The organism is Mesorhizobium sp. B3-1-7, from assembly GCF_006439385.1.
Taxonomy (GTDB): domain Bacteria; phylum Pseudomonadota; class Alphaproteobacteria; order Rhizobiales; family Rhizobiaceae; genus Mesorhizobium.
In genome coordinates, this window is the sequence record NZ_VFTL01000001.1 from 1 (window position 1) to 114,858 (window position 114,858).

Annotated in this window: 105 protein-coding genes, 2 tRNA genes and 1 pseudogene (1 of these 108 only partly in view); 73 read left to right on the plus strand and 35 right to left on the minus strand. The window is 61.3% G+C overall.

The genetic code is table 11. The features are described from left to right. The first annotated feature begins 209 nt into the window (after positions 1–209). From FJ417_RS00010 to FJ417_RS00055, 10 genes are all read left to right on the plus strand, one after another. Positions 210–446 (plus strand): Flp family type IVb pilin, encoded by a 237-nt coding sequence (locus tag FJ417_RS00010; RefSeq protein WP_140782027.1) that lies wholly within the window; start codon positions 210–212, stop codon positions 444–446. Positions 447–544: 98 nt separating this feature from the next. Then, positions 545–1,582 carry a Flp pilus assembly protein CpaB gene (cpaB, locus tag FJ417_RS00015; RefSeq protein WP_140782028.1) on the plus strand — a complete coding sequence of 346 codons (1,038 nt, stop codon included), beginning with the start codon at positions 545–547 and terminating at the stop codon, positions 1,580–1,582. Positions 1,583–1,639: 57 nt separating this feature from the next. Then, entirely contained in the window at positions 1,640–3,085 is a 1,446-nt protein-coding gene (locus FJ417_RS00020) for a type II and III secretion system protein family protein (RefSeq protein WP_140782029.1), read from the plus strand. Further along, complete coding sequence (locus tag FJ417_RS00025; protein ID WP_140782030.1) at positions 3,072–3,368, plus strand: hypothetical protein; 297 nt, start codon at positions 3,072–3,074, stop codon at positions 3,366–3,368. Before FJ417_RS00020 ends, FJ417_RS00025 begins: the two co-directional genes overlap by 14 nt. A 68-nt stretch (positions 3,369–3,436) precedes the next feature. Further along, on the plus strand, positions 3,437–5,017 hold the full coding sequence (locus tag FJ417_RS00030) for a pilus assembly protein TadG-related protein (RefSeq protein WP_140782031.1): 1,581 nt from the start codon (positions 3,437–3,439) through the stop codon (positions 5,015–5,017). Positions 5,018–5,022: 5 nt separating this feature from the next. Then, complete coding sequence (locus FJ417_RS00035) at positions 5,023–5,553, plus strand: TadE/TadG family type IV pilus assembly protein (RefSeq protein WP_127233882.1); 531 nt, start codon at positions 5,023–5,025, stop codon at positions 5,551–5,553. A 41-nt stretch (positions 5,554–5,594) separates the two neighbouring features. Continuing rightward, the gene (locus FJ417_RS00040) at positions 5,595–6,197 is read left to right on the plus strand and encodes a TadE/TadG family type IV pilus assembly protein (protein WP_246687364.1); all 603 of its coding nucleotides are present in this window, start codon (positions 5,595–5,597) and stop codon (positions 6,195–6,197) included. Then, the gene (locus FJ417_RS00045; protein WP_140782032.1) at positions 6,194–7,357 is read left to right on the plus strand and encodes an AAA family ATPase; all 1,164 of its coding nucleotides are present in this window, start codon (positions 6,194–6,196) and stop codon (positions 7,355–7,357) included. The genes FJ417_RS00040 and FJ417_RS00045 overlap by 4 nt, the downstream gene beginning before the upstream one ends. Further along, a complete protein-coding gene (locus tag FJ417_RS00050) occupies positions 7,344–7,913 on the plus strand; it encodes a L,D-transpeptidase (protein WP_140782033.1) in 570 nt (189 codons plus the stop codon). The genes FJ417_RS00045 and FJ417_RS00050 overlap by 14 nt, the downstream gene beginning before the upstream one ends. Continuing rightward, complete coding sequence (locus tag FJ417_RS00055; RefSeq protein ID WP_140782034.1) at positions 7,910–8,470, plus strand: hypothetical protein; 561 nt, start codon at positions 7,910–7,912, stop codon at positions 8,468–8,470. The genes FJ417_RS00050 and FJ417_RS00055 overlap by 4 nt, the downstream gene beginning before the upstream one ends. Positions 8,471–8,475: 5 nt before the next feature. Here the strand turns inward: FJ417_RS00055 and FJ417_RS00060 are convergent, their stop codons facing one another. After that, positions 8,476–9,009: a hypothetical protein gene (locus tag FJ417_RS00060; protein WP_140782035.1), complete on the minus strand. Its 534-nt coding sequence runs from the start codon at positions 9,007–9,009 to the stop codon at positions 8,476–8,478. A 205-nt stretch (positions 9,010–9,214) separates the two neighbouring features. Here FJ417_RS00060 and FJ417_RS00065 point away from each other — a divergent pair, with 205 nt between their 5' ends. Both FJ417_RS00065 and FJ417_RS00070 read left to right on the plus strand, forming a co-directional pair. Beyond that, complete coding sequence (locus tag FJ417_RS00065) at positions 9,215–9,919, plus strand: thermonuclease family protein (RefSeq protein ID WP_246682922.1); 705 nt, start codon at positions 9,215–9,217, stop codon at positions 9,917–9,919. 254 nt (positions 9,920–10,173) lie between these two features. Further along, complete coding sequence (locus FJ417_RS00070; protein ID WP_246687365.1) at positions 10,174–10,920, plus strand: GGDEF domain-containing protein; 747 nt, start codon at positions 10,174–10,176, stop codon at positions 10,918–10,920. 45 nt (positions 10,921–10,965) lie between these two features. Here the strand turns inward: FJ417_RS00070 and FJ417_RS00075 are convergent. Then, a tRNA-Thr gene (locus FJ417_RS00075) sits at positions 10,966–11,040 on the minus strand. 225 nt (positions 11,041–11,265) lie between these two features. Here FJ417_RS00075 and FJ417_RS00080 point away from each other — a divergent pair. From FJ417_RS00080 to FJ417_RS00155, 15 genes are all read left to right on the plus strand, one after another. Beyond that, a complete protein-coding gene (locus FJ417_RS00080; RefSeq protein ID WP_140782037.1) occupies positions 11,266–11,508 on the plus strand; it encodes a hypothetical protein in 243 nt (80 codons plus the stop codon). A 139-nt stretch (positions 11,509–11,647) separates the two neighbouring features. After that, a complete protein-coding gene (gene murA, locus FJ417_RS00085) occupies positions 11,648–12,940 on the plus strand; it encodes a UDP-N-acetylglucosamine 1-carboxyvinyltransferase (protein WP_140782038.1) in 1,293 nt (430 codons plus the stop codon). Between the two features lie 92 nt (positions 12,941–13,032). Next, entirely contained in the window at positions 13,033–13,467 is a 435-nt protein-coding gene (locus FJ417_RS00090) for a DUF2948 family protein (protein WP_140782039.1), read from the plus strand. Positions 13,468–13,474: 7 nt separating this feature from the next. Further along, positions 13,475–14,767 (plus strand): histidinol dehydrogenase, encoded by a 1,293-nt coding sequence (gene hisD, locus FJ417_RS00095; protein ID WP_140782040.1) that lies wholly within the window; start codon positions 13,475–13,477, stop codon positions 14,765–14,767. 2 nt (positions 14,768–14,769) lie between these two features. Then, positions 14,770–15,255 (plus strand): UPF0262 family protein, encoded by a 486-nt coding sequence (locus tag FJ417_RS00100; RefSeq protein WP_140648026.1) that lies wholly within the window; start codon positions 14,770–14,772, stop codon positions 15,253–15,255. Between the two features lie 157 nt (positions 15,256–15,412). Beyond that, complete coding sequence (locus tag FJ417_RS00105) at positions 15,413–15,862, plus strand: low molecular weight phosphatase family protein (protein ID WP_281405808.1); 450 nt, start codon at positions 15,413–15,415, stop codon at positions 15,860–15,862. A gap of 195 nt (positions 15,863–16,057) precedes the next feature. Next, a complete protein-coding gene (gene infA, locus FJ417_RS00110; protein WP_006200926.1) occupies positions 16,058–16,276 on the plus strand; it encodes a translation initiation factor IF-1 in 219 nt (72 codons plus the stop codon). Positions 16,277–16,403: 127 nt separating this feature from the next. Next, complete coding sequence (locus FJ417_RS00115; protein ID WP_140782041.1) at positions 16,404–17,030, plus strand: Maf-like protein; 627 nt, start codon at positions 16,404–16,406, stop codon at positions 17,028–17,030. Continuing rightward, complete coding sequence (gene yacG / locus FJ417_RS00120; protein ID WP_140782042.1) at positions 17,027–17,248, plus strand: DNA gyrase inhibitor YacG; 222 nt, start codon at positions 17,027–17,029, stop codon at positions 17,246–17,248. Before FJ417_RS00115 ends, yacG begins: the two co-directional genes overlap by 4 nt. A 164-nt stretch (positions 17,249–17,412) precedes the next feature. After that, positions 17,413–17,488, plus strand: a tRNA-Phe gene (locus FJ417_RS00125). Positions 17,489–17,574: 86 nt separating this feature from the next. Continuing rightward, positions 17,575–19,281 carry a DUF6538 domain-containing protein gene (locus FJ417_RS00130; RefSeq protein ID WP_140782043.1) on the plus strand — a complete coding sequence of 569 codons (1,707 nt, stop codon included), beginning with the start codon at positions 17,575–17,577 and terminating at the stop codon, positions 19,279–19,281. Between the two features lie 902 nt (positions 19,282–20,183). Continuing rightward, the gene (locus tag FJ417_RS00140; RefSeq protein WP_140782044.1) at positions 20,184–21,074 is read left to right on the plus strand and encodes a hypothetical protein; all 891 of its coding nucleotides are present in this window, start codon (positions 20,184–20,186) and stop codon (positions 21,072–21,074) included. Positions 21,075–21,272: 198 nt separating this feature from the next. After that, complete coding sequence (locus tag FJ417_RS00145) at positions 21,273–22,181, plus strand: hypothetical protein (RefSeq protein ID WP_140782045.1); 909 nt, start codon at positions 21,273–21,275, stop codon at positions 22,179–22,181. A 110-nt stretch (positions 22,182–22,291) separates the two neighbouring features. Continuing rightward, on the plus strand, positions 22,292–23,923 hold the full coding sequence (locus FJ417_RS00150) for a DUF927 domain-containing protein (protein WP_140782046.1): 1,632 nt from the start codon (positions 22,292–22,294) through the stop codon (positions 23,921–23,923). A 71-nt stretch (positions 23,924–23,994) separates the two neighbouring features. Further along, on the plus strand, positions 23,995–24,645 hold the full coding sequence (locus tag FJ417_RS00155; protein ID WP_140782047.1) for a hypothetical protein: 651 nt from the start codon (positions 23,995–23,997) through the stop codon (positions 24,643–24,645). A 94-nt stretch (positions 24,646–24,739) separates the two neighbouring features. Here FJ417_RS00155 and FJ417_RS00160 read toward each other — a convergent pair whose 3' ends face one another. Next, a complete protein-coding gene (locus FJ417_RS00160; RefSeq protein WP_140782048.1) occupies positions 24,740–25,540 on the minus strand; it encodes a hypothetical protein in 801 nt (266 codons plus the stop codon). Between the two features lie 189 nt (positions 25,541–25,729). Here FJ417_RS00160 and FJ417_RS00165 point away from each other — a divergent pair, with 189 nt between their 5' ends. The 3 genes from FJ417_RS00165 (at position 25,730) to FJ417_RS00175 (ending at position 30,680) form a co-directional block, all read left to right on the plus strand. Continuing rightward, positions 25,730–26,446, plus strand: coding sequence for a hypothetical protein (locus FJ417_RS00165; protein WP_140782049.1), 717 nt, complete (start codon positions 25,730–25,732; stop codon positions 26,444–26,446). Between the two features lie 82 nt (positions 26,447–26,528). Next, entirely contained in the window at positions 26,529–29,777 is a 3,249-nt protein-coding gene (locus FJ417_RS00170; protein WP_210240635.1) for an N-6 DNA methylase, read from the plus strand. Between the two features lie 141 nt (positions 29,778–29,918). Further along, positions 29,919–30,680, plus strand: a complete 762-nt coding sequence (locus FJ417_RS00175; RefSeq protein WP_140782050.1) for a DUF4145 domain-containing protein — start codon at positions 29,919–29,921, stop codon at positions 30,678–30,680. 145 nt (positions 30,681–30,825) lie between these two features. Here FJ417_RS00175 and FJ417_RS00180 read toward each other — a convergent pair whose 3' ends face one another. After that, positions 30,826–32,466 carry an AAA family ATPase gene (locus FJ417_RS00180; RefSeq protein ID WP_181182774.1) on the minus strand — a complete coding sequence of 547 codons (1,641 nt, stop codon included), beginning with the start codon at positions 32,464–32,466 and terminating at the stop codon, positions 30,826–30,828. Positions 32,467–32,673: 207 nt separating this feature from the next. Between FJ417_RS00180 and FJ417_RS00185 the strand changes: the two genes are divergently transcribed. From FJ417_RS00185 to FJ417_RS00200, 4 genes are all read left to right on the plus strand, one after another. Then, positions 32,674–34,269: an RNA-directed DNA polymerase gene (locus FJ417_RS00185; protein WP_140782052.1), complete on the plus strand. Its 1,596-nt coding sequence runs from the start codon at positions 32,674–32,676 to the stop codon at positions 34,267–34,269. A gap of 297 nt (positions 34,270–34,566) precedes the next feature. Then, the gene (locus tag FJ417_RS00190) at positions 34,567–35,265 is read left to right on the plus strand and encodes a Crp/Fnr family transcriptional regulator (RefSeq protein WP_140782053.1); all 699 of its coding nucleotides are present in this window, start codon (positions 34,567–34,569) and stop codon (positions 35,263–35,265) included. Between the two features lie 84 nt (positions 35,266–35,349). Continuing rightward, positions 35,350–35,595 (plus strand): hypothetical protein, encoded by a 246-nt coding sequence (locus tag FJ417_RS00195; RefSeq protein WP_140782054.1) that lies wholly within the window; start codon positions 35,350–35,352, stop codon positions 35,593–35,595. Positions 35,596–35,604: 9 nt separating this feature from the next. Next, positions 35,605–35,847 (plus strand): hypothetical protein, encoded by a 243-nt coding sequence (locus tag FJ417_RS00200; RefSeq protein ID WP_140782055.1) that lies wholly within the window; start codon positions 35,605–35,607, stop codon positions 35,845–35,847. A gap of 79 nt (positions 35,848–35,926) precedes the next feature. On the opposite strand, the gene FJ417_RS32990 is transcribed toward FJ417_RS00200, so the two are convergent. Beyond that, on the minus strand, positions 35,927–36,097 hold the full coding sequence (locus tag FJ417_RS32990; protein WP_181183117.1) for a hypothetical protein: 171 nt from the start codon (positions 36,095–36,097) through the stop codon (positions 35,927–35,929). A gap of 625 nt (positions 36,098–36,722) precedes the next feature. Here FJ417_RS32990 and FJ417_RS00205 point away from each other — a divergent pair. Continuing rightward, on the plus strand, positions 36,723–37,280 hold the full coding sequence (locus FJ417_RS00205) for a recombinase family protein (RefSeq protein ID WP_140782056.1): 558 nt from the start codon (positions 36,723–36,725) through the stop codon (positions 37,278–37,280). 133 nt (positions 37,281–37,413) lie between these two features. Then, positions 37,414–37,830, plus strand: a complete 417-nt coding sequence (locus FJ417_RS00210) for a MucR family transcriptional regulator (RefSeq protein WP_140782252.1) — start codon at positions 37,414–37,416, stop codon at positions 37,828–37,830. A 1,885-nt stretch (positions 37,831–39,715) separates the two neighbouring features. Here FJ417_RS00210 and FJ417_RS00225 read toward each other — a convergent pair. Beyond that, positions 39,716–39,940, minus strand: coding sequence for a hypothetical protein (locus FJ417_RS00225; protein WP_246680920.1), 225 nt, complete (start codon positions 39,938–39,940; stop codon positions 39,716–39,718). 1,371 nt (positions 39,941–41,311) lie between these two features. Here FJ417_RS00225 and FJ417_RS00235 point away from each other — a divergent pair. The 4 genes from FJ417_RS00235 (at position 41,312) to FJ417_RS00255 (ending at position 43,053) form a co-directional block, all read left to right on the plus strand. Further along, positions 41,312–42,016 (plus strand): SOS response-associated peptidase, encoded by a 705-nt coding sequence (locus tag FJ417_RS00235; protein WP_140782059.1) that lies wholly within the window; start codon positions 41,312–41,314, stop codon positions 42,014–42,016. A 382-nt stretch (positions 42,017–42,398) separates the two neighbouring features. Next, on the plus strand, positions 42,399–42,566 hold the full coding sequence (locus tag FJ417_RS32995; RefSeq protein WP_246687366.1) for a hypothetical protein: 168 nt from the start codon (positions 42,399–42,401) through the stop codon (positions 42,564–42,566). Between the two features lie 11 nt (positions 42,567–42,577). Beyond that, positions 42,578–42,790: a hypothetical protein gene (locus tag FJ417_RS00250; protein ID WP_140782060.1), complete on the plus strand. Its 213-nt coding sequence runs from the start codon at positions 42,578–42,580 to the stop codon at positions 42,788–42,790. A gap of 2 nt (positions 42,791–42,792) precedes the next feature. Then, complete coding sequence (locus tag FJ417_RS00255; protein WP_140782061.1) at positions 42,793–43,053, plus strand: hypothetical protein; 261 nt, start codon at positions 42,793–42,795, stop codon at positions 43,051–43,053. A gap of 95 nt (positions 43,054–43,148) precedes the next feature. Here FJ417_RS00255 and FJ417_RS33430 read toward each other — a convergent pair. Further along, positions 43,149–43,226: pseudogene (locus FJ417_RS33430) on the minus strand (hypothetical protein); the annotation flags it as partial. A gap of 308 nt (positions 43,227–43,534) precedes the next feature. Here FJ417_RS33430 and FJ417_RS00265 point away from each other — a divergent pair. After that, positions 43,535–43,903: a hypothetical protein gene (locus FJ417_RS00265; RefSeq protein WP_140782062.1), complete on the plus strand. Its 369-nt coding sequence runs from the start codon at positions 43,535–43,537 to the stop codon at positions 43,901–43,903. A 450-nt stretch (positions 43,904–44,353) separates the two neighbouring features. On the opposite strand, the gene FJ417_RS00275 is transcribed toward FJ417_RS00265, so the two are convergent. Next, a complete protein-coding gene (locus FJ417_RS00275; RefSeq protein ID WP_140782064.1) occupies positions 44,354–44,824 on the minus strand; it encodes a MucR family transcriptional regulator in 471 nt (156 codons plus the stop codon). A 162-nt stretch (positions 44,825–44,986) separates the two neighbouring features. Between FJ417_RS00275 and FJ417_RS00280 the strand changes: the two genes are divergently transcribed. The 3 genes from FJ417_RS00280 to FJ417_RS00290 all read left to right on the plus strand — a co-directional run bounded on the left by FJ417_RS00280 (position 44,987) and on the right by FJ417_RS00290 (position 47,504). Continuing rightward, positions 44,987–45,361: a DUF6232 family protein gene (locus FJ417_RS00280; protein WP_140782065.1), complete on the plus strand. Its 375-nt coding sequence runs from the start codon at positions 44,987–44,989 to the stop codon at positions 45,359–45,361. A 25-nt stretch (positions 45,362–45,386) separates the two neighbouring features. After that, complete coding sequence (locus FJ417_RS00285; RefSeq protein WP_140782066.1) at positions 45,387–45,941, plus strand: hypothetical protein; 555 nt, start codon at positions 45,387–45,389, stop codon at positions 45,939–45,941. 255 nt (positions 45,942–46,196) lie between these two features. Then, the gene (locus FJ417_RS00290) at positions 46,197–47,504 is read left to right on the plus strand and encodes a HEPN domain-containing protein (RefSeq protein ID WP_140782067.1); all 1,308 of its coding nucleotides are present in this window, start codon (positions 46,197–46,199) and stop codon (positions 47,502–47,504) included. A 202-nt stretch (positions 47,505–47,706) separates the two neighbouring features. Here the strand turns inward: FJ417_RS00290 and ligD are convergent, their stop codons facing one another. The 3 genes from ligD to FJ417_RS00305 form a co-directional block, all read right to left on the minus strand. After that, the gene (gene ligD, locus FJ417_RS00295; protein WP_140782068.1) at positions 47,707–49,476 is read right to left on the minus strand and encodes a DNA ligase D; all 1,770 of its coding nucleotides are present in this window, start codon (positions 49,474–49,476) and stop codon (positions 47,707–47,709) included. A gap of 403 nt (positions 49,477–49,879) precedes the next feature. Then, positions 49,880–50,941 carry a hypothetical protein gene (locus FJ417_RS00300; RefSeq protein WP_140782069.1) on the minus strand — a complete coding sequence of 354 codons (1,062 nt, stop codon included), beginning with the start codon at positions 50,939–50,941 and terminating at the stop codon, positions 49,880–49,882. Then, positions 50,938–51,300 carry a hypothetical protein gene (locus FJ417_RS00305; protein WP_140782070.1) on the minus strand — a complete coding sequence of 121 codons (363 nt, stop codon included), beginning with the start codon at positions 51,298–51,300 and terminating at the stop codon, positions 50,938–50,940. Before FJ417_RS00305 ends, FJ417_RS00300 begins: the two co-directional genes overlap by 4 nt. Before the next feature lie 107 nt (positions 51,301–51,407). Between FJ417_RS00305 and FJ417_RS00310 the strand changes: the two genes are divergently transcribed. Further along, complete coding sequence (locus tag FJ417_RS00310) at positions 51,408–51,674, plus strand: helix-turn-helix transcriptional regulator (protein ID WP_140782071.1); 267 nt, start codon at positions 51,408–51,410, stop codon at positions 51,672–51,674. Positions 51,675–51,718: 44 nt separating this feature from the next. Here the strand turns inward: FJ417_RS00310 and FJ417_RS00315 are convergent, their stop codons facing one another. The 15 genes from FJ417_RS00315 to FJ417_RS00385 form a co-directional block, all read right to left on the minus strand. Continuing rightward, positions 51,719–52,084, minus strand: a complete 366-nt coding sequence (locus tag FJ417_RS00315) for a DUF3768 domain-containing protein (protein ID WP_140782072.1) — start codon at positions 52,082–52,084, stop codon at positions 51,719–51,721. Positions 52,085–52,154: 70 nt separating this feature from the next. Next, positions 52,155–52,772: a hypothetical protein gene (locus tag FJ417_RS00320; protein ID WP_140782073.1), complete on the minus strand. Its 618-nt coding sequence runs from the start codon at positions 52,770–52,772 to the stop codon at positions 52,155–52,157. 2,337 nt (positions 52,773–55,109) lie between these two features. Next, positions 55,110–56,042 (minus strand): LysR substrate-binding domain-containing protein, encoded by a 933-nt coding sequence (locus tag FJ417_RS00325; RefSeq protein WP_181182202.1) that lies wholly within the window; start codon positions 56,040–56,042, stop codon positions 55,110–55,112. After that, positions 56,029–56,715, minus strand: a complete 687-nt coding sequence (locus FJ417_RS00330) for an alpha/beta hydrolase (RefSeq protein WP_181183119.1) — start codon at positions 56,713–56,715, stop codon at positions 56,029–56,031. Before FJ417_RS00330 ends, FJ417_RS00325 begins: the two co-directional genes overlap by 14 nt. A gap of 155 nt (positions 56,716–56,870) precedes the next feature. Then, positions 56,871–57,977: a zinc-binding dehydrogenase gene (locus tag FJ417_RS00335; protein WP_181183130.1), complete on the minus strand. Its 1,107-nt coding sequence runs from the start codon at positions 57,975–57,977 to the stop codon at positions 56,871–56,873. Then, a complete protein-coding gene (locus tag FJ417_RS00340; RefSeq protein WP_181183120.1) occupies positions 57,977–59,194 on the minus strand; it encodes an FAD-dependent oxidoreductase in 1,218 nt (405 codons plus the stop codon). The genes FJ417_RS00335 and FJ417_RS00340 overlap by 1 nt, the downstream gene beginning before the upstream one ends. Before the next feature lie 35 nt (positions 59,195–59,229). After that, positions 59,230–60,225 carry a fatty acid desaturase gene (locus FJ417_RS00345; protein WP_140659196.1) on the minus strand — a complete coding sequence of 332 codons (996 nt, stop codon included), beginning with the start codon at positions 60,223–60,225 and terminating at the stop codon, positions 59,230–59,232. Positions 60,226–60,322: 97 nt separating this feature from the next. Further along, positions 60,323–61,807: a sugar ABC transporter ATP-binding protein gene (locus FJ417_RS00350; RefSeq protein ID WP_140782078.1), complete on the minus strand. Its 1,485-nt coding sequence runs from the start codon at positions 61,805–61,807 to the stop codon at positions 60,323–60,325. Between the two features lie 5 nt (positions 61,808–61,812). Beyond that, complete coding sequence (locus FJ417_RS00355) at positions 61,813–63,363, minus strand: FGGY family carbohydrate kinase (RefSeq protein ID WP_140706114.1); 1,551 nt, start codon at positions 63,361–63,363, stop codon at positions 61,813–61,815. A gap of 21 nt (positions 63,364–63,384) precedes the next feature. Beyond that, complete coding sequence (locus tag FJ417_RS00360; protein WP_140706116.1) at positions 63,385–64,404, minus strand: ABC transporter permease; 1,020 nt, start codon at positions 64,402–64,404, stop codon at positions 63,385–63,387. Beyond that, positions 64,401–65,390 carry an ABC transporter permease gene (locus FJ417_RS00365; protein WP_140782079.1) on the minus strand — a complete coding sequence of 330 codons (990 nt, stop codon included), beginning with the start codon at positions 65,388–65,390 and terminating at the stop codon, positions 64,401–64,403. The genes FJ417_RS00360 and FJ417_RS00365 overlap by 4 nt, the downstream gene beginning before the upstream one ends. A 77-nt stretch (positions 65,391–65,467) precedes the next feature. Continuing rightward, positions 65,468–66,766, minus strand: coding sequence for a sugar ABC transporter substrate-binding protein (locus FJ417_RS00370; RefSeq protein ID WP_181182544.1), 1,299 nt, complete (start codon positions 66,764–66,766; stop codon positions 65,468–65,470). 56 nt (positions 66,767–66,822) lie between these two features. After that, entirely contained in the window at positions 66,823–67,167 is a 345-nt protein-coding gene (locus tag FJ417_RS00375) for a non-heme iron oxygenase ferredoxin subunit (protein WP_210239411.1), read from the minus strand. An 827-nt stretch (positions 67,168–67,994) separates the two neighbouring features. Next, positions 67,995–68,348, minus strand: coding sequence for a hypothetical protein (locus FJ417_RS00380; protein WP_140782081.1), 354 nt, complete (start codon positions 68,346–68,348; stop codon positions 67,995–67,997). A gap of 343 nt (positions 68,349–68,691) precedes the next feature. Then, a complete protein-coding gene (locus FJ417_RS00385; RefSeq protein WP_140782082.1) occupies positions 68,692–70,044 on the minus strand; it encodes an aromatic ring-hydroxylating dioxygenase subunit alpha in 1,353 nt (450 codons plus the stop codon). Between the two features lie 118 nt (positions 70,045–70,162). On the opposite strand from FJ417_RS00385, the gene FJ417_RS00390 reads away from it, so the two are divergent. Continuing rightward, positions 70,163–71,056: a LysR family transcriptional regulator gene (locus FJ417_RS00390; RefSeq protein ID WP_140782083.1), complete on the plus strand. Its 894-nt coding sequence runs from the start codon at positions 70,163–70,165 to the stop codon at positions 71,054–71,056. A gap of 13 nt (positions 71,057–71,069) precedes the next feature. On the opposite strand, the gene FJ417_RS00395 is transcribed toward FJ417_RS00390, so the two are convergent. Both FJ417_RS00395 and FJ417_RS00400 read right to left on the minus strand, forming a co-directional pair. After that, complete coding sequence (locus tag FJ417_RS00395) at positions 71,070–72,329, minus strand: FAD-binding oxidoreductase (protein ID WP_140706127.1); 1,260 nt, start codon at positions 72,327–72,329, stop codon at positions 71,070–71,072. A gap of 12 nt (positions 72,330–72,341) precedes the next feature. Further along, complete coding sequence (locus FJ417_RS00400) at positions 72,342–74,372, minus strand: prolyl oligopeptidase family serine peptidase (protein WP_140782084.1); 2,031 nt, start codon at positions 74,370–74,372, stop codon at positions 72,342–72,344. 202 nt (positions 74,373–74,574) lie between these two features. Between FJ417_RS00400 and FJ417_RS00405 the strand changes: the two genes are divergently transcribed. The 7 genes from FJ417_RS00405 (at position 74,575) to FJ417_RS00435 (ending at position 83,197) form a co-directional block, all read left to right on the plus strand. Continuing rightward, entirely contained in the window at positions 74,575–75,567 is a 993-nt protein-coding gene (locus FJ417_RS00405; protein ID WP_140782085.1) for a membrane dipeptidase, read from the plus strand. A gap of 183 nt (positions 75,568–75,750) precedes the next feature. Continuing rightward, a complete protein-coding gene (locus FJ417_RS00410; RefSeq protein ID WP_140782086.1) occupies positions 75,751–77,310 on the plus strand; it encodes an ABC transporter substrate-binding protein in 1,560 nt (519 codons plus the stop codon). A gap of 47 nt (positions 77,311–77,357) precedes the next feature. Beyond that, positions 77,358–78,305: an ABC transporter permease gene (locus FJ417_RS00415; protein WP_140782087.1), complete on the plus strand. Its 948-nt coding sequence runs from the start codon at positions 77,358–77,360 to the stop codon at positions 78,303–78,305. Between the two features lie 37 nt (positions 78,306–78,342). Beyond that, positions 78,343–79,170, plus strand: a complete 828-nt coding sequence (locus FJ417_RS00420) for an ABC transporter permease (protein ID WP_246687367.1) — start codon at positions 78,343–78,345, stop codon at positions 79,168–79,170. Next, entirely contained in the window at positions 79,167–80,147 is a 981-nt protein-coding gene (locus FJ417_RS00425; RefSeq protein ID WP_140782088.1) for an ABC transporter ATP-binding protein, read from the plus strand. The genes FJ417_RS00420 and FJ417_RS00425 overlap by 4 nt, the downstream gene beginning before the upstream one ends. Then, entirely contained in the window at positions 80,144–81,154 is a 1,011-nt protein-coding gene (locus FJ417_RS00430; protein ID WP_140659182.1) for an ABC transporter ATP-binding protein, read from the plus strand. Before FJ417_RS00425 ends, FJ417_RS00430 begins: the two co-directional genes overlap by 4 nt. 15 nt (positions 81,155–81,169) lie before the next feature. Continuing rightward, positions 81,170–83,197, plus strand: coding sequence for a CocE/NonD family hydrolase (locus tag FJ417_RS00435; protein WP_140782089.1), 2,028 nt, complete (start codon positions 81,170–81,172; stop codon positions 83,195–83,197). A gap of 24 nt (positions 83,198–83,221) precedes the next feature. On the opposite strand, the gene FJ417_RS00440 is transcribed toward FJ417_RS00435, so the two are convergent. The 6 genes from FJ417_RS00440 to FJ417_RS00465 form a co-directional block, all read right to left on the minus strand. Then, positions 83,222–83,884, minus strand: coding sequence for a TetR/AcrR family transcriptional regulator (locus tag FJ417_RS00440; RefSeq protein WP_140782090.1), 663 nt, complete (start codon positions 83,882–83,884; stop codon positions 83,222–83,224). Between the two features lie 51 nt (positions 83,885–83,935). Then, positions 83,936–84,460, minus strand: coding sequence for a hypothetical protein (locus tag FJ417_RS00445; protein WP_140782091.1), 525 nt, complete (start codon positions 84,458–84,460; stop codon positions 83,936–83,938). Further along, on the minus strand, positions 84,453–87,332 hold the full coding sequence (locus tag FJ417_RS00450) for a sarcosine oxidase subunit alpha family protein (protein ID WP_140782092.1): 2,880 nt from the start codon (positions 87,330–87,332) through the stop codon (positions 84,453–84,455). The genes FJ417_RS00445 and FJ417_RS00450 overlap by 8 nt, the downstream gene beginning before the upstream one ends. Further along, positions 87,329–87,598, minus strand: coding sequence for a sarcosine oxidase subunit delta (locus FJ417_RS00455; protein ID WP_140782093.1), 270 nt, complete (start codon positions 87,596–87,598; stop codon positions 87,329–87,331). The genes FJ417_RS00450 and FJ417_RS00455 overlap by 4 nt, the downstream gene beginning before the upstream one ends. A 13-nt stretch (positions 87,599–87,611) precedes the next feature. After that, a complete protein-coding gene (locus tag FJ417_RS00460) occupies positions 87,612–88,865 on the minus strand; it encodes a sarcosine oxidase subunit beta family protein (RefSeq protein WP_140782094.1) in 1,254 nt (417 codons plus the stop codon). Positions 88,866–89,533: 668 nt separating this feature from the next. After that, complete coding sequence (locus FJ417_RS00465) at positions 89,534–89,854, minus strand: DUF1330 domain-containing protein (RefSeq protein WP_140782095.1); 321 nt, start codon at positions 89,852–89,854, stop codon at positions 89,534–89,536. Positions 89,855–89,980: 126 nt separating this feature from the next. Between FJ417_RS00465 and FJ417_RS00470 the strand changes: the two genes are divergently transcribed. From FJ417_RS00470 to FJ417_RS00480, 3 genes are all read left to right on the plus strand, one after another. Next, positions 89,981–90,430, plus strand: a complete 450-nt coding sequence (locus tag FJ417_RS00470; RefSeq protein WP_140782096.1) for an Lrp/AsnC family transcriptional regulator — start codon at positions 89,981–89,983, stop codon at positions 90,428–90,430. A gap of 162 nt (positions 90,431–90,592) precedes the next feature. Continuing rightward, positions 90,593–91,363: a fumarylacetoacetate hydrolase family protein gene (locus tag FJ417_RS00475; RefSeq protein ID WP_181183121.1), complete on the plus strand. Its 771-nt coding sequence runs from the start codon at positions 90,593–90,595 to the stop codon at positions 91,361–91,363. 25 nt (positions 91,364–91,388) lie between these two features. Continuing rightward, positions 91,389–92,123 carry an SDR family oxidoreductase gene (locus FJ417_RS00480; RefSeq protein ID WP_140643150.1) on the plus strand — a complete coding sequence of 245 codons (735 nt, stop codon included), beginning with the start codon at positions 91,389–91,391 and terminating at the stop codon, positions 92,121–92,123. A gap of 25 nt (positions 92,124–92,148) precedes the next feature. Here the strand turns inward: FJ417_RS00480 and tssH are convergent, their stop codons facing one another. Beyond that, positions 92,149–94,983, minus strand: a complete 2,835-nt coding sequence (gene tssH / locus FJ417_RS00485) for a type VI secretion system ATPase TssH (protein WP_140782098.1) — start codon at positions 94,981–94,983, stop codon at positions 92,149–92,151. Positions 94,984–95,318: 335 nt separating this feature from the next. Here tssH and tssA point away from each other — a divergent pair, with 335 nt between their 5' ends. The 17 genes from tssA to FJ417_RS00570 form a co-directional block, all read left to right on the plus strand. Continuing rightward, positions 95,319–96,491: a type VI secretion system protein TssA gene (tssA, locus tag FJ417_RS00490; RefSeq protein WP_140643154.1), complete on the plus strand. Its 1,173-nt coding sequence runs from the start codon at positions 95,319–95,321 to the stop codon at positions 96,489–96,491. A 6-nt stretch (positions 96,492–96,497) separates the two neighbouring features. Continuing rightward, on the plus strand, positions 96,498–97,034 hold the full coding sequence (gene tssB, locus FJ417_RS00495; protein ID WP_140643156.1) for a type VI secretion system contractile sheath small subunit: 537 nt from the start codon (positions 96,498–96,500) through the stop codon (positions 97,032–97,034). Positions 97,035–97,037: 3 nt separating this feature from the next. Continuing rightward, positions 97,038–98,543: a type VI secretion system contractile sheath large subunit gene (tssC, locus tag FJ417_RS00500; protein ID WP_140654756.1), complete on the plus strand. Its 1,506-nt coding sequence runs from the start codon at positions 97,038–97,040 to the stop codon at positions 98,541–98,543. A gap of 72 nt (positions 98,544–98,615) precedes the next feature. After that, positions 98,616–99,065, plus strand: a complete 450-nt coding sequence (locus FJ417_RS00505; protein WP_181166839.1) for an Hcp family type VI secretion system effector — start codon at positions 98,616–98,618, stop codon at positions 99,063–99,065. After that, positions 99,052–99,804 carry a type VI secretion system baseplate subunit TssE gene (gene tssE / locus FJ417_RS00510; protein WP_140782099.1) on the plus strand — a complete coding sequence of 251 codons (753 nt, stop codon included), beginning with the start codon at positions 99,052–99,054 and terminating at the stop codon, positions 99,802–99,804. Before FJ417_RS00505 ends, tssE begins: the two co-directional genes overlap by 14 nt. Position 99,805: 1 nt before the next feature. Continuing rightward, entirely contained in the window at positions 99,806–101,680 is a 1,875-nt protein-coding gene (gene tssF, locus FJ417_RS00515; protein ID WP_140782100.1) for a type VI secretion system baseplate subunit TssF, read from the plus strand. Next, entirely contained in the window at positions 101,644–102,711 is a 1,068-nt protein-coding gene (gene tssG, locus FJ417_RS00520) for a type VI secretion system baseplate subunit TssG (protein ID WP_140782101.1), read from the plus strand. The genes tssF and tssG overlap by 37 nt, the downstream gene beginning before the upstream one ends. Continuing rightward, positions 102,708–104,162 carry a type VI secretion system-associated FHA domain protein TagH gene (gene tagH / locus FJ417_RS00525; RefSeq protein ID WP_140782102.1) on the plus strand — a complete coding sequence of 485 codons (1,455 nt, stop codon included), beginning with the start codon at positions 102,708–102,710 and terminating at the stop codon, positions 104,160–104,162. The genes tssG and tagH overlap by 4 nt, the downstream gene beginning before the upstream one ends. Positions 104,163–104,166: 4 nt before the next feature. Beyond that, complete coding sequence (gene tssJ, locus FJ417_RS00530; protein WP_140782103.1) at positions 104,167–104,619, plus strand: type VI secretion system lipoprotein TssJ; 453 nt, start codon at positions 104,167–104,169, stop codon at positions 104,617–104,619. Positions 104,620–104,662: 43 nt separating this feature from the next. Next, the gene (gene tssK, locus FJ417_RS00535; RefSeq protein WP_140643169.1) at positions 104,663–105,997 is read left to right on the plus strand and encodes a type VI secretion system baseplate subunit TssK; all 1,335 of its coding nucleotides are present in this window, start codon (positions 104,663–104,665) and stop codon (positions 105,995–105,997) included. Between the two features lie 4 nt (positions 105,998–106,001). Beyond that, on the plus strand, positions 106,002–107,324 hold the full coding sequence (gene tssL / locus FJ417_RS00540) for a type VI secretion system protein TssL, long form (RefSeq protein WP_140782104.1): 1,323 nt from the start codon (positions 106,002–106,004) through the stop codon (positions 107,322–107,324). 1 nt (position 107,325) lies between these two features. After that, a complete protein-coding gene (gene tssM / locus FJ417_RS00545; RefSeq protein WP_140782105.1) occupies positions 107,326–110,868 on the plus strand; it encodes a type VI secretion system membrane subunit TssM in 3,543 nt (1,180 codons plus the stop codon). Then, positions 110,850–111,392 carry a type VI secretion system-associated protein TagF gene (gene tagF, locus FJ417_RS00550; protein ID WP_140782106.1) on the plus strand — a complete coding sequence of 181 codons (543 nt, stop codon included), beginning with the start codon at positions 110,850–110,852 and terminating at the stop codon, positions 111,390–111,392. The genes tssM and tagF overlap by 19 nt, the downstream gene beginning before the upstream one ends. Further along, positions 111,392–112,456: a DUF2169 domain-containing protein gene (locus tag FJ417_RS00555; RefSeq protein WP_140706175.1), complete on the plus strand. Its 1,065-nt coding sequence runs from the start codon at positions 111,392–111,394 to the stop codon at positions 112,454–112,456. Before tagF ends, FJ417_RS00555 begins: the two co-directional genes overlap by 1 nt. A gap of 50 nt (positions 112,457–112,506) precedes the next feature. After that, complete coding sequence (locus tag FJ417_RS00560) at positions 112,507–113,523, plus strand: beta-ketoacyl synthase N-terminal-like domain-containing protein (RefSeq protein WP_140782107.1); 1,017 nt, start codon at positions 112,507–112,509, stop codon at positions 113,521–113,523. Then, positions 113,523–114,473 carry a DUF4150 domain-containing protein gene (locus FJ417_RS00565; RefSeq protein ID WP_140706179.1) on the plus strand — a complete coding sequence of 317 codons (951 nt, stop codon included), beginning with the start codon at positions 113,523–113,525 and terminating at the stop codon, positions 114,471–114,473. The genes FJ417_RS00560 and FJ417_RS00565 overlap by 1 nt, the downstream gene beginning before the upstream one ends. 13 nt (positions 114,474–114,486) lie before the next feature. After that, positions 114,487–114,858, plus strand: the 5' portion of a protein-coding gene (locus FJ417_RS00570; RefSeq protein WP_181175419.1) for an SMI1/KNR4 family protein. 186 nt of this gene lie beyond the right edge of the window; 372 of the gene's 558 nt are visible here — the first part of the coding sequence; the start codon lies at positions 114,487–114,489; its stop codon lies beyond the right edge, outside the window.

Consider the following 114,858-nt stretch of genomic DNA (forward strand, 5'->3'; position numbering starts at 1 on the left):
GCATCATCGCCGGCGCGGCGATCCTGGCGATCATTGCGATCGGCGGCTGGGTGACCGGGCGCTTTTCGGGCCTCTGCACAATCCTGAACGGTAAGGGCATCCTTTCGTCTACCGCCAAGGGCACCTGCGATGCGACAGCGGGAACAGGCACCTGAGGCTATTCGATCAGGCCCGGGTCTACCGATCCGGGCCTGAAGGGGAGAACTTACATGGGCAAGCTTATCGATATGACCCGGCAGTTCCGCGACGATGAGGACGGCGCTGCGATGGTCGAGTATTCCATCCTGATCGGCATCATCGCCGGCGCGGCGATCCTGGCGATCATTGCGATCGGCGGCTGGGTGACCGGGCGCTTTTCGGGCCTCTGCGGTATTCTTGATGGCAAGGGCGTCCTTTCGTCTACCGCCAAGGGCACCTGCGATGCAGTAGCAGGCACAGGTACCTAACGTTTTTAAATCAGGCCCGGATACACACGTCCGGGCCTGATCGGTCGCGGGAGGCTGACGCGGCCGATATTTTTTGGGCCTTCTTGGGGTTTGGGGTTATGCGCGCCAATACAATCGTGATGATCGTTCTGGCCTGTGTTTTCGGCATGCTGGCGGTCGTCTTCGCTAATTTCTGGCTGGCCAGCCAACGCAATGCGCTCGCACGAGGCAATGATGTCCCGAGCGACACCGTCGTTGTCGCGGCCGTTCCTCTCAAGTTCGGCGATACGCTGACTGAAAACAAGCTGCGCGAGATCGCCTGGCCGGTGGGCGCGGTTCCGACCGGCGCGTTCAAGACAATTAAAGAAGCCTTGGCCGGCAACGGCACGCGCCAAGCATTGCAAGCCATTAGTACCAATGAGCCGGTTTTTGCCAGCAAGATCACGGGTCCCGGTCAACGCGCAACGCTTTCGGCGGTGCTGACGGAAGGCATGAAGGCAGTTTCCATCCGGGTCAACGACGTTCTGGGTGTCGCCGGCTTCGTCTTTCCCGGCGACCGGGTGGATATCCTCCTCACACGCACGACGAACGACAGCGGCGTCGCGAAGAGTTTCGTCGATGTCTTGCTGCAAAGTGTCAAAGTTCTTGCGGTTGACCAAGTTGCGGATGAGAGCAAGGACAGCCCGACCGTCGTCAAGGCGGTCACCGTGGAGGTCAGCACCAAGGATGCGCAGAAGCTGACGCTTGCGGCTGGCGCCGGACAATTATCCCTGGCGCTGCGGCAAGCGGCAGGTAACAAAGGCGAAGCGACGGAGCGTGTGACGGTTGCCGACCTGACCGGCGACACGCCGGAAGATATCGCCAAGAGGCAGGCGGAACTCGACAGGCAGAAGGCAGCCGATGCTGCGGCCGCTGAAGAACGCAAGCGTGCCAACGAGAAGATGGACGGCTTGGCCCAAGCCGTGGAGCGGGTTGGAAGCCAGATCGACCAGTTGAGCAAGGTCAAACCTGCACCCGCTGTGGCACCCGCACCACAACCGCAAGAAGTTGTAAAGGAAGTGGTAAAATATGTGCAGCCGGAGCCGCCAGCCCGCGCTACAATCGGGGTATTTCGCGGCGTGAAGCTCGAAACATATGACGTGCCGCGTCAGAGATAGCGAACGGCGCATTCGGATTAAGGGGATCCGAATGGGTCCGCAAGGGGGACGATCTAGATGCGAATTCTTCGAGGATCACTGGCCGCCGCCGCTTTGGCCTGGTCCTGTATTTTGTTGACGTTGAGCCCCGCGGTTCATGCCGCCGACCGCTTCATCGACGTGTCGAGTCCGTCGCTGCACCGCGTGTTCGTGCCCGTTTCTCAATCCGCAACGATCCAGGTCAACGCCACGCTGGGCGATATCGTCGTCGGCGACGAGAAGATCGCCGATGCGCAGCCTATGACCGACAAGACGCTCTACATCATCGGCAAGAGCGTCGGCACCACCACCGTCAATCTGTTTTCCGAGGACAAGCGCTCGCTGGGCGCCATCCAGATCGAGGTCGGCCAGGACGTCAGCGACATGGCGGTAGCCATTCGCCAGGTGGCACCCAAGGCTCGGATCGAGATCGGTTCCATCAACGGCAAGGTTCGCCTGAGCGGCCATGTCAAGGACGCGGCGACGCTGGCATCCATCGTGGAAGTCACTCAGCAATATGGCCCGGACGCCATCATCAATGCCGTCACCATCGACGACAGCGAGCAGGTCAATCTTTCGGTGCGCATCCTGGAAGCCAAGCGTAACGCCGATCGCGATCTCGGGGTATCGCTCAAGGGCTCGAACAAAAGCGGCAAAACAGTTTGGGGAACTGGCGACGCGACTGTCGACAAGGACGGGACCGTGCTCGGAACCGGCGATCTGATTAGCGGACTTCTGTCGGGATCGAGCCCATTTGCGGCATTGATAACGCGCGTTATCGACAGCAACGTCAAAGTCGACCTGATCATCCAGGCGTTGGAAACAAAAGGCGTCGTGCGCACCCTGGCCGAACCGAACCTCACCACGGTGTCCGGCGAGACGGCCAGCTTCAATGCCGGTGGCGAAGTGCCGGTGCGCAGCGTCAATGCCCAAGGCGAAGTCGAGATTGTCTTCAAGCAGTTCGGTGTGAACCTCAACTTCACACCAGTCGTGCTCGACGATGGCAAGATCCACATCAAGCTGGCACCGGAAGTCAGTGACCTGACCGGCTTCACCAGCGCCGGCGATCCGATCTTCACCAACCGCAAGCTATCGACGGTGGTGGACCTGCGCGACGGCCAAAGCTTTGCGGTCGGCGGCTTGCTCTCCAGCAAGAACACCATACAGCAAGACCAGGTGCCGTGGATTGGCCAAGTACCGATCATCGGGGCGCTGTTCCACAACTCGAGCACGGCGAAGGAAGAGACCGAACTAGTGGTTATTGTGACGCCGCATCTCGTGCGGCCGGTGAGGCCCGGCGAGCAACTGGCGACGCCATTCGACAAGACGAAGCCCGCCAACGATCCGGAGCTCATGCTGCTCGGCCAGCTCGAAGTCAGCAAGGACATGATCCGGATGTACGAGCATGGCGAAGGCGTCACCGGGCCTTATGGCCACATGCTGGATGTGAAATCGAAGGACAAGCTGGTCTATGTCAAGAAATAAGCTCCTGCTCGTTCTTCTCGGCACCAGCCTGCTCACGGGCTGCGCGGCCGACTATCTGAACAATTACGACACAATCACGCTTGCTGCCGGCGACTCGCAGAAGGCCAATCAGTTGTTGCAGACGGTCGATCCGTACAATCCGGCTTCGAACAACACGAAGATCGAGGGCAACGGCGCGCGGTCGGTCGGCGTCGTTCAGAAATACAAGCTGCCGCCAAGCACGGCTGCTCCGGCGACGAACATGACGGTCAACGTCGGTCCGTCGGGGACGAGCACACAATGAACTGAACGAAAGGAAGCGGTTGCATCAGGCATGCGAGGCGCCTGACACCAAGGGGTAAGGGGTAGGCCATGCTGCGGACCATTCGCGCGTTCTGGCACGATCAGAGTGGGATAGCGCTGATACTAGTCAGCGTCATGTTGCCAGCCATTATCGGCTTGTCTCTGCTGGCAATCGACATGAGCCGGATGAACAATCTGGACAACGACCTCCAGAAGGGCACGGATGCCTTGGCACTCGCTGCAGCTGCCGAATTGAGCGGCAGATCCGACGCATGGACGCGCGCCGAGAATGCCATTACCAACCTGGTATCCAATAGCACGATGTTCTCTGACGGTGGGTCCGTTTCGCTGACAACCGGGACTGGGGTTTCCACTGTAGACGCAACCTACCCTGCCTGCCGATCAAAAGGGCAGATTTCGTGGTGCTTCCTGGCAAGTATTCCAACGAATGATTCCGATCCTATTACATCGGCCAACTATGCCGCCTCGCCGATCACGACCCGCTTCATCCAGCTGTGGGCTCAGCCGGAAGGCTTCACGCCCATGTTCCCGGTCTCGGTCTCGTCTTCAGGGAGCGCGACCGACAAGAGCTACAATCTTACCGCTGTCTCGGTGGCGGGTTTCACATCGGGTGTTTGCAACTACACGCCTGTGTTCATGTGCAACCCTTATGAGATGGTGAATGGTACCAACACAGCAGGCGGCGTGACGCTGGAGCAGGCCGTAACGGATCCGGCAATCCATCGCCGGCTTATCGAACTTCGGATGGTCGGAAACAATGCCGGGTACGGCCCTGGCAATTTCGGTTTCCTGCAACCGCCGGACGGCGTCGGCAACGGCGCGCAGGCTCTAGCCCAAACAATCGCCACATCGAAGCCGCTGGGTTGCTATTCGGCACAGGGCGTAAACACCAAGACTGGCCAGAACACGGGACCGGTTCAGGACGCCTTCAATGTCCGATTCGGGATCAATGCCAGCGGCAATGCCTTCAACAGCCCGGAATACGGCCCAGCGGAAAACGTACGCAAGGGAGGAGTACGATCCAACGGAAATTCGAGCCAGTGTCCACAATACAATCAGCTGACATTTGACGGCCCCGGTAACAAGGGCCTGCCGAGAGATCAGACGACGCCGTATATGGGCGGCCGTATGGGAGCCGGAGACTACCTGCTTCTTGGGCAGGGAAACTACTGGCAGACCAATTTTGGGAGTGCCTCTTATCCCAGTGCCTGGGATACAACCACGCCGACGCGATATGAGGTCTATAAGTACGAACGTGCGGCTTTGGCGAATGGGACGCTACCCTCCTCGCCCCCCACTGCCGCTCAGTCGCTGGTCGGTGTGCAGTCAACTGGCGGAGAGGTTGGAACGCCACCCAGCGGCTGCCAGCCACCGGTGACGACTGTCGATCGCCGCCTACTCTACGGCGCGTTGTTGAATTGCACTGCGCTTGAGGCGGCCGGCTACGATCTAAACGGCAACAGTGCCAATCTCCCGGTCGAAGCTTTCGCCAGCTTCTTCCTTACGGAGCCGGTTCCGTCGGCCTCCTCCGACGCCTCGGTGATGGTGGAACTGGTGGACATCAGCGGACGCGAGGGGCAGGGTACACTCGACAACTTCCTGCGCGATGAAGCGCAGCTCTATCGGTGACGGTAATGTCGAACCTGCTGTCCCGAACCCTTAAGCGTTTTTGCTTCGATCAGCGCGGTACCGTCCTTGTGGAGATGAGCCTGGTGGCACCGCTGATGCTGATGCTGTCGGCAGGGGTGTTCGAATTCGGCAATCTGATTCATGACAAGTTGTTGATGGAAGCTGGGCTCACCGACGGAGCGCGGTTCGCCGCTCGCTGTAACAGCAAGCTCTACACGGATGCAGGGCTCACAGCGATCGACTGCGCCGATCGCGCCAAGAACATCGCCGTCTTCGGCAATTGGGACGGGACAGCACCCTCACGCATCCCTGGCTGGCAAAAGGCGGATGTCACGATCGACTCGGCCACCTGCACGAACGCTATCGATTCAACTGGCACGGTCCTCTATCTCTCGACGACATCGCAGGTTTGCATCGTAACGGCATCCGGCACCTACGCTTACAGCAATCTGGACAGCGTTGGCCTGCTGTCATTGTTCAACATCACCACTGTCACACTTGGGGCCAGCCATCAGGAGCGGTTGATCCGATTTTGATGATGCTGAAACGATTCCTACGAGCGGAAGACGGAGCAACGATGGTCGAGATGGCCATCGCGATGACGCTTCTGCTCACTCTTACCCTAGGTTTTGTCGATTTCGGCTATGCATTTTATCAGTGGAACGCAGCAACCAAGGCAGTGCAGATCGGCGCGAGGCTCGCCTCGATCTCCGATCCGGCAGTAAACGTAGCCACACTTGCGGCAGCAGATCCGGCTACAAATCCGGGAGCGCCTATCACGGCCGGAACATACTCGTTCGAGTGCAAATATTCCGGCAGCACTGGCGCTTGCAATGGCAATTCCGCGATCTTCAACGCTGCCGCTTTCAGCCGCATTTTCCGCGGCGACACGGCAGTGACCAACGATGATGCCTGCCCGGGGCTGGCAACCAACCAACGGCCAGGGATGTGCCAGTTTTTCCCAGGCTTGCAGCGCTCCAATGTCGTGGTGACCTACACGGCCACTGGCCTTGGCTATCAGACGCGTCTGGGTGGCCCCGTGCCGACCATCACCGTGAGCCTGCAGAACATTACCTTCCAGTTCTTCTTTCTGGGCGGGCTGCTCGGGTTCGCAGACAAAACGATACCATCCATGCTGAGTACGGTAACGGGTGAAGATTTGAAGAGCACATCACCATGAACGCCATCGACACCAGAGTCCTCCCGACCAAGCGAAAGCAGGTGGCGCTGTTTTCGTCCGATCCGAACTTCAAGCGCGACGTCACCACGCGGCTCGACGCGCTGGCGATCTATGACGTCAAGATCTCGGACGCGGCGGAGTTCCTGAAGGGGCCGCCTGTCGACAGCCGGCCCGGCATCATCATCCTCGATCTCGGCAATGGCGAACTGCTCGGCAATCCGGCGATCGTCGAGGCGCGCGCGGCCTGGGCCTCGGTGCCGCTGATCGCGATCTCCGACGAGCTCACCTCCGAGCAGACGCGCGTTCTGGTACGCATGAACGCGTCCGACTGGCTGCACAAGCCGCTCGACGCCAAGGAGCTGCTCAACGCCGTCACCTTCCACGACACCGGCAACCAGGGCACCAAGAGCCGCATCATCACCTTCATCGCCGCCAGCGGTGGCGCCGGCGCCACCACGCTGGCGATCTCGGCGGCCGAGCACCTTGCCTCGAAATCGGCCGAGCGCGCAGCCTCGACCTGCCTCGTCGACCTCGACTTCCAGAGCGCCAATTGCGGCGCCTACCTCAACCAGTTCAACCAGTTCGATCTCTCCGGCATCATCGGCCAGCCGGACCGGCTCGACGTCGAGCTCATGGACGTCATCAAATTGTCGCGGCCGTCCGGCCTGACGCTCTATTCCTTCGAGCGGCCGCAGCTGCCGTTCGAGCCGCACGGTTCCGACTTCGTCTTCAGGCTGCTCGATCTCGTCGCCTACCGCTTCGACGACATCGTCATCGACCTGCCCAATATCGAGACGCCGTGGCACGATTCGGTGCTGCGCACGAGCGACGAGATCTTCATCGTCTTCGAGCTCAACGTCGCGTCGCTGAGGCAAGGCAAGCGGCTCTACAAGAAGATCCGCGAATTGCGCGGCAACAAGGTCAGCATCACGCTGGTCGCCAACAAGCACAAGCGCAAATGGTTCGGCAACCATTTCTCGCGCAGCGAGCTGGAGAAGATCTTCAAGGCGCCGCACATCAAGTCGCTGGCGCTGGACAACGCGCTTCTGGCCGACGCGCTGAACCGCGCCATCCTGCCTTCCGAGGTGGACGGGCGCGCGCGCTTCAACAAGGATTTGAAACGCATGTTCAAGGAGCGGCTGGACAATGCCCAGCGCTAGCCGATCCACTGCCGCGCATCTGGCCAGCGCCTGCCTGGCAGGCATGATGCTCGTGTCGGCCTGCGGTTTGGCGGAGGCCGGATCGCCGCCGCTGCCGGCCATGGGCCCCAGCCTGCGCAAGGCGGTCGCCTTTGAGACCGGCGAGCAGCCAGGCACGATCGTCATCCGCAAGAACGAGAAGGCGCTCTACCTGGTGACGGGCCAGGGCCGGGCGCTGCGCTACCAGATCAGCGTCGGCCGCGACGGCTTCGGCTGGACCGGAACGGTCAAGGTAGCCTCCAAGACCGAATGGCCGCAATGGCGTCCTCCCAAGGAAATGCGCGCGCGCCAGCCGGAACTGCCGGCGATGGTGCCGGCCGGTCCCTACAATCCGCTCGGCGCCCGGGCGCTTTATCTGTCGCGCGACGGGCGCGACACGCTCTATCGCATCCATGGCACCAACGATCCCAAGGGCGTCGGTTTCGACGGCACGTCCGGATGCTTCCGGCTGACGAACACCGATGTGATCGATCTCTTCAAGCGCGTCGCGGTGGGCGCAAAGGTGGTGGTTGAATGACGATGATCAGCGAGCCGGACGCTCCGGCAATCGAACTCGGCCACAGGGAAGCCGCTCCGGGAAAGCCCAGCCGGGCCAGACTGATCGGTGTCCTCGCGGTGGGCGCCGTGCTCGTCACCTTCGTCAACGTGACGGCCGCCGTCTATCTCTATCGTGGCGTCAACGACCTCAAGACGATGGAGGCGCGGCTGGGAGAGCTCGGCCAGTTCGAGCAGCGGATCGGCGCCCGCATCGACACCGTCAACAACGGTTTCCAGAGCCGGTTCGAGACGCTGGACCGTCAGTTGCAGGCGAATTTCGGCCAGATCAACGGCAATATCGCCAAGCTGGAGCAAGGCCAGCCCGTCGCCGCCAGCGAGCCAGCGCCTGGCGCGCCGGAGCCAGCCCTACTCGACAACACCACGGTGGCGGATGCTTCCGCGGCCGACGAAAGCGGCGGCGATGCCGCCGACGCACGGCCCTCGTTCAAGCGGAAGGCCGCGCCTCCAGGCCCCAACCCGGCCTACCAGCGCATCCAGCAACCCGACGGCAAGGTCTATTACAAGAAGATCAACTGAGCAGGTTACAGATCGCGCTGCAGCGCCAGCATGCGGACCGAGCGTGCTTCGGCGCGCTGTCTCGCCTCGCGCAGGAAAGCGACGTGGCAATAGGCGCAGGCCGCGAGACCGAGGCACAGCACCAGGCTATTCTTCAAGCTGAAGTCGAGCATAAGCGAAAAGCGCCAGCCGTTCGGCACGGTGAAGGCGGCGATCGTGCTTGCCGTCTCGGCATGGCTGCTAAGCGCCATCATCTTGCCCGCAAAGAGCAGCGCGGCATGATTGGCCAGAAAGAAGCCGGCCGACCTTTTTGCCTGGCAAATCATCCAGCAGGCGCCTGCCGCGAAGACGATAATGGCAGCATCCAGCGCCAACGACCCGCCGAGATAGACATGCGCCTGCTGCCAGAACATGGTCGAGAACGGGCGCAGCTCCAGCCAGGCATGCCACACAGCGGGGCTGGCCGGATAGAAGCCGAGAAGCATTGCTGCCGCTCGCTCCGCCGCCAGCAGAAGCAGCACCAGGGCCGGAAAGGCAAAAAGCAGTATCGGCTTGCGCATCGTGTCATCCCCTCGACATCCGATCACCGATTCTAGGCCGCATTGGTTGCGCGACACTTAACGCAACGCCTTGCTTTTCAAGGATTGTCGCTCATGTCTAATGTATGATCCGGTTCAACGGGGGTGACGCCGTGTCGACAGGAGCTAACGGGTTGGGCTCGGGCGGCATCATCGACAGCCGCCGCGACCTCGCGGCGTTCCGCGCGTGAGCCAGGCGAATCCGCCCGGCCGCCCGTTGCTGGCGTCCGCGCTCGGCGGTCTCGGGCTGCTCGCAGGCATGGCGCTGATCGCCGAGGGCGGGCGCCGGCTGCCGCCCGCTTCGATCGCATCGGCTCAGGGCGCCGGTGACCTGAAGGCGGCCTCCCATGCCCCGATCCATGACGCGCGGCCGGGCCAGCCGGCGCGCAAGATCGCCGAGGATCTCATTGCGCCGCCGCCGCTCGACCCATCCCGGATCGAGCGCATCGAACCGCGTCCTCCGCTTGGCGAACTCGGGCTTGCGCCGCGACCGAAGACGCCGATGCCGCAGGATTGGCGCGAGACCCTGCTTTTCGGTCCGGTCGCGACCTCCTCGGCGGTCTTCGAAGCCATGGGACGCACGGTTGCCATCAGCGGGACGGTCGACATAGATCCGGACAGGACCTGCACATTCGACGACACCGCCTGGCCCTGCGGCCAGCGGGCGCGGGCCGTCTTCAACGCCTGGCTGCGCGGCCGGGCGCTGAAATGCCTGCTGCCGCCGGACGCCGACCGTTTCGCCATCGCGGCGCCCTGCGCGCTGGGCAAGCAGGATGTCGGCGCCTGGCTGGTTTCAAACGGCTGGGCGATGGCCGCTCCGACCGGCATTTACGGCAAGGCGGAGGTGGTGGCGAGAAACGCCCGGATGGGCATTTTCGGCCCACCGCAATAACGCGACAGCGGGAAAGTCAGTGGCCAGTTCTCCTCGCGGACTTGCGTGAAAGCAGAATGGTCAGAGCGGTTCAGCAATTCTAAAACCTGGGGCGACGACCGGGCCGGTCATCAGCCGCGGGCCGCGGCCGCTGGCGCGCCGGATTCAGCGCTTGCCATGGAGAAGATGCCGACTTGCATCAAATTGTACGCTTTCCTGACACCGAAATCGTAACCGGCCTCCTGTAAACGATGCGTCGAACAGGAGACTGGCCCTTGACCACGAAAACACCGACCGCGCCGGTTCAAACGTGGAAGCACCTCATCTTGCTGGCCGTGCTTGGCACCGCCGCCTGCGTCGCGCTTTCGCTTGGGTTGAACTACCTGCTGCTTTTCAGCGACAGCCTCACACCATTCGGCCGCGGGGCCGTTACGGCAATCGTCGTGCCGATCGTCATCGGTCTGCCGTTGTTTGCCCTCACCGGCTGGCAACAGATCGAGATGCGCCGCTGCCGGCAGGAACTCACCAGGTCCGGCACCTATGACCAGTTGACGGGCTGCCTGAACGGCAAGGTGTTCACCTCGATGGTCGACAGGAGGGCGGCGAGACCGATCGGCCCGCGCTCGGGGGCCTTTCTGGTCATCCATCCGCAACATCTGACATCGATCAACCTGCGTTTCGGCCTCGAATGGGGCGACGAGGCCTTGCGGCTGATCGCGTCGGCCATCCGGTCCGCGGTGCGCAAGGACGATCTGATCGGCCGGATCGGAACCTCGATGTTCGGCGTCTTCCTGCCGGGCGCGAGCGAAGAGGACGCCAAGGACGTGGGCGAGCGCATTCGCGGCACGGTCGGCGAGATCTATTTCGCGCCGAAAGGCGACAAGGACGTGCTTGCGATCAGTGTCGGCGGCGTCATTTTCGAGCGTGAGCTGGATTTCGAGGACATGTTCCGCTTCGCGGAGGAAGGCATGGCCGAGGCCTCGGACGAAGCCGGCCTGCGGCTGTCGCACGTCACCAACTGAGCCGGCGCGATCGCCCGACAGGCTCACTTCGATGTTCTGGAAAGCTGGTGCTGCGAGAGAGGATTGAACTCTCGACCTCTCCCTTACCAAGGGAGTGCTCTACCACTGAGCTACCGCAGCCTGCGATGGCGGCGCTTCTGCCATATCGAACCGGTAAGCGCAAGGCCAAGAAAAACCCAAAGCGTCGCATCTAATTCTTGCCGGCAATTATGCGGGTTTGGGGCGGCATGCGCGGCTGATCCATAGCGTGAAACCGGCTCTCGGCCCGCTTCCATGACATGGGAGCGTTAAAATGCTAGCCATTGCGGAATCGCGGCCGGCTGACCGCCGGCCAAGGATCGGACGATGAACGACAAGGCAAATCCACCGAAAAAGGCAAATCCACCGAAAAAAGGCGATGGCGAGCGCAAGGACCGGCTGGCCGAGGCGCTGCGCGCCAATCTGCAGAAGCGCAAGGCCCAGACGCGGTCGCGGCGCGCCGGCGACGCTGACAAGGAGCGCGCCCGCGACACTGACAAGCAGCGCGCCCGCGACGCGGACCAAAGGTCCGAAGGATTGCCGGCTGCTGGAAAAATGCACAAGGACTGACCAAATCAGCCATACTGGCCGGCCATAGTCGGCCCGGTTTCAAGAAGATCCTATTTCTTGAACCAAGCCGGCCAATGGTCTAAGCCGGGCGCATCAACCGATTGAAACCGGCCTGTTCTGGCCGAGGGGACGTTTTCTCATGGATCGCATCAGAATTGTCGGCGGCAATGAGCTGGCCGGCACCATTCCGATCTCGGGCGCCAAGAATGCGGCATTGCCGCTGATGATCGCCTCGCTGCTCACCGACGACACGCTGACGCTCGAAAACGTGCCGCATCTGGCCGATGTCGAGCAGTTGATCCGCATCCTCGGCAATCACGGCGTCGACTACTCGGTCAACGGCCGGCGCGAAAAGCAGCAGGAAGGCTATTCGCGCACCATCAATTTTTCCGCCCGCAACATCGTCGACACTACCGCGCCTTATGAGCTTGTTTCGAAGATGCGCGCTTCTTTCTGGGTGATCGGACCGTTGCTGGCCCGCATGGGCGAGGCCAAGGTGTCGCTGCCCGGCGGCTGCGCCATCGGCACGCGCCCGGTCGACCTGTTCCTCGAGGGCCTGCAGGTTCTCGGCGCGGAGCTCGACGTCGACAATGGCTATGTCATGGCCAAGACCAAGAACGGCCGCCTGATCGGCAATCGCTACGTGTTTCCCAAGGTGTCGGTCGGCGCCACCCACGTGCTGATGATGGCGGCCTCGCTCGCCAAGGGCGAGACAGTGCTGGAGAACGCCGCCTGCGAGCCGGAAATCGTCAATCTCGCCGAATGCCTGATCGCCATGGGCGCCAGGATCCACGGCGCCGGCACCTCGACCATCACCATCCACGGCGTCGAGGCGCTGTCGGGCGCCCGCGTGCGCGTCATCCCCGACCGCATCGAGACCGGCACCTACGCCATGGCCGTCGCCATGACCGGCGGTGACGTGATGCTCCACGGCGCCCGACCCGATCTGTTGCAGACCGCGCTCGATGTTCTTGTCGAGACCGGCGCGGAGATCACGCCGACCAATGAGGGAATCCGCGTCAAGCGCAACGGCGCCGGCATTGCGCCGGTCGACGTCACGACCGCCCCCTTCCCCGCCTTCCCGACCGACCTGCAGGCGCAGTTCATGGGCCTGATGACGATGGCCAAGGGCAAGTCGCGTATCACCGAGACGATCTTCGAGAACCGCTTCATGCATGTGCAGGAGCTCGCCCGGTTGGGCGCCCACATCACGCTTTCCGGCCAGACGGCGATTGTCGACGGCGTCGCCAAGCTCAAGGGCGCGCCCGTGATGGCGACCGACCTGCGCGCCTCGGTGTCGCTGGTGATCGCCGGCCTTGCCGCCGAGGGCGAGACCACGGTCAATCGCGTCTACCACCTCGACCGCGGCTTCGAGCGGCTGGAAGAGAAGCTTTCCGGCTGCGGCGCGGTGATCGAGCGGATTTCGGGCTGACGCTTACCCGCATCTGCCTCGGGCGAGTTGCACCGGCGGGAAAGACCGCATAACAGAGGGCTGAATTATCAACCTTCAGGTGCGCATTCGGCATGGCAGCTCTCAAGCTCATCGCGCTCGACGAACAGGATCTGAGCATCGTCTCGGCGCATGTCCAGGACGCCGTGATAAAGGTCTCCGATCTTGAATATCTGCCGGCGGCCAAGCGCTTCGTGCTGACCATGAACCGCTTCGTCTGGGAAGCGAAATCCGGCCTGTTCCGCCAGCACAATGAACGGCGCCAGAGCGTTCTGCATTTCGATCGCGTACTCGGCGCCAAGACCAGCGGCATTGCGCGCGACAAGCCGGCCGAGGTGCTGTCGCTGCTGGCGATCAGCTTCATCGCCATCAGCAAGCCGGCCGGCATCGTCGAACTGGTGTTTTCGGGCGGCGGCACCATCATCCTCGACGTCGAATGCGTCGAGGCACGGCTTGCCGATGTCGGCGGCTCCTGGGAAGCCACCTCGCGACCCGTGCACAGAGGCTAAAAGCGCAATGGCGATTACGCTCCGACAGCAGGACGCCGATTTCGAGCAACGCTTTTCGGCCTTCCTCACCACCAAGCGCGAGGTGTCCGCCGACGTCGAGGCCGTGGTGCGCGGCATCATCGAGCGCGTGCGCGCCGAAGGCGACAAGGCGTTGATCGACTACACGCTGAAGTTCGACAAAGCCGATCTCAACGCGCTCGGCATCGCCGTCTCGAAGGACGACATCGCCAAGGCCTATGAGGCGGCCGATCCGGCGACCGTCGAGGCGCTCAAATTCGCGCGTGAGCGTATCCGTTCGCATCACGAGCGGCAGAAGCCCAAGGACGACCGCTATACGGATGCCGCCGGCGTCGAGCTCGGCTCGCGCTGGACGGCCATCGAAGCTGTCGGCCTTTACGTGCCGGGCGGCACGGCGAGCTATCCGAGCTCGGTGCTGATGAACGCCGTGCCGGCCAAGGTCGCCGGCGTCGAGCGCATCGTCATCGTCGTGCCGGCCTCGGGCGGCGTCATCAATCCGCTGGTGCTGGTGGCCGCCGACCTTGCCGGCGTTTCCGAGATCTACCGCGTCGGCGGCGCGCAGGCCGTTGCGGCACTTGCCTACGGCACCGAAACGATCGGGCCGGTCGCCAAGATCGTCGGTCCGGGCAATGCCTATGTCGCGGCAGCCAAGCGCCAGGTGTTCGGCACCGTCGGCATCGACATGATCGCCGGGCCGTCGGAAGTGCTGGTGGTGGCCGACGCCGACAACGATCCGGACTGGATCGCGGCCGACCTTCTGGCGCAGGCCGAGCACGACATATCGGCGCAGTCGATCCTGATCACCGACAACGCCGAATTCGGCAAGGCGGCGGAGCAGGCGGTCGAACGCCAGCTCAAGGTGCTGCCGCGCGCCGAGACAGCGGCCGCGAGCTGGCGCGACTTCGGCGCGGTGATCCTGGTGCCGACGCTGGAAGCCTCGCTGCCGCTGGTCGACAGGATCGCGGCCGAGCATGTCGAGCTCGCTTTCGACCATGCCGAGGGCTTCTTTTCCAGGATGCGCAACGCGGGCGCCGTGTTCATCGGCCGCCATACGCCGGAGGTCATCGGCGACTATGTCGGCGGCTCCAACCACGTTTTGCCGACGGCACGCTCGGCGCGTTTCTCGTCAGGTCTGTCCGTGCTCGATTTCGTCAAGCGCACCTCGATCCTGAAGCTCGGGCCGGATCAACTCAAGGCGCTGGCGCCCGCCGCGATCGCGCTTGCCAAGGCGGAAGGCCTCGATGCCCATGCCCGCTCCGTCGCGATCAGGTTGAACATGTAGCGATGTCCGGCCACGACCAAATCCGCGACAGGCTGATCGACGTCGAGCTCGACGAATCGATCGGACGTTCGACGCCCGACGTCGAGCACGAGCGGGCCGTGGCGATCTTCGACCTCATCGAGGAGAACAGGTTTCGGCCGATCAATGATGACGGCGCCGGTCCATACAGGCTGAAGCTTTCGCTGGCCGAGTCACGTCTGGTCTTCGCCGTCAGCCGTGAAAACGGCGCCGAGGTGGTCACCCACATCCTGTCGCTGACGCCGCTGAGGCGCATCGTCAAGGACTACTACCTGATCTGCGAAAGCTATTACGAGGCCATCCGCTCCTCGACGCCGAGCCACATCGAGGCGATCGACATGGGCCGGCGTGGCCTGCACAATGAGGGCTCGCAGACGCTGATGGACCGGCTCGCCGGCAAGATCGAGATCGACTTCGACACGGCGCGCCGGCTGTTCACGCTGGTCTGCGTGCTGCACTGGCGAGGCTAGATCAGGATGATGTTTCGTTGAAACACCGTCCTGATCCAGCTCTTTGTTGGAGCATGATCTTTTCCGAAAACCGGTTCCCACTTTTCGGGATCATGCTCTCTGGTTGGAGCATGATCTTTTCCAAAAACCGGTTCCCACTTTTTGGGACCATGCTTTAGTGGCCGCCCTGCCGCACTCGATCCTGTTCCTGTGCGGCATGAACGCCGTGCGCTCGCCGATCGCGGAACAGTTGGCGCGCCGCATGCTTCCGGCCACCACCTTCGTCGCTTCCGCCGGCGTGCGCGCCGGCGAGCGCGATCCATTCGTCGATGCGGTGCTCGCCGAAGAAGGCCTGTCGCTCGGCGAGCGCCAGCCCAGGACGCTGGAGGAGCTGGAAGACGACTATTTCGACCTGATCGTCACGCTGGCGCCGGAAGCGCATCATGCGGCCCTCGAGCTCACCCGATCGCTCGCCGTCGAGGTCGAGTACTGGCCGATGCCCGACCCGACCGACACCGGCGGCACGCGCGAGCACATCATGGCCGCCTATCGCGACGTGCGCGAGCGACTGAAAACCCGCATAAGTCGACGTTTTGCGGCACCGGGGGCTGAAAGCGCCCCGGATTAAGCTTGTTCACAAGCGGATGATTATCATATAGGTTCCGCGCAAATTCCGGTTGGAGTCGGGTGATTTCAGGTCTGTTCGACCTGAAATCACCCGACTCCAGATCAAGAGTAGAGCATGATGTCGTCCGAAAACCGCTTCACACTTTTCGGCATCGTGCTCTAGGCGCCGGAACGCCCATCCAAGCAAAGGTATCGAATGCCGAAGGAAGAAGTCCTCGAGTTTCCAGGTGTGGTCACCGAACTGCTGCCCAATGCGATGTTCCGCGTGAAGCTCGAAAACGAACACGAAATCATCGCCCACACGGCCGGCCGCATGCGCAAGAACCGCATCCGCGTGCTGACCGGCGACAAGGTCCTGGTCGAGATGACGCCTTACGACCTGACCAAGGGCCGCATCACCTACCGTTTCAAGTAACAGTCCGCGCGAAGCTAGAGCCGGATGATTTCAGGTCTGTTCGACCTGAAATCATCCGGCTCCAAATCAAAGAGTGGAGCATGATGTCGCCCGAAAACCGCTTCACACTTTTCGGCATCATGCTCACATGAGCATCCTGCAGAAGCTTGTGCTTGCCTCGGGTTCGCCGCGCCGCATCGAATTGCTGCAGCAGGCCGGCATCGAGCCGGACCGGGTGCTGCCCGCCGATGTCGACGAGACGCCATTGCGCGCCGAGCATCCGCGCTCGCTGGCCAAGCGCCTTTGCAAGGACAAGGCCGAGAAGGCGCTGGCCTCGCTGAAGAGCGAGGAGGACTATGCACCCGCCTTCATCCTCGCCGCCGACACGGTGGTGGCGGTCGGGCGGCGCATCCTGCCCAAGGCCGAGACGATCGACGACGCCATCAACTGCCTCGGCCTGCTTTCCGGCCGCTCGCACCGGGTCTATTCCGGCATCTGCCTGATCACGCCCGGCGGCAAGCTGCGCCAGCGGCTGGTGGAAACCAGGGTGCGCTTCAAGCGGCTGCCGCGCGAGGAGATCGACGCCTATGTCTTCTCGGGCGAATGGCGCGGCAAGGCCGGCGGCTATGCCGTGCAGGGCCTGGCCGGCTCGTTCGTCGTCAAGCTGGTCGGCTCCTACACCAATGTGGTCGGCCTGCCGCTCTACGAGAGCGTGGCCCTGCTTGCGGGCGAGGGCTTCAAGGCGCACCAGAACTGGCACGCTTCGCGCTCATGAGTCTGGACGACAAGGTCACGCCGCTGAGGCCGAGGCGGCCCTGCCCCGAATGCGGCAAACCCTCGGCGCGCGAACACTACCCGTTCTGCTCGGCGCGCTGCAAGGACATCGACCTCAATCGCTGGCTGAAGGGCGCCTATGTCATCCCCGTCCGCGACGGCGAAGAGGAAGAAGAGGACAGCCCGAAGCCGGGCCCGACGCCCAAGGACGAGCCGTGAGCGCAGCCGGCGACGGGCCGTTTCCCGGCGTTTTTTCTTTCCTGACGAAATCAACACCTAGGCGCTGGACAGGCAGGATTCCCGTGCTATAACCCACGCGCTTTCAAGGGGCGCCGCCGGCGCCTTCGCGAAACCCGGCGGGCGTATCCCTTTAGCCGGCACAGGCCCAGATAGCTCAGTTGGTAGAGCAGCGGACTGAAAATCCGCGTGTCGGTGGTTCGAATCCGCCTCTGGGCACCATCACCTTCTTAAGGTGTTGACGCAGCTGAAAAACTAGCAAAATTATATGCTTAGGCCTGCCCGACTGCTACACACGGGTGCTACACATGGTCCTTGCTATGAGCCGTCCTGTCAAACATCGTAAGACCGGGGTGTACTGGTTTCGAAAGCGCCTACCGGCGGACATAACCGCGCTCACGGGCCGAAAGGAAGTCAACAAGACGCTCGGGACGAAAGACCCTGAAGAAGCCAAGCGAAAATATGCAGAGGTGCTCGCGGAATTCGAAGCTGATTGCTCGCGAATTCGGCTCGGTTCCGCTGACTACCAACTGAGAAAGCAATCCACCGAGGGAAGCCCGTCCCCGACACGTCCCATCACCGACCGCGAGGCGCACTCCCTAGCCCAGACGGTTCACGATGAATGGCTTGCAAAGTTCTATGACAGTCCGAGCGAACAGTTGCACTGGCACCCCGACTTTTATGACGGCATGTGGACCGATTATCCCTTGCCTTCGACCGATCCAGTTCCGGGAGTGGAAGGGATCTCTGACCCGATCCCAGGAGCGATGCCGATCGAGAATATCTTTTGGAGGTCGATGAGGGCCGGATGCATTAGCAGGGCCAAAGACATACTTCTCGAGAATGATTTTCCCACCGATCCATGGAGCATCACGAGAACCGCGCGGGCGGTCGGCGCTGCTTTCCAACGAGCCAGCTTGACGCTGCAAAAGCTTGAACGCGGGGACTATGAATCAGAACCGCGGCCAGCCGATCGAGCTCATCGTTCGGCAGAATCTCGACTAGCGGACGCGACGAATGCAACGGCGAAATCTGATTCAGCCACGCTAATGGAGTTGGTCGAAGGGTGGTGGAAAGAGAACAAGGCCGCTGGCCGGAAGCCGAGCACCTATGACAGCTATCGAAATGCGTTTGCCTACTTTGTCGATTTCCTTGGCCACGATCACGCAATGAAAGTCACGGCCAAGGACGTTATTGGATTCAAAAATCATCGGCTGAGCACCCCCTCGCCTAAGACCGGCAAAATGGTTTCGGCGAAAACAGTCAAGGACAGCAATCTGTCCGCCTTGAAAGTTGTCTTTGATTGGGGAGTTGCAAACGGGCTTGTCACCCATAATCCGGCGGCAGGCGTGACCCTGAAGGTGGGAAGGACGGCCCGGCTTAGGTCGAAGGACCTTTCAGACGAAGAAGCCAAGGCCATACTTTCTGGGGCCTCAGCTCATGAGCAAGGTCACGAAAACTGGAAGACTTTCCAAGCCAAGCGGTGGATTCCATGGCTTTGCGCCTTTACCGGAGCCCGAGTTGGCGAGCTTGCCCAGTTGCGAAAACAGGACGTGTTCCAACGTGACGGCATTTGGATAATCCACATCACTCCCGAGGCTGGAACGGTCAAGACGAATGAAGCCCGGAATGTGCCTCTCCATCAACAAATCATCGACCTCGGGTTTCCTGCCTTTGTGCAGGAATCTGGCGATGGCCACTTGTTCTTGAATGTCGATCCAGCCGAAGACAGTCGAGGCGCGCGGCGAGGTCTAAAGAACCGCCTAGCCGAGTTCGGTCGTAGCTTCGTTCCCGACCCGAGGGTAGCTCCTAACCACGGCTGGAGACATCGCTTCAAAACAATCGGAATGGAAGTTGGAGTTCCACCACGAATCCTTGACGCAATTCAGGGGCAGGCACCTAGGACGGTGGCCGAAACCTACGGCGAGGTCACTCTCAAGACAATGGCGGCCGCGATTGCAAAGCTGCCCCGCTATTCGCTGGCGGCTACTATTCGCAGCCCATCTTCCACTTGAAATGGCAATCGTCTCGGTGGTTTCCGGAGTGCCAGTCCGGTGCTTGGCGATTGCCTGAAGCTTGCTAAGTCGGACCGTCCGCTGCCCATTCTTTTGGATCTTTCCGGCCGATTGCCAAGCTGGTTCTCCAGGGCCGTCATAGACAATCTCAGCAAACTCTGGCGAGATCACGCGTAGGACTACAAGGCGAGTACAGGTTCCATACAGGGCTACCGATTTGCCTCCTGTCATTTTGATCTGGACATCACCGTTCAAATCGAATGCGTCATGTCCCGGATGCGAACCCGGATATAAAGTGAGGCCGAGCGCTTCTGCGGCCACGACCTCTCCTATGGACCCTACCAGATGCCCATCAGGAGTGAATTTGCGACCGGGATAGCGGGCTTCCAACAGCTCAACGGCTCGGTAAATAGCTGCGACAGGCTCAGGTAGTCTAACTCGCATCTCAAACCTCTATCGAAACCGCAGCCACGAACGTGCAGGGCGGAAAAATATTTTTGCTTATCTCTTGCAAGATACACAGGACACTCACTAAATCCTGCTACAAAGAAGAAGCCCAAAAGCCTGCCAATCAGATAACGAGCTGCGGCCTCCGATAACGGCCCGCCGCAGTCCCAAGGGGGAACGGCCCCACCGCAATCGCGGGCCATCTGATCAAACCCACGACCGAAACCCGGGAGTGGCGTTGGTCAGTGGCTTTTGGCCAGTTGCCTTCGCTGCTCTCATAGCGAGAGCCACTTTATGAAAAATCTCAGAACTCAGTCGTATCCAACGTCTCTCAATTGGACCACGTTCATTGGCAGTCGCGCTATCTATTGCCGACCTGCCTGTCGTGTCGCCGGTCTGCGAGCCTTCGCCCATGTCGGTATGCATTCGAGCATATCTGATCGCGGAGGCGCAAAATGAGGATAATCTCCAACCATGCAGCAGAGGATCAGAATCCTCGCGTAACGCGAAGTTCAACGGACGGTTCTCAGCACTCAACGTCTGATCACAAGATTCCAACGGCCGATTTTGTGAAAAGCGATCCTATCGGCGCGCTGATTCTGTGTAAGGAGGCCTGGATTTCATTCCAGAAGACCACCAAGGAAGTAGACATCGAGCTCTGTCAAGCTTGCTTTGTTGCAATGGACGAATTTTGTCGCGATGATTTAAAATGGAAGAATTTCGTCAAGCATATCAACGAGTCTAAGCTGGTAAAGCGAAAAATTAACCCGAAGAAGTCGTCCGACTATAGGAACACGATTGTCGCCCAGTTTGTTTTTGGGTTCAGAAAAAGCCGCGACCGAGCCTACAAGATAGCCCGTGTTCTGGACTTCGTGCGCCTGCGAACGAATGACCCAGAGGTTCTAAGGTCCAGAATTGAAAAGGCTGGCGGCATCGAAAGCCTCTACAAGGAAGCCGTCGAAACGCTTCCGTACCTCGGAAAAGACCGCGAAACCAAGCAGAAGATGCGGTCCGCCTATGCGACCAAAGACCACAAAACGCTGGCTGCGCTGGTTGGCAAGGGGTCTACCATTTCCGATGAGTTGGATAGCGGCGAGAGCGGCGAGCCCGACGAAGGTGAACCTTCCGATATGGAGACTTCAGCGACGACGTCGCCGGTGATCGAAGAGTTTTCCATCGAGGTCACAGAGAAGCAATTCACGAAGCTGATCTCCATGGGTCGGGGCGACAAGCGACATCTCACAATTGAGTGCATCGGTGAGCTTGGTGACGGCTGGAAACGCTTCAAGCTAATTGAGACGGAGCCGGTCGAACTCGCGAGCATCGATGACGAGATTCCCTTCTGACCTCGAAGTAGAGGGCGGATTGAGAGGCTTGTAGCTCCTGCGTAAAGCCCGATTGAGGGCTGCGACTGCCTGCAAGGTCGAAGACGCCCTTACACGGAAACTTCAGACTGCCGGTTCCGAAAGGTGCCTGCAGTCTGGGTTCAGGATCTTACCTTACCTGCGCTGTTCCACCGAACAATCTGACTGGGCATTGGGCAAATGAAGCTCTCCAAGTTCATCTACGACCACGAATTTGATATCCGCGATCGGCTCAAGGCCATTGTGAAGGAGGCCAAGGCTGCGGCAGAAGAGACCGGGCGTCGTCACAAGGGCAAGGCATCTTTCGTCAGGTTTTCCATTAGCGGGTTGGCGAGAAGGCAGGCCAAGGCCGTCCATGACGTCGGGGCCGCTGGTCTCGACGTTCGCACCTACAAGTCTGCTATCCATGACGGCTTCGACAGCCTCAGCCGGGGACCGGCGAAAAGTGCCGCCTGCGTCTACGAGCGCTTCCGCGCCCGATTGACGATGCTGGCGAAGATCGCACCGTTGTTCGCCGACGGCGAGAACGTGCACACCGTCGCGCTGGCTAAGATACGCCACCGGCTGCCAGTGGGATCACTTCACCATTTTCGGCCGACGGCCGCCCTGAGGATGGTCAAAATGATCCATCGGGAGCTGCGACGGCGCGGCATCGCATCCAAGGTCTTCGGGGTTGTGGAAGTGTCGTTGATCGAAGAGGACGGTGCACGGCTCTACGAGCCGCACGTCCACATGATCATCATCGGGCCGACGCGTGAGGAGCTATCGGCGGTGGTCCCCGGTAGCCCTCGCTACGACTCTCAAATTGACACGGTTTACCACGCCGGGGGCTCTGGCTTGTACTTCACCAAGTTCGAGGCCGAGGAACGGGTCGGTTACGAGGATAGGCGCGGTAAGCAAAATCGGCAGCGCAACAGGATGCAAGCATCTGAGCGCGCTGAGTGGCTTGACTGGCACGCGCGCCACGGCATGGCCGAACTCATGATCCTAGCAGGCTTTCAGCCCGGTTTGATGCGGCAGTTCATGAGCGCCGATTTGCGCGAGCTGGTTCGCGAATTCCTCGGAATACGACGTCGGGAGCATGGTTGATGCCTTCAAGGGGCATGTTGGAGGTGAACCCTTCATAACTGCAACTGGTGACGAGTGATACCGAACGCCAATTTCGGCGAGCGCACAACTTAGGTGGGAAAGGTGGGAAGGTGGGAAATCCGAAAAGAGAGATGCCAGCAGACGGGGAAAAAGTCAGAACTGAACAGTTAGCAAATGATCCGCGCGTTCTCGACAAGGTGCAGGATCAAGAGGGCCAGATTCACTATCGCTACGGGACGGACAGGGTCGCGTTGTGGTTCTCGGCCGACGATGTGCTCAATAACCCGAAGAAGGTGTTCGGCGCTCTGGTGAAGCGCGGATTCGGCTTTCACTCGCGCAAGCCCCAAGATGCTCTGTTGGCCGCGTTGGATGAGTATACGAGCATTCGCGAAGCCCTCGTCGCCAGCAGGCCGGGCTGGGTGAATGACGCCATTTATGTGTTCGGCGACGGCACGCTTGTGCGAGAAGATGGGCTCGACAGCGAAATCCTGATCACCTTTGAACTTGACGGCCGGTTTACGCCGGTTGGGGAAATCACGGCATGGAAGGCCGGTGTCGAGAAGATAGTTGGTGGCGAACCACTGGCGACCTTCTTGCTGAGCTACGCTTTTGTTGGCCCGCTGCTGCGTTTCGCCCCAGCTTACATCGTCAACCCTTCTGTCGAGCTGGTGGGGCCAGCCGAGTGCGGCAAAACCACGTTCGCGATCCTGGCGGCGAGTGTCTACGCGGGAGACCCGAACAGCGAAGTAGGAGGTGGCGATACTTGGAACTTCAGCGAAATGTCGTTCGACGAACTTCGAAGCCCACGCCGCGACTCGTTGCTTTTCCTTGATGAGCAGAATGCTATGGACATGGCGCTCAAGGCGTCCGGCAAACTGGCGTTCAAACAGTCATCGTCTTCGGGCCGACGCAGGCCGGGGGAGAGTCCGGACAAGGGGGTCAGGCTAGCCCTACTCTCAACAGCAAACGAGGCTTCGAGGGACGCGATGCAAGGTGCAGCTGATAGCGTTGCCGCAGCGGGCAGCCGTACATGCACCATCAAGTTTGAGGGCCCGATCATGACGGTATGTCCCGAGGGGTATTCTGAACCGCAGGAGGCCATGAACGATCTGAGAGAGTTCTGCGATCAAGAATATGCCACAGCGGGACGCAAGTTTGTCGCGGGCGTGGCGAAACACGTCAAGGAACACGGAGCGGACGCCCTTCGTGAACAAATCAGGCTGTTCATCGACGAATTTCGGTCCTGGATTCCATCCAAGAAGGCACCGGCCCGAGTCGTCAACACCTTTGCTCTGACCTATGCTGCAGGTCGGCTCGCCCGCAAATGGGGAACGCTTCCTGCATTCGAGCAGCCCGTTGCCAAGGCCGTACAAACTATCTTCGATCTGGCCAGCTCAACGACGGTCACGCCCGAACCGAAGGACATCAATTGGGCGTTGAAGCGCACTCGCTCAGTGCTCGACAAGAACACGGATGGGATAAAAGACTTGAGCGAAGGCGGCGGTCTTCTTTTGTGGGGGCCGCCATTTGCCTACTGCAAGACGGTCCGGAAAATCGCGACTTACTATGTCCCCACAAAGAACTTGAAGCGGGCATTGGGCCCGGACTGCCAGCTAGTTCTTCAGCGACTCAAAGCTGGCGGCAAGCTCAAGTCCGAAGGGGGCAAAAAACCGAAACTCTCGATCAAAGCGCCCACGTTTGTGCCGTTGGATGGCGAAAGAGTCTATTGCATCACGCTGTGAGGAGGAATCTCGGGAGCAGCCATTGAGTCGTATAATCTTACGTTTGGCCAAAGATGCAGGAGAGCATAGAGATGGAGAATGACCGTAAAAGTTTGCCCGTGGCCTTTTCGAACTCTGTGGCGAGCGAGCGGTTAGTTGACGTGGCAGCCACAACTGCCGACATAGGTTTGGATGCCGCGATCACCTCGAGCGCGCTGGACGGAGTTCCTTTTTTTGGTGCGTTCACCGGCATTGTTCGCGCCGGGATTGCCATTCGCGATTACTTATTCCTGAAAAAAGTGGCCGCCTTTCTTGAGACGTTCGAAAAGACACCTCTGGCAGACCGAAAGGCCTTCATCGCCGACTTAGACAAAAAAAGGAAAAACGCGGAGTTTGGCGAACAAATTCTCTTTCTCATCGATCGCATGGAGGATATCGAGAAGCCAGTCATCGTTGCTCGTTTGATCTCCGCGGCCGCCACAGGCAAATTGCCCCTCAGTAAAGCGCTCCGCGTCTCGAAGATCGTTGATCGGGCGTTCGTGGAAGACCTCAAGACGCTGCCTCAATTTCAAGCCGGTTCCCCAACCAACCGGCTTATAGCTGATGCATTGTTTTCGGTCGGTCTGCTTACGGGAGATGGGCTCGCGTTTTTTGAAGGTGATACGACGGCGAGAAGTGGCACTACGTACCACCTAAACGCCTACGGGCAAATTCTTGTCGAATACGGACTCGCTCAGGATTGAGCATGGTCTCGCAGGTGTGAACACCGGGATCCTTCGGCCACCTAGCCATTTGACGGCCCAAATCGGCCCCATCAATGTGCAGAGCTGGCTGGCTTCAACGCTTGAGCGTGTCCAATACAAAGTCATTAGGCCGAGCCAAGAAAGGAATTGCGGCTACCGTAGACTTACCTTCCAATACCTGACCGAAAGCATCAGCCTGTGCGATTTGCTCACCATCACACGCATCACGAGGAAGCACCGTTCTGCAATCGAAGAATGTGCTTGTGACCTCGCCTTGACCCGCTACTTTGGTCGAGCCGGTTGCGACGAGATCATCGTTGAGGGCGATGTTGATCTCCGCCCGCCAGAGCCGTTTGTCTGTGGAAAGAAATACGCCTGCTCTCCCGCACAACCCTACGAATGCAATGCCGTAATCAATTTCAACCGGACGACGCCCGCGTTCACAGAGGCGACCTAGGGCATGTGCGGAAGCATATGCCGTCACAACCCCGACGTTGAAATCAAGGCCGGTACGGCCAACTTTGAAATAATGGCACTGGGCGGTAACGCCCTCCTCCCGACCTGTCATTGCCTCCATCGGGTGACCGTCGGCGACAAGCGTTGTGAACATAAGTTCGCAAGACCTTTTGCCGTCAAATCGAACGATATCGACAAAGGCTCCCCTGTCATGATCGGGTACGGCCCTTAGGCGGGCAGCTACGGCCTGGAGGCAGGCCACGCGTTTGACCGGCGAGGTGTCGGCATCTAGACGACCAATTATCCATTTTGCGGCTGGCCAAAACTCTCTTTCGTTCCCATTGGAGATCGCCGACGCACCTATCAATTCGCGGCGCTTTACTTCTCGGCCAACTTGCCGAGCGAAAATGCGGCCTTCCGTTGTGATGGATTTGGACATCAGGGTTCTTGGGCATTCACAGGCAAGCGTTTTGGGAGAGATGTGAAGACGTTCGACCGTATTCCTTGATAGCAGCTTTGAGAAAAGTCGTCGCTAACGCTGAAGGTTTAAACAGACGCTAATGTACTCAGCCATTGTGGATTCTTCATCCGTTCTCTATCTGTCAGGCTGCATAGTGGGGGGTGAACGATGTCGGAACGCATCGACTATGAGGGCTTGCCGGACGATCCTGAACTGGCGTTCGTCAGGCTAGTTGATTTTTTCGACCAGAAGCTGAAAGAAGCTGTACGAGGCAGCGACGACGACGATACCAGACTTCACCTCATAGAGCATATGAACAGCATCTTGGGAGCCGCCACGGCGCTGCATATTCATGCGCTGGGCTCCTTTAGGTTGCCTGATTGGGAGTCAACTTACAACGTCCATCGCGACTTCGATCTAGCGGTTAAAAGCGTGGTTCTCCAGATCCAAATCCAAAAGGCCCGGGTCACCAAGTTATATTCGGTGAACTTGAATACAGCGGATAAGGAGCGCATCCACCATCTAGTTCGCCAAATACGAGAAACCCTTGAGGCCGCTGACCTCGATAGCCGTAAGAAGAACTCCCTTTTTGCAAAGCTGAACGCGTTCGAAGCTGACGTGGACCGGGCTAGAACCCGATTTGAGAATGCGATGCTCGCCTTTGTCGATTTGGCTCATGTAGTGCACAAAGGCACGGAAACTCTCAAGCCTATTACCGACCTCGTGAAGCGCATCAATGAGCTTCTCGGAGCCGCCAAAAGCGATGAACCAGAGCCCCCAAAAATCCCCTCGCCAGAGGATATCAAGCGCGTCGAGCCGCCCAAGAGGCAAATCGAAGACTTCAGTCGCAGAGGCGGGGGGCTCGACGATGAAATCCCGTTTTAATCGTTCGGCCGCCTTGTGCTCAGGATAGCTTCGCGCCAGCGTCTCATGTTACGGCTGCCACGTCAAAATTCCGAGGTTGCCCGTGCTCGAAAGTCTCTTCGACCCCGCTCAGACCGAACAACTTTATCACGACCTGCGAAGGGCCAACTCCGAGGCGGCGAAGAAAGAGCGGTTCCTCACATACGTCACGACCGTGTTCAGACGGGACGAAAAGATTCAGAGCTTCATCCGCGAAATTGCGCTCGGGGCAGAGACCTCGGTCGCAAATATCATTAGAGATGGCCGCTCCGCTCGAGGTCGGGCGGACAGCCAGACAGATGCCGTCATCATTGAGTGGGAACGGGACCTTACAAGAACCGGAGATCACGCTCGCGAACAGCTGAAAGAATATCTGGAAGGCAACTGGAGATCCGGTCAGGAATATAAGTTTACGCTCCTGGCGACCGATGGAATTCGCTGGCGACGCTACGCACCTGACTGGTCCCACGTCGAAGTGGACGAGTTAATGGGGCGCGGTTTTGAGCTACGCGAGGTTCAGAGCTTCGATCTGTCGCCCAACAACTTCGCGGAGTTTCCGTTCTTTCTAGATGAAGTGCTATTCGCAGACGAGCGGAAGATTGCGACACTCGAAAACATTCGAGCAAATTTTGGAGACACCTCCCGTGCGTTCATCAACTCGATCACAGCGCTAAATCGATGTTTGCCCGCTCTGGAGCGACAAAGCGAACTCACTGTAGCTTTTGAACAGTGGAATCGCTTTCTGTCGATAGCGTACGGGCAGTTCGATAATTCGCCGAAGCTCTTCCTCGTTCACACTTACCTTTCGGTCTTTGCGAAATTCATCGCATACTCGGTAATAACGAAAGAAACTGCAACCGACGACACCACGATCCGAGACGTACTTTCAGGCCGAATTTTCGATCGGCTCAACGTGGAACGATTTGTAGAGGACGACTTCTTTCATTGGGTGGCATCAGACGAGTTCCTTTCAGAGCTCCGACCCATGTTCCGCGAAATTGGTGGTCAGATCGATTCATACGATTTCACGGAAGTTCAAGAGGACATTCTCAAGGGTGTATATCAGGAACTAATTGATCTGGAGACCCGTCACGCACTAGGCGAATACTATACTCCCGATTGGCTGTGCGAACGAGTTATGGAGGAACTCCCCCTTGAACGCACATCGTCCATACTCGACCCCGCGTGTGGCAGCGGCTCGTTTCTACGAGCTGGAATCGCTCGGCTGCGAGAACAATTCCCCGATCTCGGCGCTGAGAAGCTGGCCGAGCAGGTGGTTGGCATAGACATTCACCCGCTATCAGTCCTCATTGCGAAGACCACTGTCCTTCTCGCATTGGGAGAAACAGTGCGCCGGGCTCGTCGCCCCGTCACCCTCCATATTTACCTCGCGAACAGCCTCCTGGTCCCCCGCGGCACTGCTGATCTGTTCGAGTCTACCTTTCAAATGACGGTCGATAATGGTTCATACGCGATAGACACTCGCGGGGTCTCCGCTCCCGAAGCATTCGATGCGTTGGTTACCTTTTGCGACGAGCTGGTCGATCGGTACAGCGAGTTGCTGACGCGAGATAGGTTCCTTCATCTGGGAACTTCGATATTCGACGACTCTCAGTCGCCGGATCTTCCAAGTCAGCTTTATGACTTATACCGAGCCATGTGGATTGCAAACAGCGAAGGGCGTGACAGCATCTGGAAATTTATTCTTCAAAATTCGTACAAGCCGATCTTTCTCATGGGTCGGTTTGATTTCATTGTCGGTAACCCGCCGTGGCTGACCTATGCAGGAGTGTCCAATGGCGACTACCAGAACCTGCTGAGAACACTGTCTGACCACTACCGGGTAACTCCCGAGAACAAGGCCAATTTCCCTCACCTTGAAATTGCAGCTATATTCCTCGCTCACTCAGTCAATTACTTTATGAAGCGGAGTGGACGCCTAGCCTTCGTGTTGCCACGGAGCTTCATGTCGGCCGACCAACATGACGCGACAAGGGCCGGAAATGTTGCTGGTCTGCGGCTTTATTCGATTTGGGATTTGAACGATGTCGCCCCTCTTTTTCGGGTGCCCTGCTGCGTGATGTTCGCGCAACACGGCAGGCAGAATAAAGGCGAGAATGCTTTGCCTGAGCACGGCATTGACGGATATGCCGTCGCGGGTCGCCTGAGACGCGCACAGGTCCATTTGTCAGAAGCGCGCGCCAATCTAACTTGGGAGAGGAAGCGTTGGTTCTATTCGCGGCTGCAATCGACGAAGAAGCGGTCAAAATCGGCCATCACCACCAACGCTGGAGAGGCTCTCATTGGAACGAACGCATACACTTCCAGTTTCACGCAAGGCGCAACGATCGTTCCGCGAAATTTCTTCTTTGTCGATATCGATCAGCACATTGATGACGGTGAGGATCTATCAGACCGTGTTTTAGCTCTGAGAACATCCAACGCAGCCGATCGTGAGGCAAAGAAGCCTTGGAAGGGATTGAAAATACACGAGCGAGCCGAAAGCGCCCTATTTTTCCGCACCGCGATATCGCGAAACATACTTCCGTTCACGCTCATAGCTCCGCCGCTCGTGTTGCTCCCGGTAGCCCAAGTCGGAAACAAATTCGAGGTGCTCGACGCAGATTCCCTGATGGCAAAGGGATACCGATTCGCCAGCGCGTGGTTCAGGCAAGCCGAGGAACTTTGGGCGTCAAAGCGCACTGAGCGCAACAGCGATACCCCGCTAGAAAGCTATCTAGATTGGCAATCCAAGCTTACCAGCCAGAACCCAGAGGCTCGATTTCTGGTGCTATATACCTCATCCGCATCCGACGCGTCGGCCGTCGTGATCGATCGTCAGACTTTCGACCATCCTTTCATCGTTGATCATAAGGCGTATTGGTGCGAGGTGAGGTCGAAGAAGGAAGGCTTCTATCTCACGTCGTTTATCAATTCGGGTTACGCGAACGAAGCCATCAAGCAGTTTCAATCACGGGGGCTTTTTGGCCCCCGGGACATTCACAAGACTATCGTCAAAGTCCCATTTCCTCGCTTCAAACCTAGCGATCCAGACCACGAAGAGATCGCCCGACTTGGGGAGGTCTGCGCCATTCGTTCCGAGCGCATTGCTATGGAGGAAACACATACCGACCTCGAACCCAGAATCCTTGGCCGTCTTCGGTCCAAGATTCGACGCGAACTAGCCGCGGAATTGGACGCGATAGACCTACTTGTCGAAAAACTGTCACGCAACCGCAGCGGAGCCAAGAGCAGCGACAAGGCCGTCAAGACGTCACGAAGGCGCAAAAGCACCAGTGGACTTTTCGATTAATAGCTACCACCCTCGAAGACTCTGCCTGACGCTGCTTGTGGAATCTGGTGAAAAGTTCCGTCGGTAGTGCAAGCTCGATTTCCGAAACAATAGGATGTCGGATCGGTGCTGAGAACAGCGAAATTGCGCATAGGAAGTTGAATGGCTGAGTTGAAAGATCTATGGCCGCGGTCCTTCTCGGCTTTTCCCGCTTTCCGCTGCCCAAATTGTGGCTCAGGGATCTTGCAGGCCGATAAAACAAAAACTGTTACCAAGCCAACTGCCAATAGCCGTGCCGATCTGGAGGCGATACGGCCTGCCTATGAAGCAGTATTGGACATCCGCCGGTTCGTCTCAATTTTGGAATGCAACCGCAGCAGCTGCAAGGAATCGGTGGTTGTGTGCGGTGAGACTTTCGAAGAGCCGTACCAAGATCAAGAAGGCACTTGGGACAGCATCACTATGTATGAGCCCAATATGATGTTCCCCGGCCCACCTCTAGCGACAATTCCGCCGGAGACACCTGATCCGGTCGTAGAGGCCCTCAAGCAAAGCTTTAGTCTATTTTGGCACGATCTCGGTGCCACGGCCAACAAGCTTCGAGTTGCAGCCGAGCGCATTCTCACTAATCAGGGAGTTAAGCAGTACAACCGGACCGGCAAGCGAGTCCCTCTTACCTTTGCAAGACGCATCGAGATCTATTCACAAAGGAGCGCCGAGCACCGTGACGTGCTCACCGCACTTCGCTGGATTGGTAACCATGGTAGCCATTCCGGAGCCGTAGACCGAGATGACGTGTTGACGGCATTTGAGTTGATGCAGGTCGCGTTGCAAGACCTTTACGGGAAGGACTATCGTAAGGAACTGGCCAGAAAGAGCAAGGAGATCGCAGCGAGGCGAGGTCGCCCTCGACGGAAACCTTGAGGCGGGCGAAGGTTAAATCTTCGGCGCGCCGGTTTGGGCGCGAATGATGAACCGGGCCTGTTACATCGAGGTTAGATTTTGGCTCGATTGCGGCGTAAGGATGCCAAGCGCATCTCGACGTTATCCCTCTTGAAACGCGTCTTAACTAGCTGTCGACTCCCGCGTCAGGAACCGACGGAAGCTTCTTCCTGATCTCCGACAACAAGGCCTGCATGAACTGCGGGATTCGGTGCTGCTGGGCAAGAGACTCCGCGACGAACCGGGCGACCAAAGGTTTGTTGCGGTCGCCTGAGATTCCGAGTTCAGACCGGGCCTTCGCCTCCAACTCGTCGTATAGACCTACCTGGATTGTCTCCAAGTGAGTCCGGCATTGCTTTTCCCAATTGCCTTCGAGAATTGCGTATCCTTCTTTCACGCAGGCCAGAGGTTCGTCCACCTCGGTGATATTGAGTAAGCGACACAATGAGCGGTTTGCCGCTTTTTCGGAGGCATTCCCTGCATCATTGTCGAAGACAATGTAGGTTCGGATCCCATGACACTCATATAGCTGTGCAAGCGTGTCGATAGCCGTCTTACCTCCGGCGGACACGATGGAGATTCCGTGCTCGTCAAAATCCATGGAGCAGCTGCGAGCGAGAATTGGAATAGCCTCCCGTTCGGAAGGGCCCTCTACGACTACCACTGCTCTCGCGAAGAAGGCTTCCGTCATCTCTGCCGTTCGCACGTTCTTGAGGAAGGCGCGCATAGATGACAAAGTGATTGGCCGGGTTGGATGGAGCTTCTGCCGGGCAGAAAGCAAGCTCTCACTCGACGCCGTCTTAACCTGTGTACAGACTTCCCCCTCCTCGTCATCGTCCCTCTCCACGAGAACGATCCGGTCGCTCCGGGCAACGTCGAGAAAATGGGCGCTGTGCGTCGAGATGAAGATTTGGTTGCCCGCTGTGACCAATTCCTCAAACTGCTTCATCAGGCTACGCTGCGCGTGTGGATGCAAATACAATTCGGGCTCTTCGATGCCGAGTACAGAATCCCCCTTGAACGATTTGGCAAAAGCTTGAAAGAGAGCGAGTACGAGAACGTTCCTAATGCCTGAGCCCACCTCCAGAGGATTCCTCGGGACCCCGCGCTCGATCAGGGTCGGGAATAAACTCCGATAAAGGTTCGTCTCCTCCATCGTCCGGAACTCAAAGGCGACGTCGTAGCGCGCCGTTCGCAGTTGAGCTGCAAAAGCGTCTTTCAACTCCTTCTCAAACGCTTTGTACTGATCCGTTTGTAAGAGTTCATGAGCGACCTTCAGGGCTTCCCTGAGCTTGGCCAGCTGCTCACCATTCTGCTTCAATGTCGCATGCAGATGCCGGAGTGCTTGACCGAAGATCGACCACCGTGAGTTGGAAAACTGTCGGTCGTAATTCCGACCCGCGTCGACGTAGGCGAACGCAAGCTCCTCTCGCATAGTGTTGTTAAAGCCCCGAATTCCATAGCCGCGATTATCAATTGCGATAAGAGTGTACTGGGCCTTCGATGTGTCGAAATCAATCGAGGAGACATTTGGATGCTCAAGCGTCAGTCGTATATGAATCTCATTATCCCGGTCGCGGCCATAGTAGTCAGAGTCATCCAAGTTCCCCGGCATAGGCCACCTCTCGCCAAGCAGGAAGTTGATCGCGCTCAGGATATTCGTCTTCCCTGCGTTGTTAGCTCCGACAAGTATGCAAATATCCTGCGGGTAGAAGTCGATGTGCTTTATCGATCTCCAGTTCGCGATCTGAACACGGGAAATTTTCAATGAATTCACCCCACGCCGCAGTCTGGTTCCGGGACGCTTTAAGAAAAGCGAGCCCCCCCAGAACTCAATTGATTCCGGACGGCCTACCTGAGCATTAAGCACGGTCGAGTCCTTGAGACGAGGCGATCGACCTTTGCGCTGCTAGTACCCAAACGATAACTTTCCCACCGAGATTAGTCCTATACGGCAACAACGAAGTTCACAATAATGGCCTATCGTCTCCCAACATTCGCGCTGCAAACGTCCATACGGCACTTGTGTCGCTATGGGGACACTGACGTTTTTCCCCATCTTCCTGAACTCGCTTTCGTGCGCGAGGAAGCTGAATCTGTGGTTGACGAGTTGGTGGCGCTCGACCTGGATACCTTCGATCCAGGAACCGCGGTGGAGGCACTTGGGCCCAAAAGCCGATATGGATTTCGCATTGTCCATCAACTTCCTTATCTGGACACAATCCTGTTGCTTGCGGCGGTGATCGAACTAGGCCCTCGAATCGAAAGCCACAGACCGTCTCAGAACAACATTGAGGCTTTCTCCTACCGGTACGCGCTAAACGACAAGGGAAGCATCTTTCGGGGGGATCGTACCTTCAAGGAATGGCTGCAGGCGCAGCTGCAGTACGTGCAAGGAAACCCGGGTATAGAACACGTCATCGCGACCGACATCTCCGACTTCTACGCACGAGTCAATTTCCACCGGCTCGAGAATCTGCTCGATGAGGTCGCGCCAGGACACGGCGCAGCGCGATACATTAAAAAGCACATCAAGGTAATCCGAGCAAAGCAGTCTTTCGGTCTGCCAGTCGGTGGCACTGCCGCGCGGTTGCTGGCCGAGTTGGCACTGAGCGATACCGACAATGCGCTAGAGCGCGATGGCCGCAGCGCCACAAGATTTGTCGACGACTTCAGGATTTTTCTAGCCGCAGGCGAAGATCCGTACGATGCGCTAGCGTTTATCGCCGAACAGTTAGCCATTAACGAGGGGCTTTCGCTGAACGTCGCCAAGACTGAGGTTTATAGTCGAGCAGAGTTCTTAGCGAGAGTGAAGCGACAAACCGCTGACATTTCTGACGAGGCCGAGGGCGCAGCTATAGAAGCGCTAACGTCTGACCTCTACTTCGATGATGAGCCGGACGAGGACGACGTCGAGAAATTGAAGTCAATGAACCTGATTGGCTATCTGCGAGAGGAGGTCGCGAAGGCCTCGTTTGATATGGGGCGCATAAAGGTCATCTTCCGGGCTTTAAAAATCACGAAACCGCCGGAAGCCATTCAGTACATTATCGATAGCTTCTCGACATTGGTCGTGTTTTCGAAAGAGGTGACACTCCTCATGCAGGAGCTAGAAGCGGAGGAATTTAGTTGTTTCGATGAGTTGAGTGACACCGTCGTCAAAGCAATCCTTTCTCCGCCAGCATCGAGCATACAGCTGATGCGAACATGGCTGTTGGAGCTCTTTGTACGTCGTATTGTCCCTCTCGCTCCCAGTCATCTGAAGGCGCTTGATGGCAGCCTTAGTACGTCGCTTGATCGTCGCCAGCTCCATCTCATCCGTGGGCGCTTGGGGGACAAGAACCACTTTCGTAAATACAAGACGGCTTTCGGCCAGATCACGCCGATTGAACAGCCATGTTTCATTTGGGGAGCGAGCTGCCTACCGAAGGACGAATACGAAACCTTTGTTCAAGGCATAAAGCCGATGTTTCCGATGCCAACGGGAGCGCTGTTCCTGAAATGGGCAGCCAAGCAACGGGAGAAGCTGATCTCGAAACTCGAGTCTTCGGTTGACGAGCATCAGGAGTAGCTACAGTCGAGGTTGAACGTGGCGGTCATCGTCACGCTGGGGTATACCCCCGCGTGACATAACATCGCTGGCGGCGTCGAGCGTAACGCTCGGGTCGGTATCGCTCATTTGTGACAGAGCAATGTAGAGTCTAAACCTCGATGTGACACGACTCGGCATGGCCAGGAGCTCCGTCGTCGGCCGTCACACATTTGCCAGCCGGATGTCGAAGGCCTATGCTGTCGAAATCGGCCGCCAGTGTTTCCGGATGCCGCCGACAGTAAGAGGTACGTGCTCTTGCCCGTTAGGGAGAGAGCCATGCCTCAGTCCATCCTTCGCAATCACGTTTTGAAAACCCTCGCTCCAGAGGACTTTTCGCTTTTGCGGCCTTCGATGCATCGTGTCGAACTCCCCATCAAAGCTCGGCTGGAGGAGCCCTATCGACCGATAGGGCACGTGTATTTTCCAGAAATGGGTATTGCATCGGTGGTCGCCACCTTGACCGGAGGACGGCAGAGCGAAGTCGGCATCATCGGCCATGACGGTATGACCGGAGTTGCGGTCATTCTCGGGCAAGATAGATCTCCCAACGAAACCTATATCCAAGTGGCCAGCAATGGCTGGTGTCTGCCGGTTGAAACTCTTCGTGCTGCTATTGCAGAAAGCCAGAGCCTTCGTGAGGCGCTGCTTCGCTTCGCCCACGCATTCCTCGTGCAATCATCCCGAACGGCGCTGGTTAACGGCCACTCGAAAATCGAGGAAAGGCTGGCTCGCTGGTTGCTAATGGTCCACGACCGGACTGAAGGAAAAATCTACCTGACGCATGAATTTCTGTCGACCATGCTTGGCGCCCGGCGCCCCGGCGTTACTACCGCCCTCCAAATGCTCGAATACCGGGGGCTAATTCACGCCAAGCGCGGTGAGATTACAATTGTTGACCGGGCCGGAATGATAGAACTCACCCACGGAGCCTATGGCGAGGAGGAGCAACGTCAGTTCGGCATAACATCCGACTGATTGTCCGGAAACAGACAGAGCCTTGAAGGCCGTCGCCTGTTGCCCGTAAATCGTTTTGGTTTGGGTTTCAGGGAGGCTGTCTTGATGACCAACACGTTTCACGCCGTCACGGTCGAAGGAGCGGCCGAGGCCTATGTTCGTTCGAGAGGCAAGGCCCGGTATCTCTCCATCGAACAAGCTATCCGCGCCATCCGAACGCTTATGCCAGCCTGCCGGACTCCCGACCACGAGTTGGAGGAAATGCTGGCGGCGGCATGCATCCTCCACCATGTTCCCGTTGCTTTCGACGTTGACACGGCCGACAGCTCCGAAACGAAGTTCTCCTCATAGGAACCCGCGATGCCCGCGCTCGCGCCGATGCCTGTTTTATCGGACCATCGCTTGGCGATAGTGCGTTACCTGATTGACAATGTAGACAACCCAAGCGTTTCGATATCCGAGGTCATCCGCGCCGTGCGGGAGTTGTTTCCGCTTTGTGAGCTGACGGATTGGGAACTTGGCGATTACATTGCACAAAGCGCCATCGATGCGGGATTTGTCGTCGAATTCGACGCGAAAGTTCCCTGGACCGGATCGAATTAACTGTAGACCTTTCTTGGAACGCTAAGTTCCCATCGCGGCCCCCGGTGCTGTTGAAAGGGCGGGAAACTCAAAAGCCTTCCTAAGGCGGTGTTTCCGGAGGCTGCAGCTTGTCCTTCATGGCTTTCGCCTCTCGAAGCAGCGAGAACCAATTTGCCCCGAGGAGCGAGATCAACTTCAGCGCCTGCTCTTCGGTTATGCCGGTCTCGTCCAGCAGCCTCTGCACAAGACCGCGGTCCGATTCCTGCGCCATAGGATGGCCTCCAAAGGGACCAAACGACAACATTTGATGTTCGTTTCGCTCTATGTCGTTGATTTATAAAGTGCGGCTTGATGCACAACATTTCCAAGTGCCTGATTCGCGCTTGCGAAGCGGGCGACCAGATGAACCTGTTCTTATTTGCCCCTCGGTGCCTACCTCGGTTGCCGCTCAACGGGCGATTGGACAGCGGGCTGAACGACGTCAGTAAATCCCCACCGCAATGATGAGGATAATTCCGATAGCTGCCAAGGCCATGACCGCGACCATTGCGGCTTCAAATAGGTCGCCGCCGCTTCTTGCGTGGTTTGTCATGCTTCGACCTGCGCGCTCGCCCAATCTTTTCTAAGCCGAGTTCTGAGCCGAAACCGGTTCCTGCGGAATCACAATTGTTAACAGTAGCTAAAATGATTCGAAGTGGCCTGAGGTGTTGAAGCCGGTACCCTTAGAGAGACGAGCTGCGAGGACGGGAAACAAGCCCGCCTCGGATCGAGGCAGGCCTCGTTCATGTGCAGCTGCAAGGAGCTACACGCGAGTATTCATAGTCGAAGAGGTCACTTGACACTGATTATTTGCTATAAGGTAGCGTCGAACCTCAAAACCCTTGAGGTGACAGGCTATGGCTCGCATTGGTTACGCTCGCGTCAGCACGGTTGATCAGGACCTCGAAACGCAACTCGCAAAGCTAAAAACTGAAGGATGCGAGGTCATTCGGTCAGAGAAGGTGTCTGGCGGCAGCCGCAACGGCCGCGCCGAACTGGCAACGGTTCTAGAGTTCCTCCGGCCCGGGGATGAACTGGTGGTGACGCGCCTCGACCGGCTCGGCAGAGACACCCGCGACGTGCTCAACCTGATCCACGAATGCGAACAGAAAGGCGCATTTGTCACGGTGCTCGACCCGCACGTTTCGACGCGGGGCGAGATGGGCCACATCGTGCTTACCGTGCTGGGCATGGTCGCTCAAATGGAGCGACGGTTCATTAAAGAACGCCAACGCGACGGCATTGAGCAAGCCAAACGCGAAGGCGTGTATAAGGGCGGCAAACAGCGCCTCGATAGAGGGCAGGTGCTGGCTCTTCGTGATAAGAACCATAGTCCGACGCAAATTGCGAAGTTGGTGGGTTGCTCGCGGATGCAGGTTTATCGAATTCTGAATGAGCATGGGACGGCAAGATAGGCGACGCGCCGTCTGCTTCGGATTTAGTCAGTTCTGGGCTGGCAATTCCGAGTGAATTCGCTAGAGAAGTCCATCCCTAACGACCAGGAGCATTTACGTGGCAGACGAAGTTTCGAACTCACGGGCTGTGTTGATGGGCCTGACCGCGGATATTGTTTCGGCTTATGTCAGCAAGAATGCAGTGCCAGTCGCTTCGCTGCCTGACCTAATCCAAAGTGTAAATTCCTCGCTCGCGAAAGTCGGACAACCGGTTGAGCCCGAGAAGCCAATTTATGCTCCAGCGGTGAACCCGAAGCGATCGGTCTTTCCCGACTACATCATTTGCCTTGAGGACGGAAAGAGGTTCAAATCATTGAAGCGCCACCTTGGTGTGCACTACGGCCTTACGCCTGATGAGTATCGGGAGAAATGGGGCTTAGCGCGCGACTATCCTATGGTGGCACCCGACTACGCTGCGCAGCGCTCCGCTCTGGCAAAGTCAAGCGGGCTCGGTCGAAAGGTAGGCACCAAGCCGACGAAAAAAACTTCGGCCAAGCGCGGGACGAAATGAAGGCGCTCTCCGTCGCACTACTTCAGTTGGTAGGTGGCTCCCTCATAGCTGCCGCTTTCCTTCAATGGGTCACATATGAGTACCCCGACATTAATCTATTCGCACCCGGCGCGATCTTCTCACCCGGGATGCTATCGCAGCCGTTCAATTGGATACTCGTCTGTCTTCTTGGCACTACCGGAGTAGTTCTGATCGGCTTTGCTCGCAGCTGGCGGCAGAGGCGATATAGTTAGCCGCTCAAAGTTCAAGGCGCTCAAAGTTCACCTTCGAGGGGAAGTTATGGTTCGCTTCGCGGCGCAGGCGATAACGCGTGAAGGAGCCGGGTATTCAACTGAGACACTTCCGGCTTCAGCTCACGTCTTTGGCCCGCCGTCTTTCCGAGCTAAACGGTCTAGGAGTCTACGAAGTCTATCAGGCAGCCAGATTTCAACGCGAAAGATCGGCAAGCTACGCAAATGTCGCCGTACCGCCTCGTTCTTGAATTGTCCCCTCAGCAACTCGGCAAGCTTGTCATTCTGATGTAGCCCGCGTGGCATCTTCTTCGCATCCGTTTGGTTTTGACCCGCCGTTTTGAATTGTTCATGGCAACCAAGGCCCAATGAACCGCAGTAGCTCGGAACCAATTCTTCATGTTTTCGAGGGAAACACCGAGGGAGACATCTCTCGGTTTCACGACCGGACGGCGATCTCCACGGGCAGCGGAGAGCGCTGGTTCTGCAGCGAAGCTGATGCCCGATCCGAAGGGTGCCGAAAGGCACGCCTGTAGCACCCACCGTGGTCCTGAACTGCTGCACAAGGGCGACCTTGGTTCCTCTGACGGCCAGCCAGCATCGTCAGGTTAGGGGTGTGTGGTCGAGCTTTGTGGGCCATCAACTCAACACCAACCCGGCCACCAAAACGACCACCGCAAGGGAAAATGGGCCTGCCAGCAGCCAGCCCACTTCCATTACGTCGATTTCGGCATGTTTCACGACACTCTCTCCTTTTTAGGACAAGGGTTCAGTCGCCCGATGGTTCCGCTGCTGCTGAGTCCACGTCGAGATAAGTCGCTCCCTCGATGGCCGAATCGTCTACCCGGGGGACCCGACCCTCACAGCCCGCAGCACTGTTGCAAGGAGGGCGGCTTCCCAAACCAGCGGGCTGGTAGGGACGACAGGAATTCCGCCCCATGGCGTCAACCCTCGGCAGGTGGCCCGTTCAGGACGACCTCGGCCGTTGCCCCGCCTGAATGAGCTTCGCCTCTCGCATAAAGGGAGTTCCAGTTCCAGCCGATCAGGAGGACAAGTTCGTGCGCTTGCCTCTCCGTGATGCCGGTTTCCTGAAGAGCTTCTGGACGAGCGGCATCGTCTGGTTTTCGGCTGACATGGCTGGATCTCTCCACCTCCCAGCGGCCGCAACTTCCGATTGGGATTCGGTTCCCTAAAAGTTGAGGGAAAAGAAAAAGCCCGACAGGGGGCTGCCGGGCTTGGAGTTTGGGCGTTTGCAGCGGCGGGGACTAAACGCGGGGGCGTTGGGGTGCCGCTGCAACGGGTATGATTTGGCCATATCGGCAAAATCGCGTCAATCCGCGTTCGAGAGGAAATGCAGTGGCGCAATCCAGCCCCTACGAGCTTGCGTCATCTGTTTCCTCGTCCCGCCGATCCAGCGCCCCTAACAATTCAGTGAAAGATGTCGGCAGAGTCGGTCCGACGGCCAAGCCTAGCTGCTTGCGCAAATTTCGACGGTAGTCTTCCGAAGTGATCAACTGCCGGAAAGCTTGGGCAGACTCGTTAAGGATGGACATTGAGTAGGGCATCCAATCGGGGCCCTAGGGGACGGAACTCGCCCGTGAGGGAATCGTTCCGAGACCGGTGGGGAAAACCAAAGGAACGCCGTAGGGCCGCATCTATTCATGCATGTCGAAGGCGACGAACCGGCCCAGCAATATCGCCTCGTACATGATGCGTTCGGTGAGTTGGCAATCGCTCTCGGTGAGATCGGGACCGAGTTCGCGGACGGCAGCGATGGTTTCTTTGATCGAAACCGTTTCGCCAAACGGCGCGTTTAGGAGCACTGCATGGACAAGCTCTTTAGCGGTGCTCGCCCGACCATGGTCGGCTTGAACGTCCACCAGCCCAACTCCACCTTACAACCCGAGCGCCTATCGTTGGGTCAAGGCTTACAGAAATCAACAAAAATCTGTGTGAAATAGGGTGAGGGTCGGAACTGTCTCCCCGGCAGCCCGACCCCTCTTGAAGCCCACAGCGAAAAGTCTTGCGGGACAGCGACCGGCGGGCATTGCCGAACAAGGAACACCGTAGCAAACATCGGCAGCGTGTTCTCTAGGGCGCGACGATCATCACCAGCATTACGAACTCGGAAACCACGTGCACGATGCGCAATCAACAGGCGGCTGGAGCAGAATTGAAAGTGCCAGTTGAAACTCAGTTCCCGACAGAATTTCTACTCTACGTCCCGGTCGACGGGATCGCTTACGGATGTGTTACGTGCTGGCGGACGAACGACAGGATCGGCGTTCAATTTACCGGCACCGAAACCAAGCCGAAGCTTCACTATGGCTGACGGCTTGGCTATATCTGGCGTCGCATCTGACCGGATATTCGAAATGAACAAAGCCATCTTATGGGTGTGTGGGGTCGGGGTGGCGTTGATCCTTTTATATGTTCTCCAGCACAATGGTCTGATCAGATTCTAGGTCCCCGATCCACCCCTAGTTGACCGGCGACTGATGTGTCAGGCCCTGTCTCAGATTATGACAGGAACCCGGCACCATTTATCCGGACTGGCAGCAGGTCTAAGGCTTTTTTCGAATTCCCTGACGTACACGGCGTATGGCTTCCGATATGTAGATGGCATACCGCCGTTCGACCACCCGGCGCTGCTCGGCGTCCAGTTTTGGCCCTTTCAAAATGCGGACAGCATGATAGATGAGGGCGCGGAGGTCGCTGTCGCTCAGCTTTGAAAAGTCTCTCGCCATGCCGTTTGTGTGCGGATTCGGTTCACACCCGGCGAGACGGTGACCTAACTTTTTGATTTTTTTGTGCCGCTTGCGTGACGCGAACACGCGACGCCATCATTACGCCCGCATCGTGACAGGCGACGACTACTTTGACCCCCAGCATGGTCGAATGAGTCATACGGAAGTAACTGCCCGGTGCCAGTCCAAAAGGAACATTTGGCGAAGGAATCTCGTTGGAGAACGCGGCGCATAGGTAGGACTGGAACATTACTTGGCGCGCCGCCGTTGGGGATGACCTGACCAGCCCGCCCGAGATCATTGTCCGGGCGGGCCAGCGTCTCACTTCTTCCCGCCCCAAACCAGCGGATGCGCCCTGAACGAAACGACATCACGGCAGGCGTTAGGCGCGCCGGGGAACTTACCGCTGCTTCGAAAAATGGGCCCGCCGGTGGGCGACGGTAGGTCGTGTAAAAGCGTTTAACGCAGCTGGCGCTTCCGCTTCCGCTGACGCATGTCGTGTGCATGTGTAACCTCTACAACATCACCACCAGTCAAGAAGCCATCCGCCAGTGGACCCGCGCACTCCGAGATATCGCGGGCAACCTCGAGCCATCCATCGACATCTATCCCAATCAGTTCGGCCCTGTGGTGCGCAACGCCATGGATGGTCAGCGCGAGCTTGCTAACCTTCGCTGGGGAATGCCGACGCCTCTGGAACGCATCAGGGGCAACGCGGACCCCGGCACCACCAATATCCGCAATCCCCAATACGCCCACTGGCAACAATTTATCGGCGTGGAGAACCGGTGTGTTGTCCCGGTGACAAGCTTTGCGGAACCGAGCCCTACACCAAATGACAAAGACTCAGAGACCGGCATTCAGCGAAACTTCTGGTTCGCACTGAACGAGGAGCGCCCGTTGTTCTTCTTCGCCGGTTTGTGGACGCCATGGCATGGAGTTCGCAAGGTCAAGGAAGGCCCCGGCGATCATGAGGTCTATGGTTTTATGACGACCAAACCGAACGCCCTAATTGCTCCCATTCACGAGAAGGCAATGCCAGTGATCCTGACCACGCAGGAGGAAACAGAGACCTGGCTCACCGCGGCATGGTCGGAGGCGAGGCTCTTGCAGCGTACAGCCCGAGACGATGCTCTTGTCATCGTTGAGAAGCCCGCGACACAGATCAAGGTGCCAGCACCAGGACCGGCACAAGGCTCCTTGTTTTAGCCTTCATCATCTCGCCAGATCACCCTCCGCACCATGCGGACCTCGACAAGGCGTCGGACGCAAATCTTCAAGCCTTCCGACGCGCTGGGCAAGAGAATGTCCACATCAAACTCGCGGCTCTGGCAGCGCTCGCAGCGCATAAACGCTCAACGTCCCAGAACGGAATGTCCCCGAGCAGCTTGGCGAGGTCGCCGGGCAGATAGTGACGGCACCGGACGCGGATTAGCTGCCCGACCTCATTCGCACGGCATAGGGTCTGCATTCCGGCATGACTTGAAAATAGGAACTCATTCCTCACGGAGTCAATTCGGACTTGACTCTTCGTTCTGTTTTTGTTCACTTAGGTATGAAGCGTTTGGAGTGACCAACTGTGGACCACATTATGACGCTGGACAGCCGCCAAGAGGCCGCCCTGCAAGCTACCGCCGAAAAGTTCGTTGCCGTACACAAGGGCGATGTGATGAAGGCGCTCAAGGAAATGATCGTGCTCAATGGGCACCTCCAGAACCGCGTTGACGCGCTCACGTCAGCGCGCCGGGCCAGTTGCTAGGATGGACGGAAATGGGCACCTACTATCTGGACGTCGAGGCCAAGGCCGAACTGCATTCCGAGGCAGTTAGGTTGATCGCCCAATACGAGAGTCCGATGGAGACCGTGAAGGCGCTCATGGCCTACAACTGTGAGCTGGAGAACCAAATCCTGGCCCTCGCTCACAGGCATTCAGAGCTGGTTATCATCAGCTTCGATCCCACCCCGCCAGTCGTGGAAAGATAACAATGGACAGCGTCCTGCCACAGCAGAAGATGCCTAAGCTTATCGTTGTGACCGCCTTCGATCGCGATGAAAGCGGCGACCTCCAGCCGATCTATGGGCCAGCCGAGCAGCAGACTGAGGAACGGGCGGTCCGAACTGCCAAGAGCTTGGCGGCGAAACACGCTGGCGTTATTGCGTGGTCGCGCGAAGCCAATCCGGCGCTGGGTGAATACGGACAGCCAATAACGCTCTTTGTTGGCGGGGACGTGCCGGACATGGAGTAGAGCCGTCGTTGGGGTGTTAGGGAGGCAGTAGTTTTCCCCTCTTCCTTGGCAGCCTCGATGAACGCCCTGCGGGCCACGTCTGCTTTCACCTGATCGATCGTGACATCAATGCAGAGCTGCACCGCGCTATGCCACCTAGGGCCACGCTTGGTCCATTGCAGGAGCTGCTCCATTGCAGGAGTTGCTCAGCGGCCCCCCCGACGTTGTTGCACTGGTACGTAACGCCGGGAAGGTGGGTCGTTACGGAGACCGCCGGGGAAAAACAATGGAGCGACATTCTTATATAAGCAACTGCTCAATCTGGAGTTCCGCCGCCGTCCCGAGAAGGAATGAGTCGTAAGGAACGCTGGAGCGGGAATGTCTGCTGCGAGAGTTCGAGTGGGCATCAGATTATTGGCTTGTGCGAGCATCCCCCGGTGCCTCTCCATTTTCACGCGCCCTGCAGGCGTGGTATAGACATTGCGGCGGAGGCGATGGTGTCATGGCGATCCGTGAGGAATTGCAAAACCTCTGCAACGTTTACGCGACGGCCTACAGCGCAGGGGACGCCGGTGCTTGCGCGGCAGTCTTTGCCATCGACGGACAACTGTTCTCGCCATATGCCCCTCCGGCGCGTGGCCGAGCAGCGATAGAGGCGCTGCACAAACTTTGGACCCGCGATGGCATGGGCAACAAACAACTCGTCGTCCTTGAAGCTGGCGGTTCGGGGGATTTTGCGTGGTGCTTGGCCACATATTCCGAGGGTCTTGCTACCGGCAACGGCACTTCACTCAATGTCTTCGAACGACAGCCGCAGGGAAATTGGCTTATCCGTATCTGCAGCCTGAACAGCAGCGACACCGCCGCGTAGAGCTATTCCGCAAGCTCGTCTCATATTCGGTTCCTCGCCCGTATCGAGCCACCGTGGCGCGCATAGGAGCCTCCCCACGTCACAAGGCTACTTCGTGCTAGGTACTGCTAACGCCGCCTGAGCAGCTGCCATGGATTTAGAAGGCCCTGTCGGCCTATTCTGAACTGTCCTCGTCGCCTTCGTCGGCAGGGACTTCATCGCCCTGCGCTGGCTGCTGCTCCTCAACGTAAGCCTGACAGCCCTCATTGAAGGATCGACTGTTGCCGTCACAGTGGGAGGGGTCCGAAATTCCATTTCGTTCGGCCCAATCATATCCAGCTTGGTGTCCCGAACAGTCCGCGGTGCAGTCATAACCGTCAAAAGTCTGCTGTGCCATTGCAGGATCTGCCATCAGACCAAGCCAGACTACCCCACCGAAAACTGCAGTTCGCCGATATGAGATCCACATATTTATGCCTTCGGCCGCCGAGCACCGGATTTCTTGGTGGCGGGCTTAGAGACAGCTTTTGCGCCCGGCTTACGGCCGAGGCCCGAGGACTTGGCAAGAGCTGATCGCTGAGCGGCATAGTTCGGGGCCACCATGGGGTAGTCCCGAGCCAAGCCCCATTTGGACCGATACTCCTCGGGCGTCAGCTCGTAGTGGACATTCAGATGGCGCTTGAGCGATTTGAACTTCTTCCCGTCCTCAAGGCAAATGATGTAGTCGGGAAACACGGACCTCTTGGGATTGACGGCGGGAACTAACTCGGGCTCTGCCGCCTTCGACGGCAGGCCAATTCCCTTCAATGCAGAGTTGACGCTTGCGATTAAGTCCGGAAGGCCGATCGCTGGCAAAGGGTTATTTTGCACGTACGCTGCGACAATATCGGCAGTCAAACCCAAAACATCGGCGTTACGAGTTTCCGTTTCAGCATCCGACATCGTTCATCTCCAGATTGATTGCCTTCTGCCAATAGTCCGGAGCGCGGTCCGCCGCAACCTTAGAAGCGAACCCAGCGCGCCCGAGCGATGTACCAAAAAACACTTGGCAATGTTGCAAGAATGCTCCACCGTCCAACAGGGGATAACGGCTAGGGGGAAAGCATGTCCAACGTCAACTTCACAAGCGGTGCTATTCGTGTAACGGATTCTGCCGCAGTGTTCGGCTCAGTAACATATCAAATTTCAAGCATTGGAAGTGTGAGCATCAAACAAGACCCCGGAGGCTTCGGCACCGCTTTGATGTTTGCTGATATTGTGTTTTCGATTTATATCTGGATAACAATAAGCTTCCTGTTCGGCATTGTCATTTTTTTCGGGTTGGGATTTGCAATTGCCATGATTCCCTCCAAATCAACACTGGTCTTCCGCACGTCCAGCGGTGACGTTCATGTGTTCTCGTCATATGACAAAGCGCTTATAGCTCAGATCAAAGGCGCAATCGAACAGGCGTTCGCCAACAGAGGAAGCCTACAATAGTTGATCCAATTTCGGGATGACGCCTATGCCCGCGTACTCTGGAAAAGCTCAGCCCTATTTAGATGCCATCGCCGGAAGTGTTTTCGCTTCCGGGCTCGTCAGAGACTGGCTGATCAAAGGCACCCCCGCCGTGTCCCACTATACCGGAAGCTCCATCCTGATCGCGGAACAACGCGCTCAGCGCTGGCAGACACGACCCACGAAGCAGCCTTTTTGGGCGAACTATTGGTGTGGCTTAGACAGCCGTTGCACGTGCCGAATTCCTGACAGCAAGGGGCTCGAGTCGGACGCCATTTTCTTCTTTCGAAATTCCGCGGAGCGTGTTCTCGCGGTTCATGTCGAGTTCAAGCGTCCGGGAGAGCGCTTTGGCTACGGCCAGCCTGAAGCGTACCCGCTTCGCGCCGCCTGCTTCGCCAAAACCTACCCAAGCCGCAAGACGCTAAACGCTCACCATGACTGGACAACCGTGATCTTCTGCGGTTCGGAGACAGCATCCGATCCGAGGCTCAAAAACTTCGAGAGGGTAATTTATCATGCAGAGGCCGCAAAGGTCATCGAAGCGTATCCAAAGGGCTACTGACCCGCGCTCCGCATGTTCCAAGGCAGGGCATATTTCTTGATGAGACCGAGTTCTGGTTGACTGCCAACGCCTATCTGCCCGTCCCTCATGAATTGGACGAGGAAACTCCTGCCGACGGCAACGCCTAAGGCTATTTTTCACGGAAGGAATCAACAAATTCGAGCGAATTATCTGTCCTTCTGAACCGGGCATCCAGCTTGACGGGTTGTCCAGAGAGTGAACGAATGAGCCCGTTAGGCTATTGCGAAGCGGCTGGTGAAAAAACCTTTGAAAGAATCGTTCTCACCTAAGGAATCACGCATTCTGTTTTCGTGTGCCGAAAACATTTTCAAACCGAAATCTCTTATCATCCCAAAGTCGTTTGTTGAGGTGCCGCGGGACCGAACACTCGCCCGGCAAATTGCCTTGGGGAATAGCAGGTACATATACCTAACCGACTTCGGTCTAGATAATTTTCGGAGACTGGTCGAGCTGGTAACGCAGCACGACTATTTTGAAGGTAAGGCCGAGTACTCTGACATCTGGAGCGCTTGGCGAAGCGTTATCCAAAACTGCTTCTCGAAAGAGATCATGCTGGATAGCGCAGACGAAGTGCTCGAAGCGATATCTGGAGTCATATCCGGCAAAATACACGAATACTCGTTCATTGTGCCGATCTTCGGAGTGAATTTGGAGAAGGCGGACACTTTCAAACTCGGTTCAATGGAGATTTTAAAAAGCCCTGCCTCGGTTCTAGATTCGGCTCAAATTGCCTATGATAAGCATCCAGATCCGTCCTTGTTGCAGACTCGCGTTGGCACTCTGTGGCTGCACGGTGCAGCTGTAGGAACTGAAAAAGTAGCGAGGCGATTGTTCGCCGAAAAGGCCACATTGATTGTGGGCCTAATCGCAATCGCCGCGGCTGCTAGATACGACAATGGTGCTGCGGGGTTTCGTATCGGAACAAGTATGACTCGGGAGGATGCGCCCGGCGACTCAGTTTGGATGTCTTGGAGCCAAGCAGACAATCACGTGACCACTCATTTCCCATCCATAAGAGGCCAGCGATTTTCGGTAGACACGGAGTTGGCGGACGGCTCCGACGCTATGCGAATGATCGAACTCGCAGCTGCGAACTTACAGAAGGGCGACAAAACAGAGGTCGAAGAAGCCATCGAAAGGGCGATTTACTGGTTCTCCGATGCACACCGGGACGCACCGCTGGTCATGCGAATTGTGAAATATTGGAGCTGCGTGGAGGCCTTCTTTTCACTGGAGAAGGACAAGGTGACTCAGTCTGTTTCATCTGGACTGGCGAGCATACTTGCGCATGGCGGGTTTCGGTTCGTTCACTTCTCTGAGTACGCGACAGTGAAAAAGAAAATAGGCGACCTCTACGACCTCAGATCTTTTGCAGTTCACCGAGCCGACCACAAACACATTACAGAAAAGGACGTCGCCCAGCTAAGCCAGTGGGTGGCTTGGATGATCATGGAAATCTTGCACCTGAGTTGTTCCGGCTATGCGAGGCTCGATCAAATCAAGAGAGAAGTTGACCGTCTAGACGCCATCAGCCGGTCGTGACGTTTTGAACCACTTTCGAGCGGCCTACGATTTGTTGAACCGTTCAAACGGTCCCGATTGGTCCCATCATGATCGAGGAGCTTTGGAGACGATCTTGGCTGACTGGTGACGGCCAAATTCCATGAGCTGGATGAGGAAAGCCCGCTACCGTGAACGCGTAAGGGCATGACGCCCATTTGCCCTGCTCTCTGAGGCTTCCCGCTCAGGCCGCCTTTCGAACAGCAGCCCTGAATGGGTGGTTAATGGTGAAGGCGTCCGGCTGGATTCCTCGCTCGATCTGCGTCCATGTGACAGGATGGGCAATAGGAAAGCCGGGCCGCGCTCGTGGCGAGAGCGCACCGACGGCGGTATTGCCCCGGCCATTTCGGAGGTAGTCTAGGAAGATGCGGCCTCTCCGCGCTGCCGGGTCGGCTGCCAGCAGGTATCGCTCAGGATCGGCGTCAACGAGGCATTGAGCGAGCGATCTGGCTAGTTGCCGCGCGCGGTCATGGGTCAGACCTGAACCCAGCGGAGCCACGAGGTGGATGCCCTTACCGCCGGTGACCTTCGGCCAGCTCTCCAAGCCAGCTGCTTCCAGGATGCCACGCAGCGACAGCGCGGCCTCAATCACCGCGTCCCATGGCACTTCCTCGCCGGGATCGAGGTCGAGGACGAGCTGGTCGGCGTGTTCGATGTCGTCGATAGTTGCGTTCCATGGATGAAGCTCGACGGCGTCCATTTCCACCAAGCCAAGCAAACCATCGAGATCATCTATCCAGACCCGAACACCTTCGCCACCCTCGCGCTTTTGGACCCGCAGCTGGTGCACGGAAGGTGGGATCGGAGGCAGCGGCCCCTTGTGGTAGAAGGTGGCCCCGTAGGCATGGCGAACCAGCTTTAATGGTCGGCGACCTAGATGGACCAACGCTCGATCGGCCACCCGTCGCCAATAGCTCGCCAATTCCTCCTTAGAAGGCGCAACAGCTTCGGGCAGAAGCTGCAAAATGTTCTCACGAGGAACGCCATGTTGGCCTTCCACCCTTCGCTTGGAGGGCGATGGCGGCTTGGCCGGAATGATTTGGAGATCCTCGCGTAATCCCTTGAATACCGCCTCGCGCAGTATGCCGCGATCCGTCACCCCGCTGAATTGCACCTCGGTCAGGACTTCTGGTTTGACCCAAGTCGCCTTCGGTTTCTTGATAGGTTCCGACAAGGGTGACTTGTCTATGATCAGGGAATCAAGCCGCTCCCGAACGCGCCGGGCTGCTTCCAGCGTATAGCCGCTTTGCGCCTTTCCCGCGTAAAGCAGCCGGTCGCCTTCCCATCTGCCGATATACAGGGAAGCAATGCGGCGCGGCTGCGCGCCGAGCTTTTCAACGAACGCGACGATCGGGAACGTATCGCTCTTAATGCATTTGATCTTGAGCCAGCTTGTTTGCCGTCCTGAGCGATATGGGGCATCGGCTCGCTTGGATACGACGCCCTCCAAGCCCATTCGGCAAGCATGATCGAACACGTCCTTGCCGGTTACCTCCAGATGCTCGGCATAGGTCAACATTGGAGCCGTGTCTTTGAGCAGGCCTTGCAGCATGGCCTTGCGTTCTGTGAGCGGCTGTTTTCGAAGATCGCGGCCGTTGAGATGCAAAAGATCGAACGCAAAGAACCTGAGCTTCGGCGAGTTCGGGTTCCCCAGCTCTCGCTCGAGAGCTTGGAAGTCCGGCAAGCCAGTTTTGCCGAGGACGACCGCTTCGCCATCGAGGATTCCGGATTTGATCGGGAGGTTCGCAGCCGCCTGAATGATGCGCTTGTAGCGGTGGGACCAGTCGTAGCCCCGGCGTGTAAAGGCGCGAGCCTGCCCACCCTCAATGACAATCTCGGTTCGATATCCGTCGTACTTGATTTCATGGAGCCATTCGCCGCCATCAGGAGCCTTCTCGACTAGGGTCGGTGATTGGAACTCGATGAAGGCGAGTTGCCCCTTCGGTTTAACCATGCACTCAGGACTCCTTAGACCCGAATTCAAACCTCCCCGGGATAATCGGTTCCGATAATTTTAGCAAAATTGCATGTACCGCCTCCTCTGGATGTCAGTTCTGAAAGCCTCTGCCTTCTAATGGAACTGCCGTGGCAGAGGCGAAGCGGCTCGGTTGGCAAAGAGATTGTTTCTACCCAAGAGACTGAAGCCGACCACGCCTTAAAAGCGGTAGAAGGCGTGAGCGGAAGGGTCACTCCCCACGGGCTACAGGAGCACTAGTTTCGCGTCTCCGACGGCAGGACCGGCCATGAATTCAGCCTAAGATGACGAGCCATCCAAAATACTCAGCAAGTGACAAACGGCTGGTCCCGGCTTGCCGTAGCCATGGCATCGACCGTCGTTTGTCCGCTGTGTGATGCTGTCAGTTGAATTTGATTTGGGGAACTCGCTCGACTGTAAGGTTTAAGCTTCCGTTAAACGCGCTGGCGGAGGCTGTAAACCGTTCGGCAGCCGACTGTTTGACGCCAACGTACCAAACGAACTCAAATTGAGTGGAGCCTTGGCTTCGCAGTTCCGACCGGGCCTCCATGCCGTTTTCGAGCCCGTAGTTGTCAACCAGTTGCTGCGCGAAATCCTGCAGGGCCACTATGCCTGCGATGTCGAAAAAGCATTGATCGAGATCGAAACGGTCAGCCCGTCCGTTTTGAAAAGCGACAGTTCCGCATATCTGTTGATCTTTCATTATGAAGAGCGAGCCCGGAGCGGCGTCGAGCACGTTCGGCCCGCCGTCAGTTCGTACCCCCAAAGCCTTAGGTGTCGGAATTTGGCTTTTAAGGGCGAACGAATGGTCTAACGCTTGCAACAGCTGTGCCTCGGTCATCCCCAGTCGAATGCCGCGGAACGACGATGCATTCGTATTAGGTTGCTCGGTGTCGTCTTCCGTCGCAGCATTTGTCGAATCCTCCGACGGAGTCTGCTGAGTCTGAGCGGTTTGAATAGCGTTCAGCTTGTCGTCAACGACGCTGTCCACTTCCCTCCATTCGTCGGAAGCGAAGGCCTCGGCTGAGTCGTTTCGAATGATAGATAGTCTCACCTTCATATCTTGCAGCGCGGCAGTGGACGTCGGTGCGATGGGAAGCGCTCGAGCGGGTTCCATCATCCCGACGAGTTCTTGCTTGTAGCCCATCAACTCCCTTGCCGCTGATTGCGCCCGAGCTTCTTTCAGTGACGAGACAAAACGGTCCAAAGATTCCTCGGTGATGCCGAAGGTTCCAGGTTTACAGATGCGAACCGAACCGAGCATCGCGTCTAGATCCTCGACGCTGAACAGTTCGAGTGCAGGGGTGCCGTGCCAATAGCCATCCGATACCTGACTGCAAGGAATTGAAGCAGCCGCGGCAGAACCTACCCAAAGCAGCGTGGCCACGGCCACGCAAAGCGCCCAAGAGCGATACGCCATGCTTGCTCGCTCACGCAGGTTCATTTGGCTTTGACCTCCGTTGAACCCGATGCGGCTCGGCCATGCCGCGCGCTTCTCCAAGCGAAGAACGACATGGCGGCGAGGATCAGGTCGGCGAAGGCCCAAATCTTCATGTCGGTGAAGCTGCTGGCGGCAATGAAGGCAAACAGGCTGCCGACTACGAAAATGATCGCGGAGACCAGCGGCAGGCCAAACGCAAAAGCTCCGCCGACGAAAAACAGCAACCCGACCAAGACACCAACCGACCCGGCTCCCGCAAGGTCGTGATTAGCCGTGATGCTGCCGCCGGTGGCCACAGCACAGGACTGCAACATCGAAATCAGCCCAAGCAGCATTCCGATAATTCCAACAGCGATTTTCATTTCATTCCCCCCAAACATGCACATGAATCGTGCAATCCCCTTAAGTCGAAATAGGGGACTATCAGTCCGTCGATTGTCAAGCCGTTTGTACTGCCTTCTTGCGCACAATGAACATGCGCAAGATTATTGGCTGGAACCTCCGCAAGCACCGCGTTGAGCGCGGCATGTCGCAAGAGCGACTGGCGCTGGCTGCCGAGATCGACCGCGCGTATGTCGGTCGTGTTGAGCGCGGCTCGGAAAACGTGACCACCGATACCTTGGCGGCGTTGGCGAACGCGCTTGGCGTTGCCCCAGCGGTTCTTCTGACCGAGCCTCCCGAAGGCGCGCAGGAACCTCCTTCCCTGAAGTCGGGCAGAAAGCCGAAAGCAGGCTAGACCAAGTGGCACCTGTGCCCCTGTGCCCTGAGCGGCGGATAACATCAGTACTCCTCCGGCAGCATAACCGTCATGACGCGGATCGTGACGGCGGGGTCGGTCGGGTCAGGAGAGAGGTTGGCCAGCGAACGGTCATAGCAATCGATCTTAAAGAACAGCTGCCGATCGCCGACTTGCAGGAGGGCGCAGTCATGCTCGCCCCATGGGTCGTTGTCTTGGTCGAAGGCGTCGAACTTAGTGATGGCCAGCAGGATGGCGGCGATGTCATACGCGCGCAGTGCAGCCACGCCAGCGGTCATCACCATGCGGCCGCCGACGCCAGTCTTGCGTAGTTGGTCGTTGAGGGTTCGAATGCGCGTCCTCCGATCGGCCGCACTGGCTCGATCGACGCGCTCTTGTGAGCAGGTCATGTGTGCTTCCTTGGCTGGATTGCTTGAAGGGTGACGGGCCGGGACACTCCCAGCCCGTTCCGAGGCTGAACTATCTCTTGGACAGTTGCCGGGGGTGGATCAGGCCGAGTTGGTAGTAGCTGCGATCGATCGACGGGGAGTCCGGGTAATCGCGGAACTTCAGGGTGAAGATCCCCTTTGCCTTGGCCTTGGTGATGCGGGCCTCAAAATATCCCTCGTCGGGGCCTTCCGACGCGAGCACGATGTCGCCGACCGCGAGCTTGCCCCACGGGTCAGGTGAACCGCCACCATCGCCCGAACCGGCCGGTTGGCCGCCATTGCCATGGCCCGCCACGGCCTCAGGCGAGCCCGCTGAAGCGTTTTCGGCGGTTTCAGGGTCATCGGTGCCGGTCGAGGCTCGGCGCGGCTCGTCAGCTACGCCTGCTAGGGCTGCAATTCGGGTATAGACCTCGCCCCTGACGAACGGCACAAACGCCTTGCCGCTGTCGAACAGCTTGCCCAGAGGCAGCCGCATGACGATGTCGGCAGCTTCTCCGGGTTCGATCCGGTGCGAGTGCATTCCCATCAGCTTCGCTGCGCCCTCGGCCGCTTCAACGTCAGCCAATAGAAATTTGGACGCATGTGGCTTGCGGGTCTCGTCCCTCCCGAAGACGATCAGCGAGGGTGTGGTTTCAGAGGCGACGTTCATGGCCTGCCTCCAAAAAAGAAGAAGGGGACCGGAAGGCCCCCTTTGATGTGCTGTGCTGGCTGCCGACACAAGGCGCCGGGTCGGTCTGTCAAAGGCATTTTCAAGCTCCTGTTAAGTACTGGCCTAGCCGCATCAACCAACGCAGCTCGCCGCAATCAAGGTATCAGGAATTTATGCCTAAGTCAACCACAGGTTGCTTTTCCCACTCGCAGAGCTGTTGGCGCTGCGCCGCGTTAGAATGGTTGGGCGCAGACGCGCTGGTGCAGTTTGGCAGTGGTTATAGGAGCTCTTTATTGATAGGTGCCGGAGTGTACCCGGCACCTATCGCGAACGTTTTCCGAACCTACCGCGCGCTGCTCAAATGCCGTTTACGGCCGCGCTTCGTCGAAAGCGGAGCGTGAACAATCACCCGGACCGAAGCGCTATACTTTGCTTCAAACGCCGCTTCACTGGTGATGAGCATGACCTCTGTTGGCTCGCCCGACTCCTCGATAATTCTCGTGAACGTGAGGCCATTTTCGACTCCCAACGCGATAGTTGCGATCTGTACCAACTTGACCACTGGTAGGGGGCGTTTGCTGAGATCAGAAACGTGATGCACCATCCCGTAAAAGTCGAGGAGACGTCGCCCGCAACGAACCAAATCGCCGTCTTCGCAACACATGGAACGCACAAGCATAATGCTTGACTCGAACGGAGGTCTATACGGTTTTCCTGACTTAACGTCGGACATCATTCGTGCAACGTCGCTGAAGGCTGACTCGAAAATGAACACGTCTGGCTGCGACTTTAGCAGGCGGTCTAACAAGAGCCTCATGAGGCGAGATTCTGTCTCAATTAAATCTAGTCCGTTTTTTGGCAGTTCCTTTTTTATTGGAAAGGGGATTATCATCCGATGTCCTCCACATCCGTTCCGATGAAGAAGACCTCCAATGCGATTTCCGCCACATTCGGAGTTTTGATACGGTTCTGCACTATCGACATCCTCTCAGTCCCTGTTAGTGGTGGGCCAGGATGTGATTGCTGTTTCAATGAAAACCTCGCGCAGCATCCCTGACCTCACCGCTGGTGAAGTTTCGTAGTTGCCGAGCAACAGCCACCAAGCGAGCCGATAGGGGTTCGCCAATGACGTTCTCGGTATCTGTCAGGATCTACGCAAGCTGCCCGTGGCGGCTCCGTGTTTGCACCCTGCACCAGACGAGACGAACAGTCAAGTGACTAGATAACGCTCCCAAGCAAGGTACAGGTCTTGGTATGTCTAGCTTAGCCAGCCGCGCAGACAATTGGCTTTGCCTTTCGAGGCTAGAACCGAAAGCGAACTCGTTCTACGGAATTTATACATAAGTTCGTTGCGGCTCGACTTTACACCACATCGGTGTTACACAGGACGCGCCAAATGGGTCGGCTTGACCATTGATTCTGTTCGGTTTTTCCAGCGCTCTGCCTTTTCCGCCTCTGGGCACCATCCCCTCTTCTCTCGACATTCCCTTTCGCCGAAGCTCCTACGCTTGGGTTTCTGCAACGCACTGAAATTGCTCATCTTTTCGGACGAGAGGGCGCGGGCAGGCGCGTTTCTCGGAATTTCGGCGTATTTGGTCCAACGGAGCGCAGGGGTGGTATTTCCGTTGGTATTGGACATCCTGTTGGTATCGAAACAGCCAGAGGGAGGTCTCACGAATGGCCCGTTCTGAGGTTGTGTGCGTCAAGTTCTGCAAAAAGGGGCGGCCATGGATACTGGTATTTCGGAGCGTCGGAATTCCTGCCTGGAATCTTCTGCGACGGTGCTGTAGGCCTACTAATGATAGCGGTCGGCATCGTTCTAATGTTGTCGGGCGCAGTACCTTAGGCGCGGGTGCTAGACTAGGCGGACTTTGTGTACGGTTAGAACCAGCTTTGACGCGACCTTGCGGTTCACGCCCTGCGGAGCACTATCCCAACCGCAATGGTCCCTCAAATAGTGTATGGTCCGGCCTGCGATCCTGTGTCACCATCGGAAAGCAGGCTGGGCTTTCCGAGGTGCGCGAGATGTCAGATATAAGCGCCGAGGCCATTCTTTCCCGTATCGAGGCGGTTCACATGATGCGTAAACGACGCGCGAATTTGCCTTCAATCCAAGCCTATCAATCACTGAGCAATTCGAACATCCTCGCCGCTTGAGCGGGGCGTACAAAGCTCCCATGTGACCCTAGCCTCGAGTTGCGACAGAACCCATTCGGCACATGAAATCCGGGCGACTAATTCCGCGACCCGATCCATTGTGGACTTGGCCTTCCAGCCACGTCGCCACTTCCGCCTATAGCCTGAAGGATCTGTGATCCTAGCGCCTCTGGTTGAGGGTCATTCCTTGCAGAGGACGGCGGCAGCCATCTGGTTGAACTTCAGATTTGAAACTTCCGTCACAAGCTTCATGAAGGCCCCGATTGGACGAAGTTCTTGACGTGCCTTCAGGCACGTTGCGAAAGATTCGGTGAATGGCTTGTGATCTGCGATCGACAATGGCGTCAACCGGTCGTCGAGCTGGAACTCGGTCTTTGACACAATGCCGGCACCCAAGCCTGCCGCGACCGCTTCCCGAACACCATCGCGCGGGATCTCCATGACCACGTTTGGTCGGATCCGATGCAATTCCAGCATCTCCTCCAACGCCCGACGCGTCATCGAACCGGGTTCGCGAAAAATCATCCGCTGCCCGTCGAGTTCCTCAAGATCGATCTGCTGCCGGCCTGCCCACGGATGGTTGCGGTGGACGAAGATGATGACCTCATGGCGGCCAAGCTGAACGAGATCAAGACGCGGGTCGTCGTAGTCCCGGCCGATGATGGCGACATCCACCTCGTAATTCATGAGCTTGTTATAGACGACGTCGGAATTGCCGCTTTCGAGCGAGACTTGTACCAAGGGGTATTGAGCATGGAACGCGGAGAGAAGTTCCATGACGAAGAACGGACCCACCGTGCCGACGCGCAACTTGCCCGAAATCTGATTGCCCTCGGCGCGCAGTATGCCGACGGCCTGCTCCTCCAGCGAGAATATCTGGCGCGCCACGGTCAGAAGCGCTTCTCCCGCATCCGTCAGCTTCAGGCCGCGCGGCGATCGCAAGAAGAGCTGAACGTCATAAGTCTCTTCAAGCGCTTTGACCTGGGTGGTCACGGTCGGTTGGCCGATGCAGAGCAGATCGGCTGCCTTTGTGAAGCTAAGCTCGCGACCCACCGCATAGAAGGAGCGCAGCTGGCTGAAATTGACGAAATGAAGCTTGTTAGTGCCGCCCACGGCTTGTCTCCCTGCGAAAGGCCTCGGCCATCCGCACGATTTCTTCAGCGATTTCCGAGCGTTCCTCCAACAGATCGCACAATATCGTATAGTGGTTTTTTCCGCGCATCGGAACCAGTTCGGCTTGCTGGCCCGAGCAGCTCCAATAGGAAGAGAACCGCTGGGACTGCTCGCGGAACTCCTGGGTCTCGTCTGTGCCGACGATCGCTGCCAGCCTACAACGCGGCACCGGCCAGCGGATCGGGCTGATCCTTGCGGCCCGCTCGCGATCGAGCCCAAGCGCCGCGTTGAGTGACGTCTCTGCCAGCGGCTCGACATCGAAGATGCCGCTGATCGGAACGCAGCCCGCCAGCGGCGCGCCTGCCGTGAGGCTTCTCATCGCGAGTGTGGCAGCAAGATGACCGCCGGCGGAATGGCCGCTCGCGATCCAGAAAGCCGGGGGCGCTGCAAGGGTTCGCAAAATCGCCCGCACGCAGGCCCCGACGCGTGCAACGATCGCGTCGATACGGGTCTCAGGCGCCAGCGGATAGTTTGGCAGCGCCACGGAGAAGCCGCGGCGAACGAGCGCCGAGGCGACAAAGGAATAACGGTCCTTGTCGAGGCTCTGCCAGTAGCCGCCATGTACGAAAACCACCAGCGGCGCACCCGCGCCAGCCGCAAACAGGTCGAACACTTCACGCGGATGCGCGCCATAGGCGACGTTGCGCCGGCATGTCAGTGAGCTGCGGGCAGCGGCGCTCGTCTCGTCGAAACGTCTATAGACGTCCGTTCTTTCCGGATGACGGTCGCGGAAGACATAGCCATGTTCCTTGTTGGAATTCGCGCCATTCATTCGAAGAGAACGATGCTGCGCACCGACTCTCCCGCTCGCATCAGGTCGAAGCCGCGATTGACCTCACTGAGCGCCAGGTTGTGTGTGATCTGCCGATCCAGATCGAGCCGGCCGTCCATGTAACAATCAATCAGCTTGCTCAGCCCGCTGCGTCCTTTGACGCCACCGAAATAGCTGCCGCGGATCGTGCGGCCATAGCGGACGCCAACCGGCGGGAATCCCATTTCGGCGCCGGGCGGCTCGACACCGAGCAACACAGCGGCGCCCCAGGCCGGCTGGGAGCAGTCGAAGGCCTGCCGCATGACCGGCACGATGCCCGTACATTCGAATGCGACATCGACGCCGCCGTCAGTGAGATCGCGAACCGCCTGCACGACTTTGGCGTCCTCGCGTGACGCATCGACAAAGTCGGTCATGCCGTAGGAGCGCGCGAGTTCGGACTTGCTGTGCGTCAGGTCGATGCCGATGATCCTTGCGGCGCCGGCAAGCCGCGCCCCCTGCACAACATTGATGCCAATGCCGCCCAGCCCAAAGACGGCAACAGCGTCGCCCTCGCGGACCTCGGCCAGCGCCGCGCCGACGCCCGTGGTGACGCCGCAGCCGAACAGGCAGACCTTGTCCAGCGGCGCATCCTTGCGGATCTTCGCCAGTGCAATTTCAGGGACGACCGTATAGCGGGAAAGCGTCGAGGTGCCCATGAAATGGTGCACCGGCCGCGATCCGATCGAGAAGCGCGAAGTTCCATCCGGCATGACGCCCTTGTCGCGCGTCGGCTTGATGGTCCAGCAAAGATTGGTCCGCCCGCTCCTGCACATGCGGCAATGCCTGCATTCCGGGCCATAGAGCGGAATGACATGGTCGCCCGGCTTGAGATCGTAGACTCCATCGCCCACCTCGACCACTCGCCCTGCGCCCTCATGTCCGGGAATGAGAGGATAGACGCTGGTCGCGTTGACGCCATCGAGCGCGGTGAGGTCCGTGTGACAAAGGCCCGAGGCGACGATCTCTACGAGCGCTTCGCCGTGACCGGGCGGCGCAACCTGCACTTCTGCTATCGCTAGCGGCTTGTGGATCTCGAAGCAGATCGCGGCGCGTGAACGGATCATGACGCCTGCCTGCCGAGTTCATCGCCGAAGCGCGCAAAGCCCTTGTGAATGAGTTCGGCGTCGTCTGGCCTTGCGCCGGCCTTGATCATCTCGCGCGCGATGCGGATGTCGCGGCCGCATCCGACCCCGACCGCGCCGACCAGCCGGTCGCCCGCCGTAAAATATGCGAGATAGGCACGATCGCCCGGTTTGCCGCGTTCATACGCCGGCTCTCCGATGCCTGGCATCCCTGCCACTTGTAAGTTGAGGTCGTATTGATCCGTCCAAAACCAGGGCACCTCGCTGTAAGGGGATGGACTGCCGCACAGATATGACGCAACGACGGCCGCTTGGTCTTCCGCATTCTTCCACGACTCCAACCGCCAGCGCTGACCGAAGAAATGGTTCTCATGAGCCGCGACATCGCCCGCTGCGAATATGTCGGGATCGCTGGTCTGCCCAAATTCATTGACGACAATGCCGTTGTCGACATGCAGGTCTGCTTCGCCGGCAATCCGGTCGTTCGGCGTGCCGCCGATGCCCACAACGACAAGGTCGGCCTCCAGCATCGATCCGTCATCGAGATGGAGGTGCCCTGCGGCGTCCAGCGTCTCGGACGAAACGACTTGCCGACCACAGAGAATGCGTACGCCTGCCCGTTCATGGAGATCGGCGAGCCATTGTGAAAGATAAGGCGGAAGCAGTCGGCTCAACGGGCGCCCGGCGGCTTCCAGAACCGTCACCGCCGCGCCGAGTTTGACCGCGCTTGCGGCGACCTCCAGGCCAATCAGCCCCGCCCCGACAAGCACCAACCGAGCGCCAGCCACGATGCGGCCGCGTAGCGCGAGCGCATCCGAGAACGAGCGAAGATAGAAGGTGCGTGCCGCGACAGGCTCAAGCGATCGGATCCTGCGGGGCGACAATCCCGTGGTCAAAACCAGTTTCCGGTAGGAGAGGCTGCGGCCGTTAGAGAGAGCCACGATCTTCTCTCGCCGGTCGATGCCGATCGCCTCAGCGCCCAGATGGAACCGGACGCCGATCTCGTTCCACCGTGCCGGCGATAGCAGATAGGCATTTGCCGGGACGCCGGCCGACGTCAGCACGCCCTTGGACAAAGGCGGCCGCTCGTAGGGCAGCTCCGTTTCGACCCCGGCCACGTCGATCGGCCCGACAAAGCCGCCGTGCCGCAACCTTTCTGCGACGCGACCGCCGGCGTGTCCTGCGCCGACGATCACAACCCCAGTCGTCCTCCCTGGGCCTGCCACGCCGTTCAGGCCCCCTGCCCGGCAGGCGTGGCGCGGCCACTGCGCAGCACCTCGCGGATGATCTCGCGATGCACCTGGAAGTAGCTCTTGCTGACACATTGAAGATGCGGCGAGACCTCGTCATGAAGCCGGCCCAGCGCATGAAACGGCACAGAGGAAGCGAGGTGGTGCTCCGCATGGAACGGCATGTTCCAGTAGAGCATCCTGAGCAACGGGTTCGCGAGCGTGGTCCTGGTATTGGCAAGCAGGTTCGGACTTTCCTCGGCGCCGGTGTGCTCGGCCATGCGGATGGCGCGCAGCACCGGCTCGCCCATCACCCGGGGCAGCAGCCAATAGACCAGCGCGATCGTGCTGCCGAAATAGATCGAGACGGCGGCGACGGCGACATAGAAGAGGACGAGCAGCCGAATCTCCAGCATCACCTGCTTCCAGACCGATTCCGGCAGGAACTCACGCTCTTCCTCGGTGAAGCGCCCGGTCGTGCCGCGCCACAGCGTACCGACCAGCTTCGGCCAGAAGGAGAGGCCGACTATCTGCCCGAAATAGTCGCGAAGCGATGTCGGGAACGGCACGATATCCGGATCATGGTCCTCGTGCTGGGTGAACGTATGGTGGGCGGCATGCCTGTATTTGAAGTAGAGAAAGGGACGGAAGGTGAAGGCGGCGACCGCGAAACCGACGGCGTGGTTGATCCATCGCGAATGGAAAGCGGTGCCGTGCGAGCATTCATGCAAGGGCGCGAACAGCAGCACGACGACGATGCCGTAAGCGAGCATCGAAGGTATCAGCAACCACGGTGTTCCACCCGAGAGGTAGACGGCGAGCACGCCGAGGGCCAGGGCCGTAAGATGGACCGCCAATCTGATCAGCCCCGGTCCATTGGACCGCGTGCGAAGCGTCTTCAGCTTGTCGCGTGAAATGATCTCCGGTCCCGTCAGCGGCCATATCTTGCTGCCGATGCCACCGATCCCAGCATAGCTCGCGGAATTATCGCCTTGCATGCCGATCCTCCTTCAGATTGCGCATTGTCGCGACAGGTCTAACGGGTCGCGACATCGAAGAAAAATTCATTGTTCCTATGGCGTTATCGCTTCGGCGCTAGGCCACGAAGCAATGCGCGATTGCTTCCGCGGAGAAGTCCTTGCGGTGAAAATGTCCGGTCACTCGACCGCGGCTCATGACGAGGATGCGGTCGCAGGCATCCATCATCTCCTGCAACTCAGTGGTCAGCAGCAGGATTGCCTTGCCCTGTTCCGCCAGGTCCTGGATGGCGCGCCATATCTCGAACTTGGCGCCCACATCGACGCCGCGGGTCGGGTCCTCGGCGATCACGATGTCGCCGCCGCGTGCGATCCATTTGCCGATGACGATCTTCTGCTGGTTCCCGCCAGAGAGTTGCGACGCCAGTTGCGCCAGGCCGTTGGTCTTGATTGCCAATGTGCGCACCAGGCCGTTGGCCGTCGCGTTTTTTTGCCGGCGTTTCATGAAGCCGAGGCGGCCGAGTCGGCGCAGGATCGTCATTGCGATATTGTCGCCGACGCTCATCGGCAGGACGAGGCCCTCACCTTTGCGATCGGCGGGCATGAAGCCGATGCCGAAGGCGATGGCGTCACGCGGAGAGCGCAGTTGCACCTTGCGTCCCTGAACACGGATCTCGCCGCGATCGATAGACTGGTCGCCGAAGATCGCGCGCACGACAGCCTCGCGCTGGCAGCCCAGCAATCCGGCGATGCCGAGGATCTCGCCGGCCCGCACCTGCAGGCAAATATCCTCGAAGACCCCGGCCTTGCCGATCCCCTTCGCCTCCAGCGCGACGTCGCCACAGCGCCTCTCCTTGTAGGCGGACTGGCCCGGCTTGTGTTCACGCCCGACCATCAACGCGACAAGAGCAGCCTCGTTCAAGCCGGCTATGTCCCGAGTGGCGACGACATGGCCGTCGCGGAGCACGGTGACGCGATCCGAAATCTGCATCACCTCGCTCAACCGGTGCGAGACGTAGACGATGCCGAGACCGTTGGCCTTCAGCTTGCGAATGATGGCAAGCAGATGCACGACCTGGTCATCGTTCAGCGAGGCGGTCGGCTCGTCGAAGACGAGGACACGCGGACGGCTCGCCAAGGCGCGGCATATCTCGACGATCTGCTGCTCGTTGAGGCTGAGTTCGCCGACTGCCCGCGAAGGATCAAGGTTGACATGAATTTCATCGAGCAGGTCCTTCGCCATGCGGTTGAGCATAGCGCGTGTCTTGCCGAGACGACCGGCCGGTTCACGGCCGAGAAAGATGTTCTCGGCGACGCTCAGGTTCGGACATAGCACCAATTCCTGGTGGACCAGCGCCAGCCGGTTGGCGAGCGCCACCGTGGGATCGTTGAGAACCACGGGCTGCCCGTCGATCCTGATTTCGCCGCTGTCGGGCGCGACGAGACCATTCATGACCGACAGCAGCGTCGACTTGCCGGCGCCGTTCTCGCCGACCAGGGCATGAACTTCGCCGGCCTTCAGATCGAAGGTCACGTCGGAGAGTGCAATGACACCAGGATATGTCTTGCGGATCGATTGGACCTCGAGCAGTGGGGCGCTCATTGCGATCAAGCCGAATGATACTTGTTGAGAAGCGCGCGATGGCGATCCATGTCTCCGCGCAGGTTCTGATAGACCGACGACCAGACTTCGAAGAAATCCTGGTAACGCTCGTGCAGTTTCGGATCGGGGTCGATCGTCTCCTTGATGCGGACGATGCTTTCAAGAGGCTCGGTTGGCGATTTGTAGATCCCGGCTGCGACGCCGGCCAGGACAGCATCACCGATCGGAGCGGCCTCGCCGATGTCTGGCGTCTTCAACGGCAGGTTCACCACGCTGGCGGTGATCTGGTTCCAGAACCGGCTCTTCGTCGGACCTCCGTTCAGGATCAAACCATCGACCTTGACGCCGGCCGCGTTGGCGGTGCGGACGTTGGAATAAAGGTCGAAGGCGACGCCCTCGATCAGCGCCCGGATGAAATGCGCCCGTGTCGTCGTTGGACGCACGCCGAAGAAGTTGCCGCAGGCATTGCTGTTCCAATTGGGCGACAGCGTGTTGCCAAGGTATGGCAGATAAAGCAGGCCGTCGGAACAAGCCGGCACGCGCTTCGCCTGCTCGGTGAAAAGGTCGAAGACATTGTGGCCCATGCGCTCGGCCAGGCGGAATTCGGCATCGCCGAACTGATCGCGGAACCATTTCAACGACGCGCCGGTAAAGGCCATCGGGCCATCGAACATGGTCAGGCCGGGCAGCACGTGCGGCCATTTCAGGATGCGGTATTCCTCGACGTTCTGCCCGGTCGGGATCATGATGCCGAGGTTGGAACCCGTGCCCATGGAGTAGTAGGCCTCACCGGCTTTGGTGACGCCAACGCCAAGGGCTGCCGAACTGATGTCGGTGCCGCCTGCGGCCACTATGGTGCCGGGACGCAGCCCCGTCTCCTCGGCCGCCTGCCTGGTCACCTCGCCCACCACTTCATGGGACTGGTAGAGCCGCGGCAGCTTCTCCAGCGGAATGCCGATCGCCCTGGCGACCGACTCGTTCCAGCGCTCCTCGCGATATTCGTAAGCGTAAGCGAGCCCGGCATCGCCGGTGTTCATCGTGAAGTTCCCGCACATCCGGTAGGTGCAATAGCCGGAAGGCGACAGGAACTTGTGCGTGGCGTTGAAGATGTGCGGCTCGTGCTTTTTGATCCACAGCGCCTTGGGATCGATGAACCAGGGCGCGATACGGTTGCCGTTGTTCTTGTTGATGGTCGCCTCGCCGACGCTGCGGCGGATGTCTTCGCACTCTTCCTCGGAGCGGGAGTCCATCCAGATCATGGCCTGACGCAACGGCTTACCCTGATCGCTGACGGGCAGCGTTACGCCGACAAGGCCCGAAAGCGCCACGGCCGCGATATCGTCGGCGAAGCGGCCCTGCTCCAGACATTGCCTTACGGACGAGACCACGGCGCCCCAGTAATTCGACGCATCCTGTTCGGCCCAGCCGGGAAACGGGTGAAACAGAGGATGTTCCTGCGAGCCTGATGCCACCACCTTGCCGGTATTGGTGTCCAGAACCGCGGCCTTCACGTTGGTCGTGCCGATATCGATGCCGAGCGTGAGATGTCCGCCCATAAATCGCTCCTCCCAGAGTGCCTATGCTTGTGTTTTCTTGCGGCTCATCTTCGACAAGCCGACCGATAGGATGAGAACAACGCCAATGGCGAGGTTCTGGTACCAGGTCCCGACGCCCCAGATGGCGAGCAGGTTGAGGCCGGCGGCAAACGCAATGCTGCCCAGCAGCGTACGCCAAGGCGATCCGATGCCTCCAGCCAGCGCCGTGCCGCCGATGACAGCAATGGCAATGGCAGTCAATTCATAACCGGCAGCGAGCGGCGCATCGACCGACTTCAGCCGTGCGGTGAAGATGATGCCGGCAAGGGCGGCGCACAATCCGCTGATGGCATAGGCCAGGACCACGTAGCGCTGCGTCTTGACGCCGGCATAGAGCGCGGCTTTTTCGTTGCCGCCTATAGCGTAGAAGCGGCCGCCCCGCATGCTGCCATTTACGAAGCCCATGAGAGCAAGAAGAACGAGAAGGAAGATAACGAAACTGACCGGGATGCCGACTATCTTGCTATCGCCGATCCAGCTGTAGAGCGGTGCCTTGAGATAATAGGGGTGGCCATTGGTGAGTACGTAATTGAAGCCGCGCAAGGCCGTCAGCGACACCAGCGTCATGATGAAGGACGCGACCTTGAAATACGCCACGCCAATGCCGTTGAGCGCGCCGACCGCGATGCCCGTCGTCAGCGCGATCAAAATGACCGGGACGATCGGGCCGGCATAGGTGTTGCCGCGCACCAGCCAACGGCTTCCCAGCATTGGGCCGATCTCGGCCATGACGACCACGCCGACAATGACCGAAAAGATCATCAGCGCCGCGACCGACAGATCGATGCGGCCGGTGAGCAGCACCACCGTCATGCCGAGTGACAACAGGCCGATGACAGCGATGCTGCGCATGAGGTTCTCGATGTTGAGCGCGGTGAGGTAATACTCGGAGGTTAGCGCGCCGACAGCGAAGATCAGCAGGATCAGCCAGATGATGGGATCACGCAGCGCCCCCTGCAGCAAGGGCGCGACGCGCGGGGTGGAGAGTTCCAGGACGCTCATTTCGCGATCCCCCGCTGCCACATGCCAGGTATCACGACGGCGAGGATGACTGCCGCGGTCACGACCTGCTGCAGATAGATGCTGACACCGAGCTGATTGAGAAGATTGTTGACGATGCCGATGATCAGGGCGGCCACAACCGTACCGGTTATCGAGCCCGAGCCGCCGGACAGCGCCGCGCCTCCCAGCACGGTGACCGCCAAAACCGAAAGCTCCATGCCTTCGAAGCCGGCCGGATTGATGTAGGACAGCCTGGCGCTTTCAAGCATGCCGGCAAGCGCAGCACAGATGCCGGAAATCGCGAACACGGCGGTGCGCACGCCGACAACATTGATGCCGGACAAAGCGGCTGCTTTGACGTTGCCGCCGGTCGCGTAAAGTGCGCGTCCGAAGATCGAATATTTGGTGAGCGCGATCGCAGCTGCGCAAAGCACTACGAGCAGCACGATCGGCAGCGGAACGCCGACAAGGTCGCCGCGGCCGAGCCAGAGATAGGCGGCGATCGGTTCGGGATAGAGCGCCTGACCGCCTGAGAAGATGTTGGCGAGCGCGCGGGTGATGCCGAGCATGCCGAGCGTGGTTATCAGCGAAGGAATGCCCAATGCTGCGACGAGAATGCCGTTGACCAGGCCGATGGCCAGCCCCGTCAACAAAGTGGTGCCGATGACGAGCACTGCGGAGCCGGTCGGGATCAGTAGCCCGCCGGCGACGCAGGATAGTATTGCGACCCCGGCGATAGACAAGTCGATCTCTCCGGTGATCACCACTAGTGTCATTCCGTAGGCCATGATGCCGATCGCGGCCACGGCGAGAAGTATGACATGGATGTTGGCGAGGGACAGAAAGGACGGTGTGATCGCCTGCCCCGCAATAAGCAGGGCGATCAACACCGCGACGCGGCTCATCTCGCCAACGCCTAGGTGCCGCAAGGCGTCGGAAGGCCGCGCCTGTGAGGCGACCTTGGTTTCAAGAGTACTCATGGTCATGACGTGCTCGCCTGCCTGTTCGTTCAACGCCTGCCGGTCCTCACCAGAGAATCCGGCAGGCGCATGGGAGCTGGCGATCAGCCCGCGACTGCCGGACCGTAGGCATAAGGCCACTCGTCCGGTGTCAGCGTCTCGATGCCCTCAATGTTCATCTTCTCCTTGGTGATCATCGGCAGGTTGGGCGTCATGATGAGCTTCGGCGGCGCTTCGTTGAGGCCTGCCTTGGCGCCGATATGCATGACAACGGCGCGGATGCCGATGTCGCCGATCAGCGGTGTGTAGGGCGACACCATCTCGATGTTGCCGGCCTTGATTTCCTTCAGCACCTCACGGGCATCGTCATTGGCGAGGATCATCATCTTCTTCCCGCCCGGGGCGCTGTTCAGCCGGTTTGCCTCGCGGATCGCGTCGAGTGCACCCATGGCTTCCTCGCCGCCGGTGTTGAACGACACCGAGATGTCTTGGAAGGCCTGCAGCGCATCCGCCGTCGACTTGAAGGCCAGCGTGCGCTGGCTGTTGGTGTGATAGTTGGCGAGCACCTTGTAGCCAGGTGTGTTGCCGATCGCCTCCAGGAAGGCGCCGGTGCGGATGGAGTCCGCCGTGCTGCCGAGATCCTTTCGATTGAAGATGATGTTGCCCTCGGGTGCAGCATGCTTGAGATAGAGACCTTGCTGCAGACCGTTGGCATAGAAGTTGCCAAGCACCTCCGAGCTGATCTGCTCGGACGAAGTGCGGCGATCGAGGCTCACCACCGGGATGCCAGCCGCGATGGCGCGATCGACCGGTGGCCCCATCGGTGCTTCGCGGTTAGGCCAAAGCACGATGCCGTCATACTGCTTGGCGATCCAGGTATCGATGACCTGGCCCATCTTGTTGTCGTCGAACTCGGCGTCAATCACCTCGAGCTCGATGTTGGGATGGCGTTTGGCCTCCCAAGCGGCGGTGTCGGCGAGGCTGATCAGCCAAGGGTGGTTGAAGCCGTGAAAGACCAGCCCTATGCGGTACTTCTTGTTGTGATCCAGCACCGGACCTTCCGCAAGCGGCAGATAGTCGGTGAAAGGCGACTTGATTTGAAGCTTGCTGTAGGGGCCGACAAAACTCGCACCCATGCCCGGCTTCCATACGAACCCGCCGGCGAGCTCGCCCACAGGGTAGACGTCGAGGTAGTCGCGAAAGCCATCTTTCTCGAACAGCGCTCTCACGTCACCATTCGACATTCCGGCCTTCGCCTCGCCGGAATACTTTTTGATGAGCGCGTTGATGATGGAATGGACCGACTCCTCAGCGGCCGCCGGAGCGATTGCCAGCGGGGCGGCAGCAAGCACGGTCAGTGTCGCAGCCGTCTTCAAGAGATAACGGCGTGATAGTTTCAGCATTAGGTTTCCTCCCATATTTTGGTTTCAGCTCGGGATATGTCCCGAAGAAGTCAGTGCTAGTCTCCTCCTCCCACCAGGATGTGGACGTAGCCGTCCGCCACCTTGGTTTCGTAAGTCTTCAGTCGCTCGGTCACGGGCGGCGAAAGCGGCATGCCGGTCGGGATATGGAACAGTCCCTGATGCAGCGGGCACTCAATCGTCTGGCCATCGATGTAGCCCTCGGAAAGAAATGCGTGTGCATGGGTGCAGACGCCAGCTGTCGCGTAAAATCTGCCGCCGAGATTGAAGATTGCGATGCACGCCCCGGCGTGCTCTATGCGCGTCGCGTCGCCGACGGGCAGGCTGTCAACGCGGATCGCCTGTATCCATTGCATGTCCTTTGTTGTCGTTTCCGCCGCCATTCATTCCTCGCAGTCGTCATTCTTTTCGTTTATTTTCGTTGTCTTTCCATATGCAGCCAATTCATTGTAAGAATGCCGGTATTGATGACTCCGATAAGAGTTGCCGGACGGACCCGCTCGTCACAGCGACAGCCGGAAGAAGCCCGTAGGTGATCGGCGACTGGATTGCAGCTTCAGCGGATCGCGGCACACGGAGCCGGCGCGAGCCAGACGTTGAAAAAGCCTGCCATCATCGCGTGACGCGAGTCGGCGCTAGCAGCACAGTCGCAGCCAGGTGCAAAATCGACCCCGTTCACAGAGGCGAGCGGCGCGTTGGGGGCCGAAAACCTGACCGCCGCGTCAGGAGGCCGGCCGTTTTGGCCGCTGCCACGACACGTAGTAATTGCCGGCAAGAACTGCTTTCAGAAACCTACGAAGTCGATCTCTACGACTGACATTGAGGCGCAAACCTGTCGTCCACGCGTCGGCAGACGTCAGTCGCCGTTGCGTCATGAGTTGACCTTTCCGGCCCGCGATCAGAGCGCGTCTGGTCTACCTACGGCGAAGGAATAGAAGATAAAAAGCGGCAAACACACGAACTATCCCAATATTTACCGCCAGCCGCTCCCAGAATCGACCTCGGAGGACCAGAAAGTCGACACCGACGGTCGCAAAGCAGTCATTCAGAACTTTGTGGTCGACCTGTGCCATGGCATTGGCGACTCGGACTGCTGCAACGACGTATCCCGACCGGCGGCAGTCAAGCTGCGCCGGGCCGGAGCTGCGAGTAATATTCGGGAACCGAACCATCCACTTTGGCGGCGTCCTCTACGTTGCGGATGGAAACCCTAGCCAGCGCCCAAAAAGAAATCGTTCCGCCACCGGCCACCGGCCTCATGCCGGACGGGCGCGCCGTTCCTGTCGATGAACCGCGCCGAGATGACGGCGCTCGGTTGGAACGAATGCGCTTCCTTGAAACGGCGCCGTAGGGGATCGGCCGCCCAGGACGGGCACTCGAGGCGCACCTCTTCCGGCATGCCGGGATGGTCGATTGTGCATCCCTGCAATTTGACCAGCAGCGCGTGCTCATGATCCATCAGGATGGCAGGCGCGAATTTCACCCCATTGAACAAGCGCTTGATCTGATCGGGCGTCCTGCCTTCCTTCGGCGTGAGCCATGCGAGCAGCCAGGTGCGGGGCATATCCTCGCGCCCATGCTCGACCAGCCACCAACCAAGCCGTCCTTGATGCCGGAGAAGCACATAGAGCGACACCAAAATCTGACCACGGTCCTTGTCGCCGATATAGCGTCGGGCGCGAAACCAGGGACGACAGCATCCGCGGGACGCGCGACGCTATCGACTTCGTGCGTAAGATCGAGGGTGGCTTGCAGACGTGCGGCAGGGATCACGGAACGACGATCAGGCTGAAAACGCCTATAAAGGCGACAGGGCTGCTCCTGACCATTGTTCGCGCGTGTCGGCCTGCCGCCAGTGAGCGATTATCGCGGGGCGACAACCCACATTTGGATCGCGGTCACAACATCTAGGATGTGGCCTGGCCATTTTTTTGCGCCCTGCAGGCTGCTTGCGGCGAGGCATAGAGCTGTGACGGCGCAGCCCAAGCCTCGTCCCCTTCCCTACGTTCGCCGGTGACCAGGGTGCGCATCTGCGATAGATAGGTGTCTATGAAAAAGGCGGTCTGCGACTCCAGCGGCGTATAAGGCCCGGGGCGATAGGCGCGCGAGGCAATCCCTTCGGCGTTGTCTTCCGTGATCTTCTTGTCCTGGACGGTCGTCACGTCCCACATCCATGAAATCTTGTCGGCGTCCGCGGCCGGATCGGCATCCTTGTCGACGAGCCAGGTCAGGATCACGTCGGTCTCGTTGGCGTTGCGCGGAATCATCTGGAACATCGTCAGATAGTCGTTGGGCGCGCTCAGGAACGAAAGCCGGCCGATCCGGAACCCATTCTCGCCGCCGTCATACTTGCCGCGCCCGCCCATCAGGCACGAGACCGGCTGGCCATCGTCGGAAAGCGTGAGGCGGCCCGAGCCGATCGGCTTGCGATGCATGGCGTAGGGCATCGTGTCCAGGTCGCCTGGCTCCCATACGCCCTTATGGAACTCGGCGTCGCCGATGACGCTGTGCCAGGCGTCGATCTCCTGCCTCCATTCGGCGGCGTTGTAGTCGTCGCGCATGGCGGTCACCTTCACATGGCCGTTGACGCGGAAATATTCGGGATGAGCCGGGCGGCAGTGGTAGCACTCGAGGAAATTCTCCAGCACAAGCTTCCAGTTCGCCTTGGTCAGGTAATTCTTGCGCGCAACGATGCGCGCGTTGGCGACCCCGTTCTCGCGCAAAAGATCCGCCAGCCCGGCCGCCGCCGGTTCGATGTCAGGCAGGCTGGAGGCATCGAGGCCGCATATCACCAGACCGCCCATCACCTTCGTCGGCACCTTGTGCAGTCCGAGGCTGTCGCCGTCGACGCCTTCGGGCAGGTCGCGCCGGGTCTGCAACTCACCGGTCAGCCGGAAGGACCAGGCATGATAGGGGCAGACCAGCAGCTTGCCGCGGCCATCCTTGACGCACAGGCGCGAGCCGCGATGGGTGCAGACATTGTAGTAGGCGGCAATATCATCCTCGCCATCGCCATGACGGGCGACGATGATCTCCTCGTCGAACAATTGACGGATGACGTAACTGCCCTTCTCCGGCACTTCGCTCAAATGGGCGACGATGACCCATTGGCGAGGGAACCACAATTCGCGCTCGAGCGCGAAAATGTCCGGGTCGAGGTAGAAGGCCTGCTGCAGCGACCAGTCCTTGCGATGCTCGTCAATCAGCCTGACCACGCGCGCGCGATCGAGGCCGGACAACATCTTGTCGTTTGCATACATGGCGGGCTCCCCGGCTGGCTAATGCCTTTTGATCAGGGTTGCAGCGAATTGCGGCACTCATCAACCATGGATTTGGCAGGCTTCCATCTCAAAAAGTCATGGAATACTCTTATCCTCGATGAAGACGCTCAAAGCCTCGCTCCCCTTGCTCAACGCGATGGTCGCATTCGAAGCGACCGCGCGACGCGGCAACCTGACGGCCGCCGCCGAGGAGCTTGCCATTGCGCAATCGGCCGTGTCGCGCCACATCGCCAATCTGGAAAAGCGGCTCGCGCTGGACCTTTTGGCCCGCAAGGGCAATCGCGTCTCGCTGACCGAAAACGGCGCTGCGCTGGCCGAGGCGATACGAGACGGGCTGGGCACGATCCGCGACGCCGTCGCGCGCCTGCAGGAGGCCGATCGCGATTCCCTCGTCATCGCCAGCGGCTACGACCTCGTCCAGGCTTGGCTGATGCCGCGCTTCGACCTTGTGACCTCGCTCGTCACGCATGGCCGTGTCACGCTGCTGACCTCCAGCAATCCCGACGATTTCGGCCGGCCGGAAGTCGGGATTTCGATACGCTTCGGTCGCCCCGAGCTTTGGCCTGGCCTCGCCGCCCGCAAGCTGTTCGACGGGGAGTGGTTTCCCGTCTGCTCGCCGGGCTTCCTCGAACGGCACCCTGCTTTGGCGTCGGAGGATCCGGCAGCCTTCCTCGACGTGCCGCTGCTGCATCTCGCGGCTCCCGAAGATGCGATCGACAATTGGAGATCCTGGATCGGCACTACGCGGAGCCTGCCCGGCCCGACATTCTCCAGCTATCTGTCGATGATGTATGAGGCAATAGCCGGCCGGGGCGCGGCGCTCGCCTGGGCCGGCTTCGTCGAAGAGCAGCTCAGGCTCGGGCAATTGGTGCGGTTGACCGGGACTCCGCGCCGCCATGCCGATGCGTTCTACATCGTCACCCGCAGGAAGACGACGCCGACCGAACAGACGGTGGCGCAAGCCCTGCTCGACAGCGCGACAATCCGCTGACCTACCGCCGGTCTCATTCCGCGGCGGTGGCGAAACGCCTGGCGCCGTGGCGCGCGCTCCATGCGGGCATCGAGGCCTCGACATCTTCCTCGCTCGGGAAGGCATCGCGCGCGTAGCGGTCGACCCTGAAGCGCGCCGGATCGACCAAGCGAGGCGTGTCCAGCAGGATCTCGGTGGCCAGCCTGCCGAGGCCCGGTCCATGGCTGACGCCGGTCTCGTTGTCGCCACCCGCGACGACGATGTTCGCGTGGCCCGGCACATGCCCGACCATCAAGCCAACGTCCGGCGTGTAGCAGGGGATGCCCTGCGACCAGTTCGCGACCTGCGAGCCGCGGAGCGGCGGGAAGACTTCCTGCAGCTTGCCCATCTGGTGATCGACCATGGACTGCATCAGCTCGCGGTTGTGCGGCTGGCCGGGTTCGAGGTCGTTCTCCTCCAGGCGATGCATCGGTGTATAGTGGCTGCCCGTGCCCCACATGATGGCGCCAAAGGTCTCGCGCAGCCAAAGCCGCAACTCGCGGCACTGGATGGTCGGCAGCGTCGAGGGCAGGCCTCGATCGTCGGTGACCACGCGCGTGGCCAGCACCCGCAGCAGCGGCAGGTGCCAGTCGAGGCTGGCGAGGACTTCGTTGTTCCAGGCGCCCGCCGCCACGACCACGCCATCGGCCTCGATGCTATCGCGGTCGGTTTCCAGCGTGACCTTGCCGCCGGCGTCCTCGATCTTCAGGACCCTGGTCCTGTCGCGCACGACGCCGCCGAGCTTCTTGATCTCGTTGACCAGCACGCCGAGCGCGAGCTTGGTGTCGAGCTGGATGCCATGCGGGTTGTAGGCGCCGGAATGAACTTTCGCCGGATCGACCAGCCCGCCCATCTTCTCGCCGATCTGCGCGGCGTTCAGATCCTGCATCTCCTTCGGCGCATAGGGTGAGCGGAGCACCGGCATGACGAAATCCTCGCGCCCCTGCGGCGTGAGCGCCATGATCAGCGTGCCGTTCGGCCGGTAGCCGATCTCGGTACCCAGTTCATGCAGCATGCGGTAGAAGTCGAGGCCGTATTGCTGCAGGCGAAGGCCTTCTTCGCCGGCCGGGATCATGCCGGCCGACCAATGCGAGACGAAGCCGGCGCCGGCGCTGGTCGTTGCCGCGCCCGGCTCGGTTGCCTCCACGAGCGTCACGTTCTTCACACCCGACTTCAGCAGATGGTAGGCGGTGGAGCAGCCGATGATGCCGCCGCCCACGACCACGATATGCTTGCTGTTGCTTGCTGCCGGCATTTCTCTTCCTCCTTAGATCTTCGCGGTCGAAGAACCGCCAACATAGGTGTCAAGCCACCAGACGATGCGGGCGGCTGTGTCGATATATTCCGGATAGCCGCGCAGGCTATGGCCGGCGCTCGGATAGGTCGCGAGCGCGCTTGGCGAACCCGAGCGCAAGGCCGCGAAATGGCACTCCAGCGCCTGGCCGGGCGGCGTGCTCTTGTCGATGCCGCCGGCCATGACCAGCGTCGGGACCTTGCTGAGCTGCCGGTAAAAGGCGGGGCTGCGGGTAAAATAGGCGCCGCCTTCTTCCCATGGCGAGGATTCCAGCATCAGCGCGTCGAATTCCGGTATCTGCGTCGTGCGATGCTGGCTGTACCAGTCGCCGACAGGCGAGATCGGAATGGCGGCGGCGAAGCGGCCGCTGCGCGTCGGCAGCCATGCGGACATGAAGCCGCCATAGCTGGTGCCGGTGACGGCGACGCGATCCGGGTCGACCAGGCCTTTCTCCACCAGGGCATCTATGCCGCTCAAAATGTCGTCGGCATCGGCGCCGCCCATGTCGCCCTGCACGGCGCGGGCGAAGGCTTCCCCGCGTCCCGTGCTGCCCCTAGGGTTGGGAAAGAAAATCGTCCAGCCGCGCGAGACGAGCAGCGGAGCGGAACGCGTTCGCGCCATCCAGCGGTTGCGATGGGACGAGATCGGCCCGCCATGGATATCGACCAGCAGCGGCGTCGGCCCGGCCGCCGCCAGCGGGCGGACAAGCCAGCCCTGGATTTCGAGTCCGTCGCGGGCACGCCAGGAAAACGGCTCGGCCTTGCCGCGGCCGGCCATTGCGGATTGCGCATCGGACGCCATGAGCGACGCGATCTCGCGCAGTCCGCCGTCGGCGACTTCGGCCAGGAATGGAGCCCGGTCATAAGCCTCCGCGATGAAGAGCGAGCCCGCGGCCCCGACCGGCACGCTGGAGGGCGCCCACTCGCCGCAGGTCAATTCGGTCGACGACCAGCGTTCGGTCACCCCTGCGCTGGAGACATCGCAATCGGCCAGCACCGTCTCGTGGCCGCGGATGCCCGCCATATGCAAGCTGGAGGCGGAGCGCCATTCGATCGAGGTGACGTCGATCGAATTGGTCGGCACGACTGCAACCTCGCCGCCGAACGGATCTAGGATCGACAGCTGCCCGGCAACAAGGCCGCGATCGCTGCAGAAGGCCTGGATGAAGGCGATGCGGGCGCCGTCGGGCGAGCCGCGAGGAACGCCGATCTGGTCGCGCGGCGTGTGAAGAAGGGTGGCCGATCCCGACTTCGCGTCGATCAGCGAAAGCTTCGCCGCATACCAGCTGCCCTCGCCATGGTCATCGCTGGTCACGGCGGCGATCTTGTCGGCGCCGCACCAGCTCGCTTCCCATACATTGACCGGCGCCGATGTGAGCGGCGCGGGTTTGGCCTTCATATCCCAGATCCAAACCCGGCGCCAAAGGTCCTCGCCTTCGCCCCAACCGACTTCGGGCAGCCATGCGGGCGCATCCGTCTTCTGTTTCTGCGCGTAGCCGCCGTGAATTCCAGCCAGATCCGCGCCGACGCCGGCAACGACGAGCAGCAACCTTTGGCCGTCGGGCGCCCAGTCCATCAGCTCGATCCGGCCGGGCACATCCGCCACCGCGGTGCCTTCGCCGCCAGACCAGATCTCGATGCGGTCGACGCCCGCCTCTCCACCGGCGTAGGCGACCGCCAGGCTCTCTCCGTCCGGCGCAAGACTGATTTGCCTGGTCTCCGCATCATTGAGCCGTTGAGGCGATTCACCGCCGCGCCCCACCTGATAGAGACGGCTGACCGGCGCGCCATCGAGGCCGCCCTCGAAGCTCTGGCCGATGAAAAACATCGCATCGCTGGAGGCGTGACCGCAAAGAGAGCGAGCCGCGAAGACGTGCCCGTCCAGCCCGAAGAGAGCGGCATACAAACCCGCTGCCTCGGCGAATTCCGCGGCGGAGCGGAAATCCCCGGACATCCGGCCGGCAATCGGCGCGATCATCGATCCGGAGTTCCGCACGCTGCTCATCTCGACTTCCCAACACCTCGCTCAACCTGGCGCTATCGCCACGGCAAGCTCACGCACCCAACCATAACGACAGTCGGAGCATTGTCTAGACACCGGTGTACATTAGATTGGGCCAGCGGCCTTGACGGCACGATGGGCGGTTGACCCGCCATGATTGGAACGCGCAGATTTCGAAGCGACGAAACAACCGGACAAAGACGCGATGAACCTTGACGACAACGTCCAGTCGATCCTGAAGAGCGAAGTCATCTGGGATGCGCATTCCGGCTTCATGCCCGATCCGGCCGCGGACCTGAACAATCTGCGGATCTGGCGCGACGCAGGCGTCGACTATCTTTCCATCGATGTCGGCTTCGATCTCCTGCCCTGGGAAAAGACAGTCGCCACGCTTGCCTATTTCCGGCACTGGATCCTGGCGCGTCCGGCCGACTACGCGCTCGTCTCGTCGGCCGACGAAATCCTCGCCGCGAAGGCGCAAGGCAAGCTGGCTGTCACCTTCGACATCGAAGGCATGAATGCGCTGAACGGCCGGGTCGAAATGGTCGAGTTCTACCATCGCCTCGGCGTGCGACAGATGCTGTTCGCCTATAACCGCAACAATCTCGCCGGCGGCGGGTGCCACGACGAGGACACAGGTCTGACCGCATTCGGCCGGCAGGTGATCGACGAAATGAACCGCCTCGGCATGTTCGTGGACGTGACCCATACGGGCTATCGCACCACGATGGACGTGATGGAGTATACGGACCGGCCGGTGATCTTCTCGCACTCCAACCCGAAGGCGCTGTGCGCTCACGGGCGCAACATCACCGATGACCAGATCAAGGCTTGCGCCCGTACCGGCGGCATCATTGGCGTCGTGGGCCTCAACCGCTTCCTCGGCGAGGGCCGCACCGATTCCGAGCGGCTGGCCGACCACGTCGAATATCTGATCGACCTTGCCGGTCCGCGCCATGTCGGCATCGGGCTCGACTATGCTTTCCCGGTCGAGGTCGAAGGCATCGAGGACATCATCTCCAGCAATCCGCATTTCTGGCCAAAGAACGAATATCCCGAAGGCAAGACGACCTATTCGAGCCCGGGCCAGACGAAGGAGCTTATCGAGGTGCTGCTGTGCCGCGGCCATCCGGAACGCACTGTTCGCGACGTCATGGGCGGCAACTTCATGCGGCTGGCGCGCGAGATCTGGAAATAGCCGATCGAAATGGCAATCGCGTCGGTCGCGGATAAAAGGCGTCCGGTCCGACGGCACAGGATGCATTTTTTTCACTAGACATATGTGTATAGCCGGGGCAGGCTGATCGAAACGGGGGCCTTTGGAAGGATCTCCCGAAGCCCGGCCGATGCCGGCGGACAATATAAACAAGAGGGGCAGAGCATGATCAAAACCGCAAACATCAACATGACGCGCCGCGGCGTGCTGGCCGGCGTCGGTGCGCTAAGCCTTGCCTCGCTGATCTATTCGACGAAACGCTCGCAAGCGGCGGGTTCCATCCTCAAGGTGCGCTCATACGGCGATATCCAGACGCTGGATCCGGCCTTTCGCCTGGCCGCGCCCGAAGGCGACATCACCAACGTCATTTTCGCCGGCCTGGTTGTCGCCACGCCCGGTGACAGCTGGGGCTGGAAGCCGATGGCTGTGGAGAAGATAGAGCAGCTCGACCCACTCACGATCGCCTTCAAGCTGCGCGACAATATCGGCTTCACCGACGGTTTCGGTCAGCTGACCGCAGAGGACGTGAAGTTCTCGATCGAGCGCATCGCCGATCCCGCCAACAAGTCCCCTTATGCGGGCGACTGGGCGACGCTCAAGGAAGTCGAGGTCAAGGACAAGCTTTCGGGCATCATCCATCTGAACAAGGCGTTCGCGCCGTTGTGGACCTCGACCTTGCCGACGCCATCGAGCACGATCCTATCCAAGCGCGCCGTGACCGAGGCTGGCGGCAAGCTCGGCGTGAAACCCGTGGCGCAGTCAGGCCCCTATCTGCTCAAGGAATGGACGCCCAAGCAGCGCACCGTGCTCGTGCGCAACCCGGACTGGAAATACGAGCAGGGCGGCTATGACGAGATCCACGTCCATCCGATCGAGGACGAAAAGACCGCCGAGCTTGGCTATGAGGCAGGCGACCTCGACTACACCTGGACGGCCGTGTCCTCGATCAAGCGGCTGAAGGAAACGCCGCCGGCGGACACCGTCGTGGTCGAGAAGCCATCGCTGGCCTTCGTCTGGCTCGGCATGAACCAGATCGCGGCGCCCTTCGACAATCCGGACCTGCGCCGCGCCGTGCAGTATGGCGTCGACCGCAAGGCCGTGGTGGACGCGGCCTATTTCGGCGCCGCCGCCACCTCCACCGGCATCATCGCGCCCGGCCTGGTCGGCCATCGCGAGAAGAACCTCTACGAATACGATCCCGACAAGGCTCGCGAGCTGGTCAACAAGGCCGGCGCCAGCGGCGTCACCGTCACGCTCGACATCCTCAACAAGGCGGAACGCCTGTCGGCGGCGCAGGTCGTGCAGGCGAACCTGCAGGACATCGGCATCAACGTCGAAATCAAGCAGAATGACAGCGGCACGTTCTGGACGCTGGGGTCGAAGCAAAACCCTTATTACAAGAAGCTCCAGATGGTGCTGTCGCGCTTCTCGATGCAGCCTGATCCGAGCTGGGCGACGGAGTGGTACACGACCAGCCAGATCGGTGAGTGGAATTGGGAGCAGTTCAGCAACGCTGAATTCGACAAGCTGGTCACCGAAGGCAAGATCGAGCTCGACCCGGCCAAGCGCGACGTCATGTACAAGAAGATGCAGGACCTGATGGAGGAGAGCGGCTGCTACGTCTTCCTCACCCATGAAGTCACCGGCGTGATGTACCGCAAGAGCGTTGCCGCCGGGCTCAAGCCGAATGGCGAGCCTTGCTTCGCGGACTTCAAACCTGCCTGACGTGATGGACAACGGCACGGCATGGGGCGGAATGGCCGGCTCCTGAGATGCTCCGCTATGCGCTGAAACGGCTGGGCCTGGGCGTCATCATCGTGAGCGTCGCGATGGTGATGCTGTTCGCCATGATCTATGTGATCCCGGGCGACCCGGCATCCGTGGCGCTCGGACCGCGCGCCACGCCCGAGATGGTTCAGGCGTTGCGCAGCCGCATGGGGCTGGACCAGCCGATCTGGATCCAGTTCCTCCGGTTCTATTTGTCCGCGTTGCGCGGCGACCTCGGCACCGAGGTGCTGTCCGGGCGGCCGGTGCTGGACGTCGTGTTCGAGCAGTTGCCGTACACACTGGCGCTGATCGCGGGCGCGATCTCATGGTCGGTGCTGCTCGGCATTCCGCTGGGCTGCATCGCGGCGGTGCGGCGCGGCGGCTTCGTCGACCGCGTCATCGGCATCCTGTCGGTCGCGGTCATCGCGGTGCCATCCTTCGTCATCGCGATCTATTCCCTGCTGATCTTTGCCGTCGCCCTGCAGTGGCTGCCGGCCATCGGCGCCGGCGAGCCCGGCAATCTCGCCAGCCAGCTGAAGCATCTTGCCCTGCCCTCGCTCGCAATCGGCGTCGGCTGGGTCGGCTACATCGCGCGCATGGTGCGCGCTTCCATGCTGGAAACGCTGGAAGCCAGCCACATCCGCACCGCGCGCGCTTTCGGCCTGACGGATCGGCGCATCACCTATTCCTATGCCTTGCGTATCGCCATCCTGCCGACCGTCACGCTGCTCGGCGTCGGCATCGGCAATATGGTGTCTTCGGCCGTCTTCGCCGAGATCGTCTTCGCCCGCCCCGGCATCGGCAAGCTGGTCTACGAGGCGATCTCGGTACGCAATTATCCGGTCGTCACCGGCGCCGTTCTGGTGACGACCGTTTTCTTCGTCGTCGTGAACGCTCTCGCCGACATCCTCATTGGTGCGTTGGACCCCCGTGTCAGAACAAGTCTTAATTGACCGGCCATCACGGCAGCGCGTCGCCAAGATCGGCCGCGTGCTTCGGCGCATCGTTCGCGAGCCGCTCGGCGCGTTCGGTCTCACCCTGGTCGTGATCGTCGTTCTCTCGGCTCTCTTCGCCGACGTGCTCAGCAGCTACCCACCGACGAAACTCGCCCCGGCCGAGCGCTTCGCGCCCGCAAGCCTGCATCACCTGCTCGGCACGGACCATCTGGGACGCGACCTGTTCTCGCGTGTGCTCCATGGCGGCCGCATCGCGCTGGCCATTGCGCTTGGCGCGACCGGACTGTCGCTCATCGGCGGCATCGCGCTTGGGCTCATCGCAGGCTACGGGCCGCGCTGGCTCGACAATCTGATGCTCCTGCTCTTCGATGCCATCAAGAGCTTCCCGACCGTGATGCTGGCGCTTACGCTGGTCACGCTGACCGGACCTTCGCTGCTTGCGGTGCTGATCGTGGTCGTGCTGGTCAACGTGCCCGGTTATGCCCGCATCATCAGGACACAGACGCTCGTGCTGAAGTCCGCTGAACATGTGATGGCGGCGCGCTCGACGGGCGCAAGCACCGCGCGCATTCTCACCGTCCACATATTGCCCAACGTCATCGGCCCCATCCTCATCCTCGCGTCGATGGACATCCCGGTCGTCGTGGCGATCGAGGCCGGTCTGAGCTTCCTCGGCCTCGGCGTCAGACCGCCTCTGCCAAGCTGGGGCGCGATCCTGAACGACGGCTTCGTCAACATCCGCGATTCATACTGGATCGTGGTCGCGGGGGGCCTGCCGATCATCCTCACAACGCTCGGCTTCACCTTCCTCGGCGAGACCCTGCGCGACGTTTTCGACCCCCGGCTGAAGAGGCGCGGATGACCGTCCTCGACGTCAAGGACCTCAGCGTCGACTTCGCCACCGAAGCCGGCACGTTGCAGGCGCTGCGCAAGGTGAGCCTGGAGGTGCCGACGAACCGGATCGTCGGCGTCGTCGGCGAGTCGGGTTGCGGAAAATCGACATTGATCAATGCCATTCTCGGCCTGCTCGCAGACAACGGCAGGGTCACGTCGGGCCAGATTCTGTTCGAGGGCAAAAGCGATCTCGTCCGTCTCGACGGCACAGGCATGCGGGCGTTGCGCGGCCAGAAGATCGCAACCGTCTTCCAGGACCCGATGGGGGCGCTGAACCCGGTGCTTTCCGTGGGCAAGCAGATGCGCGACATCCAGTACCGCTCCGGACTGTCGCGCAAGGCGAAGGACGCGCTCTCCATCGCGATGCTGCGCAAGGTCCGGATTCCCGATCCTGAGCGCCGGCTGGCGCAGTTTCCGCACGAATTCTCGGGCGGCATGAAGCAGCGCATCGCGATCGCCATGGCGCTGCTGATGCAGCCTTCGCTGCTGATCGCCGATGAGCCGACAACGGCTCTCGACGCCACGCTCGAAGTCGCCATCATCGAGTTGCTCAAGGACTTGCAGAAGCAGATCGGCTGCTCCGTGCTGTTCATCTCGCATCATCTCGGCGTCATCGCGGAACTGTGCGACGAGATGATCGTCATGTATGCCGGCGAAGTGGTCGAACGCGGCTCGACCCGCGACATCTTCCACAACCCGCGACATCCCTACACGAAGAAGCTGCTCGCCTGCGATCCGGCAAGGCTCTCGCGGCGCGAGCCGCGGCTGCCCACCATTCCCGGCACGCTGCCGGACCTGTGTAACCGCCCCAAGGGTTGCGTTTTCCAGGCACGCTGCGAGCTGGCGGACGATGTCTGCTCCGCGATGCCGCCCGATACCGCGCTGAGCGCGTTGCACGTCGCGCGATGCTGGCACACCGATGAGACGGCCGGAGCGGCCGCATGACGACAGAACCTCTGCTTTCCGTTTCCGATCTTCGCGTGCGCTTCCGCGTCGGCGGCATGATGAGCGCGTTGGCCGGCCGGCGGACGGAGATCGAGGCCGTCGCCGGTGTCGGCTTCACGCTGGAGCGCGGCCAGACGCTTGCGCTGGTCGGCGAGTCCGGATCGGGCAAGACCACGCTCGCGCGCGCCGTGAACGGCCTGCAGGCGGTGGCTGGCGGTTCGGTCCGCTTCGAGGGCCGAGAGCTGAACGAGCTGACCAAGGCGGAATGGAAGCCGCTGCGCCGCAAGATGTCGATGATGTTCCAGGACCCGGTCGGCTCGCTGTCGCCGCGCCTCAGCGTCCGTTCGCTGCTGGCGGAGCCGTTCGCCATCCACGGCCTGTCCGGCCGCAGCCTCGAAGCCGAGGTGGAGCGCCTGCTCGCCCTGGTCGGGCTTCCGCGCGATTTCGCCGAGCGCTATCCGCACCAGCTCTCCGGCGGCCAGGCGCGCCGGGTCGGCGTCGCGAGGGCCGTCGCGCTCGACCCGGTGCTGATCATCGCCGACGAACCGACAGCCGGGCTCGACGTATCGATCCAGGGCGAGGTGCTCAACCTGCTCAACGACCTGCGCGACCGCATGGGCCTGTCGATGCTCATCATCACGCACAATCTGCACGTCGTGCGCCAGATCGCCGACCGGATGGCGGTGATGTATCTCGGGCGCTTTGTCGAGGAAGGCGAGACCGAGGCGATTTTCCGGGCGCCGCATCATCCCTACACGGCCGCGCTGCTGTCCGCGAACCCCGAGCCCGATCCCGACAAGGTGCATAACCGCATCGCGCTGCCGGCCGAAGTACCGTCACTGCTCGACAGGCCTTCGGGCTGTGAGTTCCACACACGCTGCCCGTTCGCGCAAGACATCTGCACAACGCAGGCGCCGACCTCGTCCGCGGTCGGCTCGAGCCGGCTCACCTGTCACTTCCCGCTCAATGCCGGCCCAAGCGCCGTCGAGGCAATCGCCGCAAGTTAAGAGAAGGTCCGTCCGATGAAAGACATCCGCGTGGTCACCGATTTCCCGCGCAAGGTCCGCGAGATCGAAAACCTGTGGATTCCGATGCCGGACGGCGTGAAGCTCGCCGCGCGCATCTGGCTCCCGCAGGACGCCGAAGCCGATCCGGTGCCGGCCATCCTCGAATACCTGCCCTATCGAAAGCGCGACGGAACGGTGGAGCGCGACGCGCTCACCCATCCCTATTTCGCCGGCCACGGCTATGCCGGCGTGCGTGTCGACATGCGCGGCACCGGCGACAGCGAAGGCGTCTGCAAGGGCGAATATCTGAAGCAGGAACAGGACGATTGTCTCGCCGTCATCGAATGGCTGGCGAAGCAGCCCTGGTGCTCGGGCGCGGTCGGCATGATCGGCATCAGCTGGGGCGGCTTCAACGGACTCCAGGTCGCCGCCCGCCGCCCGCCGGCGCTGAAGGCGGTCATCTCGCTCTGCTCCACCGACGACCGTTACAACGATGACGTCCATTATCTCGGCGGCGCGCAGATGTGCGACAATCTGATATGGGGCACCACGGCCTGGGCGATCGCCATGACGCCTCCCGATCCGCTGATCGTCGGCGACCGCTGGCGTGAGATGTGGGAGGGTCGCCTCAACGGCAACGGCATCTGGATGCAGGACTGGTTCGAGCACCAGCGCCGCGACGACTTCTACAAGCACGGCTCGATCTGCGAGGATTATTCCGACGTCGAAATCCCGGTTTACGCCGTCGGCGGTTGGGCGGACGGCTATCCGAACCCGATCTTCCGCATGCTTGAAAACTTGCCGGGTGTCCGCAAGGGACTGATCGGCCCATGGGGCCACAAATACCCGCACTTCGCCATGCCGGGCCCGCGTATGGGCTTCCTCCAGGAATGCCTGCGCTGGTGGGACCAGTATCTCAAGGGCATCGACGCCGGCATCGCCGACGAACCCATGCTGCGCGCCTGGATGCAGGAGCCGGCGCCGCCGGCCGCCATCTATGAGGAGCGCCCAGGCCACTGGGTTGCCGAGCCGTCATGGCCGGGACCCGGCATCGGCGAGCGCGCGCTCGCCTTGTCACCCGGCCGTCTTGCCGAGGGCGCGGGCAGCGACGACGTGCTGACGATCCGCTCGCCCTCGACGGCGGGGCTCTCGTCCGGCGCGTGGTGCGGCTACGGCGTCCTGCCGACCTTGCCGGTCGACCAGCGCATGGAAGCCGGCAACGCGCTCGTCTTCGAAACCGATCCTCTCGAGGAAGCCGTGGAGATCCTCGGCTTCCCGGAATTCGAGGTGAAGCTCGCCTCGGACAAGCCGGTCGCGCTGATCTCGGCCACGCTGTCGCTCGTGCTTGAAGACGGCGCGGCCTCGCGCGTCAGCTACGGCATCCTCAACCTCACACATCGGCATGACGATCTCGAATTGGCACCGATGACGCCGGGCAAGGCCGAAACGGTGCGCATCAAATTGCGCTGCTGCGGCCAGCGCTTCGAGAAGGGCCAGCGCATCCGGCTTGCCGTTGCAACGGCGCATTGGCCGATCGTCTTTCCGGGACCGGAGAAGGCGACGCTATCGATCCATTGCGCCGGCAGCAGGCTATTCCTGCCGGTGCGCAAGCCGCAGCCGCTCGACAAGACACTCCCGGAATTCGAGGGACCGGAAAGCGCCACGCCGATGGCGCAGGAACCGATCAAGGCGGGCGAGCCTTTCCGGCGCGAGGTGACCACGGACCAGATCACCGGCGAGACGAGCTATACGGTCGTCATCGACGCCGGAACGGTGCGCCATCCACACACCGGCATGACCCTGTCGCAGAGACAGACCGAGATCTTCGTCGTCCATCCGGACGATCCGAACTCGGCGCGGGGGACCGTGACGTGGGACAAGACCTATTCGCGCGGCGACTGGAACGCCGGCGTTTCGGTCTCCGCCACGGTGCACGCGCTGCGCGATGTCTGGCGCATGGAAACGCATCTCATCGCACGCGCCGGCGACGAGGTCGTGGTCGATCGCGAGGAGGCCAAGGAGTTTCCACGCGACCTGAATTGACGTGATCGCGGATGGCGAGACTGCTCAGCCGGGACGTCTCGGCAGCATCTTTTTGGCGAAGGCCTCCACCTCTCCTTCGCGAGGAGCTTCGCCCGTGTGCGTGAGCAGGTAGGCCGGCGTCAGGAAGAGACGGTTGCTTACCGGTTCGACGATCTCGAGCGAGTAATAGCCGATCTGCGTGAAATACAGCACGCGCGCCCGCACGAACGCTTCGGTGGCTTCATAGCCATGCCGCGAAAACATCGCCCGGATGGCTTCGACGCGCGCGTCGTCCTCCTCGTTCACGACCCGGTGCACGTCGGCCGACTGGCGCGACCAGGCGCGCACGGCGAAGTCCAGTCGCGGATTGAAGAGCGTTTCGTCCAGCCAGCACTCGAAGACATTGAGCACGGCTTGCGTGATCGACGCGGCCGGCCGGCCGGCCTGCTCGACGATGAAACGGGTATTGTTGTTGCGCCAGTAATTCAGCAGCTGGTCGAGCAGGTCCTGGCGGCTCTTGAAGTACCAGTAGAAACTGGAACGTGAGACGTTGAGCTTCTGCCCGAGCGCCAGCACGCGCACCGCCTCCACGCCCTCGGAGATCAACGTCTCCAGCGCGAGGTTCATCCAGTCCTCGCGCGTCACCTTGGTGTTGCCGATCAGACCGGACCGCCGCACGACTTCATCAGCACTGGAATCGGAGAACATAGCGGACCGGCCAAGTTTGAACGCCGGCTAGATAGACCTGAAACCACCACGCTACAATACTTGCACTTGTCCAAGCCACTCCCAAAGATACGGGGCAAGGCCCCGGTCGATGTGGAGACGCGCCCGATGGGGGTTCCCGAACCGGTAGAAGAGAACGCCGACGCCGGCAAAAAGGATCGATGCCGAGCGGCTTGCCGCTCCGGGATCGAGCGCGGTGCCCCTGGCGATCAGGCGATCCAGGTCCGGCCCCTCGATCTCGAAGACGTGCAGTCCGGCATCCATGACCGTCACCGCGAAACCGGCCGCGTCCCAGCCGGCCGCAATGGGGAATGGCTGCTCCCCGACCGCAAGAACGCGGTCGCGCGCGATCCGCGCCATGTATCTGTCGCCACTGGCAATTGCGCCGGCGCCGACGCCCTCGCCGGCAAGCCCCGAAGCCTTCGACCAGGCGGCGAGGTCGCCGCTGACCAGAAGCTGGTTCAGCCCGCCAAGCGTTCGCATGCCGACGCTGCCTTTGCTGAGCGTAGCGGTGGCCCAGTCGGGCGCCGCCGGCCACTTTTCGGCAAGGTTACGCATGGAGCCGGCTCCCTTCCGGATCGAAGGCGCAAGGCGCGACGATCGTCGCCTGCCGCACGACACCCAGATGTTGAACGTCGATCGTTTCGCCGTGCCGCGCCGCGCCCCGTTCGATGAGCGCCAGGGCGACAGGGCGTCCCAGGGTCGGGCTTTGATAGCTGGAGGTGACGAAACCGATGCTCCTGAGCCGGCCCTCGCGCTTCTCCACGCCATGCGCGCCGGTCGCCAGCGGCGCCTCGCCTTGGCGCAGCGCAAGGCCGACGAGCTGGTTGCGGTCCATGCCGTTGCCGGCTTCGGTGAAAAGCGAACGCCGGCCGACGAACTCGTTGGCGCGTTTGGTCCGCGGTCCGGCGACGCCCAGATCGTGCGGCATGGTGGTTCCGTCGGTGTCCTTGCCGATGACGATGTATCCCTTCTCGGCGCGCAGGATCATCAGCGATTCAAGTCCGAGCAGAACGGCGTCGAAGGCGCGGCCCTGCTGCTGCATCCTCGCCCACAGCGCCTCCGCCCGGTCGGCGCGGACGGAGATTTCATAGCTGCGGTCGCCGGTGAAGGAGACCCGGGCGATGCGCACCTCGTCGCCGGCAAAGCGGCCGGCGGCGACGGCCATATGCGGCAGGCTGGCATCGTCCAGTGCTACGCCCAGATCGAGCGCTTCCACGACCTGGCGCGCATTCGGACCCGAAACGGTCAAGGTGGCGTAGTGCGCGGTGGCATTGTGGATATAGACCGCGTCGCGGCCGAAGCGGTCCTGCCGCCATTCCTCGAGGCGCGCGTGGACCGCGGCGACATGCGAGGACGAGCAGGAGACGATGAAGCGATGCTCGTCCAGGCGGACCAGGACGCCGTCATCGAAGACGACGCCATTTTCCGACAGCATGAAGCCGTAGCGGCAATGGCCGGGCTTCAGGGTCGACATGGTATTGTAATAGATGAAGTCGACAAACTCGGCCGCGCGCGGGCCGATCACCTCGATCTTGCCCAGCGTCGAGCCGTCGAAGAGCGCCACGGATTGCCGGGCCCGGCGCGCCTCGTCCTGGATCGAGGCGTCGGCTTCACCGCCGCCATAATAGGCAGGCCTCAGCCAGCCGCCATATTCCTGGAACACCCCGCCGGCGGCGCGATGGTTTGCCTCCAGCGGCAGACGGCGGACCGGAGCGTGCATGCTGCCCCGGCGCGCTCCCGCAAGGCTGGCGAAGGGGACAGGCGTGAATGGCGGCCGGTAGGTCGTGGTGCCGACTTCCGCAATGCCGCGCCCGGTGATGTCAGCCAGCAGCGCAAGACCGTTCAGGTTCGAGGTCTTGCCCTGGTCGGTCGCCATGCCGAGCGTGGTGTAGCGCTTCAGGTGCTCGACCCAGACGAAGTTCTCCCGCGCCGCGAGCTCGACATCCTTTGCGGTGACGTCGCTCTGATAGTCGATCCAGACGCGACCCTTGGCCTTGGGCTTCGGCCACAGGCTGGCGACGCCGAGCGATGCTTCCGCCCCCGTGCCGCGAGGCGCCGGCGTCGACGAACCGAAGTCGCCGGGCGCCGCGGCGCCGCTGGCCAAGGCATCCGAAAGCGAGACCGTGCCGGCCACGGCGCCGGCGACGCCAATCCCGTCGATGGCTTCGCCGGGAATGAAGGCCGCAAGCTGGTCGCTCCAGGCGAGCTTGCCTTTCGCCTGCGAGAACAGGTGCACTGTGGGTGTCCAGCCGCCGGAGACGAGGACGCAATCGGCGGCGAGCGCCGTGCCGTCGTCCAGCAGGACACCCTGGACGACGTTGCGCCCGCGCGCCGCCGTGATCGTGCGCCCAGCCACGACTCGGATATCGGCTCTTCCTCGCGCGCCGCCGTCGCGCCGGCAGTCGACCACCGTCACCGAAGCGCCGGCGGCGGCGAGCGCGGAGGCGGGTTCATAGGCGCTGTCGTTGTTGGTCGCGACCACGATTTCCCGGCCGACAAGCACGCCATGCCGGCGCAGATAGCTGAGCGCCGCGTCGGCGGAGAGGATTCCCGGAAGGTCGTTGTTGGCGAACGGCACGGGCCGTTCGATCGCGCCTGTCGCCAGCACGATGCGGCGGGGCCGCACGCGCCAAAGCGTGTCCGGCCTGCCGTCGGAGTGGCGCTGGTTGAGCGCGACCAGATTGTGGTCGTAAAGGCCGAAAGCGGTCGTATCGCTGAGCACGAGCTGGCCATCGCTCTTCAGCCTCGCAACTGCGGCGTCGACCCACGCCTTGCCCTCGACGCCATCGACCTCACCGGCGCGGTGACGCAGCGACCCGCCGGGATGCGTCTTGTCGTCGACCAGGACGACCGAGTGCCCGGCCGCCGCCGCGCTGGCTGCCGCGGCAAGGCCTGCGGGCCCGGCGCCGACCACCAGGACGTCGCAATGATGGTTGATCTGGTCCGAGACCTGGCGCGGCTTCCAGTCCGGATCGACGATGCCAAGTCCGGCCATGGCTCGGATGCGCGGTTCGAACAGGTGCCAGTCCGGCCACATGAAGGTCTTGTAGTAGAAGGCGGCGGGCAGGAAGCGGGCGAAGCGATCCAGAACGGCGTTGCGGTCGGTCTCGGCCGTCGGCGAAGCGTTGACGCTCTTGACCTTGATGCCGTCGACGGCTTGCACGGTCGTCGCGCGCGCATTCGGCACGCGGCCGATCGCGCTCTCGACATCGACCAGCGCGTTGGGCTCCTCGACGCCGGAGCCCCAGATGCCGCGCGGCCTATGGTATTTGAAGCTGCGGCCGACCACAGCCTGGCCGCTCGCGAGCAAGGCGGAGGCGATTGTGTCGCCTACAAAACCCTCGACACGCCTGCCATCGAAGGTGAAGCTCAGCGGGCAGTCGCGGTCGATGTCGCTGCCGCCGGTGGTGAGACGGGAAGCGCTCATGCGCCGTGCTCCGCTTCGCCGAGCACGGAAGAGCCCGACACCTTGTGATTGACGCTGTCGCGGCTCATCGCGAAGAACTCGCGGCATGTCATATGCACCCAGATCTCTCGCGTCGGCCCCTTCGGATTGTCGCGCATGTGGAGATAACCGGCCCAGCGCTCCGCGGTCGCGTCGCTGCCGTCGGGCCGGAGATTGCCGGCCTCGCCGCCATAGTGGAATTCGCTTTCTTCGCGCGGCCCGCAGAACGGACAGGGAAAGAGCTGCATCTTTTCTACACCTTCAATGGGCAATGCCGGAGCCGGCGGCCTCGTCGATCAGGCGGCCGCGGGCGAAGCGGTCGAGATCGAAGGGCCGGCTGATGTCGTGATGCCTGCCGGTGGCAAGCAGATGGGCAAGCAGCGTGCCGCCTGCGGGAATAGCCTTGAAGCCGCCCGTGCCCCAGCCGCAATTGAGGAAAAGGCCGGGCAGCGGCGACTCGCCGATGATGGGCGAGGAATCCGGGACGACGTCGACGATGCCGGCCCATTGCCGCATCATCTTCAACTGGCCGAAGATCGGATACATTTCGAGCATGCCGGCGATCACGCTTTCCAGCACCGGCAGGTTGCCGCGCTGGCCATAGGACGGGATGCGGTCGAGCGCGCCGCCGATCACCAGTTCGCCCTTGTCCGACTGGCTGACATAGACGCCGGTGTCGGGCGAGATCACCACCGTGTCGATGATCGGCTTGACCGGTTCGGACACGCAGGCCTGCAGCGCATAGGAATTGACCGGCAGCCGGAAGCCCGCCTTCGCCGCCAGCACCGACGAATGGCCGGCCACCGCCATGCCTGTACGCTCGGCCCGGATTGCGCCGCGCGAGGTGACGACGCCGCGGCAGCGCCCATTCTCGATGATGAAATCGGAAATCTCGCAATTCTGGATGATGTCCACACCGAGACGGCTCGCCGCGCGGGCGTAGCCCCAGGCGACAGCGTCATGGCGGGCGGTGCCGCCGCTTGGCTGCCAGGTGCCGCCATAGACGGGGAAGCGTGTGTCCGGGCTGAAATTGTAGATCGGCACGACGCGACGCACGTCCTCGACCGAGAACAACTCACAATCGATGCCGTTGACCTGAATGGCGTTGATCGACCGCGCGGCGGTTTCCATTCCCGCTTCGCTGTGCGCGAGCGTGAGGATGCCGCGCGCGGAAAACATCACATTGTAGTTCAGGTCCGTCGAAAGGCTCTTGTAGAGGCTATGGGCCAGTCCGTAGATCGCCGCGCTTTCCGGGTAGAAGTAGTTCGAACGCACCACGGTCGTGTTGCGGCCGGTATTGCCGCCTCCGATCCAGCCCTTCTCCAGGAGCGCGATGTTGGTGATGCCGTGATTTTTGGCGAGATAGTAGGCAGTGGCGAGGCCGTGCCCACCGCCGCCGATTATGATCGCGTCGTAGCGCGGTTTCGGATCAGGAGAGCGCCAGGCCTTTTCCCAACCGGTCTGACCGGCGATGCCCTCCTTGAAGAGCGAAAGCGCCGAGTACTGCCTCGTCATGCGCCCAAACCGCCGTCACAGGCCAGTGACGTCGCACCACCGCAAGGGCTTGGTCGCCGGGCCTCCAGCTCGAACATGTGCATCGATCGCCTCTTAAGATACCTGCCGTTGGTGCCAAACACCGCAAAGTGGCGCCAAGCACACACTTAGCGTGAATGTACACCTGTGTCCATTCACGCTATGAGCTCGCTTTTCGCGCGTTTCACAGATTTTGGGCATTGGTCCACCGAGACCGATAAGCGCCGAAAGCCTTCGTAAGCAGTGTTCCCTGCAAGCTGGACCGCTTTAACTTGGCGCCCCGACACTCACGGTGCCCTGTATGGTGCGATGCTGCTGGGGAAAGGCGGAGTAGGAAGATTTGCGGTAGAATTCCGCATAATTCTCATACGCTTCCCGCGCGACCTGCAAATCCTCGGCCCTCATGACCGGCCTCCAACGAGCCAAATTCTGCCTCGCAAGTTCGACCTGAAGCGGGTCGGCGTTTCAAGGAAAACTCGCACTATCCCGCTCACGTTTGTAGCATGAACTTTTCCGGGGATCGCAAGATGCGTTCCCCGGGACGCGCTCTAAGTTTTTGTTTTTATGCATGTCGTTGTCCCAGAACCGCTGCACACTTCTGGGCGACATGCATCAAGGACGAACTTTGCCGGCTCAACGGCTTGGCCCGCTCAGACGAGCGGGTCGGGAGCGGTACTTTCGCCGCGTCCCTGCTGCAGGATCATCCGTCCGCGATCGGAAGAGGCGCGGCGGAATTTCGACGCCGCCTGATAGTCGGTGTCATTGTACCATTTCTGGGCCGTGGCCTCGTCCGGAAATTCGAGGATGACCATCCGATCGGTGAAAGTCTCACCCTCGCATGTGGTCACCGGATCGCCCCGCGTCAGGAACTTCCCGCCATACTTCTTCAACGTGGCAGGGGTGAGCGCGGTGTACTTCTTGTAGGTTTCGGGATCGTGGATCCTCATCGTGCAGATCATATAAGCGGCCATGGCCTCCTCCTTCTTTCGATCGAGCTTATCGCTTTATCAAAGCGCATTCACGATAAATTTCGTTTGTCATCGCCAACTTTTCGCGCATAGTCACCAAGGTTGGGGGAAATTTTAGCTGAAAGCGCCATGATCGCACTGGACAGCATCGACCATCGCATCCTGCGCGAGCTGCGGCAGGACGGCCGCATCTCGACGGTGGAGCTGGCCGAGCGCATCGGCCTTTCGCCCACGCCCTGCGCGCGCCGGTTGAAGAGGCTCGAGGAGACGGGCGTGATCCAGGGATATGCGGCGCGGATCGATCCGGCGGCACTGGGCCTCGGCGTCTGCGTGATGGTTTCCGTGCGCCTGGGGCAGCAAGGCCCGGAAGGAGCCGGCTTGTTTCTCAACGAAGTGGCGAAACATCCGGAGATCACCGAATGCCTGCTCGTGACGGGAAACATCGACTACCTGCTGCGGGTATGGGTGAAGGACATCGCGGCGCTTCGCGAATTCATCAGCAACGTGCTGCAATCGATCCCATCGGTGGCCGAGACGTCGACTATGGTGGTGCTCAACCCCGACGAGACCAATCTCTGATGCATGTCGCCCAGAAATGTGCAGCGGTTCCGGGATAACGACATGCATCGAAACGACGTCGGGAAATCCCGATGCCGAAAACCCCTTAGGTGGTCTGGGCTTACGACGAATTTGTCCGGCAATCGGCGAGCGAATTGTCGGACGGGAATGGAGAGATTTGATATGGCGTTCGATATTGTTGGTGCCGCACAAGCGCTGGTGCGCGGCCATCAGGACAACACGCAGTTCGCGACGATCGAGGGATTGTCGGATCTTGTCTCCGCCTACAAGGTGCAGGATGCCTATGTCGGGGCGATCATCGGCGACGACCGCATAGCCGGCTACAAGATCGGCCTGACCTCGCACAGCATGCAGAGCATGTGCGGGATCGACCACCCTGTCGCCGGCGCCGTTTTCGGGCGGCGGGTAATGCATAGCGGAGCAAAGCTCTCGCTGAGAGGCTACGGCCATCTCGGTCTGGAATTCGAGATCTGCGCCCGGCTCGGCCGCGATCTCGCGCCGCGCGCCGCACCCTATACGCGCGACGAGGTCGCCGCGGCGGTCGACGGCGTCTGCCCGGCGGTCGAGGTGGTGGACGATCGTCATGCCGATTATTCTGTGCTGGACGTGCGCTCGCTGGTTGCCGACAACTCGTGGAACGCCGGCGTGGTGCTGGGCAATTTCGTCGCCCCGCCCCCAGCACTGGAGGCCGTCGAAGCGATCGTCTACCAGGATGGCGCCGAGATCGGCAGAGGGGTCGGCGCCGATGCGCTCGGTCACCCCTATGAGCCGCTGGCCTGGCTGGCCGACCATCTGGGCGCTTCCGGCAGGGGCATGAAGGCGGGCGACATCGTCATGACGGGCAGCATCGTGCGCACGCGGTTCCCCGACAAGGCTTTTTCCTATCGGTTCGACATTGCCGGTCTTGGCAGCGTCGAGGTCAGCGGCGCCTGAGGCGCGGCATCATCGGAGAGGACGGATGGATCTTGGATTGAAGGGCAGGAACGCGCTCGTGCTGGGCGCTTCGAAAGGATTAGGCCGCGCCGTGGCCAAGGAATTGCTGGACGAAGGCGCGCGCGTGGCGATCTGCGCCCGCACCGCGGCGGCGCTGGAGCAGACCGCCCGCGAGATCGGCGCGACGGCGCTCGTCTGCGACCTCGCGAAGCCGGGCGCGGCGACGGAACTTGTAGAGCGGGCCAAGGCGACGCTGGGCGCGCCGGACATCGTGGTGGTCAACACCGGCGGCCCGCCCACCGCGCCCTTCGACGAGATCACGATCGAGCAATGGCGCGCCGCCTTCGACAACCTGTTCATGAGCGCGGTGGAGATCGTGCGGGCGGTGCTGCCTTCGATGCGCGAGAAGAAATGGGGCCGCGTGCTGTTCGTGACCTCCATCGCCGCGAAGGAGCCGATCAACCGCTTCGCGCTCTCCAACTCGCTGCGCGCCGGCATCCACGGGCTGATCAACACGCTGAGCAAGGAAGAGGGCGCCAACGGCATCACCTTCAACGCGCTGATGCCGGGTTATACGCTGACCGAGAGACTGGCGGACGCGAAGCTCGACCTGGAAAAGGTGAGCCAGGCCATACCCGCCAAGCGCATCGGCCGTCCCGAAGAGTTCGCGGCGCTGGCAGCCTTCCTCGCCTCCGACCGCGCCTCCTACATCACCGGCCAGGCCGTCGCCTGCGACGGCGGCGCGCTCTGGTCCATCTGAGAGCCGGGTCCCTCACCGTGGAGGCCTATTCGAACGAGTAGGTAAATCCTTCCGCCGACGCGCCGACGGTGACTTTCGCCATCTTCTTGCCCTCGAGCGAGCGGTTGAGCACGCCGCGGCTGAGTTCCGGCAGCAGCGTGTTGGTGAGGATGGCGTCGATCATGCGCCCGCCGGATTCGATCTCGGTGCAGCGCGCCTTGACCAGGTCCATCACGCCATCGCCGATGACCAGCTCGGCATCGTTGGTTGCCTTGAGGCGCTTGGCGATCTTGCCGAACTGGTGCCTTGCGATCGCCTCGATCATCGCATCCGAGAGCGGATAGTAGGGAATGGTCACCACCCGGCCGAGGAAGGCGGCCGGGAAGACCTTCAGCAGCGGGGCGCGCAGCGCGGTGTCGAGATCGTCGATGCCGGTGCGCACCGTGCCGTTCCTGGTGCGGTCCATGATGACGTCGGAGCCGACATTCGAGGTCAGCAGGATCAGCGTGTTCTTGAAGTCGATGCGCCGGCCCTCGCTGTCATCCATCATGCCCTTGTCGAAGACCTGGAAGAAGATCTCGTGCACGTCCGGATGCGCCTTCTCGACCTCGTCGAGCAGGATCACCGAATAGGGTTTCCTGCGCACCGCCTCGGTCAGGATGCCGCCCTTGCCGTAGCCGACGTAGCCGGGCGGCGCGCCCTTCAGCGTCGAGACGGTGTGCGCTTCCTGGAATTCGGACATGTTGATCGAGATCAGGTTCTGCTCGCCGCCGTAAAGCGTCTCGGCCAGCGCCAGCGCGGTCTCGGTCTTGCCGACGCCGGAGGGGCCGCAAAGCAGGAACACGCCGACCGGTTTTTCCGGCGCGCCAAGGCCGGCGCGGCTGGTCTGGACGCGCTTGGCGATCATTTCCATAGCGTGGTCCTGGCCAACCACGCGCTCGGACAGGGTCGCTGCGAGCTTCAGCGCCTTCTCGGTCTGGCTGGAGAGCATGCGTCCGGTCGGGATGCCGGTCCAATCCTGCACCACGGCGGCGACCGCGTTGCGGTCGACCGACGGCAGGATCAGCGGCGTCTCGCCCTGCGCGTCGGCAAGCTCGGCCATCAGTTCGCGCAGCCGCGCGAGATCGGCGGCCTCATCAGCCGGCTCGGCGGAAGCCGTTTCGGCCTTCGCAATCTTGGCTTTCGAGGACTTTGCCTTCTTCGAACCGGCAGCCTTGCCGTCGCCGGCCTTGCTCTCGCCAGCCTTGCTCTCGGGCGCCTTTTGTTCGGGCGCCTTTGCCGCGCCCTCGACGCTCCCCGTCTCCGCGGCGGCCTCTTCAACCGCAGCCTCGTCGAGCGGCACGCCCTCGCCGCGCAGCTTGGCGCGCAGGTCGAGGATTTCGCTCACCAAAGCCTTCTCCCGGTCCCAGCGCGCCTGGGCAGCGGCCAGACTGGTCTCGGTTTCCGCCAGCCCGGCGTCGACACGAGCCTGCCGGTCGGCGACGTCGATGCCGATCGCCGCCTCGCGGCCGATGATGCCGCTCTCGACCTCGAGCGCCTGTCGGCGGCGCAGGATGTCCTCGACCTCGGCCGGCGTCGCATGCTGCGAGACCGCGACGCGGGCGCAGGCGGTGTCGAGCAGGCTGACCGCCTTGTCCGGCAGTTGCCTGGCCGGGATGTAGCGGTGCGAGAGCGAGACCGCCGCCTCGATCGCCTCGTCCAGGATCTGCACCTTATGGTGCTGCTCCAAGACCCCTGCGACGCCGCGCAACATCAGCACGGCCACCGCTTCCGAGGGCTCGTCGATCTTGACCACCTGGAAACGGCGGGTCAGCGCCGGGTCCTTCTCGATGTGCTGCTTGTATTCGGCCCAGGTCGTGGCGGCGATGGTGCGAAGCTCGCCGCGCGCCAATGCCGGTTTCAACAGATTGGCGGCGTCCCCGGTTCCGGCCGCGCCACCGGCGCCGATCAGCGTGTGCGCCTCGTCGATGAACAGGATGATCGGCACCTCGGAGGCCTGGACCTCGTCGATGACCGCCTTCAGCCGCTTTTCGAACTCGCCCTTGACGCTGGCGCCCGCCTGCATCAGCCCGACATCGAGCATGCGCACGCTGACATTCTGCAATGTCGGTGGCACGTCGCCCTGGGCGATGCGCAGTGCAAAACCCTCGACCGCCGCGGTTTTGCCGACGCCCGCCTCGCCGGTCAGGATCGGGTTGTTTTGCCGGCGTCGCATCAGGATATCGACGATCTGCCTGATCTCCGGATCGCGGCCGACGACAGGGTCGATCTTGCCGTCGCGGGCGCGTTGGGTGAGGTCGGTTGCGTATTTCGCCAGCGCCGAATCCCCGCCCGGACCGCGCTTCATCGGCGTCTCGGTAGCGGCCGCGGCGGGCGGTGAGCCGGCTTCGAGAGAGCCTTCGGTGACGTCGGCGAAGCGGGAAACGACACCGTCGGCGTCGATCTTGTCGAATTCGGCGCTGATCTTGGACACCAGGCCTTCCAGCACCGGCGTCTTCAGGCAGGCAAGCAGGATATGGGCGCTACGCACCTCTTCCACGCCGAACTCCAGCGTCGCCAGGTTCCAGCCTTCCTGGATGGCGTGGAAGATGTGGTCGGAGAATTCCTCCACCGAGGTGGCGCCGTAGGGCAGCTTGTCGATGGCGCGGGTCATGTCGGCCGTCAGCCGGCTGGCATCGATACCGGCGTCGGCGACGATCATCTGTACATCCGAGCGCTCGGACAGCACCAGTTGCTGGATGAAATGGACAAGCTCGACATAAGGATTGCCGCGCAGCTTGGCCGTGTCGGCCGCGGCCTTGAAGGCGCGCACCCCCGTGGCGTTGAGCTTGGCAACCAGTTCCTTACGCTTGAAACTCTGCGATGACCGGCGCTGTTCCATCGAACCTGCTCCCGCAACCTGCCGACCGTACCCTGCCATATAAGCTGCTGCTTGACAAAGCCGCGTGGCGGATAAGGTTTTTGAATCTATCCGGGCGGCACCGCCCGGTTACACAAGCCTTGCAAACTCGCTGCAACAAACACCGGATTGCTGCCCGGGCTATGCGAGCCATTTCACATACCGGGTCTGGCAATCGCGCAATGGGTTTGGCCAAAGAAAGAACGGTCGCGTTTAGCTTCCGTTAGTTTTTGCGCAGGTGCTCAATTGTCGTCGCGTGAGGCCGGTGATAACGTTGCGTCACATAGGGGTCTCAGGGCCGCTGGCTGGGGGTTGGTGTGATTGATCTCGCACTCTGGCTGAATCCTCTGAACGGTGAGAATCCGTCGGGAGAGGACTTGCGCAACGACCCGGCCTTTCATGAGCTGGAGCGCTTGACCGAGCCTCAGCTCAAAGTTGTCCATGACGGCAACAGCAAGCCCGCGTCCCAGTCCAGTCCAGTCGACTGGGCGGCGGTGCTCGAAAGGGCCGAAGAGTTGCGCACCCGCGGCCGGGACCTGCGCCTGCTGGTCATCGTCGCGCGGGCCTTGGCCAACGAGGAAGGGCTGGCCGGCCTCGCCCAGGGGCTGACGTTGATTGCGCGAACCTTCGAGCAGTACTGGGACACGATGCACCCGTCGCTGCGGACGGGGGCCCCACGCGAAGCTGCCTTACGCCGCATCAACGCGCTGCTCGATCTGCAAAACGGCCAAGAAGGCTTGCTGGCGAACCTCAGGCAGGTGGCCTTCTTCTCCCCGCGCGCGATCGGGCCGATCAGCGGCCGGGACCTGGAACAGGCTGCGCTCGACGAACGCGTCATGCTCCAGGAAGCAGCCTCTGGCCTCGGGACCGCCGAAAAGGCGGCGCTGACGAGCGCCCACAACCAGCTGTTGAACCGCGTGCGCACCGGATGCGCGGCGCAAATCGATCAAGCAGCGGATGTGATGACGTCGCTGCTGGCCGACGCGCGTGCCGCGATCGCCGCGCTCGAGGCGGTGGACACCGCACTCAACGCCCGCATCGAAGGCCATGGCGCCACCGTCCCGGAATTGAAGAAGTTCCTGCAGCGTTTGCTGACGACGCTGGAGCGGAATTCCAGTGGCGGCGCCACGGCGAACGGCGCCGCGAAGCCCGCTCCGCAGGCGGCGGCGGAATCAGCGATGCCCGCCCGCAACGGTCATGGAGCCGAGACGATGGCAAGTGTGGCAAGCCCTGTGGACGCGAGCGCCGGTCTGCCGGACCGGATCAACTCGCGCGACGAGGTCGTCAAATGCCTCGACCTCGTGGTCGCCTTCTACGACCGCACCGAACCGTCCAGCCCCATCCCGCATCTCGCCCGGCGCGTGCGCCGGATGGTGCACATGGATTTCGTGGAACTGATGGAAGATCTCGCCCCGTCGGGGCTGAAGGAGTTCCGGCAGCTTGCCGGCGTCCCCGATCCCAAGAAGCCGGCCCAGAAGGATGAAAGGTAGAAAAGCATGCCAGCAGAGAGCAAAGCGAAGGTCATCGAAAGAAACCGCGCGCCGCGCGTGCAGATCGCCTACGATGTTGAAACCTACGGCAGCCCGACGACGATCGAACTGCCGTTCGTCATGGCCGTGATGGCCGACCTTTCGGGCGCTTCGCAGACCAAGGAAGCGTCGAAGTCGGTGCTTGACCGCAACTTCGTCGAAACCGACGCCAACCGCTTCCCGAAATTCATGGAAGCGATGGGGCCGCGGGTGAAGGCGCGGGTGAAGAACACCCTGCCACAGGCCGAGGGCCAGGAGCGGGATGAAGAGCTCATGGTCGATCTCACCTTCTCCAAGATGGGCGACTTCGCGCCGGACAAGGTCGCCGAGCAGGTCCCGCAACTGGCCGAAATCCTGAAGATGCGCCGTCAGCTCGAGGAGTTGCTTGGCTTCATGGACGGCCGCGTCGACGCGGAAAAGCGCATAGCGCAGCTTCTGAACAACGAGCCGCTGCTGAGCAAGATCGCCAGCCAGGCGATGGATGACGGCAAGGGCGAGGAGTAAGTCATGGCCGAACAGCAAAAGACCGCAGCCGCCACCGCCGAGGCGGAAGCCATCGATCTTGGCGAATTCAGCGGCCTCCTTGAAAAGGATTTCAAGGTCAAGAAGGACGACAGCGAGAAGCTGCAGCAATTGGTGCGCAACCTGGCGCTTGCCGCGCAATCGCGCTCCGAGACCACGACCATCTCGTCCAATGCGATCAAGTCGATCAAGTCGCTGATCGCCGGCATCGACAAGATGCTGACGACGCAGGTCAACGAGATCCTGCACGCGCCGGAAGTGCGCGAGATGGAAGGCACCTGGCGCGGCCTCTGGTACCTGATCAACAACACCGAGACGGACACCAAGCTGAAGATCCGGGTGATGAACATCTCCAAGGAGCAGTTGGCCGACACGCTCGAAGATTATGAAGGCCAGATGTGGGACCAGAGCCCGATCTTCAAGAAGGTCTACACCGACGAGTATTCGATGCTGGGTGGCGAGCCGATCGGCTGCATCATCGGCGCCTATGAATTCTCCAACCATCCGCGCGACGTCGGGCTGCTGCGCAACATTTCCGGCGTCTGCGCCTCGGCGCATACGCCGTTCATCGCTGCCGCCTCGCCACGGCTGTTCCGCATGGACAGCTGGCAGGAACTGCCGAACCCGCAGGACCTGCAGATGATCGTGAACAACCCGGCCTATGCCTCATGGCAATCGCTACGCGAAAGCGAGGATGCCCGCTACATCGGCCTTACCATGCCGCGGGTTCTGGCGCGCCTGCCCTATGGCTCCGAGACGGTTCCGGTGAAGGGCTTCACCTTCGAGGAGGAGGTGGGCGGCGACCACAACAAATATGTCTGGATGAATGCCGCCTTCCCGATGGGCGTGAACATCAACCGCAGCCACAAGCTCTATGGCTGGGGAACGCAGATCCGCGGCGTCGAGAACGGCGGCACGGTGCTCAACCTGCCGGTGCACGCCTTCCCGACCGACGACGGGTCGATCGCGATGAAATGCCCGACGGAAGTCGCCATAGACGACCGGCGCGAGGCGGAACTGGCGAAGCTCGGCCTGATGCCGATCCTGCACCGCAAGAACACCGATCTCGCGGCCTTCATCGGCGCGCATTCGCTGCAGGACGACGAGACGCGCGCCGGGCGTCTGGTCGACCCCGACGCCCAGTCGAACGAACGGCTGAGCGCCAACCTGCCCTACCTCTTCCCGGTCTCGCGCTTCGCGCACTACCTCAAGGCGATCGCGCGCGACAAGATCGGCTCGTTCAAGGAACGCACCGACATGGAGACCTGGTTGACCGAATGGATCAACCGGTACGTGCTGGCCAACCCTGCCTTTGCCGACGACAAGGCGCGCGCCAAGCGCCCGCTTGCCGCGGCCGAGGTCCAGGTCGACAGCGTCGAAGGCCGGCCCGGTTACTACAATGCCCGTTTCTATCTGCGTCCGCACTACCAGCTGGAAGGCATCAACGCCTCGCTCCGGCTGGTGTCGGAATTGCCGTCAGTGAAGGGCTGAAATCGCAGTCATCTTGTTTCGTTTTGAAAGCGGTGGAGAAAGACAATGCCTGATAGAGCCGATGCGCCTTCGATGAAGATCGACGGCTTCCTGAAAGTCCCGGATATCAAGGGCCCGAGCAAGCGCGACGGCCATGAGGACGAGATCGAGATCCATGGCGTCGATTACAAGATGATCGCGCCTTACGATCCCAATTCGCTGTCGCGGCGCGGCCGGGTGTCGATGGGAATGATCAAATTCTTCAAGCACTACGACAAGTCGTCGCCCTACCTGAAGAAGGCGCTGTTCGAGAACAAGGCGCTGGACGAAGTGGTGTTTTCGGCCCGCCGCACCATTGACGGCGAGACCAGCGACTATCTGGTCGTGACGCTCACCGACGCCTCCGTCATGGAATACGACATGCGGCAGGCCCACGACGAGGCGGACCTGATCGAGGAAGAAGTCAGCTTCGCCTACAAGAAGATCAAGTTCGTCTACGACAAGGACGACGAGATCGAAATGGACGTCTATGTCGGCAAGTGAGGCCAAGCGGCCTGGCGCGAAAGCGCAGCTTGCCGGCAGTTCGCAGGCAAAGCGCGAGGCGGTCCAGCCCTCCCTCTGGGACCGCCTCGTCAACGACTTGCCCGGGCTGACGTCGGAGATCGACGGGCTGCGCCGTCTGCTGGAAGAAGAACTCGGCGCCGAGCGCGTCGAGGCTCTTCTTGCCGGCAGCGCGCGCGTCATCGATGCCGATGCCGAACTGACATCCGAGCAGAAACGACGACTGCACAGACTGGTCTTCCAGACCGAGCATCGCACCGAGATCGAAAGCCGCGGCGTGGTGGTGTCGGCGCGGGTGCTCAGGGAAGCGGTGCGGCGCGACATCGAGGCCCTGTTCAACACCGAGCGTTTCGAGTCCGTGCCGATGCTTTCCGACGCCGAGCACGAACAGCCTTTGGATGAGCTGCCGCCGCTCGCCGACTTTCCGGAGGTGCGCCGCAGCGTCGTCAACTATGGCGTGCCGTCGTTTTCCGGCCGCTCGTCGCGGGATTTCGACCGCGACACGCTGGCGCGCGAGATCCGCGCGGTGCTCGCCACTTTCGAGCCGCGCCTCAAGGAAAGCGCTACGACCGTCAACGTCACGCTTGGCGACAAGACCGTCGGCCTCAAGATCGAGATCGACGCCGTGCTGATCATGACGCCGACGCCGGAACGCATGCGGCTGCGCACCACGATCAATCTCGACAACGGCCTGGCGCGAACCGAATTCCGGGAGACCTGAGATGGATCGGGTCTTCGTGGAGTATTACGAAGAGGAACTGACCCATATCCGCGCGCTGGCCGCGGAATTCGCCGACATGCATCCGGCGGTCGCCCGCAACCTTTCCCTCGACACCGTTCCCTGCCCCGATCCCTATGTTGAACGGCTGCTCGACGGTGTCGCCTTTCTTGCCGCGCGCACGCGGCTGAAGGTCGACGCCGAGCGCTCGCGCTTTTCGCGCGCCGTGCTCGACGTGCTCTATCCGGACCTGGTGACGCCGGCGCCGGCGACCGCGATGGCCGTGCTGAAACCCGGGCAGCAGGTGCAGTCGATGATCGCCGGCCATGCCGTGGCGCGCGGCACGCGGCTGGTTTCCGGCCTGCATCCCGGGCTCTCGACGCGCTCGACCTTCACCACCGCGCAAGAGGTCACGCTGTGGCCGATCGCGATCAATTCGGTCAGCTATTTCCAGGACCGCAGCGCGCTGGCCGCCGCCGGCATCGCGCCGGTCGGCGGCGTGCGCGGCGAAGCGGCATTCCGCATCGCGCTTACCCGGACCGGGAAGGGCAAGCTCAGCGAATTGTCGCTCGACCGGCTCGATCTCTACTTCGCCGGGCGCACCAAGGCGCCGCTCATCTTCGACGCGATCTTCGGCGCCTGCTCGGCCGTCGGCGCGCGGGCGGAAGGCAAGACCAATCCGCTCACGGCGCTGCCCGAGCCCGAAATGATCGGCATCCACGACGACGAAGCGCTGATGCCGCGCACCCGCCCGACCTTCGAGGGATACCGGCTGCTGCGCGAATATTTCCTGATCCCCGAGCGCTTCCACTATGTGCGCGTCGCCGGCCTGCAGCCTGTGGTGCGCAAGTGCGATGGGGCAATAGAGATCATCTTCCTGTTCCGGCGTCCGGTGCCGGAACTCGCCGATGTGGCGGTGGCCGATTTCGAGCTGTTCGCAACGCCGATCATCAATCTCTTCGAACGCGAGTGCAACGTCATCGAGATCGACCCGCGCCGGACGCGCCAGGTGCTGCATGCCGACCGCACCCGGGCGCGCGATTTCGAGATCTTCCGGGTCATCCGGGTGGAAGACGCCGACGCTGAAGGCAGCGAGGCGATCATTCCCGAATTGTTCAGCCTAGGGCAGAACCGGGGCAGCGGCTGGGTCTATTCGGCGGAGCGGCGCCCCCGCCGGGCCACGGAGGACGAGCGGCGCGACGGCCTGACCCGCACCTCTTACACGGGCGACGACGTGTTTCTCGCCGTCTCGCGTCCGGCCGGAAGCCAGCCCAACCGGCCGCTGAAACGGCTCGACGTGATGGCGCTGTGCACTAACCGCGACCTGCCGATCCTGGACGATACGCCGGCGCTGACGCTGGAGACCGCCGATCCGGTGGAAGCGGTGCGGCTGCTCGGCGCGCTGCGGCCGCCGCAGCCGGCGATCCCGGCGGCGCTGCCGGCCGGCGCCGAAGGCGAATCCCGCGCCGACAATCTCGCCTGGCGGCTGGTGGCGCAGCTCTCGCTCAATTTCCTCAGCCTCGCCAAGGAAGGTCGCGGCGTCGATCCGCTGCATGCCTTGCTCGACCTCTACGCCGATCGCGGCGATCCGAGCCTTGCCCGCAACGTGTATTCGATCACCCGCATCGACTCGCGGCCGGTGATCGAGCGGCTCAAGATCGACGGACCGATGTGTTTCGGCCGCGGCACCGAGGTGACGCTGCACGTCGACCAGTCGGTGCTGGCGGGCCAGAGCACGCTGCTGCTTTCGGCCCTGCTTGCGCGGTTGTTCGCCCGCCACGCCGGGATAAATGGTTTCGTGCGGACGCGTACGCGGTTGCTGCAGAAGCAGGAGGATGTGCCATGGCCGATGACGCCCGGCAATCGCTACCTGATCTAGCGTGGCTGGCCCCAACCGAAGCGGAGCCGCTGTCGGAGGGGTACGATTTCTTCGAGCTGCTGCGCCGCCTGGAGCAGCGGCGTGGCTTGTTCGGGCATTCCGGAACCGCGGACCGTGAGCCGGCAAGGATCGGCCAACATGTGCGGCTGAGCTTCTCGGCCAGGGACGTGGTCAAATTCCAGAACGCCAGGGACGAGGCTCCGGCGCGGGTGACGGTCGCCAATCTCGGCCTGCTCGGGCCGGAAGGACCGATGCCGCTGCATCTGACGCGCTGGGTGCTCGACCGGCTGTCGCAGCGCTGGTTCACCGGCGCCGATGCCGAGCAGACCAGCGACACGACCTTCGTCGACTTCGTCAACATCCTGCAGCATCGCATGATCGCGCTCTATTACCGCGCATGGGCGGACGCACATCCGGCGGTTCAGGTCGAACGTTCGGTCGGCGGGCGCGTCCGCGCCATGCTGGAAGCCATGGCCGGGATCGGCCTTCCCGGCACGCAGGATCCCGAGCTCGACACGGTGCGGCTGCGCCAGGCCGGATCGCTTGCAAACCAGGTCGACGGCGCGGAGCGGCTGACGCTGTTTCTCGCCACCGCCTTCAAGGTGCCGGTGCAGATCAAGGAATTCGTCGCCGCCTGGATCACCATTCCGGCGGCGCTGCAGAGCCGTGTCGGCAAGGCCTATGCGACGCTCGGCAGCGGCGCGACGATCGGGCCGCGCGTCTTCAGCCGGCAGAGCCGGATCGAATTGCGCGTCGGACCGCTGAGTCTTGACGATTTCAGGTCCTTCCTGCCCGGAGAACGGCGCCTTGCCCTGTTCAAGAAGGCAGTGCGCGACATGATCGGCGAAGCGCTCGATGTCGATCTCAGGATCGTGCTCGCGCGTGAAGCCGTGCCTTCGCCGAAGATGGGAACCATCCAGCTTGGCCGAACCTCCTGGCTTTCGCGGCCCGCCGAAAAGGGGGACGCCGACGATCTCAGGTTGCGCACCATCGTCGGCTGGCGACCGGAAATGGCGGAGGCAGCCGCATGAGCCTGCTGCTGACGCTGGAACAAGGCCCGCGCTCGCAGGTGGTCAGGCAGACCCGGCTGGACGAAGGCGAACTGGTGATCGGCCGCAGCGCCGATGCCGGCTGGCAGATCGACGATCCGGACATGTTCGTTTCACGCGCCCACTGCAAGATCAGCGGCGGCCGCGACGGCTACTTCGTCACCGACACGTCGAGCAGCGGATTGTTCATCGACGATTCCGACAGCCCGCTCGGCACCGGCAGGTCGACGCGCCTGCAAAGCGGCATGCGGCTGCGCCTGGGCGACTATGTGCTCCATGTCGAGGTTCAACCCAGCGCTGGCCACACCTCGATCGGTCAGGCGCCGGTCGCCAACGCCGCGCCGGCATGGTCGCCGCCGCAATCGCGGACGCCACCCAGCATTGGCGGCGACGACTTCTTCTCGGCCAAGGTCGAAGAAGAGCCGCAGCGGCCGCGCCCGGCAGGGCTGCCCGATCCGTTCGAACAGCCTGTGCCCGGGGCTTACGATCGCGCCGCGAACCAGCGCAGCTCGCCCGCCTTCGACGACCCGTTCAGCCTCGATCCGGTGGCGACGCCGGCCTCGAGCGAAGAGCCTGACGCCGCCCAAGCGGACCCCTTCGGCTTCGGCGAGATGCCATCGCGCAACGATATGCCCGAGCCCGCGCCGAAACCGTCCGGCTTCGACGATTTCAGCTTCGGACCAGCCGCGACGCCCGCTTCCGGCAGCAGCGCCGACGCAACCGGTCGCAACGGGCGGCCCGCCGAGAAGCCGAAGGCCGCCCGTCCATGGGAGATACCGGCGCAGGCGGCCGACCCCTCAGCGCCACCACCTCGCCCTGTTCCCGTTCCCAAGCCATCGCGTCCGGCGCAACCGGCGTCCAGCGACATGGCGTTGCGCGCCGCGTTCCTGCGCGGCATGGGCGTCGAGGAGGCCGATTTTCCCGGGCGCGATGCGATTGCCGAAATGGAAAAGTTCGGGCGGGAATACCGGCTGATGCTCGATGGCCTGATGCAGCTCCTGCGCAAGCGCGCCGAAGAGAAGGGAAGCGCGCGTGTCGCCCAGACCATGGTCGGCGCCTCCGAGGTCAACCCGCTCAAATTCCTGCCGACGGTCGAGGATGTCATCGTCACCATCATCGCGGAACGCAGCCCCGGCTTTCTCTCCGGCGAGGCGGCGATCGGCGACGCGGTCAAGGATCTCGCGCAGCATCACGTGCGCGCCTGGCGCGGCGTGCAGGCGGCGCTGCGGCGCATGATCGACCGTTTCGATCCGGCCGCGATCGAAGAAGAGCTCAAGTCCAATTCCGCGATCGGCAATCTGCTCGCCGGGGGGCGCAATGCCAAGCTGTGGGAACTTTACCAGAAACGCCATCGCGACATCGCCCAGAGCGCGGAATCGAGCTTCCTGGGCGAGATCGGCGCAGACTTCAGGGATGCATATGAAGAGGAGTAGGGACATGATCGACAGACGCGAATTCATCATTGCCATCGGCGCCACGGGGCTGCTTGCGGCTTGCCAGAGCGGCCCGCCGAAACCATCGGTCATCTCCGTCAACGTGACTGGCGGCGCCGGCATGAATCCGGGACCGGGCGGCGACGACCGACCGGTGACGGTGCTGGTGATGCGGCTTGCCAGCACCGGCAAGTTCAACTCGGCGGATTATTTCGCGCTGCAGGGCGATGCCGGCTCGGCGCTCGGCGCCGACCTCATCGGCTCGGACGCGATCTCGGTTGCTCCGGGCAAGACGGCGGCAAAAACCATCACGGTCGAACCGAACGCCACCGCGCTCGGCTTCGTGGCGCTGATCCGCGAGCCTGGCGGACGCAACTGGCGCACGACCAAGTCGGTGTCGCCGGGCTCGAAATTCACCATCAACGTCAGCCTCGGCAAGGGCGGCATCTCCGCTTAGCAACGTGGCAACCAGGCGGCAGGGCAGTGCAGAGAGTAATGGCATGAGCGACGCAAACAGGGTGCTGTGGTCGGAGGGCCTGTTTCTCAGGACCCAGCATTTCCAGCAGCAGGACCGGTTCTTCGAGGGGATGGTGCGCGGCGCCTTGCAGGCCGGCCAGCTCCATACGTTCGGCTTCCAGCAGCTGACGCTCGACCAGTCGCTGCTCGATGCCGGCCAGGTCTCGATCGTGTCCGCCCGGGGCATCTTCCCGGACGGCACGCCCTTCTCCATCCCGGAACTGATGGACGCGCCGAAGCCGCTGCCGGTCACGGCCGACACCGGCGCCGGGCCGGTGCTGGTGGCGTTGCCGCTCGAGCCGCCCGGCGGCGTCGGATTCGATCCGGCGCATGCCGCATCGACGGGCGCGCGCTACCACGGCAAGATCGTCCCGGTGCGCGATGCCGTGCAGGGCGGCGCCGATCCCGAGGAAATCGAAATCGCCCGACCGCAAGCGGTGCTGCTGGCGCCCGGCAAATCGGTCGGCGGCTACACCGCGCTGCCGGTCGCCGACATCACGGGCGTGCGCGCCGATGGCGGCGTCTCGCTCGACCAGTCCTTCCTGCCGCCGACGCTGATCACCGGCGCCGTCCACTGGTATCGGCAATTGCTGCAGGAGGTCGTCACCGGCCTCGACCAGATCGCCGAGGCGCATGGCAAGATGGTGATGGGCGGGGCCGGGCGCAGCGTCGAGGACCTTTTGATGCTGCACCTCGCCAACGCCGCGCGGCCACGCCTTGCCCATATGCTGGCCCAGGATGTCTTCCATCCGGCCGAGCTTTATCTTGAGCTTGCCGGCCTCGCCGGCGAGATGGCCACCTACGGCTCGAGCTCCAGGCGGCTCGGCGAACTGCCGGCCTACGATCACATGGCGCCCGGCCCCGCCTATATGGCGCTGGCCGACGCGTTGCGTTCGCTCATCCTCAGCCTGCGCTACATCGAGCCGAAATCGCGCGCGCTGCCGGTCATGCGGCACGCGACCAATGTCTGGAAGGTGCGCATCGACAACCCGAAGCTTTTGGTCGCCAGCCGTATTGTCATCCGCGTCGGCTCCGAGCTTTCGGAAGACGCGCTGCGCAAGATCTTCGTCAATCAGGCGACGGTCGGATCCGCCGACCAGTTCGAAGGGCTGTGGAAGTCTCGCCTGCCGGGCATTCCGCTGAAACCGCTTCATTCGCAGCCGCGCGAGATCCCTTATGACGGCGACCGGCTGTGCCTGGAGCTCGACCAAAAGAGCGAGCATTGGGCCTCGCTGCTCGACGCCCCCGGCTTCGTCATCGGCGTTTCCGGTGTGCTGCCGAGCGAGCCGCAGGTCGACTGCTATTCGGTGAACAGGTGAGGCCATGAGCCGGGATGATCCTTTCGGACTGTCGGAGGATCGCGAGCGCACCCGCATCCGGCTGACCGGCGCGGCGCCCCGGCCGATGGCGCCGCTGGCGCCGGGCGCGCCGGTCAAACGGGCGCGCTCCCATCCCAATACGCTGATCAACATCTTCGCGCCGCTGCTCGAATTCGCGCCGGAGCTCGAAAGCGCGCTGGCGCCGGAGAATCCGGAAGTCATGCGCACGCGCCTGCTCGACGAGCTGGTGCGGGCCCGTGACGCGGCGGTTGCGGCTGGTTCATCGCTGGAGCGCGCCGACCAGGCCGCCTGGGCAGTGGCGGCGCTGCTCGACGATCTGGCGCTTAACACGCCGTGGGGCGGCGCCAGCGCCTGGCCGCGCCAGCCGCTGGTCGTCATGTTGCGCGGCGACGTCGATGCCGGCACACAGTTCTTCACGCGGCTCGACGAGCTGGAGCGGCATCCCAACCGCGACCGGGAAATGCTGGAGCTGCAATATTATTGCCTCGCGCTCGGCTTCCGCGGCAAGTATCGCGTGCCCGGCCGCGCCGGCGACCGGTCGTTGAATGCCGTGCGTGTGGCGGCGGCGCGCTTCCTGCGCAACGCGGACGCGGAGGACGCGCCACTGTCGCCGAACTGGAAAGGCGTAATCGCCTCCGACGAGCCGCAGCGCTTCATCGTTCCGATCTGGGTGATGGCGCTTGCGGCGATCGTCGTCGCCGCGGCTGCCTATATCGGCCTGTCGATGGGCCTGAGCAGCCAGGCGGTCGAGCTCTCGGCGCTGGTGCGCACGCTGCCGCCGGCCTCGCGCGGCGACGTCACCCGCGCCGCGCCACAGCAAGATGCGCCCGAACCGCCGCAGCCCGTCGATTTCGCGCTGCTGCCCGAATTCAAGGCCGAAGCGCCGGACAACCTCAAGGGGGCGCTGAGCGGCACGGAGAGCGTCTCGCTGGCCAAGCTGATCGTCCAGTCCTCCAATCCCGAGCTGTTCCAGTCCTCGCGGCCGACGCTGACGGAAGGGTACGAGCCGTTGATCGCAGCGATCGCCAAGGTGATCCTGGACAACAAGGAGCTGATCGGGAAAATCACCGTCGTCGGCCATACCGACAATGTGCGCCTGCAAAAGTCCAATCCGTTTGCCAGCAATCAGCGTCTGTCGGAAGCGCGCGCCGAAACCATAGCCAAGCTTCTGGTGCAGGCCGGCGTGCCGCAAGAGAGCATCTCTTCCGAGGGTCGCGCCGAAACCGATCCGGTGGCCGACAACTCGACGCGCGAAGGCCGCGCGCTCAACCGGCGCGTCGAGGTTCTGGTCGAGAAGAGGCTCTGAGATGTTCATCCTGCGCTTCCTCTGGGCCGTCATCACCTCGCGATTCCTATGGACGCTGATCGGCATCGCGCTGCTTTCGCTGTTGATCTGGGTGTTCGGCCCGATCGTGCAGGTCGGCCCTTACGCGCCGTTCGAATCCGACAATGTGCGCATTGCCATCATCGCCGGGCTGATCATCCTGTGGCTGATCTGGCTGATCGTCGCGCAACGCCGCGCGATCCGCGCCAACCGCATGTTCGTCGCCGAGATCGCGGCGCCGGTCGCCGAAAAGCAGCTTACGCCCGGCGAGGAGAGCGTCGCGGCCGTCGGCGCCAAGTTCGGCGAGGTGATGGCCGAGCTCAAGCGGCGCAAGCTCGGCGGCAGAAAATTCCTGCGCGAGATGCCCTGGTATGTGATCGTCGGGCCGCCGGCGACGGGCAAAACAACGGCATTGCGCCAGTCCGGTCTCAATTTCCCGATCGACCTCACCGACGATCTGCAGGGCGTCGGCGGGACGCGCAATTGCGACTGGTTCTTCTCGGAGAACGCGGTGCTGATCGACACAGCAGGCCGCTACGTCCAGCAGGAAAGCCAGCCGGATGTCGATGCGACGGAATGGCTGGGCTTCCTCGATCTGCTCAAGAAGCACCGGGGCCGGCGTGCGCTCAACGGCGTCATCGTCGCGCTGTCGATCGACGCGCTGTCGGAGGGCGACGAGGCGATCAAGGCGCATGGCAGAAAAATCCGCCGGCGGCTGGCGGAGCTCAACGATCGGCTGGAGATTCGCCTGCCCGTCTACCTGATGCTGACCAAGGCCGACCTGATCAAAGGCTTCGAGGCCTTTTTCGGCGGCCTGTCGACAACCGCGCGCGAACAGGTGTGGGGAACCACTTTTCCGCTCGACGCACGTGTCGACCCCGGCACGATCCAGACGGAACTCGCCAGGCTGGCCTCCGAGCTGGAGCGGCGGCTGGTGCCGCGGCTCGAGGACGAGGACAAGCTCGGCCAGCGCGCCGAGATCTTCCGTTTCCCGGCGCAGCTCGCGAGCCTCTCCGAGCCGATCCAGGTGCTGGTCGAGTCGATGTTCGGCGAAAGCCGCTACGAGGAGGCCGCCTGGCTGCGCGGCCTCTATCTGACCTCGGCGACGCAGGAAGGCGCGCCGATCGACCGGCTGACCGCCGCCCTTTCCTCATCCTTCGGACTGCCGCCGCGCCGCGCCATGCCGGCGGCGCGCGTCGAGAAACGCAGCTTCTTCCTCAGGAACCTGCTCACCGAAGTGATTTTCAAGGAAGCCGGCCTCGGCACGTTCGATCCGCTGGCGCAGCGCCGCCGCGCCTGGATCTGGCGCGGAGCCGCCGCCGCCTGCGCGCTCGCCGCCTTGCTCGCCGGCGGACTGTTCACCTGGTCCTATCTCGACAATCGCAATGCGATCACCGAGCAGGCCGGCCAGTTCGAGGCGTTGCAGCAGCCCCTGACCGACGTCGCCGCCATGCCGGCCGCGGTCGAGCAGCCGACCATGGACGGCGCGCTGGCGGCGATGGACGCGGTGGCGACGGCCCGCACCGCACCGCCGGACGCGATCCACAACCTGCTCGGCCCGACGGCTTCGGCCGAGCTGGTGCGCGCGCAGACCGATACCTACGACCATGCGCTGCGCAACGTGCTGGAGCCGCATATGGTCGCGCTGCTGGAGGCGACGATGTGGCGGCAGATCCGCGATCCGGATTTCATGCTCGGCGCGCTGAAGACCTACCGGATGATGACAGGCCTGTCGCAGATGGACACCGATTTCGTCCAGAACTGGTGGGTGAACAGCCTGCCGCAATTCGCGCCTGCCGCCCCCTTCCCAACCGCCGACGCCGAAGAGCACCAGCTTGCCGCGATCCGCCGCATGGCCGTCGACGACAGCTACATCGCGCCGGACAAGGAACTGGTCGCCGAGGCGCTGAAGACGGTGTGCACGATCTCGCTGCCGGAGCGCGCCTATAAGCAGCTTCTGGCCGACACGGAAGTGGCGGCGGTCAAGGAATGGGTGCCGGCCAATTTTGCCGGGCCGAACGGCGCCAAGGTGTTCGCGCGCCGTTCCGACAAAACGCTGCGTGTGGGTGTGCCGGGCCCCTACACCTATGCCGGCTTCCACGACGCGATCCTCGACCGGGTCGAGGATGTCGCCGGACAGGCAGCGCTCGACCGCGCTGTGTTTGCCGGCGGCTGCTCCGAGAATTCGGAGACGTCGGTCTCGGCGCTGTCGGAAGACATCCTGAAGCTCTATTACGACGACTATATCGCGCAGTGGGACTCGTTCCTGCGCGACATGCGGCTGGCGCCGCTGACCGACCTCAACGTCGCCAGCGAGAACCTCAAGGATCTTTCCAGCGCCGACTCCGCGCTGAAGCGCCTGCTGACCGCGGTGGTGCAGGAGACCGACCTGACCCGTTCGGACGATGCGGCGGCCGACGACAAGAGCGGCGGCGCCGCCAAGACCGGCTCGAAGCTCTTGAGCAAGCTCGGAAAGCTGGGCAAGGTGGTGAAGACCGGCGCGAAATTGCTGCCTCGCGCGGGCTCGGCCGACCAGGTCGACATGACCGGCAGCCTGGTGGCCGAGCATTTCAAGCCGCTCAAGGGCACGATCGCCCAGGTCGACGGCCAGCCGCCGGCGCTCGACGCCGCCGTCGTGGCGCTGACGGCGCTGTCCAATGTGCTGCAGACCGTCACCGCCAATCCCGACCCGCAGGACGCCATCAAGAAGCAGGGCGGGCTGGCCGAGCTGACAGGCGCGGTTGCGAGACAAGCGCAGATCCTGCCCTCGCCGATCAACGACTGGCTGGGCGGGATTGCCGGCGACACCAGCGGCCTGTCGCAGAAAGCCGTCACCAACGAGCTCAACGCCATCTGGCGGGCGGACATCCTGCCCTTCTGCCAGGCCGCGCTCAACAACCGCTATCCGTTCAGTCCGGAGAGCGCGGTCGACGTCAACGTGCGCGACTTCCAGCGCCTGTTCGGGCCGACCGGGCTGATCGACGCCTTCACCAACGACCACCTGATCAACTACGTCGACACCGCCAGCGAACCGTGGAAATGGCGCGCCGATTTCGGCCTGGACCCGGCGGCGCTGGCGGCGTTCGAGCAGGCGCGCCACATCCGCGACGATCTCTTCCCCGGCGGCACCGGCCCTGTGATGAATTTTACGCTGGAGCCGAAGGACCTGTCGCCCAACGTGGCGCGGGTGACGCTCAACCTCGATGGCCAGAACCTCGTCTACTACAACAACGCGACAAGGCCGCAGCCGATGACATGGCCCGGCAAGGACGGCACCGGCGTGATCTCGCTCGCCTTCCAGCCGGTCGACGGCTCGCCTGAGATAATGCTCAACGAGACCGGCAGCTGGGCGTGGCTGAGAATGCTGCGCGGCGGCCGCTTCAACGCGACCAAGCTCACCGACGTCTACAGCCTGCGGCTCGGCACCAAGGGGATGTGGGCCGATTTCGAGCTCAAGGCGGCCAGCGTCGAGAACCCCTACACGCTCGAAATGTTCAAGAAGTTCACATGTCCGCCACAGATCTGAACCTGCCCGGCTTTTACGGCAAGATGCCCGCCGCTGGCGATTTCGTGACGCGGCGGCTGCCGGGCGATTTCGTGCGCGTGTGGGACCGCTGGCTGGCGCAGCACATCGTGCCGCTGTTCGGGGTAGAGACCTGGCCGGCAAGCACGGCGCTGCGCTTCCTTAGCGGCCCTGGTGCCTTCGGCGGCTCGGCGGGCATCGTGTTGCAGAGCGCCGATCGGGTCGGCCGGCAATTTCCATTGAGCGTCGTCGCAAGGCTCCCGGACGCGCCGCTGAAGTTGGCTTATTGCGATGGCTGGTTCGATGACATCGAGAGCGCAGCCTTCGCCGCGCAGCGGGGGGAGCTGGCGCCCGGCGAGCTCGACGCGGCCGTGGCCGCCATGCCGGTTCCGCTTGTCGAAGGCGAGGGCGATGTCGTCGACGACCTGGTTATGTGGACCGCGCATACGGATATTTTCGACGTCGATCCGCAGGCGCCGCAATCGACGCTGGAGCAGATCTTCGCCGCTAGTTGGGAGACCAGCTGATGTGGCAGGTCGAGAACGATACGCCGTTCATAGCAAGCGGGCTCTGGACCAGAGGCCGGGACGGAGGCGAGGTCTGGATGGTCGCCGTACGATGCAGCCTGCGCGTCAATCCGGATGGGACAACGGCTGTCGCCGATGAACAAGAGCCTCCGGTCGTGGCCCCCAAATTCGGCATCGGGCCGGGCGCCGGCAGTCTGGTGTACGATTCCGATTTCTACCTGACGAAACCGACGACCGACGTGCTGCTGCGCGGCCATGCCTACGCTGTTGGGGACAAACCCGCGACGTCCGTGGACGTGAGTTTGAGAATAGGTGACCTGCAAAAATCTCTCCGAGTCACCGGGGATCGCGTCTACCAGCACTCAGTGTCCGGTGTCAGTGTCGGATCGCCGCAGCCTTTCATGCGCATGCCGCTGGTCTACGAGCGCGCGTATGGCGGGTGCGAGCCCGATCCGGTCAAGGATCCGGAGCGGCCCCACTTCGATCAATACAACCCAGTCGGGACCGGACTGGTGCCCGTGCCCGGCAAGATCGCTCCGAATATTGAAACCTTGGGCTCTAACGGTGGCAGCAAGGCGGCCGGCTTCGGACCGATCCCCGCGCATTGGCGCCAGCGTGCCCAACACGCCGGCACCTATGATGAAGCGTGGCAGAAAAATCACTTCCCGCTCTATCCGTTCGACCTGGATGACCGCTTCTTTCTTTGCTCTCCCGAGGACCAGCGACCGAAACATTTCTTCCGAGGGGGAGAGCCTGTGGAATTGCTGAACCTGACGCCGGCCGGGCGGATGGCGTTTCTTTTACCTCGCCTCGCCTTCCGGTTTGAGACGGATATCAAGGGCAAGCCACGCATCACGCACCGAGGGACCCTGCACACCGTCATAATCGAGCCGGACGTGCCGCGGGTGGTGCTGGTCTGGCGAACGTCGCTGCCGGCGCATGCCAATGTGCAGCGGCTAGACCGGACGCGCGTGAGCCTGTTGTCGGTGACGAACGCACACCCGCGCTCGGTCCCATCCGGGATCGATGAGAGTTGGCGCGATCCTGATGAAGAAGGTGGTTAAGGGCGGTGAGAGTGGCGCTTATCGGATCAGGAGCCCGAACGGCCGTTGGCATGACAGCAGCGGCGACAGCTGCCGCCGTGCGTGCCGGTATTGCCGGTTTCGGCGAACATCCTTTCGTGGTGGACACTGCCGGCAAGAGCATGATCGTGGCCCTGGCGCCATACCTCGACATAGATGTGAGGGGAGCGGCCCGGTTAGCGGAACTGGCGGCGCCCGCCGCAGTAGAGGCCGTCGGACCTTTATCAGCGCCTTGGGCCGGCGAACTTCGGGTTTCCCTATTCGTCGGCTTGCCGTCTGCCCGACCGGGCCGCGAAAGTGACGTGGCCACCATCGTCGTCGACCGGCTGCGCGAGGAACTGGCTCCTCTGTGCCACATCGAAAAAACCATCGTCATCGAATCCGGGCACGCTGCCGGAACGATGGCGATCGAAAGGGCGTGGCAGGCGGTGCGGTCGGGCGCCTGCGAGTTCGCGCTGGCAGGTAGCGTCGATTCCTATCTGGAGCCGGAAACGTTGGAATGGCTGGAAGAAAACGATCAGGTTCACTCGGCCGGGGCGGAGAACAATCCCTATGGTTTCATCCCCGGTGAGGCCGCGGGGTTTGTTTTGCTGACGACCACAGCCGCGGCGCAAACATATCAACTCTCAGCAGCGCTAGAGCTCATGTCAGTTGCCATCGCCCGCGAAACCAACCTGATCAAGACCGATACCGTGTGCACCGGCGAAGGCCTGCTGGCGATGTTTCGAATCCTGGCCGGCGACCCGCCCGCAATCAAGGTAGACCATTTGTATTGCGACATGAATGGCGAGCCTTACCGTGCGGATGAGTTTGGCTTTGCGAGCATCCGCGCGGCCGAGCTGTTCCGCGCGCCCGACGCCTTTACGGCGCCGGCGGATTGCTGGGGCGATGTGGGGGCGGCTTCCGGACCGCTGCTGCTCATGCTGGCCGAGGAGGCCACCAGGAAACGCTACGCCGCAGGACCTGTCCTGGCGGCATTCACGAGTTCGGAATCGGGCGAACGCTGCGGGTTTCTCGCCCACGCCCGCACGGAGGCACAGGCGCGCTGATGTCGGTAACGGTCAAGGTCAACGGCACGATGAACGGAATCGTCCACAAGGGCAGCTCCGACTTCGCGATGAGCACGGCTCCCGACGTGTGCAAGACACCCAGCCCCGGCGGACCAGTGCCTATCCCATACCCCGTTATCATTTCAAACGCCAGCGACCTGGCTAATGGCACCACAACTGTCACGGCGGACGGCAACTCCTGCGCGATCAAGGGCTCTGAACTCAGCCGCTGCTCGGGCGATGAGGCTGGAACCGCGGGCGGCGTCGTGTCGAGCACTTTTATGAAGGAGGCGACGTGGATCACGTATTCCTTCGATGTGAAGATGGACGGGGCAAACGTCTGCCGGTTCAGCGACAAGCTGAAGATGAACCACGGCAACACGATCTGTATGGCAGGCATTATCCCAGACGTATGCAAAGCCGGCAGCAATCCGCTGATTATCAAATGCTCCGACTACAAAGAGGAACGGAACAAAGAGAAGCGTGAATGCGACATAAAATGCATGTGCGCCAAATGCCTGGCAATGAACAAGCAAGGCGATTTTCGGCGTCAGGCTTCGCACGCGCCGCGGTCGGGCGGGCGAAAAAGCTTGCGCAAACTCGGCAACGCGGGGGCCAACGCCTATCGCAAGGCGCTGACCGACCAGCTCCCCCCCAAAGGCACCGCCAAGCCCGACGACATCAAAGACAACTTCGTCCACAAATGCGCGCATGACAGATGGAAGGATCAGGGAGCCAAACCCAACCTGCCGGGGATGAGCCCCGATCACATGAAGGAAATTCAGGTGGGCGGTGCGACCAAGGACTTCGCGAACCTTAGGATGATGCCGTCAAAACCGAACGAATGGATTGGTTCGAAGATGAGGGCCTTCAAGACCACCGATTTTACCTACGCGAACGGGAAAAAGGTCAAGGCACACACGGGCGTCACGCTCGATTGCTGCAAATAGATGGATGGGAACGATGGCCAAGGATATCCGTGCACGGCTACAGGCTCTGGTCTCGAAACTATATCAGGCCCGGGAAGAGTTCTACCAGGTGGCGTTTGGTCAGTCAGCAGATCAAGTCCTCGGGCCACCTGCCTCCGAGCAGCAGCTACAAGCCTTGGAACGCAGCCTCGGTTACGCGCTGCCTCCAAGCTATCGCGAGATGCTGCTGCTGCACGATGGCTGGATAGCCCTGGAGGACGAAGCCGACCTCTTGTCCCTGGCACAGCGCCATGAGGAGGAAATTCGTGACCGCGTCAAAAGCTTCAAGAAAATGATGCGTGAGGGAGAAGACCCTTACAATCCGGATAATCTGCTGATCGTCGGCGGCGCGGATACCACCTTTGTC

What these genes read in the sequence shown, in the direction of transcription:
- FJ417_RS00010 (WP_140782027.1), top strand. Translation starts at nt 210, where the DNA reads ATGGGCAAGCTTATCGATATGACCCGGCAGTTCCGCGACGATGAGGAC.
- cpaB (WP_140782028.1), top strand. Translation starts at nt 545, where the DNA reads ATGCGCGCCAATACAATCGTGATGATCGTTCTGGCCTGTGTTTTCGGC.
- FJ417_RS00020 (WP_140782029.1), top strand. Translation starts at nt 1,640, where the DNA reads ATGCGAATTCTTCGAGGATCACTGGCCGCCGCCGCTTTGGCCTGGTCC.
- FJ417_RS00025 (WP_140782030.1), top strand. Translation starts at nt 3,072, where the DNA reads ATGTCAAGAAATAAGCTCCTGCTCGTTCTTCTCGGCACCAGCCTGCTC.
- FJ417_RS00030 (WP_140782031.1), top strand. Translation starts at nt 3,437, where the DNA reads ATGCTGCGGACCATTCGCGCGTTCTGGCACGATCAGAGTGGGATAGCG.
- FJ417_RS00035 (WP_127233882.1), top strand. Translation starts at nt 5,023, where the DNA reads ATGTCGAACCTGCTGTCCCGAACCCTTAAGCGTTTTTGCTTCGATCAG.
- FJ417_RS00040 (WP_246687364.1), top strand. Translation starts at nt 5,595, where the DNA reads ATGGTCGAGATGGCCATCGCGATGACGCTTCTGCTCACTCTTACCCTA.
- FJ417_RS00045 (WP_140782032.1), top strand. Translation starts at nt 6,194, where the DNA reads ATGAACGCCATCGACACCAGAGTCCTCCCGACCAAGCGAAAGCAGGTG.
- FJ417_RS00050 (WP_140782033.1), top strand. Translation starts at nt 7,344, where the DNA reads ATGCCCAGCGCTAGCCGATCCACTGCCGCGCATCTGGCCAGCGCCTGC.
- FJ417_RS00055 (WP_140782034.1), top strand. Translation starts at nt 7,910, where the DNA reads ATGACGATGATCAGCGAGCCGGACGCTCCGGCAATCGAACTCGGCCAC.
- FJ417_RS00060 (WP_140782035.1), bottom strand. Translation starts at nt 9,009, where the DNA reads ATGCGCAAGCCGATACTGCTTTTTGCCTTTCCGGCCCTGGTGCTGCTT.
- FJ417_RS00080 (WP_140782037.1), top strand. Translation starts at nt 11,266, where the DNA reads ATGAACGACAAGGCAAATCCACCGAAAAAGGCAAATCCACCGAAAAAA.
- murA (WP_140782038.1), top strand. Translation starts at nt 11,648, where the DNA reads ATGGATCGCATCAGAATTGTCGGCGGCAATGAGCTGGCCGGCACCATT.
- FJ417_RS00090 (WP_140782039.1), top strand. Translation starts at nt 13,033, where the DNA reads ATGGCAGCTCTCAAGCTCATCGCGCTCGACGAACAGGATCTGAGCATC.
- hisD (WP_140782040.1), top strand. Translation starts at nt 13,475, where the DNA reads ATGGCGATTACGCTCCGACAGCAGGACGCCGATTTCGAGCAACGCTTT.
- FJ417_RS00100 (WP_140648026.1), top strand. Translation starts at nt 14,770, where the DNA reads ATGTCCGGCCACGACCAAATCCGCGACAGGCTGATCGACGTCGAGCTC.
- infA (WP_006200926.1), top strand. Translation starts at nt 16,058, where the DNA reads ATGCCGAAGGAAGAAGTCCTCGAGTTTCCAGGTGTGGTCACCGAACTG.
- FJ417_RS00115 (WP_140782041.1), top strand. Translation starts at nt 16,404, where the DNA reads ATGAGCATCCTGCAGAAGCTTGTGCTTGCCTCGGGTTCGCCGCGCCGC.
- yacG (WP_140782042.1), top strand. Translation starts at nt 17,027, where the DNA reads ATGAGTCTGGACGACAAGGTCACGCCGCTGAGGCCGAGGCGGCCCTGC.
- FJ417_RS00130 (WP_140782043.1), top strand. Translation starts at nt 17,575, where the DNA reads ATGGTCCTTGCTATGAGCCGTCCTGTCAAACATCGTAAGACCGGGGTG.
- FJ417_RS00140 (WP_140782044.1), top strand. Translation starts at nt 20,184, where the DNA reads ATGAGGATAATCTCCAACCATGCAGCAGAGGATCAGAATCCTCGCGTA.
- FJ417_RS00145 (WP_140782045.1), top strand. Translation starts at nt 21,273, where the DNA reads ATGAAGCTCTCCAAGTTCATCTACGACCACGAATTTGATATCCGCGAT.
- FJ417_RS00155 (WP_140782047.1), top strand. Translation starts at nt 23,995, where the DNA reads ATGGAGAATGACCGTAAAAGTTTGCCCGTGGCCTTTTCGAACTCTGTG.
- FJ417_RS00160 (WP_140782048.1), bottom strand. Translation starts at nt 25,540, where the DNA reads ATGTCCAAATCCATCACAACGGAAGGCCGCATTTTCGCTCGGCAAGTT.
- FJ417_RS00165 (WP_140782049.1), top strand. Translation starts at nt 25,730, where the DNA reads ATGTCGGAACGCATCGACTATGAGGGCTTGCCGGACGATCCTGAACTG.
- FJ417_RS00175 (WP_140782050.1), top strand. Translation starts at nt 29,919, where the DNA reads ATGGCTGAGTTGAAAGATCTATGGCCGCGGTCCTTCTCGGCTTTTCCC.
- FJ417_RS00185 (WP_140782052.1), top strand. Translation starts at nt 32,674, where the DNA reads ATGGCCTATCGTCTCCCAACATTCGCGCTGCAAACGTCCATACGGCAC.
- FJ417_RS00190 (WP_140782053.1), top strand. Translation starts at nt 34,567, where the DNA reads ATGCCTCAGTCCATCCTTCGCAATCACGTTTTGAAAACCCTCGCTCCA.
- FJ417_RS00195 (WP_140782054.1), top strand. Translation starts at nt 35,350, where the DNA reads ATGACCAACACGTTTCACGCCGTCACGGTCGAAGGAGCGGCCGAGGCC.
- FJ417_RS00200 (WP_140782055.1), top strand. Translation starts at nt 35,605, where the DNA reads ATGCCCGCGCTCGCGCCGATGCCTGTTTTATCGGACCATCGCTTGGCG.
- FJ417_RS32990 (WP_181183117.1), bottom strand. Translation starts at nt 36,097, where the DNA reads ATGGCGCAGGAATCGGACCGCGGTCTTGTGCAGAGGCTGCTGGACGAG.
- FJ417_RS00205 (WP_140782056.1), top strand. Translation starts at nt 36,723, where the DNA reads ATGGCTCGCATTGGTTACGCTCGCGTCAGCACGGTTGATCAGGACCTC.
- FJ417_RS00210 (WP_140782252.1), top strand. Translation starts at nt 37,414, where the DNA reads ATGGGCCTGACCGCGGATATTGTTTCGGCTTATGTCAGCAAGAATGCA.
- FJ417_RS00235 (WP_140782059.1), top strand. Translation starts at nt 41,312, where the DNA reads ATGTGTAACCTCTACAACATCACCACCAGTCAAGAAGCCATCCGCCAG.
- FJ417_RS32995 (WP_246687366.1), top strand. Translation starts at nt 42,399, where the DNA reads ATGACGCTGGACAGCCGCCAAGAGGCCGCCCTGCAAGCTACCGCCGAA.
- FJ417_RS00250 (WP_140782060.1), top strand. Translation starts at nt 42,578, where the DNA reads ATGGGCACCTACTATCTGGACGTCGAGGCCAAGGCCGAACTGCATTCC.
- FJ417_RS00255 (WP_140782061.1), top strand. Translation starts at nt 42,793, where the DNA reads ATGGACAGCGTCCTGCCACAGCAGAAGATGCCTAAGCTTATCGTTGTG.
- FJ417_RS00265 (WP_140782062.1), top strand. Translation starts at nt 43,535, where the DNA reads ATGGCGATCCGTGAGGAATTGCAAAACCTCTGCAACGTTTACGCGACG.
- FJ417_RS00275 (WP_140782064.1), bottom strand. Translation starts at nt 44,824, where the DNA reads ATGTCGGATGCTGAAACGGAAACTCGTAACGCCGATGTTTTGGGTTTG.
- FJ417_RS00280 (WP_140782065.1), top strand. Translation starts at nt 44,987, where the DNA reads ATGTCCAACGTCAACTTCACAAGCGGTGCTATTCGTGTAACGGATTCT.
- FJ417_RS00285 (WP_140782066.1), top strand. Translation starts at nt 45,387, where the DNA reads ATGCCCGCGTACTCTGGAAAAGCTCAGCCCTATTTAGATGCCATCGCC.
- ligD (WP_140782068.1), bottom strand. Translation starts at nt 49,476, where the DNA reads ATGGTTAAACCGAAGGGGCAACTCGCCTTCATCGAGTTCCAATCACCG.
- FJ417_RS00300 (WP_140782069.1), bottom strand. Translation starts at nt 50,941, where the DNA reads ATGAACCTGCGTGAGCGAGCAAGCATGGCGTATCGCTCTTGGGCGCTT.
- FJ417_RS00305 (WP_140782070.1), bottom strand. Translation starts at nt 51,300, where the DNA reads ATGAAAATCGCTGTTGGAATTATCGGAATGCTGCTTGGGCTGATTTCG.
- FJ417_RS00310 (WP_140782071.1), top strand. Translation starts at nt 51,408, where the DNA reads ATGAACATGCGCAAGATTATTGGCTGGAACCTCCGCAAGCACCGCGTT.
- FJ417_RS00315 (WP_140782072.1), bottom strand. Translation starts at nt 52,084, where the DNA reads ATGACCTGCTCACAAGAGCGCGTCGATCGAGCCAGTGCGGCCGATCGG.
- FJ417_RS00320 (WP_140782073.1), bottom strand. Translation starts at nt 52,772, where the DNA reads ATGAACGTCGCCTCTGAAACCACACCCTCGCTGATCGTCTTCGGGAGG.
- FJ417_RS00345 (WP_140659196.1), bottom strand. Translation starts at nt 60,225, where the DNA reads ATGCAAGGCGATAATTCCGCGAGCTATGCTGGGATCGGTGGCATCGGC.
- FJ417_RS00350 (WP_140782078.1), bottom strand. Translation starts at nt 61,807, where the DNA reads ATGAGCGCCCCACTGCTCGAGGTCCAATCGATCCGCAAGACATATCCT.
- FJ417_RS00355 (WP_140706114.1), bottom strand. Translation starts at nt 63,363, where the DNA reads ATGGGCGGACATCTCACGCTCGGCATCGATATCGGCACGACCAACGTG.
- FJ417_RS00360 (WP_140706116.1), bottom strand. Translation starts at nt 64,404, where the DNA reads ATGAGCGTCCTGGAACTCTCCACCCCGCGCGTCGCGCCCTTGCTGCAG.
- FJ417_RS00365 (WP_140782079.1), bottom strand. Translation starts at nt 65,390, where the DNA reads ATGACCATGAGTACTCTTGAAACCAAGGTCGCCTCACAGGCGCGGCCT.
- FJ417_RS00370 (WP_181182544.1), bottom strand. Translation starts at nt 66,766, where the DNA reads ATGCTGAAACTATCACGCCGTTATCTCTTGAAGACGGCTGCGACACTG.
- FJ417_RS00375 (WP_210239411.1), bottom strand. Translation starts at nt 67,167, where the DNA reads ATGGCGGCGGAAACGACAACAAAGGACATGCAATGGATACAGGCGATC.
- FJ417_RS00380 (WP_140782081.1), bottom strand. Translation starts at nt 68,348, where the DNA reads ATGCCCCGCACCTGGCTGCTCGCATGGCTCACGCCGAAGGAAGGCAGG.
- FJ417_RS00385 (WP_140782082.1), bottom strand. Translation starts at nt 70,044, where the DNA reads ATGTATGCAAACGACAAGATGTTGTCCGGCCTCGATCGCGCGCGCGTG.
- FJ417_RS00390 (WP_140782083.1), top strand. Translation starts at nt 70,163, where the DNA reads ATGAAGACGCTCAAAGCCTCGCTCCCCTTGCTCAACGCGATGGTCGCA.
- FJ417_RS00395 (WP_140706127.1), bottom strand. Translation starts at nt 72,329, where the DNA reads ATGCCGGCAGCAAGCAACAGCAAGCATATCGTGGTCGTGGGCGGCGGC.
- FJ417_RS00400 (WP_140782084.1), bottom strand. Translation starts at nt 74,372, where the DNA reads ATGAGCAGCGTGCGGAACTCCGGATCGATGATCGCGCCGATTGCCGGC.
- FJ417_RS00405 (WP_140782085.1), top strand. Translation starts at nt 74,575, where the DNA reads ATGAACCTTGACGACAACGTCCAGTCGATCCTGAAGAGCGAAGTCATC.
- FJ417_RS00410 (WP_140782086.1), top strand. Translation starts at nt 75,751, where the DNA reads ATGATCAAAACCGCAAACATCAACATGACGCGCCGCGGCGTGCTGGCC.
- FJ417_RS00415 (WP_140782087.1), top strand. Translation starts at nt 77,358, where the DNA reads ATGCTCCGCTATGCGCTGAAACGGCTGGGCCTGGGCGTCATCATCGTG.
- FJ417_RS00425 (WP_140782088.1), top strand. Translation starts at nt 79,167, where the DNA reads ATGACCGTCCTCGACGTCAAGGACCTCAGCGTCGACTTCGCCACCGAA.
- FJ417_RS00430 (WP_140659182.1), top strand. Translation starts at nt 80,144, where the DNA reads ATGACGACAGAACCTCTGCTTTCCGTTTCCGATCTTCGCGTGCGCTTC.
- FJ417_RS00435 (WP_140782089.1), top strand. Translation starts at nt 81,170, where the DNA reads ATGAAAGACATCCGCGTGGTCACCGATTTCCCGCGCAAGGTCCGCGAG.
- FJ417_RS00440 (WP_140782090.1), bottom strand. Translation starts at nt 83,884, where the DNA reads ATGTTCTCCGATTCCAGTGCTGATGAAGTCGTGCGGCGGTCCGGTCTG.
- FJ417_RS00445 (WP_140782091.1), bottom strand. Translation starts at nt 84,460, where the DNA reads ATGCGTAACCTTGCCGAAAAGTGGCCGGCGGCGCCCGACTGGGCCACC.
- FJ417_RS00450 (WP_140782092.1), bottom strand. Translation starts at nt 87,332, where the DNA reads ATGAGCGCTTCCCGTCTCACCACCGGCGGCAGCGACATCGACCGCGAC.
- FJ417_RS00455 (WP_140782093.1), bottom strand. Translation starts at nt 87,598, where the DNA reads ATGCAGCTCTTTCCCTGTCCGTTCTGCGGGCCGCGCGAAGAAAGCGAA.
- FJ417_RS00460 (WP_140782094.1), bottom strand. Translation starts at nt 88,865, where the DNA reads ATGACGAGGCAGTACTCGGCGCTTTCGCTCTTCAAGGAGGGCATCGCC.
- FJ417_RS00465 (WP_140782095.1), bottom strand. Translation starts at nt 89,854, where the DNA reads ATGGCCGCTTATATGATCTGCACGATGAGGATCCACGATCCCGAAACC.
- FJ417_RS00470 (WP_140782096.1), top strand. Translation starts at nt 89,981, where the DNA reads ATGATCGCACTGGACAGCATCGACCATCGCATCCTGCGCGAGCTGCGG.
- FJ417_RS00475 (WP_181183121.1), top strand. Translation starts at nt 90,593, where the DNA reads ATGGCGTTCGATATTGTTGGTGCCGCACAAGCGCTGGTGCGCGGCCAT.
- FJ417_RS00480 (WP_140643150.1), top strand. Translation starts at nt 91,389, where the DNA reads ATGGATCTTGGATTGAAGGGCAGGAACGCGCTCGTGCTGGGCGCTTCG.
- tssH (WP_140782098.1), bottom strand. Translation starts at nt 94,983, where the DNA reads ATGGAACAGCGCCGGTCATCGCAGAGTTTCAAGCGTAAGGAACTGGTT.
- tssB (WP_140643156.1), top strand. Translation starts at nt 96,498, where the DNA reads ATGCCAGCAGAGAGCAAAGCGAAGGTCATCGAAAGAAACCGCGCGCCG.
- tssC (WP_140654756.1), top strand. Translation starts at nt 97,038, where the DNA reads ATGGCCGAACAGCAAAAGACCGCAGCCGCCACCGCCGAGGCGGAAGCC.
- FJ417_RS00505 (WP_181166839.1), top strand. Translation starts at nt 98,616, where the DNA reads ATGAAGATCGACGGCTTCCTGAAAGTCCCGGATATCAAGGGCCCGAGC.
- tssE (WP_140782099.1), top strand. Translation starts at nt 99,052, where the DNA reads ATGTCGGCAAGTGAGGCCAAGCGGCCTGGCGCGAAAGCGCAGCTTGCC.
- tssF (WP_140782100.1), top strand. Translation starts at nt 99,806, where the DNA reads ATGGATCGGGTCTTCGTGGAGTATTACGAAGAGGAACTGACCCATATC.
- tssG (WP_140782101.1), top strand. Translation starts at nt 101,644, where the DNA reads ATGGCCGATGACGCCCGGCAATCGCTACCTGATCTAGCGTGGCTGGCC.
- tagH (WP_140782102.1), top strand. Translation starts at nt 102,708, where the DNA reads ATGAGCCTGCTGCTGACGCTGGAACAAGGCCCGCGCTCGCAGGTGGTC.
- tssJ (WP_140782103.1), top strand. Translation starts at nt 104,167, where the DNA reads ATGATCGACAGACGCGAATTCATCATTGCCATCGGCGCCACGGGGCTG.
- tssK (WP_140643169.1), top strand. Translation starts at nt 104,663, where the DNA reads ATGAGCGACGCAAACAGGGTGCTGTGGTCGGAGGGCCTGTTTCTCAGG.
- tssL (WP_140782104.1), top strand. Translation starts at nt 106,002, where the DNA reads ATGAGCCGGGATGATCCTTTCGGACTGTCGGAGGATCGCGAGCGCACC.
- tssM (WP_140782105.1), top strand. Translation starts at nt 107,326, where the DNA reads ATGTTCATCCTGCGCTTCCTCTGGGCCGTCATCACCTCGCGATTCCTA.
- tagF (WP_140782106.1), top strand. Translation starts at nt 110,850, where the DNA reads ATGTCCGCCACAGATCTGAACCTGCCCGGCTTTTACGGCAAGATGCCC.
- FJ417_RS00555 (WP_140706175.1), top strand. Translation starts at nt 111,392, where the DNA reads ATGTGGCAGGTCGAGAACGATACGCCGTTCATAGCAAGCGGGCTCTGG.
- FJ417_RS00560 (WP_140782107.1), top strand. Translation starts at nt 112,507, where the DNA reads ATGACAGCAGCGGCGACAGCTGCCGCCGTGCGTGCCGGTATTGCCGGT.
- FJ417_RS00565 (WP_140706179.1), top strand. Translation starts at nt 113,523, where the DNA reads ATGTCGGTAACGGTCAAGGTCAACGGCACGATGAACGGAATCGTCCAC.